The organism is Microbacterium helvum, assembly GCF_014779795.1.
Classification (GTDB): domain Bacteria; phylum Actinomycetota; class Actinomycetes; order Actinomycetales; family Microbacteriaceae; genus Microbacterium; species Microbacterium helvum.
In genome coordinates this window covers 1-87,862 of the sequence record NZ_JACXZS010000016.1, presented here as the reverse complement: position 1 = coordinate 87,862, position 87,862 = coordinate 1, and the positions used below count along the sequence as shown (strand labels likewise).

Sequence of the window (87,862 nt, the reverse complement as noted above, 5' to 3'; positions counted from 1 at the left end):
CTCCACGGCGAGCTCGACTACCGCCCGCCCATCGAGGTCGAGGACGCGTACTACGCTGACCTGGAATCCGCCCAGCCGGTGATCGCCGGACAGGGAACCCGATAGGAACGAAACCCAGGGCGATTCAGAGATCCTGGAGCGGCTTGCTGACACACGGGATTCGGTGACGGCCGTAGCCGTTGCAAACCACTACCACGCGAGCGACGAGCTTCTTGTTCGCCTCGCTGGCGGGGACGACGAACCTACTCTTGTCGCTCTCGCGACGAGGCGGCACTATGGGTACGGACGTGATGACACCCGAGAAGTCGTCGCGCAGGCGTTGCTCCGGAACCCGAAGACGCCTGAGTCCGTCGTCGCCCAACTTGCCGCCGGTGTACTCGACGATGCGAAGCTTGAACTGATCGCGCGGCATCCGAGCCTCCCAGAGGCAACACTCGTGAGCCACGCAATGGGTACGGATCACCGTTGGATCAGATTGGCCGCGATGAGCGGCAACAGCCGCGCCGTCGCTGCCGTTGCTTCAAACAACCACGCTCCGGTCGAAATCCTAGAGTTCATCGCGTCCAGGGGTGATGCAGCGGCACGACAGGCGCTGATCCTGAACGAGAATACGCCGCCGGAGCTACTCGTCACCTTGATCGAGCGCAGTACAGATAGCGAGTGAAGTAGGTCCCACGGCGGTGGCCCTGGCAACGTGGACATTTCGGTGCACCGACAGGTCAGCTTCTCGTGGACATCTCGTCGTCATGAACTCCGCGTTGGCGGGACATCTGTGGACAACTCTGAGCGGTTCCTACAGGTAGCAAGCTCACCCCGAGCCTGCTACCGCACCATCACCTCGACGCTCGCTGGCCCCGCCGGCAGCACCCAGGCCCCATCGCTGTCGACCACCTGCATCCCGAGCCGGTACACCCCCACCGGCAGCTCACGCGGTACCCGCAGCAGGCACTGCCAGCGTTCGCCGACGCTCGCCCGGCACTCTGCCCCGATCAGCGGCTCGCCCGAGACGGCGGCACCGGCATCCATCCACAATCCGACGCGAGCCGCCGCGACAGACGCGTTCAGCGTGAACTTCACGGGCAGTGTCTGGCCCGCGCGCGCACTCGTGACCGGCAGCGGTTCGGTGAATCCTGCGGTGCGGATGGCCGTGCGGAACGTCGCGGTGACCTCGTACTGGCCGAGGGATGCGTATACCGGGTAGTTCAGCGGGTCGAAGCTCGGCCTGATCCGCAGGTAGTGCTGCCCGTCGGGCAGGTCGACGTCGAGCTGAGCCAGCGTCTGACTCGTGTCGTCGGCCGTTGCGACCACCGCGCCGCCGGCGTCGATCACGTCGATCGCGACATCGAGGTCGCCTCCGTCGGTGTGCTCGCCGGCGCGGAACGGCGTCACCTGGATGCTTGCGCCGGATACGCGCGGCAGCGCGAACACGTCGACGTCGTCCACGCTCGTGATGAGCCCTTTCTGCGGCAGGGCGAGGGCTGGAGCGTGCAGCGGATCCGCGCCGAAGTCGTCTGCCCGGAACCCTCCGAGCGGGTGCGCGGCGATGATCGCGATGTCATCCTGCTGCTGCGTGGTCAGCCCCGGGGGCGTGTTGATCGCGTTCGGGTAGTCTCCCTTGCTCCACTGCCCCACGTTCCGATCGTTGGCCGACCCCATGATCGGCCCCCAGCTCGTCGGTCCGTCGCCGTGCCCCGCGTAGTACTCGGCCCAGGGTGAGCTCGTCCCGTCGTGCAGCAGACCGAACATGTGGCCCGCCTCGTGGCTCGCGGTGTCGCCCAGATGATCGTCGCGATCGCTGCCCGTGTGATCCCACAGGACCAGCGCAGGCGTGGAGGAACCGAACGGCACATAGCCGCCGACATACACCGCGGTGCCCCAGATGCCGGGCCCGAAGCCGACGTCGGATCCCTTCCCGAACAGCAGCCACAGGACGCTCCCGTCGATCGCCGCCGGCCGCTCGGTCGTGACATCGATGTCGAACGGCGCGAAGTCTTCGGCCACGCGTCCCCAGGTCCGTGAGATGACGGACTGCTCGGCGGCATCGAACGTCGACGGATCGGCGTCGATGGTGAGCGGACTGTACGCGTTGGTGCCCCACGCCGTTGCGGTCGTCGGCTCGCCATCGAAATCGAGGTAGATCGTGATCCCGGCGCCGGGATTCGAATGATGAAGAGGGATGCCGGCGCCGCTGTATCCGGACGGCACCGGCGCGGGACCGAGCTCGAGCTCGACGGCAGACGCGTCTGAGTAGGCGGGCTCTGAGCCGAACGCGTCGACGTAGAGCACCGCGCCATCGTCAGTGAGCCAGGTCGACGGATCGGATTCGAGCAGCCTCGCGGATTTCTCGGGGTCAGTGCCCTTCGCGACGAGCTGCGCCCGCTGCGAGCCGCGTGCGGCCTCGGCGGCCGCCGCGCCGTTCTTCGCCCCCTCGAGCGCGCGCGAGTTCTGATCCTCTGGCGATTCCGATCCCGTAGCGGGAGACCCCACCGCCAGCACCAGCACGCCGATGACTGCTGCTGCCGCACCCCACACTGTCCGCATCACGGCGCCGAAGCTACGCGCTCCGCCCGCCGCCCGGCATCGGGCATTTGCCCTATCCCGAGACCATGATCGCCGCCGCGGCCAGCATCGCGATCGCTCCGACGAGCGTGATCGCGGTCACCACGAGCGCGTAGACGAACAGCCCGGTGCTGCGCGCCGTCCGCGCGAGGAAGGCGCTCGCCGCCGCGCCTGCGGCGAAGAACAGCAGGGCGAAGCCGAAGATCCACGTGAAGACGACGTTGATCATGTTCGACCCCGTCGACCACTCCGAACCCAGCGGTTCGGCGGCGACCAGGCCGGTGATCGCGATCGGGGTGAACACGAGCCCGAACAGCAGCATCACCGACGAGAGCACGGCGGACGCCACCTTCTTCCCCGCGTGGGGCGACCGCGCTGGGCGGGCAGGCCCCGGTGGCGGCGGGGCGTTCGTGGTCACCCGCCCACCGTAGCGGAGCCCGTAGCGGAGCCGTCTTCCCGAGAGCGCGACCGCCGGCATCCCTTCGCCATCGTCCGTCGTACCCTGGTCGGATGCGCGAGTTGCTGCGAGGAGCGGGGATGCTCGTCCGCGGCTTCGCGTACTGGGGGCGTCGCCCGGGACTCATGCTGCTCGGGCTGGTCCCCGCGGTCATCGCCGCGCTGGTGCTGCTCGGCGGGCTGGTCGCGCTCGCGGCCTTTCTGCCGGGTCTGACCGAGGCGCTCACGCCCTTCGCGGATGGGTGGCCTTCGCTGTGGGCGACGGTCATCCGCATCACGGTGGGCACGGCCGTGGTCGGCGCGGCGCTCGTCCTGGTCGCGATCTCGTTCACCGCGCTGACCCTGCTGATCGGCGATCCGTTCTACGAGCGGATCTGGAGGGCGGTCGAAGCGGATCGCGGCGACGCGAGCTTCGACATGCCGTACGGCTTCTGGCGCTCGGTCGGCGATGCGCTCTCGCTGTTCGGCCGCGGTGTGCTGATCGCCGTGCTGGCGCTGATCCTCGGCTTCATCCCGGTCGTCGGGGGCGTGCTGAGCGCGATCGTCGGCGTGACATTGACGGGCTGGATCGTCGCGGACGAACTGACCTCGCGCGCGCTCAGCGCGCGCGGACTGGGCCCCGCCGAGCGCAAGGCGCTCCGCCGCGGCAATGCGGCGCGGGTGCTCGGCTTCGGAGTGGCGACGCAGCTGTGCTTTCTGATCCCCTTGGGCGCGGTCGTCACGATGCCGTCGTCCGTCGCCGGCTCGACCCTGCTGGCGCGCTCGCTGCTCGGGCGGCCGGGCGAGGGAGCGGCTCCGTGAGGGATCGGCGCTTCACCGGCTCGCTCGAGGGATCACCGGGAACCCGCGCGTGCCCGGGCGTCCGTCGCGACTGATCCACGCGGGTGGAGCGTCGCACCGCCGCTGTCAGCCGTAGACGAGGTACGTACCGGCCTTGTCGGGCTCGCGCAGCTCGAAGCGCACTGTCAGGTCGGTGCCCTCGAGCAGGGCGACCTGCTGGGCGAATCGCTCGCTGGTGACGAACACCGTGCGCGCGAAGCCCCACTCGCCGGCGAACCAGGAGCGCAGCGCGGTCAGCAGGCGCTCATCGAGTCGGTCGGCGATCCGCGATCGACGCACCCAGAAGTACACGTCGGCGTCCACATCGTTCCAGGCGTCGCCCGCGAGAGGTGTCACGGTGGACCTTGCCAGGAACGTCGCCGTCGTCGGAAAGATGTAGACGCATCCCAGGGTCCCGGTCCCGGCGGGATCGACCACGGTGTACGTGAACGCGCGGTGCGCGTCATGACGCGACTGCAGGTCGACGAGGTCGGTGCGGTTGTCGTCGACCGTGAAGTCGTCGGCCGGCCAGTCGGACTGCTCCCACAGCCGCAGCTCGGCCCGCGTCTCCATCACCGCGTCGTAGTCGCGGGCCGCGTCGTCCGGCGTGATCGGCCGCAGCGTGAACTCATCGGTGCGCAGCTCGGCGGGCACCGGTTCGGTCGGGTCGGTGAATGACATGTGGATGCCTCCCCCTCAGGATCCTCCTTTCAGGACCGTTCGGCGACAGAGGGCGTCGAACGCCGAAACTCCACCGGCCGGCGGCATCCGCTCGTAGTCTGTGCACATGGCTCTCGCGCACTCGCCGATCCTGACCGTCACGCCCAATCCCGCGCTGGATGTGTCGACCTCGACACCGCGTGTGATGCCCGAGAGCAAGATGCGCTGCGGGCCGACACGGCTCGATCCGGGCGGCGGCGGAGTCAACGTGTCGCGGGTCGTGCGCAACCTCGGCGGGCGTTCGCTGGCCGTGTACACGGCGGGCGGCCCGACCGGGCAGGCGTATCGTCAGCTGCTCGACCGTGAGGGCATCGCCAGTCGCATGGTGGGGATCTCGGATGCCACGCGCGAGGGCTTCACCGTCGACGAGACGCTGACGGGCGAGCAGTTCCGATTCGTGCTGCAGGGGCCTGAGCTGTCGGAGCCGGAGTGGCGGGCGCTCATCTCTGCGGTCGCGGACGACTTTCCGGTCGGCGGGTACGTGGTGACCAGCGGGAGCCTGCCGCAGGGTGTGCCCGCGGACCTCTACGCCCAGATCGCCCGTATCGCCCGCGACCACGACACGCGCTGCGTCGTCGATACGTCGGGCGAGGCGCTGCAGGCCGCGCTCGACGAAGGCGTCTACCTCATCAAACCCAGCAAGCGCGAGCTGCGCGAGCTGGTCGGCGCCCCTGAGTCCGACGAGATCGGGCTCATCGAGGCCGCGCGAGAGCTCGTCGCACGAGGCTCGTGCGAGGTCGTCGCGCTCACGCTCGGCGGCGCGGGCGCCGTGCTCGTCACTGCCGAGCAGACACTGCGTCTGGCCACCCCGCAGATCGAGGTGCAGAGCACGGTCGGCGCCGGCGACAGCTTTCTCGGCGCCCTCGTGCTGCGGCTCGCGCAGGGGCGGTCGCTGGTGGACGCCTTCCGCTCCGGTGTCGCCGCAGGGTCGGCGACGTCGTCGCTCCCCGCGACGGACCTCTGCCGCGCCGAGGACGTCGAGCGGCTGGAGCAGGGGCTGCAGCCCACGCCGGTGTGACGCGTCGGGTCACGCCGTCTCGCGGGCCATCCACACGTCGAGGGCGCCGAGCCGGGCATCCGCTGCGGCCGCTGACACCGCGCCGGTGACGACCACATCGGCGCCGAGCTGCGACACGACGAGCTCGGGCGCCGGCAGATCGAGGTCGGTCGGCAGTGAGCGGCGCGCGGCGGCGACGACATCGTCGAGGCCCGCCGCGATGGCGCCCGACACGATGACCCGCTGCGGATCGAACATGCTGCCCAGCACGCTGACGATGCGCGCGAGCACGGCGCCGAGGCGATCGACGATGACCATCGCGCCGGGGTCGCCGCCGGCCGCGAGCTCGAGCACGGCACGCGGATCGGGTTCGCCGGCGGCGACGGCGGCCAGCGCGCTGCCCGGCTCGACCTCGCCGGCGGCGACGGCCTCTGCCGTCCAGGCGGCCACGCGGGCGCCGAGCCCGTCGGCCGTGCCGACGCCGGCGACGTGCTCGAACGCCACCATCTCGCCGACGCCGCCGTGGGTGCCGCGCAGCACGTTGCCGTCGACGACGACTCCGGCGCCGAGCCGCACGCCTGCCAGGAGGGCGATGTAGTCGCGGCATCCGATCGCCGAGCCCACCGCGCCCTCGGCGACGGCCGCGAGCGACGCGTCGTTGTCGATGCGCACGATCGGCGCCCACGCGAACGCGTCGGCGAGTCCCGGGTTCATGCGCTCCCAGAAGCCGCGCGGGTGCCGCGGCGACCTGCCCGATGCGTCGACCGGCGCCGGCACGCCGACGCACACCGCGAGCACGTCGTCGCGGGTGCGCCCGGCCTCGGCCAGGGCGTCGTCGACGGCGGCCGCGATGATCGCGGCGCGCGACGCGGGGTCGTCGCGGTCCATGACGAGCGTCGTGCGCCGGGTCGCGAGCGGACGGGACCGCAGGTCGGCGACGGTCGCCGTGATGTGCACGTTGCCCGCGTCGACGCCCACGAGCACGCCCGCCTCGGCGCGCAGCGAGAAGCGGCGCGCCGGTCGGCCCTTGCGATACTCGCCCGCCTGCCGCGCGTTCGGCAGCTCTTCGAGCAGGCCGAGCCGGGCGAGCGTGTCCATCGCGTCGATGGTCGTCGACCGGGTCAGACCGGTGGCCTCGAGGGCGTCGGTGGCCGTGAACTCGGCGGTCCGCCACGCGTGCGCCAGCACGGCGTCGAGGCTCGCAGGCCGAGGCACCGCCGCCGGTGGGGATGTCGACACGGGGTATTGACCTCTCTGGGATCGTCCTGCAATACTGCCCTGCAGATATTGATTTGGCGAGTAAATCTAATCATTGACGATTTCGGCATCGCAGGGCGGCGAACGGAGGACAAGGGTGTCAGGACCACGGAAAGGCGCGCGGCGAACAGTCGCAGCCGCGGCGGTGATCGCCCTCGGGGGCGCGCTGCTGGCCGGCTGCTCCGGCGACGGACGCGAGACGATCCGCTTCACCTTCAGCAAGCGGGAGGCGATCGAGTTCATGACGGGCGTCGTCGACGAGTACAACGCCTCACAGGACGAGGTGGAGGTCGTGATCGACACGTCGGGCGTCGATGTGGTGTCGGCGAGCTTCGTGCGCGGCAATCCGCCGGACCTCATGCTCGCCAACTACAACATGGAGGTCTCGCGCTTCGTCGAGCGCTGCGCCCTGAGCGATCTGTCCGACACCGACGCCGCGGCCGAGATCAAGGACGACTATCAGCCGCTGCTCGATCAGTACGGCACCTGCGAGGGCCGAACCAGCGCCCTGCCGTACTCAGTCATGGCGGCCTCGGTGATCTACAACAAAGAGATCTTCGACGCGAACGGCCTCGAAGTGCCCACCACCTGGACCGAGCTGCTGGACGTGTGCGAGCGTCTCGCGGCCGCCGGAGTCACCCCGTTCTACGCCACGCTCAAGGACGACTGGACCGTGGGTCAGGGCTGGTACGACTACTCGGTCGGCGGCTCGCTCGACGTGATCGAGTTCTTCGACGCACTGAAGTCCGAGGGCACCGATGTCGGGCCGGACTCCGAGACGTCGTTCTCGAAGGACTTCGCCGAGCCGATGAGCAGGATGCAGCAGCTGCTGGATTCTTATGTGAACGCGGATGCCGCAAGCCGTGGCTACGGCGACGGCAACCTCGCCTTCGCCAAGGGCGGGGCCGCGATGTACCTGCAGGGGCCGTGGGCGTTCAGCGAGATCGCGAAGACGGCGCCGGACCTCGAGCTCGGCACGTTCCCGCTGCCGATGACCGACGACTCCGACGACCTCGCGGTGCGCGTCAACCTGGACCTCGCCGCGATGATCCCCGAGGGCTCGCATCATAAGGAGGCCGCCCGCGACTTCCTCGAGTACCTCTACCAGCCCGAGAACATCGAGGCATACAACGCCTCGCAACTGGGCTTCACCCCGACGACCTCGGCGCCCGCGCCGGACGACCCTCGCATCGAGGGGATGATCGGCTACGTCGACGACGGACGCATCTACCAGGGCCCCTCGGTCCTGGTTCCGAAGACCATCCCGGTCTTCAACTACGCGCAGGCCATGGCGCTCGGGGCGGACCCCGCGCAGGTGCTGGCGACCATGGATGCCGACTGGGCGCGCGTGGCCTTCCGCGCCCCGGTGGCGCAGAGCCAGACGAAGGAGTCCGGACGATGACCACGACCACCACGATCGTCACCGGAGGCGACCGGCGCGCCCGGCGCAGCGCGCGCCGGGTCGAGCCGATCTACTACCTGTTCCTGCTGCCCAGCCTGGTGCTGTTCACACTCGCGATCACCGTGCCCGGCGTCGTCGGCATCTTCTTCAGCTTCACCGACTCCATCGGGATCGGCGAGTGGAGCTTCAACGGCCTCACCAACTACATCGCGCTCTTCAGCGACCCGGCGATCCTGCAGAGCTACCTGTTCACCTTCGGCTTCTCGCTCGTCACCGTCATCGTCGTGAACGTCATCGCCTTCCTGCTGGCGGTCGGGCTGACCGCGCGCATCCGGATGAAGACGGGACTGCGCGCGATCTTCGTGATCCCGATGGTGGTCTCGGGCATCATCATCGCCTACGTCTTCAACTTCCTGTTCTCGAACTCGGTGCCGGCCGCGGGCACGGCCCTCGGCATCCCCTGGCTGCAGACGAGCCTCCTCGCCAACCCCGACTTCGCGTGGGTGGCGATCGTGATCGTCACCGCATGGCAGGCCGTGCCCGGCGCGCTGCTGATCTACATCGCAGGGCTGCTCGCCGTGCCCGGCGACATCTACGAGGCCGCGGACCTCGACGGCGCCGGCAAGGTCCAGCAGCTGTTCCGGATCACCGTCCCGCTGGTCGCCGGGTACGTCGTGATCAACGTCATCCTCGGGTTCAAGGGCTTCCTCAACGCCTACGACATCATCGTCGGCCTCACGAACGGCGGGCCGGGCACCGCGACCCGCAGCATCGCGATGACGATCATCGCCGGGTTCAACGGCGGCGACTACGCCTACCAGATGGCCAACGCGACGATCTTCTTCGTCGTCACCATCCTCGTCTCGCTGCTGCAGCTCTCGATCACGCGCGGAAGGAACGCCCTCTGATGTCCACTCCGATCTCGACCCAGGCGGCGCTCGCCGCCGAAGACCTGTCGACCACGGGCATCGTGACCGGCGGCGCCCCGCGCCGGAGGCTGCGGATGGAGAAGGTGAACTGGTCGGCGACGATCATCCTCCTGCTCCTGTCGGTCACGGTGCTGCTGCCGCTGTACGTCACGATCTCGATGGCGTTCAAGACCACCGGGCAGGCGGTCGACGGCAACGCATTCTCGCTGCCGGCGCCGTTCAGCGTCGACGGCTTCGTCCAGGCGTGGAACCTGACGAAGTTCCCCGTAGGGGCGGGGATCTCGCTGTTCGTGACGGCGGGGACCGTCGTCTGCACGATCGTGCTCGCCGCCTTCGCGTCTTACGCGATCGTGCGCAACTGGGACCGCCGCCTCTTCCGGTACTCGTTCTTCTACCTGCTGGCCGCCATGTTCATCCCGTTCCCGGTGGTCGCCCTTCCGCAGATCCAGCTGACCGGCCGGGTGGGGCTCGACAACCCCGTCGGCGTGGTGATCCTGGCGACGATGTTCCAGCTCAGCTTCAGCGTGCTGCTGTTCACCGCGTTCCTGCGTTCGATCCCCCTCGAGCTCGAAGAGAGCGCGCGCATCGACGGCGCGACCACGTGGCAGACCTTCTGGAAGCTGATCTTCCCGCTGCTGGCTCCGATGAGCGCGACGGTCGGCATCTTCGCCTTCCTGTACGCGTGGAACGACTTCATGATGCCGTCGCTCATCATCTCGGACCCGGCCTTGCAAACGCTCCCGGTGAGGCAGAACCTGTTCCAGACCCAGTTCAGCAACAACTACAACGTGTCGTTCGCGTCGTACCTGATGGCCATGGCGCCCGCGATCGTCGCCTACCTGTTCACCCAGCGCTGGGTGATGGAAGGCGTCACCCAGGGCGCTGTCAAAGGCTGAGCCGCGGCATCCGATCATCCCCGTCCGTCACGCACTCGAAAGGACAATTCGTGACACTCTCCCCCGACCTCGTCGCCGACCCGCGCCGCATCGGCGAGGACGCACCGTGGTGGCGCCAGGCCGTCGTGTACCAGATCTACCCGCGCAGCTTCGCCGACGCGAACGGCGACGGCCTGGGCGACCTGCCCGGCATCACGTCGCGCATCGAGTACCTGAGCGAGCTCGGCGTCGACGCGGTGTGGCTGAGCCCGTTCTACCCGTCCGAGCTCGCCGACGGCGGGTACGACGTCGCCGACTACCGGGACGTCGACCCGCGGCTGGGCACCCTCGAGGACTTCGACCGGATGCTGGCGGCCCTGCATGAGCGCGGCATCAAGGTCGTCGTCGACATCGTGCCGAACCACACGTCGGACCGGCATGTCTGGTTCCAGGAGGCGCTGGCCGCCGGGCGCGGATCCGCCGCCCGCGAGCGGTACATCTTCCGCGAGGGCAGTGGGCCCGACGGCTCTGAGCCGCCCACGGACTGGGTCTCGGTGTTCGGCGGATCGGCGTGGGAGCGCGTCACTGAGCCGGATGGCACTCCCGGGCAGTGGTACCTGCACAACTTCGCGAAGGAGCAGCCCGACCTCAACTGGGACAACCCCGAGGTGCACGAGGACTTCCTCACCACGCTGCGGTTCTGGTCGGACCGGGGGGTCGACGGCTTCCGCATCGATGTCGCGCACATGCTCACGAAGGACCTCACCGAGCCGCTGCCCTCGAAGGACGAGCTCGCCCTCATCCCGCAGGACGGCAACCACCCGCTCATCGACCGCGACGACGTGCACGAGATCTACGCCGAGTGGCGGGCGGTGTTCGACGCGTACGACCCGCCGCGCACCGCTGTGGCCGAGGCGTGGGTCCACCCGACGCGCATCCACCTGTACGCGCGACCCGAGAGCCTCGGGCAGGCGTTCAACTTCGACCTTCTCGTCGCCGACTTCGACGCCGGGCAGTTCCGCCGCATCATCTCCGACAACCTCGCGCTCGCCGCGCAGTCGGGCTCGTCCAGCACGTGGGTGCTGTCCAACCACGACGTCGTCCGTCACGCGACGCGGTACGGCCTGCCGAACACCGCGGGCCCCGACGGCCGGCGTCACGACGACGAGCGTCCGGGCGGCGCCTGGCTGCTCTCGGGAGGCACCGAGCCGGTGCTCGACCGTGAGAAGGGCCGGCGCCGCGCCGCAGCGGCGACGCTGTTCATCCTGGGGCTGCCGGGCTCGACCTACCTGTACCAGGGCGAGGAGCTCGGACTGCACGAGGTGGTCGAGATCGAGGCATGCGCTCGCCAGGACCCGACGTTCTTCCGCACCTCGGGGGCCGAGATCGGACGGGATGGATGCCGCGTCCCCCTGCCGTGGAGCGCCGGCGGGGCTGCCTTCGGGTTCGGCGCCGACGGGGCGCACCTGCCGCAGCCGGAGTGGTTCGCCCGGTACGCCGTCGACGTCGAAGAGGCCGACCCGGGATCGACCCTCGCGCTGTACCGCAGGGCGCTGCAGCTGCGGCACGAGCTGCAGACGGGGGAGCGGCTGGAATGGCTCGAGACCGGCCGCGACGACGTGCTCGCCTTCGCCCGCCCCAACGGCTGGCGGGTGGTGACGAACTTCGGGGTCGCGCCGTACACACTCGGTGACGGCGAGGTCGTGCTGGCCAGCGGTGAGACACCGGCCGGGATCGTCGCAGGCGAGACGACGGTGTGGCTGGCGCCTGCGGGCGCGACCGCCTGACGGCAGTGTGGTTCGCGGCGGACGGCGTGTCGATGATGAGCCGCCCGCGCGAGCCCAGCCGCGCGGCCGCAAGGGACCGCGGCCGGGCGCCGCGACGCGAAGTCGACGGCATCCTTCCTGGTCGCCGGCCTCGCCCCGACCCGCCAGACTGGGCGCATGGCTGCCCCCGTGCGATTCCTCGCCCTCGTGTTCCCGAACGTGACCCAGCTCGACCTCACCGGACCCGCGCAGTTCTTCTCTGCACCCGCGGACGCGACAGTGGATCTGGCGTGGAAGACGCGCGATCCCGTCGTCACCGACGCCGGATTCGCGATCGTGCCCACCACGGATCTCGCGGACGCGCCGCAGGCGGACGTGCTGATGATCCCCGGCGGGCAGGGCGTGTTCGATCTGCTGGACGACCCCGAGACGCTCGACTTCGTGCGACGGCAGGCTGCCGGGGCCCGGTTCGTCACCAGTGTCTGCACCGGCGCGTTCCTGCTCGGCGCCGCGGGACTGCTCGTCGGCAAGCGAGCGACCACGCACTGGAACTCGCACGCGCTGCTCGGCCTGCTCGGCGCGATCCCCGAGCAGGCGCGCGTCGTGCGCGACGGCAACATCATCACCGGCGGTGGGGTGACCGCGGGCCTCGACTTCGCGCTCACCGTGCTCGCCGAGGTCTTCGACGAGCAGACGGCGCGCGCCGTGCAGCTCGGCTACGAGTACGACCCGGCGCCGCCGTTCGACGCGGGAACCCCGTCGCGTCCCGAAGCCGACCAGGCGCAGGTGCAGCACACGATCGCCACCCGCGCCGCGCTGCGCGAACCGGTCGTGCGCCGCGCGGCGGCGGCGCTCGCCGAAGTCAGCGCGTGACCGGTTCCCGCATCGACGCGACCCGACACTGACGCACGCCGGGGTTCCGCGCGGCCGCGAGCCCGCCTAGGCTCGGGCGCGAAGCATCCGCTCGACCAGTGTTCCTGCGCGAGACGCGGGGAACCGCACGCGAAGGAGGCTCGGGATGCAGAGACTGACGATCGACTTCATCATGTCGCTCGACGGCTACGGCGCCGCGGAGGGATGGCCCGGGTGGTGGGGGCTGGAGGGCCCCGAGTACCTGAAATGGCTGGAGGACCTGCCCGAGCAGGACCACCCGATCCTGATGGGCGCGACCACCTACCGCGTCATGTCCCAGCTCACGGCGGGCGGCGAAGAGGGCACCGACATGCTGAACGGCGTGCAGAAGTACGTGTTCTCGTCCACGCTCGACGAGCCGCTCACGTGGCAGAACTCGACCCTCGTGCGCGAGGATGCGATCGCCTTCGTGCGGCGTCTCAAAGAGGAGTCCGACCTGCCGCTGCGCACGTTGGGCAGCGTGTCGCTGTGCCGTTCGCTGCTGCGTGCGGGACTCGTCGACCGCTACCGGGTCGTGGTGTTCCCGGTCATCACGGGAGCGACGGGTCAGGAGCGCATCTTCGACGGCTACCCCGACGTGCGGCTCGATCTCGTCGAGGCGCGGACGTTCGACCGCCGCAGCCAGCTGCTCGAGTACGTGCCGACGGTGCTCGAGGGGCCGCCCCTGGGCTGACGCGCAGGACGGGCGAGCGTAGGCTCGCCCCGTGCGCGCGATCGTTCATCACGAGTTCGGCGACCCGGCCCAGGTGCTCGGCGTCGAAGACCTGCCCCTTCCCGAGCCCGGCCCGCGCGAGGTGCGCCTGCGCATCCTGCTCGCGCCGATCCACAACCACGACCTGTGGACCGTCCGCGGCACCTACGGCTACAAACCGGACCTGCCTGCGCGCGCCGGCACCGAGGCGGTGGGCATCGTCGACGCCGTCGGCGACGAGGTGGAGGGCATCGCGGTCGGCCGGCGGGTCGCATCCGGCGGCACGTTCGGGGTGTGGTCGGAGTTCGCGATCGCCAAGGCCGGAGCGGTCGTGCCCGTGCCCGACGGCATCCCCGACGAGGTCGCCGCACAGCTCATCGCCATGCCGTTCAGCGCGATCTCGCTCGTCGACTTCCTCGAGGTGGGCGCGGGCGACGTGATCGTGCAGAACACCGCCAACGGCACGGTCGGGCGCCTGGTGGCGCAGATCGGCGCGAGTCGCGGCATCCACGTCCTCGGCATCGTGCGCAGGGAAGCGGATGCCGCAGAGCTGGCGTCCGCAGGGATCCCCGATGTCGTCGCCACCGACGACCCCGCGTGGCGGGATCGCGTGCGCGAGCTCGCGGGCGAGCGTCCCATCCGGGCGGCGGTGGACTCGGTCGGCGGATCGGCCTCGGGCGACCTGCTGCGTCTGCTCGGCGACGGTGGGACGCTCGTGTCGTTCGGTGCGATGGCATCGGACCGCATGGAGCTGTCGTCGGGCGACCTCATCTTCAAGCAGGCGGTCGTCAAGGGATTCTGGGGCAGCAAGGTGTCGGCGGCGATGTCGTCCGAGACGCGCCGGGCGCTGTTCGGCGAGCTGTTCGAGCTGGTCGGCAGTGGCGGACTGACTCTCCCGGTCGACAGCATCCATTCGTTCGACGACGTGCGCGCGGCCGTCGAGGCGAACTCGCGCCACGGTCGCGTGGGCAAGGTGCTGCTGCGCCCCTGACCGGGACCTCTCCGGTGGCTCGGCGCCGAAACCGGGGATCTGCTCGTCGAAACAGGGGATCCGCCGCGAGGCAGAGGACGTCGTCCTCGGTCTCGACGCACATCCCCTGCCTCGGCGAGACAGGGGATTCGCCTTGCCTCGACAGCGTGCCGGTAGGGTCGTTGACGCATGAGTGACGACGACGAGCGCACCCGGGTGATCGCCTGGGCGGCGGAGCTGAGGCGCGCCCACTCTCGGCTGCGCGACGCACTGCAGGCCGTGCGCGACGCACTGCAGGATGGCGCGGACGTGCCGACGGCGAGCCGCGAGCTGGTGCTGTACTGCCGTGGATTCTGCACGGCGCTCGACCAGCACCACCGTGGCGAGGACCGTGCGCTGTTCCCCGCCATCGAGGCGGAGCACCCGGAACTGGCGCCGGTGCTGCGCAGGCTCGAGCAGGACCACTCCATGATCGACGTCCTGCTGACCGCGCTGAGCTCGGCCGCCGACGACGGCGCCGCGGCCGACGAGATCGGACGACACCTCGACGGCGTGGGCGCGATCATGGCGAGCCACTTCGCCTACGAGGAGCGGCAGCTGCTGCAGGTGCTCGAGACGCTCGGGCTGCAGGCGGATCCGGACGAGGTGCTCGGCCGCCTCTGACGCGGATCAGCCGGGTTGCACGCCGCTGACCGCTGCCGCATCGGCGACGAGGTACGTGCCGGCGCCGCTCACCACGAGACCGTCGGCCCCCAGGTGCAGCACCTCGTTGACGAGGCCCCCGGTGTGGTTGCGGTAATTGATGACGATGAGATCGACGCCGGTGTAGACGTCGACCACCTCGAACCTCAGATCGGGGATGCGCTCGATGCCGACCGCCCAGTACGCGCGGATCGCCGCCTTGCCGCGCAGCACGCCGGCCGTCTCAGGAAGAAGCTGAGCAGCCACGGGCGACGAGAAGTCTGCGTCGTCGGCGAAGTGCGCGAGCACCCCGTCGATGTCGTGCGCGTTCCATGCGTCGACCCACCCCTGTGCGAACCGGCGGGCCTCGGCGATCTCCATGCGGCCACGCTACGCCGCGGTGTGGGGGGCGACGCGCGTGTTACGGCTCAGCCGTTGCCCCGGCCGCCGCCGCCGCCGCCACGTCCGTCTCCGCCGCCGCCGCGGCCGCCGCCGTCATCGTCGTCGGCCGGATCCGGTCCGGGTGCGGTGGGCGGCGGTGCCGGGGTGCTGGGCGGCGGTGTGGCGCGAGGCCGCCCCACCAGTTCCGCGGGAGGAGCGGGGAACGCGCCGCCGGGGTAGAGCTGGTCGGCGACGACCTGGATGTCGCGCACGAGCGGCAGCCGGATCGCCGAGAGCAGACGACCGTTGTACGAGGTGTGGAAGAGGTCGCCGTACCCGTAGGTGTTGCCCACCCACGCCGTCGTGGTCACCCGGGTGCTCGACTGGACGAACCAGGTCTGGTACTGCTCGTGCGTGCCGGTCTTTCCGATCGTCGGCGTGCCGTCGTTCGGGTTGCCCGCCGATCCGGTGCCGCCGGCGCGCGTGACACCCTGCAGGGCGAACGCCGCGGCGGCCGCCACCCCGGGATCGACGACCTGGCTGCACCGGTCCCCGGGCACCGAGAGCTCGGTGCCCTCTGCATCCACCACCCGATCGATCACGCGAGGGACGCAGTACACGCCGTTGTTCGCGATGGCCGCGTACGCGGCGGCCAGCGCGACGGGCGCGATGTTGTTCGTACCGATGATGGCTGCCGCGCCGTCGATGTCGACCGGCGTGCCGTCGCCGCGCGTCACCCCCAGGCGAGCCGTGACCTCTTCGATGTCGCAGAGGTCCAGCTGCTCGGCCATGCCGAGGTAGCCGCTGTTCAACGACTGCGCGGTGAACTGCATCGGCGTGCCCGTGTAGCCGCGCACGCCGCCGAAGTTGCGGACGACGTGCTTCTCTTCGTTGATCCACGGGCCCTCGCACCGGTCGGCCAGCCGCGGAATGAGCCTCAGGTTGCCGTTGACGCTCTGGTTCAGCGAATGGCCCTTCTCGAGCCAGTCCACCAGCGTGAACAGCTTGAAGGTGGATCCGGTCGGAAAGCCCGTCGAGACGCCGTGGACCATGTCGCCCGCGTAGATGAGCGACGTGTAGGCCGCGTTCGAGGCGGCCAGGTCGCGGTCCTCGGTGAAGAGGTTGTTCTGGCTGATCGCGAGGATGCGCCCCGTCGTGGTCTCGATGCTGACCGTCGCGGCGCCGAAGTCCATGCCCGCGACCGTCTGCGGGGCGTACTGCTGCATCGCGCCCTGCGAGGTGTTCTGCAGTCCCCAGTCCAGCGTGGTGTAGATGTTCAGGCCGTCGCGGGTGAGTGAGCGCTGGCGATCCTGCGGGGTCTCGCCGAACGCGCTCGCATAGTCGGGGTCGTTGCGCACCGTGTACGCCACGTACTGGCAGAAGAACGGGGCCGCCGATGCCGCGCAGCCGGTCAGCGCGGGCCGGAGGGCCGGCGCGATGGGCTCGATCGCGGCCGCGACGAACTGAGCCTTCGTGATGCGGCCGTCTTCGCGCATCCGATCGAGCACGTAGAGCTGTCGTCCCTTGGTGGCGCTGTAGGCGTCGCCGGCGGCGAGATACTGCTCCTTCGTGATCGTGCCGTCGGCGAGGAGCGTGTCGAGCGCGGCCAGCGTGCCGGGGGTGACGTCGTCGACCGAGCCGTCGGCGGCCTTGTTGAAGAGCGCCCCGTCGTCACCCGTGATCGAGCCGGCGATCCTGTCGATGCGGAAGGTGTTGGGATTCTGCACGATGCCCGCCAGCGTCGCAGCCTGCCCGAGGGTGAGGTTCGCCGCCGTCGTGCTGAAGTAGTAGCGCGCCGCCGCCTCGATTCCGTAGGTCGTGCCGCCGAAGTTCGCGATGTTCAGGTAGCCGAGCAGGATGTCGTTCTTCGAGTACTCCTGCTCGAGGGCGACGGCGTAGCGGATCTCCTGCAGCTTGCGCTCGTACCCGTCAGGGCCGCTCGCATCGGTCGCGTCGAGCCAGCAGTCCAGGAGCGCCTTCTCGCGGCTGACCTTGACGACCGGGTTCTTGTTCTCGTCGAGGATCGTGTTGCCGTCCTTGTCGACCTCGTATTCGGTCTTCGCGTTCTGCTCGCACTTCTGCACCAGCACGTTCTTGACGTACTGCTGGCTGATGGACGAACCGCCCTGTGTGACACCGCCCTGGACATTGCTGAGAAGGGCACGCGTCGTTCCGAGCAGGTCGACGCCGCCGTGTTCGTAGAAGCGCGGGTCCTCGGACGCCAGGATCGCGTCGTACATCACGAGCGACACCTCGTCGAACGAGACCGGCACCCGGTTCTGGTCGTAGAACGAGGTGAGCTCGACGTCCTGGCCGCTCGCGGGATCGCGCGCATAGATCGTGGTGGGAAGCATGAGCCGGTCGATCTCGAGGTAGCTCGGCATGCCGTCGAACAGCGAGACGGCGGTGCTCGCCGCGCTTCCCGAGATCGCGATCGCGGGCGCGAGCGGTGCCACGACCAGCACGCCCGCCGCCGCGCTGAGCGCCAGCAGCCCGAGGATGCCGCCGAGCACCCCGGCGGCCGTGCGCCTGGTTCGCGGTATCGGCGCGAACGGCGAAGAAACCTCTGATGGCGGCTTCACGGCGTCTACCTACCTGCTGAGCCCAGGATGACAGACGCCGCGGCGGACCGCGAGAGGGTGCGGCGCTCAGTCGAGCTCGGTGCGCAGCCAGTCCAGGATCACGTGCATCGCCTCGGCGTCGAGGCGGGCATCGTCGGCGTTGTACGACGAGACTCCGCTCGCGAGCACCTCTTCCCGCGAGCGCGGCTCGTGCTTGAGCACGTGGTCCGCGTCCGCGGGGAAGACGAAGCTCACGCCGGCGCGGCCTTGCGCGGCGGCCTGCAGCGGGTCGCCGTCGGCGCGCACGTCGATCTGCACGTCCTTGCCGCCGATGACCACGAGCGTCGGGATGGTGACGAGGGCGAGCGAGTCGGCGGCATCCTCGTTCCACAGCTCACGGGCGAACGGAAGATTCATGGGCGTCTCGAAGCTCTGGAACGCCTGGCGCACCGGCTCGGGCAGACGCTCGTCGGGATCAGCGGGCTCCCCTGCCGAGTAGCGCGCGGCGGCCTCGGCGACCAGGGGAAGAAGGTCGGGCGCCCCGGCGAGCTGCTGCGTCAGCTGACTGACGAACACCTCGCCGACCGAGCGCCCGGGCGCTCCGGTGAGCACGAGTGCGGAGAGTGGATGCTGCCGGCCAGGGTCCTCGTGCACGGGGCTCGCGTAGTGCAGCAGATGCAGACAGCCCTCGCTGTTGCCGAAGCCGGCCAGTCGCGACGCGTCGACCGACGGCTGCGCGGCGAACCGCTCGACGGCCGCGGTCAGCTCGTCGAGGTGCGCCTGCATGCTGATGTGCCCGGCCAGCGCGGGGAGGTTCTGCATGACATGCGGTCCCGAGGCCCGCTTGTCGTAGCGGATGGAGGCATAGCCGGCATCGGCCAGCGCTTCGGCGAGGAGCCGCCCGCTGCCGTTCGTGCCGGGCATCAGCGGCGAGTTCCAATCGCGGTCGGTGGGTCCGCTTCCGGCGACGAGTACGACGCCGGGGAACGGTCCCTCCCCGTCGGGATGGGTCACGGTGCCGTACATCGTGATTCCGTCGAGCTGCCACGAGACCTCGGTCGAAAGCGTCATGGCCGCATTCTCGCAGGGCCCCGCGGCCGGGGGCGTCCGGCGCAGGCGGGCGTAGGTTGGAGGCATGGCTCGCATCCTCGCCGTCACCGGCGGCTACGTCGTCCCCGTCAGCTCCGATCCCATCGAGAACGGCACCGTGATCGTCACCGATGGTGTGATCACCGCCGTCGGCGGATCCGAAACTCCGGTGCCCGACGGCGCCGAGGTGGTCGACGCATCCGGCAGCTGGGTGGTGCCCGGGTTCGTCGAATCGCACGGGCACATCGGCGTGCACGAAGAGGGCGAGGGCTGGTCGGGCAACGACACCAACGAGATGACCGACCCGAACGGCTCGCGCTTCCGCGCGCTGGACGGCATCGACATCGAAGAGGAGGGCTTCCGCGACGCCCTTCGCGGCGGCGTCACGACGGCGGTCATCAAGCCCGGCTCGGGCAACCCGATCGGCGGGCGCACGGTCGCGATCAAGACGTGGGGCGGCCGCACGGTGGACGAGCAGATCCTCGCCGCCGACGTGTCAGTGAAGTCCGCGCTCGGCGAGAACCCCAAGCGGGTGTACGGCGACAAGGGCAAGACGCCGCAGACGCGCCTGGGTGTGGCATCCGTCCTCCGCGATGCCTTCGCCGCCGCGCAGGCGTACGCGGCCAAGCGCGATGCGGCCGCCGAGAAGGGCGAGCCGTTCGAGCGCGACCTCGGCAAAGAGACGCTCGCGGCGGTGCTCGCGGGCGACCTGCTGTGGGACCAGCACTGCCACCGCCACGACGACATCGCCACGGCGGTCCGCATCGCCGAGGAGTTCGGCTACACGCTCGTGGTGAACCACGGCACCGAGGCGCACAAGATCGCCGACGTGCTCGCCGAGAAGCAGATCCCGGTGATCTTCGGGCCCCTGCTGACCTCGCGCTCCAAGGTCGAGCTTCGTGATCGCGCGATCGGCAACCTCGCGCTCATCGCGGCGGCCGGCGTCAAGGTCGCCATCACGACCGACCACCCCGTCGTGCCGATCGACCAGATCCGCCTGCAGGCGATCCTCGCGGTGCGCGACGGCCTGCCCGCGACGACCGCGCTGGAGGCGCTGACCGCGAACCCGGCGTCGATCCTCCGGCTCGACGAGCGCGTCGGTGCGCTCGAGGTCGGCCGCGACGGCGACGTCGTGGTGTGGTCGGGCGACCCGCTCGCCGTCGACTCGCGCGTGCAGCGCGTCTTCATCGAGGGCCGCGCAGTGTACGAGCCCGCCGAGGGCGGCTCGCGCGTCGTCGAGCGATGGGAGCGGTTCGGCCGCACCGCCTGGAACTGACGCCTCCCGGGCGCCCGCCGACGCCGAGCGGGCGCACCGGCGCGCGGACGTGTCGGGAAGAAGCGGCCACGTTCCGTGACTGAGTGAGGGAGTGGATGCCGGGCGCCCGGCATCCACTCCCTCACTCGTTCGCCGTCACATGTCGCGCGCGTGCTCCACGAACGCGTCGAGCGCGGTGCGCAGCGCCGGAGAGTCGGTCTGGGACCGTCGGTGCACGGCGAGGACGCCGCGGGTCGACGCGGGGCCCGCCGTCGGGATCGCGACGAGGTCGGGCCCGAGCTCGCCGCGGCCGAGGCGGGGCACGAGGGCGACCGCCAGCCCGGCTCGCGCGAGTTCGAGGTGGTTCGCGAATTCCATCGACTCGTGCACGATGCGCGGGGCGTTGGGCACGCCGTCGAACAGCCGCCGCAGCCACTGGCGGCAGATCGTGGCCTCGAAAGTGGCGACCCAGCGCTCTCCGGCGAGCTCTTCGGGATGCAGCTCGGCGCGGTCCGCCAGCGGGTGGTCGCGCGGCAGGATGACATCGGCCACGTCGGTGAACAGCGGTGTCGAGACGAGGTCGTCGGGCATCGCGAGGGCGACCCCGCCCCAGCGGTGCACGATGCCGAGGTCGCGCTGGCCCGAGGCGACCAGGGCGATCGTCTCCCACGGCTCGCTCTCGCGCAGCGGCAGCGCCAGGTCGGGGTGGCGCTCGGCGAGGTCGCTGAGCACCGGGATGACGAGGCCGCGCACGACGGTGGAGAACGCGGCCACGCGGATCTCGCCGACGACCCGGTCGTCCGGTCCGGCGGTGAGCTGCAGGTCGGCGCGCAGACGGTCGAGGTCGGCGAGGATCGGCGTCGAGGCGACGACGAGGCGGGTGCCCGCCTCGGTGAGGATGACGCCACGACCCGCGCGCTCGAGCAGGGCGATGCCCGTCTCGCGCTCGAGGCGCTTGACCTGCTGAGAGACGGCAGACGGCGTGTAGCCGAGGGCGGTCGCCGCGGCCACGACGCTGCCCTGCGTCGCGATCGCTCGAAGCGACAGCACGGCCTCGAGATCAATCATGAAGCAACGCTACAAGATTCCATGCGAAAAGGGTTGCTTGTGCTTCATCGATCGTGGCGGTGAGGTGGAACCATGAACAGGCGCGACATGGTGCTGGCGGCGATCGTCGCATCCTTCTGGGGCTTCAACTTCGTCGTCATCGACTGGGGGATGGACGGCGTCCCGCCGCTGCTCTTCGTCGCGATCCGCTTCTCGGTCGTCGCGCTCGCCGCCTTCGTGGTGCCGCGACCGCGCACGTCGTGGCGCACCGTCGTCGGCGTCGGACTGTTCATGAGCCTCGGGCAGTTCGGACTGCTCTACACATCGATGGCCCTCGGGCTGCAGCCGGGCCTCGCGGCGCTCGTGCTGCAGGCTCAAGCGGTGTTCACGATCCTCATCGCCGCCGCGGTCCTGCGCGAGCGCCCGACGGCACCGCAGATCATCGGCGTCGGCCTCGGCATCGTCGGACTCGCGATCGTCGCCGCCGGCCGGGGCGGAGATGCGACGGCACTCGCCGTCGTCCTGGCGCTCGCGGCCGCGTTCTCATGGGGCATCGGCAACGTCATCTCGCGCCGTGCCGGCGCCGTGAGCGGGCCGGGCCGGCTGGGTTCGCTCTCGCTCACCGTCTGGTCGGCGCTCGTCGTGCCCGTCCCCGCCCTCGCGCTGTCGTTCGCGGTCGAGGGCCCCGACGCGATCGCCGCCGGCCTCGCCGCGTTCGGCTGGGAGTCGGCGCTCTCGACCCTCTACACGGCGGGGCTGTGCACCATCATCGGCTACTCGATCTGGAACGCCCTGCTCGCCCGCAACCCGTCGGCCGCGGTCGTGCCGTGGGTACTGCTGGCCCCGGTCGTGGCGATGCTGTCGGCGGCCCTGCTGCTCGGGCAGATCCCCACGCCTGCTGAGGTGGTCGGCGGCGGGCTGCTGGTCGGCGGGGTGCTCGTCACCGGGCTGCGCACCCGGCGGTCGGCGACGTCTTCCACGGCGCCGCCCCCGCTCGCCCCGATCCCGGCGCCGGGGCGCCGTGCGCTCTACGACGAACGGGCACCCTCTGGTCGCTGAGCGGAGTGAGGCGCGAGCGAAGACAAGACGGGGCGCCGAACGCGTCCGTCGCGGAGGCGGCTCGGTCCGTTGGGCGGGTTGCGACGTTTCGTCTCGCTGCGCTCGCTCAACGACCAGGTGGGAGTTCTGGTCGCCCCGCGGAGCGAGGCACGAGCGAAGACGAAACGTGGTGAGACGCTCTCTGAGACCCGACCCGACCCGCCGCGGGGCTGGGTCCGACGGCGGCTCACCGAGTTTCGTCTCGCTGCGCTCGCTCAACGACCAGGAGGGTCCCCGGACGTTGAGCGGAGGCATCCATCTCTGTGTCGACGTCGGTGCGCTCGCGCACGAACAGCGCGCACACGAACGCCGCCGCGATCACTGCTGCCAGCACGACGAACACCGCGCGCGGGTCGACGGCGTCGGCGAGCACGCCGAGCAGGGGCGTGAGCAGACCGCCGAGCGCGGTCGCCATGCCGAGCGTCACGCCGCTCGCCGTGCCGAGGTGGCGCGGCAGGTACGCGTGCGACAGCGTGACGTGCAGCGCGAACGGCAGGAACAGCGCCCAGCCCAGCACGCCCGCCAGTGCGATCGCCGTGAGCTCATTCGTCGCGAACACGTAGCCGACCGCGGCCGCCGTGGCGAGGGCGTAGCCGATCACCATCGTGCGCGTGCGTCCGAATCGGTCGGCGACGAACCCGCCGACCAGCGTGCCCAGCGCCGCCGCGAGGGAGAAGACCATGAGCGCGACGTTGCCGATGTCGGTCGTGGTGTCGAAGCGGTCGATCACGTCCAGCGCGAGGAACGATCGCGCGCCCACGTAGGCGATGGACCACAGACTCACGATCAGCAGCAGCCACGCGAACCTCCCCCACAGATCGCGAGGAAGAGTGGATGCCGCCTCCGCCGAGTCCGCCGCGGTCGAGGCCGCGGGTGCCGGCGCGAGGGCGGCGCGCCGGTGGAGCACCAGGTAGACGGCCGCGATCGCGATCGTGGGGATCAGCAGCAGCGGAGTGGCCTGCAGCCCCATGATGCCGACGGTGAGTCCGACGCCGATCGGCGCGATCGCGGCGCCGACGTTGCCGCCGACCGAGAAGATGCTCATCGAGCGGTTGGTGCCGCCGCCCGCCTCCTTCGCGGCGACGGTCGCCGCCGGGTGGTAGGCGGCGACGCCGAGGCCCGACAGCGAGAACACGAGCCAGGTGAGCCAGTAGTTCTGCGAGGTCAGGCCGGCGACGGCGATGCCGGCTGCTGCGACGAGCAGGCCGACGACGATGAGCGGTCGCAGCGAGAAGCGGTCGGTGAGCCAGCCGAACACCGGCTGGAAGATGCTCGACAGCGAGGTCGCGGCGAGCGTCAGGCCGGCGACGGCGGCGTAGTCGTAGCGCTGCTCGACCACGAAGTACGGCAGCAGGGCGGCGGCTGCGCCGGTCTGGAAATCGTTCATCACGTGCGTGCCGACGAGCGACCAGAACAGGGCGCGCCGCGGCGGGGCGACAGGTGGCGCGGAAGTCATGGCGGCCACCTTACTCCTCAGACAAGTCGATAAGTCAAGTCGACAGCACGCGGCATCGGGGTATGCTGTGGCGGGGTCGGCAAGCCGCTCATCCGACACTCGGAGGTTGTGAATGCCCGCGATCGTGCACCGCGCTCCGCTCGCCGCGCAGGCCGCCGAGATCCTGCTCGGCCGCATCCGCGCGGGCGAGTTCGCGCTCGGTCAGCGACTGCCCGGCGAGACGACGCTGGCCGCGCAGCTGGGCGTGGGGCGCTCGACGATCCGTGAGGCGGTGCGCGAGCTCGCCGGCAAGGGCGTGCTCGACTCGCGCCAGGGCGCGGGTGTCTTCGTGACGGCGCTCGACGTCGCCGACGACTGGGACACGGTGCTGCGCCGCGCCTCCATCACGACCGTCATCGAGGCGCGCATCGCGATCGAGGCCGAAGCGGCCGCGCTCGCTGCCGAGCGGCGCACCCCCGCACAGCTGCGTGCGCTGCGTGCTGCGCTGGCGGCGCGCGCCGCCGCGGATCCGGCACCCGAGCCGCACGTCGACGTCGACATGGCGCTGCACCGACTCATCGTCGTGGCTTCGGGCAACGAGGTGCTCGTCGAGCTCTTCGACGGGTTCGTGCCCCGCGTGCGCACCGCGATGGTCGACATGCTGAAGATCCGACCCACGGCGTCGCACGAGGCCGACCAGGCTGCGCATGCCGTCGTCGTCGACGCCATCGCCGACCGCGATGCGCGCCGCGCCGCCGAGCTCAGCCGGGCCCACCTCAACACCCTGAAGTTCGCGCTCGCCTGACCCTGCTGCGACTCCCGCACACTCGGAGAGAGTGGTCCCCACGCCTCCTCCAAACGCCGCTTCGCGTCGTTCGGAGCCTCTGGCGCGTGGGCCCAGCCGGCGGCCGCGGCATCCACTCTCCAGCGGGGTCGGTCAGCGCCAGCCTGCGACCAGCGCGCGAAGCCCGCGCTCGAACTCCTCGTCGGGTGCGAGCTCGTAGCCGGCGGCCATCGTGCGGACCAGGTGCGGATGCGTCTCGGGGGTGACGGTCGCCATGGCTGCCGACACGCGCTCCGCCCCGCCGTCGACCTCGTGACCTGTCTCAGCGAGAACCTTGCCGATCGTGAACGCCGAGAGGCAGTCGATGAGCTCCATGGCGTCCTTGCCGTCGAGTTCGCTGTCGCCGAGGCCGGTGCCGTGCAGCCGACCGAGGGTCTCGTCGATGAGCCGCAGCATCGCGGGTGTCGCCGACGGACGTGTGCCGACGATCGCGACCGCGCGCGGATGCTGCCGCAGCCGTGCGCGGAAGGCGCGGAAGATGTCGCACACGACGTCCTGCCACTTCTCGCCCGGCGTGGCGACGGGAAGTTCGACACCCTGCCACACGTGCTCGATGATGCCGTCGAGCACCGCGGTCTTGTTGGGAACGTGGTGGTACACGGCCATCGGGTCGACGCCGAGGCGTTCGCCGAGCCGTCGCATGGTCAGCCGCTCCGCGCCGTCGGCGTCGACGAGCGCGAGGGCCGCGGTGAAGATCTGCGCCCGCGTGAGGGCGGGCCGATGCGCGGGCGGTGTCACTCCCTCACTTTCTCACGCGAGCGCGGCACGCTCGCACGGGCCGGCGGGCGTGCGAGAAAGAGCGTGCGATCCCGCACCACGACGACCGCCGCGAGGATCAGCAGCAGCGCCGTCTGGATGAGCTTCGTGTCGGGATGCGTCAGGAACACCTCGTTCGCGAAGTTCGCGGTGATGTGGAACACGATCGGGATCAGGATGCTTCGGCCGGCCCGGTAGTACAGCCAGTTCATCAGCACCACGAAGGCGACCATCGACAGCGGGAAGTTCAGCGTGTGCAGCCAGCCCGACTCCACGACCTTCTGGTGGTAGTACCCGTCGATGAACGAGAGCGGCAGGTGCCAGAGCGCCCAGATCACGGTGAACAGAAGGGATGCCGCCAGCACGGGCATGCGCCTCACGAGGGTGTCGGTGCCGTAGCCGTGCCACGCGAACTCCTCGAGGACCGCGGCGGCGAGGAGCGTCACCCAGACCGGCAGGAGCCCGGCGGTGAAGGTGTAGCCCCCGCGCAGCAGGAACTGCTCAGGGCTGTACCCCAGCAGCAGCGAGATCGCCTGGGCGACGAGGATGCTCGCCGGAAGCAGCAGGAACGCCGCGACGATGAAGAACGGCCGTGTGCCGCGCGGCCAGGCGAGCCGGGCGCGGATGTCGGCCCGCAGCTCGGGACGCTTTCGCACCAGCCACGCGACCACGCCGACCGGCGCCACGAGTCCTGCGACGCTCAGCGCGGCCGTCGACCACTGCACGGGCGGCGTCTGGGCTTCGAGGTTGCTCAGGGCCGCCGCGCCGAACCAGCACGCCCACGGGATGGCCGTGGCCAGCACGTAGAACAGCACGGGCCGGTCGTAGCGCTCAGCGATCGCGTCGATGCCCCGGTACGACGTCATGGTCCGCTCCTCTACGTTGTAGACCTTGAGCTCTACAACGTAGAGGAGCGGTGATGCGAGGTCAAGAGCACACTGGACGCAAACCTGTCGCGTTCACCAGCCCTGGCTGATCACGGACGCCTCGGTGCGCGCCGGGTGCCGGGCGCCAGAGGTGCCACGCGCCAGCGCGGCCGGCTGGCGCCACCCCGTTGTCAGAACGTCGCCGCCCCGGGGGTGCCGGGTGGGTCGACGGGTATGAGCCAGGGTTCGTGCATCATGCGACGTCGGGTGAGGACGTCGGGGTCGGGGGTGAAGCGGACGACGGGTTCGGGCCTGTCGGTGTGCTTGCGGCCCGTGGGACTGGTCCAGACGAGCACGCCCGGGCTGGTCTGCTCGACGGTCCACGCGTCGACGGTCTTGAGGACGTGGTGGCGGCGGCAGAGGTGGGCGAGGTTGTCGTGACGAGTGGGTCCGCCGCAGGCGGCGCCGATGGTGTGGTCGATGTCGCACCGCCAGACCGGGCGGCGACAGCCGGGAAAGCGGCAGTGCTCGTCGCGGGCGGCGAGGAAGCGCTGCAGGCCGGGCCCGGTGCGATAGCGGTCGACGGCGAGCACAGCGCCGGTCACGGGTGAGGTCATGACGCGTTCCCACCCGGCAGCGCCTCCGGCCAGGGTGCGGGCGGTGTCGGGATCGATGGGCCCATAGCCGGCGAGCAGGCAGGGTTCTGTGGAGGCGCCGGTCATGGTGAGCACAGGAACGGTGATCTGCACGGCGGCGCGGATGGCGGCAAGCCCGCTGCCCGCGACGCAGTCCTGGGGCCCGGCGGTGAGAAGCGTGTCGGTGAGGATGTCGGCCCGCAGCTGGTCCATCGTCCGAACGTCGGCCCCGGCCGCCTGCGCGTCGTCCGCAGCGTGCGCTTCGGTGGGGTCGGCGGGTTCCCGGGTGGCGATGACGGATCGCGCTTGGGCGGTGAGGCGGTCGCCGATCGCGTGGATCAGGGTCGCATCGTTGGTCACGGTGAGCGCGGCGAGGTTGTCGGACAGGTCGACGATGACCACGTCCCGGCGAGCCAGCGCTTCTTCCGCACGCTCTTCGAGGGTGCGTTCCGCGAACCGCTCAGCGATCGCACGCAAGATCGGTGCCAGTCGGCCCGGGGTGGTGTCGGCGGCCCGGTCGATCGCGATCTGAATGAACGTGGCACGGGCGGCGTCGTCGACGATCGGATCCCCGGTGTCGTGGATCACCGCCGCATGCTGGCGCGAGATGACGCCGGTCTCCAACGCGTCGACGACAGCCGGGAAGCGTGCGCACAGGTCGCGGGCTTCGGTGATGAGGCGCGTGACGGTGATCTCGGAGGTGCGGATCGAGGTCGCGAGGTCGGCGATCAGCGCCCGCCGTGACAGCTCCGCCCGGCGCATCTGCTCGCCCGATGCGCCCGCCGGAACGGCGACGGCCGCCGCCGCATCCGCCAGCAGCCGGATCTCGCCCGCCTCGGCGACCGCCCGGGCGACTCGTCCTGCTTCGAACGCATCCACGAAGCGCCCGGTCGCGGCGAACGCGGGAGCCGGTGAGAACGAGTGATCGGCAGGCATGAGACTCGCAGACGGGTGCATAGGACGATGGGCGAGATTCCCCGCCGAAGCGGCAGCAACCCTGTCATCCACCCTGCGGCGTCCACCGCAATACCACCCGAGCTCGGCCGGGGCCGAGGCATCCATTCATCGAATCTCTGATCCAGATTCTATCGACGAACGGAGCCTCGACACAAGCAGAAATCTACGATCCGAGGCGGAGCAGCTGCTCGTCCGTGAGCCGGAGCCGGGCGGCGCCCAGGTTCTGCTCCAGATGAGCGATCGAGGCCGTGCCCGGGATCGGGAGCATGTTCGGCGCGCGGTGGAGCAGCCACGCCAGGGCCACCTGCGAGGGAGCGGCACCGAGTTCGTCCGCGATGGCGGCGATCGCGCTGCCGGGCCGGGCGAGGTCGCCGGTGGCGAGCGGGAAGAAGGGGAGGAAGGCGATCCCGGCCGCGGTCGTGTGATCCAGCACCGCCTCGTGACCTCTCGTCGCGAGGTTGTAGTGGTTCTGGATCGCGGCGATCGGGGCGACCTGCTGCGCCTGCTCGAGCTCGTCGAGGGTCACTTCCGACAGCCCGATGTGCCTGATCTTGCCCTGATCGCGAAGCGCTGCCAGCGCGCCGACCTGATCGGCGATCGGGTAGGCCGGGTCAAGGCGATGCAGCTGCAGCAGATCGATCCGATCGACGCGCAGCCGGCGCAGACTCAGTTCGACCTGCTGCGCGAGGTAGGCCGGGTGACCGAGCGGCACCCAATCGGTCGGCGACGGGCGCACCATTCCGACCTTGGTCGCGATGACGAGCTCGTCCGCGTAGGGATGCAGGGCGGCGGCCACCAGGTCCTCGCTCTCGCCGAGCGCGTAGGCGTCCGCGGTGTCGATCAGCTGCACGCCGAGCTCGACGGCGCGGCGCAGCACGCGGATCGCATCGGAAGGATCCGCAGGTGCTCGCCAGATCTGTGCGCCGCTCTGCGTGCCGTCTCCGGTGGCATCGGTCAGGCGCATCGTGCCGAACCCCGTCCGGCGGACGGGAAGGTCGCCACCGAGCAGGAAGATGTCGTCGGTCAGGGTTGTTTCATGCGTCATCGTGGTCATGCGAGACACGTTAAGAGCTGACGCCAGCGTCACATGCAAGCCCTGGGAGGAATCCGATGTCGGATCTGTCGGACGAAACGATCGCCATCGGCGAGCTCTCGTCCCGTACCGGAGCCAGCGTGCGGGCGCTGCGGTACTACGAGCAGCACGGCTTGCTGCGGTCCGCGCGGACCGCAGCGGGCCACCGCAGGTTCCCGCCCGCCGATGTCGAGACGGTGCGGAGGATCAGGCTGCTCCTGAACGCCGGCTTTCCCCTCGCCGACGTCGCCTGGGTCATCCCGTGCTTCGACGACGAGGGCGTGCAGCTCGATGCCTGCGTCGCCGACCGGATCCATGCCCATCTGCTGGTCGTCGAGGAGCGCATGGCGGAACTCGGCGAGCAGCAGCACGCGATCCACCGCCTGCAGCAGCTCGTACGCGCCTGACAGCCGCCGCGGCAGCCCGTCGATCGCGAACGCCGAACGTCCCGCATGCCGGGGCCGCGGCATCCATTCGCCATCAGCGTGCCGTCTACGAGACCGCCGCCCGCGTCGCGGCCCACGAGGCCAGCAGCCGCAGCCGCTCTGCTGACGGCGAGCCCGGCTCTGCCGTGTAGATGAGCATGACGTTGCCGGGCTCGGCCGTGAGCGCCAGCTCTTCGTACGCGAGCGTCAGCTCGCCGACCACGGGATGGGTGAACCGCTTGGTGCCCGCGCCGTGCGTGCGCACATCGTGCGCCGCCCACAGCGTGCGGAACGTCTCGCTCTGCGTCGACAGTTCGCCGACGAGGTCCTGCAGCCCCTTGTCGTGCGGGTCGCGGCCGGCCTCGGCGCGCATGATGCCGACGCACATCCGTGCGAACAGCTCCCAATCCGGGTAGAAGTCGTGCGCCGCCGGATCGAGGAACTGGAAGCGCGCGAGGTTCGGCGTGCGTCCGCCGCTGGAGTGGGCACCGTCGCCGATCACCGGCGAGTAGAACGCGCGGCCGAGCTCGTTGACCGCCACGATCTCTTGGCGTGGGTTGCGCACGACGGCGACGCCGTCGGTGATCGCCGAGAGCGCCCACTCCAGACTCGGTCGCGGGGGTCCCGGCTTCGCGGCGCGGCGGCGCGGCCGCCCTGATGTCGGGATGCCGTCGGCCGCGCGCGCGAGATCGAGAAGGTGTGCGCGCTCGGTGTCGTCGAGCTGCAGCGCCCGGGCGACGGCGTCGAGCACGGATGCCGAAGCCCCGGCGATCGCCCCGCGCTCCAGCTTGGCGTAGTACTCGACGCTCACCCCGGCGAGCATCGCCACCTCGCTGCGGCGCAGCCCCGCCACCCGCCGATTCGACCCGGACGCCATGCCGGCGGCCTCGGGCGACACCCGGGCACGGCGCGTCATCAGGAACTCGCGCACCTCGGCCTTGTTGTCCATGCCGACAGGTTAGGCCGCGTCGAACGCGCGAAGGGTGCCCTGTCAGTACATGTCCCGGCAGGGACTCCCGCGATCGTACGGCCGCCGCGAGCATCGAAGACATGACTTCCCCCGCACCTCTCCCGGTCGCCGCACACCGGGGACTGCTGCCGAGCCTGCTCCTGCTGCTGACGGTCTTCGGGCCGATCTCGATGGACCTGTACCTTCCGGCGCTTCCGGCGCTGACGAGCGAACTGGATGCCGCCACCTCGGTCGCGCAGTTGACCATCACCGCGTGCCTGCTCGGGCTCGCGGCGGGGCAGCTCGTCGCGGGACCCCTGTCGGACCGCTACGGGCGGCGCGGCATCCTGGTCATCGGCGTCGGCGCGGTGCTCAACCAGGGCTTCATGTACGCGGCGACGTTCGCCTACCTCGCCGGCGCGACCTACGTGCTGCAGGAGATCTACGGCCTGACGCCGCTGCAGTACGCGGCGGCCTTCGGCCTGAACTCCGTGGGATTCATGCTGTTCGGCTTTCTCGCCGGGCGCACCGCGGAACTCTGGAGCCTGCGCGGCACCCTCGCCGCGGGCGTCGCGCTCACCGGTCTGGGATCGGCGGGGCTGCTGGTGGCGGGCCTCGCCCCGATGCCGCTGTGGGTGATCATCGTGTCGCTGTTCGCCCTCGCCGGCGGCGTCGCCGTCACCTCGCCGCCCGCGACCACCCTCGCCCTCGTCGGGTACCCGCAGATCGCCGGCACGGCCTCGTCGCTGCTGGGCACCGTGCGGTTCGGCTTCGGCGCCGTCTCGGCGCCGCTGGTCGGGCTGGCAGGGGCCGCCAGCATCCTGCCCCTCGGTCTGGTCACCGTGACCGCGACCGTGCTCGCCGGCCTTGCCACGCTCCTCGTCGTCGCGCCACGACGGACGAGCGCCACGCCGCCCATGCCCGCGGGCGAGCCCCGAATCCTCGAGAACACACACTGAAGGAGAACCCCATGCGCGCAGTCATCATGCACGCGCCCGGCGACGTCCGGGTCGAAGACCGTGACCAGCCGGCGATCATCGAGCCGACCGACGCCGTCATCCGCCTGACGGCGACCTGCATCTGCGGATCGGACCTGTGGCCCTACCGCGGCATCGAGCACGTCGACCACACGCCGATGGGTCACGAATACGTCGGCGTCGTCGCCGAGGTCGGGGCCGACGTGAAGAACGTCGAGGTCGGCGACTTCGTGGTCGGCTCGTTCGTCGCGTCCGACAACACGTGCGAGATCTGCCAGGCCGGCTATCAGTCGCGCTGCGTGCACAACGTGATGATGGGGTCGATCGGCACGCAGGCCGAGTACGCCCGCATCCCGCTCGCCGACGGCACTCTCGTGGCCACGCCGGGCCAGCCCTCGCCGGACCTGATCCCCGCCCTGCTGGCGGCCTCGGACGTGCTCGGCACGGGCTGGTTCGCCGCCGTCGCCGCAGAGGCCGGGCCCGGCAAGACCGTCGCCGTGGTGGGCGACGGCGCGGTCGGACTGCTCGGGATGCTGGCGGCCAAGCAGCTGGGCGCCGAACGCATCATCGCCATGAGCCGGCATGCCGACCGCCAGGCGCTCGCGCGGCGGTTCGGCGCGACCGACATCGTCGAGGAGCGCGGCGACGCCGGCGTGGCGCGCATCAAGGAGCTCACCAACGGGCTCGGGGCGCACTCGGTCATCGAGGCCGTCGGCACGCAGGAGTCGATGGAGCAGGCCATCCGCGCCACCCGGCCCGGCGGCCACATCGGGTACGTCGGCGTCGCGCACGGCGTCACCCTCGACGGCATGGAGCTGTTCTTCTCGGGCGTGCACCTGCATGGCGGACCGGCGCCGGTGCGGCGCTTCCTCCCGGAGCTCATCCGGCTCATCTGGGACCGCGAGATCGACCCGGGCGTCGTCTTCGACCTGACGCTGCCGCTCGAAGAGGCGGCCGAGGGCTACCGTGCGATGGACGAGCGGCGCGCCACCAAGGTGCTGCTCACGCTGTGACCCTCGCGCGCCACCGGGGAGGGCGTGGGGACCACCCTCTTCGAGGTCGCCGCGTCAGGCCTCGTGCACGGTCCGGCCCGCCACCACCGTGCGCACGACCCGGGTCTCGAGCAGCTCGTCGGGCGCCGCGGCGAAGATGTCGCGATCGAGCACGATGAAGTCGGCGCTGAGGCCTGCGGCGATACGCCCGTAGGCATGCTCGCCGTGGGAAGCCCAGGCGGCGTCGCGCGTCGCGTGCTCGATCGCGGTCAGGAGCGGCAGGGCGTACGCGGGGACGTTCGCGGGCAGTGACGGGTCGAGCGCCGAACGCCGCGTCGCCGCGATGAACATGTTCGGCAGCGGTGGGTACGGCGACGTCGGCGAGTCCGTGCCGAACACGAGCGGAGCGCCGGCATCGGTCATCTCGGGCCACGGGAAGCCGCGGTCCACGCGCTCGTCGCCGAGCATCGCTCTCCAGTTCTGCTGGATCGCCGGATCGGCGTGCACGGGCTGCATGCTCGCGGTGATGCCGAGCGCGGCCAGGCGGTCGATGTCGGCCCGCTCCACGACCTCGAGGTGCTCGATGCGGTGGCGGCGCTCGCGCGGTCCGTTGGCCGCGATCGCGTGCTCGACGGCCGAGATCGCGATCCGCACCGCCTCGTCGCCGATCGCGTGCATGGCCACCTGCAGGCCGGCGGCGTCGGCCGCGGCGACGACGGGGGCGAGCTCGTCGAGGCTCCACACCGGGTCGGGGTCGCTGCCGTCCGAGTACGGGTGACCGACCGCCGCGGTGCAGCCGTCGACTGTGCCGTCGATCATGACCTTGATGCCGACGACCCGCAGCCACTCCGAGGTGTGCGTCGCGGCGAGCTCGACGGCCCGCGCGACCTGGGCCTCGTTCTGCGCGAGATCGTCGGTGGGCTGCACGCGCCAGTGCCCCGCGATGTGCGCGGTCAGCACGCCCGCTCGCTCGGCGCGCACCATGGCCGCGAGATCGGCCTCGTCGAGACCCATGTCGGTCGCCGCCGTCACGCCCGTCTCGGCGTAGCCGCGCAACGCGGCGATCAGCGCCGCGTCGCGGTCGTCGTCGGTCGTGAACCCGGCGAGCACCGGCTGCACCAGCAGGTGCATCGCGGTCTCGTCGACGAGTCCGGTCGCGTGACCGCCGGCGTCTCGGTGCACCATGCCGCCCGCCGGGTCGGCGGTGGCGTCGTCGATGCCGGTCTCGGCGAGGGCCGCCGTGTTCAGCCAGATCGAGTGGAAGTCGTACGCATCCGCGTACACCGGGCGGTCGGCGACGACGGCGTCGAGCATCTCGCGCGTCGGCCGGCCGCCGACGGCGGCGTGCTGCCAGCCCTGCGCGCGGATGCGCGGTGCTTCGGGGTGCGCCTCGGCGAACGCGCCGATCCGGCGCTGGATCTCGTCGAGCGAGTCCGCGCCCCACAGGTCCACCTGTCCGGCGGCCTCGCCGGTGCCGACGATATGCGCGTGGCCGTCGACGAACCCGGGCAGCACCGTGGCGCCGCGCAGATCGGTCTCGGCGGCATCCTGACCCGCGATCCGTCGGGCCGTCGCGTCGTCGCCGACGTACGCGACGCGGCCGTCGCGCACGACGAGCGCGGTCGCCCACCGGCGGGCGTCGGCGGTGAAGACGTGGGCGTTCGCATAGAGCATGGTGGTCACGGGCGACCTGCCTTTCCGAGCGGGGTGCGCAGCAGCGCGGCGTAAAGGATGACCGACACCAGCATGCCGACCGGAACCGACAGGTCGACGTAGCCGAGCGCCTCCGAGATCGGGCCCGTCCAGACCGTGGTCGACAGGCACAGCGCCGTCGCGACACCGCCGACGAGGACGGCCACGACGCCCGGGATGCTCCAGCCGCTGCTGTACCAGAACCGTCCGCCGCGCTCCTCGTCGAACAGCTCGGCGCCGTCGTAGCGGTTGCGGCGCATCACCACGTCGGTGACGAACACCGCCATGGTGGGGGCCGACACGATCACGAGGAACTGCAGCATCAGGTTGACGGCATCGAGGAGGCTCGTCGACAGCACCAGGTAGATCGTGAGCGCGGTGCCGATCACGCCGACGATGATGGCGGCGGGGATGCGGCGCAGCGGCAGGCCGATCGCCTGCAGCGCCATGCTCGACGTGTAGGTCGTCATGCCGTTGAGGGCGACGGTGTTCACGATGACGCCGATGACGAACACGGGTCCGAGCCAGGCGGGAAGGATGCCGAGCAGCGCGGACTCGATGCCGGCGTCCATGCCGCCCATCACGACGGTCGCGAGCAGCACGCCGACGATCGTGAAGACCGCGCCGGGCAGCGCCCCGCCGAGCGCGGTCGCGGCGATGATGTGCGACGGCTTCGTCGAGCGCGGCAGGTAGCGCGCGATGTCGGGGCTGTTGATGTACGAGATGGGACCCGAGGCGATGAGCGTGAAGCCGATGGTGATCGCCGACCACAGCGGCACTCCCGCCAGCGGCTCGGCGGCCTGATAGGCCCAGTCCACCTGCGGCAGGATGAACGCCGTCACCGTCACGAAGATCACCGCGAGCACGATCGCCAGCCACGAGTAGATGCGCAGGATGAGCGCGTGGCCGTAGACGGCGACGAGCACGGTGAGCGCCGAGATGACGAGGGTCACGACGATCGGCACCACCACGGGATCGCTGAGCCCCATGCCGGCGAGCATGTCGGCGCCGAGGAACGACGAGGCCAGCCAGTTGAGCGCCAGGAACACCGCGCCGATCAGCCAGCCGGTGAACGCGACGACCGGCTTGTTGCCGATGATGCCGTAGATGGCGCGGGTGATGACGGAGCCCGAGGTGCCGGCCGCGGGACCGCTGATCGCGATGATGCCGGGAAAGACCCACATCGCCGAACCGGCGAGCACGACGAGGATCGCCTGCCAGAGCTCCAGCCCCAGCAGCACGAGCGTCGCGCCGACGGTGAAGTTCAGGATGCTGACGCTCGGGGCCGCCCAGACGAAGAACAGGTCGCGAGCGCGGCCGTGGCGCTCGCCGGCCCCGATGAGTTCGATGCCGCGGGTCTCGGGCTGGGTGGCGGCATCCACGAATCCCTCGCCCGCCGACGGCGGTGTCCTGGTGGTCTGCGCTTCTGATGACACGGGGTTCCTCTCGGGACGGCAGGACGTCGTCGTCTTCGCCGGCGGCTTCGTTGCTGCGTGTGGATGGTTCGGGATGCTGTGGCTATTGGCCGTGTGAACAATAGACTATTGGTCACACATCCAATAGCATGAGCGGCATGGTGTCAAGTGGCGGGGAGCGCCGGATTCGCAAGCGCCCCGAGGAACGGCGTGAAGAGATCCTGAGCGCCGCCGCGGCCATCGCACTCGCCGAGGGGCTCGAGCGCGTCACCCTGCGCGCGGTCGCAGACCGGCTCGGGGTGCGCCCCGGGCTCATCACGCACTACTTCCCCGCCGCTGAGGATCTCGTGGCCGCGGCGTTCGCCCGCGCCGCCGCCGGCGAGCGGGCGCAGCTGTTCCCCGTCGAGGGGGACCCGCTGTCACGCCTCCGGCGGTTCGTCGAAGTGATCGGCGGCGACGAGTCGCGCGATCTGTCGCGCCTGTGGCTGAACGCGCGGCATCTGTCGCGTTTCAGCCCTGTGCTCGACGCCGCCGTCATCGAGCAGGAGGAGCGCAACGACGCGGGCATCGGCGCGCTCATCGAGGACGGTGTGGCGGCCGGTGTCTTCACGGTCGACGACGCGATCCGCGCCGGCGTGCGGATCCTGATGGCGGTCGACGGCCAGAGCGCCTACGTCAACAACACGCGCGACGACGGCGGGGCCGCGTATCGGGACTTCGTGGCCGAGACCGCCGAGTGGACGCTGGGCCTGCGCGCCGGGACTCTCACGTCGGCTCGCGGCGGGCGCTGAGTCCGTCGGCGCGGCCGAGGCTGCTCGCGCGGCCGGGGCGTTTCGTCTGCGCTCGTTCCTCGCTTCGCGGGGCGACCAGGGGTCTCAACGACCAGAGGCGGCATCCCACCACTCCAGCACGCGCGTGCCGAACAGGCTGAGCCAGCGGGATGCCTCACCCTCGCCCACGTCGACGTCGAACCACGTGCGGCCAGGCAAGGGCGTGGTCTGCAGCCAGGTGCCGTCCGGCTGCCGGGCTTCGCGGACGACCTCGACGGCCTCGGCCAAGCGCGGATCGGGCGGAGTCCCCTCGACGAGTGAGACCTCGCGGAAGTGGTCGAGCGCGTACAGCGCGCTGTAGCGGTGGCGGTTCGGGTACACGAACCGGTCCACGAAGTCGCCCACGATCTCGCCGGTGGTCGCGCGGAACATGAGCCGTCGCGACAGCAGGTACTCCTCGCCGCCGTGACGGGCCTCGCGCATGCGGGTGTCGCCGGTGATCCGCTCGTACGCGAGGATGCCGCGCGCCGCGTTGAGCGTCGAGTGGAACGACGAGCGCACCGAGTCGCCCTCTTCGGCCTCGCAGTTCCATCCGCCGTCGGCCAGGCGGTGGGCCGGGAACCACTCCACGAGGCGCGACACGTCCGCCCCCAGCCACGCGCCGCTCGCGAGCGTGTACGAGTTGATGCACACGTCGACCTCGCCGCCCCAGTAGGGCAGATCGTCGTACTCCCACCGGCTGTTCGCGTCGATGCGCGCGGCGGTGTCGCCGAGTGCGGCGGCGTCGACGCCCCACTCGCGCAGGTCGCGCAGCGACCAGGTGGTGGCCACCCACGGCTGGCCCGGCTCGTCCTTCTCGGGACTGTCGAAGAAGCCCGCGGGAAAGAAGGCGCCCCCGGCCCACTGCCCGTCGGGATCCTGCTTCGCGAGCAGCGCGGCCCCGAACCCCTCGTGGGCGACGCGCGCGCGGGTCGCCTGCCACACCTCGGGCGGGGCGCCGGCGAGATCGCGCTCGACCTGCCAGCGCAGCGCCGGGTCCGAGTCGAGCAGCCAGTCCAGCACCTGTGGTTCCACAGCCATGCGCGGCACGCTACGCCGCCCCTCGGACACGCGGAACCCGGGTCGACGAAGGCGGGAACCGCCGGCATCCCTCCGCCTCGGTTTTGCGCAAGGCTCAAGATTCGTCCAGACAAGGCCGAATCGATTCGATAGGATGATCGGCAGCCGTTTTCCGGCCCTCCGTCTTCGCCTTCTCTCCCGAGAGTCCGCCTCATGTCCACCGCCCTGACGACGGGCCGCCCCTGGCGCGTCATCGTCCTGTTCGCCGTGCCGCTGCTGATCGGCAACGTCGTGCAGCAGCTGTACCAGTTCGTCGACGCGATCGTCGTCGGGCGCCATCTCGGCGTCGACGCGCTGGCCGCGGTCGGCGCGACCGGAAGCATGCTGTTCCTGCTGCTCGGCTTCGCATGGGGCCTGACCTCGGGCTTCGCGATCCCCACTGCGCAGGCGTTCGGCGCGCGCGACTACGCGGGGGTCAGGCGATCGGTGGCCGCGGGCACCATCCTCACCGGCATCTGCACCGTCGTGCTCACGGTCGGTGCGCCGCTGCTGGCCGGTCCGCTGCTGGCGCTGCTGCAGACGCCGGCCGAGCTCATGGACGACGCGATCGTGTTCGCGCAGATCAGCTTCCTCGGCGCCGGCGCGATGATGTTCTTCAACTACCTGTCGGCGATCATCCGCGCGATCGGCGATTCGCGCACGCCGCTGGTCTTCCTGACTCTCGCGTGCGGGCTCAACGTCGTGCTGGTCATCCTCATGGTGGGCACGTTCGGCTGGGGCGTGGGCGGTGCGGCGCTTGCCACGGTCGTCTCGCAGGCGATCTCGGTGCTGCTGTGCCTCGAGTTCGTGCGGCGTCGCGTGCCGGTGCTGCACCTGCGTCGCGAGGACTGGAAGGTCAGCCGCGCCGACCTCGGCGAGCACCTGCGGCTCGGCCTGCCGATGGGGTTCCAGGCCTCGATCATCGCGATCGGCACGCTGTCGGTGCAGGTCGCGCTGAACGAACTGGGTGCCGACGCCGTCGCCGCCTACACGGCAGCCTCGCGCGTGGACGGTCTGGCAGTCGCCCTGCTGCAGTCGCTCGGCCTGGCGGTGTCGATGTTCGTCGCGCAGAACCACGGCGGCGGCCGCCCCGACCGCATCCGCAAGGGCGTGACGCAGGCGACCTGGATCTCGCTGGCCGCGGCCGTCGTGCTCGGCGCGCTGCTCATCGCGTTCGGCGCGCACCTCGTGCAGCTGTTCGTCGGCGACGCCGCGACCGAGGTCGTCGGTCTTGCCGCCCAGATGCTGGCGATCAACGGCGCGACGTACTGGATCCTCGCGGTGCTGTTCGTGCTGCGCGGCGCCCTGCAGGGCCTCGGCCACACGCTCATCCCGACCGTCACCGGCGTGATCGAGCTCGTCATGCGCGTGGCCGCCGCGGTCGTGCTCGGCGCGGTCTTCGGCTTCATCGGCGTCGCGGCGAGCAACCCGCTCGCGTGGCTCGGCGCCGTCGTCGTGCTCATCCCGGCGTACATCGCCGCCCACCGCAAGCTCGCGCTCGAGCCGATCACCCCTGCCGTCGCCACCCCGACGACGCCGATCCCCATCGTCGGACCGACCGACGGCTCGATGGTGGTGGATGCCGTCGTCACGGCCCCGATCGTCCTGCCGACCGCCGCGCAGACGGCCAGTCCCACGGCCCCGCGCCGTCGCCGCCGGTTCACGCCGCGCCGCTCGCGCGACCGCAGCCCGCGCTGACCCGCGTCACGGAGATCCCCTGTCTCGTCGAGGCAGGGGATTCTCGTCGAGACCGGGGGCGACGCCCTGTGTTCCGGTGCGGATCCCCTGGCTCGGCGCGCAGATGCCCGGTCTCGGCGCCCCCGTGCCCGGGGTGCGGGGCAGGACCGGCGGGTGGGCCCGGCCGCCGGCATCCCGTCAGTCGTCGAAGACGTTCCAGCAGATCGCGCTGCGCAGGCGCTGGTCGTCGAGCACAAGATCGCGGACCGCATCGGGCAGCCGGGCGCGCTGCCAGTCGCGCTCGCGTCGCCGTGCGGCGTCGGCCTCGCCGGGACGAGTGGATGCCGCCACCGCCCGGATCGCGTAGGCCGCCGCGCCGAGCCCATGCGCCGGGACGTGTGCGACGGCCACCGCCTGCCCGGCCGCCAGCGCCGCGAACCGGGCCGGGTCGGGCAGTCCCTTGCCGGCGGCGTTGGCGACGAACGCGCGCTGGTGCGCCTCGCGCATGGGCACCTCGCCGCGGATCCACGCGCGGGTGAGCTCCAGCGTGTCGACGAGGACGGGATCGTCCGGGCGCTCGGCGGTGAACAGCGGCAGCACGTGCTCCACGCACGCGATCGCCCACTCTGCCAGCAGATGGTGATCGTCGTCGGTGAGGGTGCCGCCCCGCCTGACGGTGATGAACCGGGGATCACGGACGGCGGGGAGGATCGGCATCCCCTCATCATGCCGTTCCGGTCCCCCGGCAACGCGTGCACCTTGCGCGCGGGCACGCCCGCTGATTCGCTGAGGAAGGACCCGAGGCGAGGAGCTGAGAATGGCCACCAGCATTGCGGACGTGTTCGTGCAGACCCTCGTGGATGCCGGAGTCACAAGGGTCTGGGGGCTGCCGGGCGACTCGCTCAACGCCTTCACCGATGCACTGCGGCGTGACGGACGGCTGCGGTGGCTGCACATGCGGCACGAGGAGTCCGCGGCCTTCGCGGCCGGTGCCGAGGCCGCGATCACCGGCGAGCTGGCCGTCGTCGCCGGCAGCTGCGGGCCCGGCAACCTGCACTTCGTGAACGGCCTGTTCGACGCGCAGCGCTCGCGGGTGCCGGTGCTGGCGATCGCGTCGCACATCCCCTCGGCCGAGATCGGCAGCGGATACTTCCAAGAGACGCATCCGCAGGAGCTGTTCCGCGAATGCAGCGTCTACCGCGAGCTGGTCTCGGATCCCTCGCAGATGCCGTGGGTGCTCGAGATCGCCATGCGCACCGCGGTCGAGAAGCGCGGCGTCGCCGTGGTCGTCGTCCCCGGCGATGTGTTCTTCGCGGATGCTCCGGCCCGGCGTCCGTCCGCCCCGATCCGCGCCGCGCAGCCTTCGGTGGTGCCGAGCGACGCCGAGCTGCGCGCGGCCGCCGGCATCCTCGACGGCGCCGGCAAGGTGACGATCCTGGCAGGGGCCGGGGTCGCGGGTGTGCACGACGAGGTGCTCGCCCTCGCCGAGAGGCTGAAGGCGCCGATCGTGCACGCGTTCCGCGGCAAGGAGCACATCGAGTACGACAACCCGCACGACGTCGGCATGACCGGCCTTCTCGGCTTCGCCTCGGGCTACCGGGCGATGGAGAAGTGCGATGCGCTGCTCATGCTGGGCACCGACTTCCCTTACCGGCAGTTCTACCCGTCGAAGGCGAAGATCGTTCAGGTCGACCTGCGCGGCGAGCAGCTGGGCCGGCGCACCCGCATCGACCTGGGGCTGGTCGGAGACGTCGGCGTGACGGCATCCGCTCTGCTCGGCTACCTGCGCACCGACCGCGACGACGCGCACCTGCGCGAATCGGTCGCCCACTACCGCAAGACCCGCAAGGACCTCGACGCCCTCGCCGTCGACGACGGCAAGCGGCCGCTGCACCCGCAGTTCGTGGCGCGGCTGCTCGATGAACTGGCCGAAGACGATGCGGTGTTCACCGCAGACGTCGGGGAGCCGGTCGTCTGGGCGGCCCGCTACCTGTCGATGACGAAGGAGCGCCGGCTGCTCGGCTCGTTCACGCACGGTTCGATGGCCAACGCCATGCCGCAGGCGCTGGGCGCCCAAGCCGTCGACCGCGACCGGCAGGTGATCGCACTGTCGGGCGACGGCGGCATCGCGATGCTGCTCGGCGACCTGCTGTCGATCCGGCAGAACGATCTGCCGATCAAGGTGATCGTGTTCAACAACTCGGCGCTCGGCTTCGTGGAGGTCGAGATGAAGGCCGCCGGCATCGTGAACTTCGGCACGACGCTCGACAACCCTGACTTCGCCGCCGTCGCGACGGCCATGGGGATGACGGGCATCCGGGTCGAACGCGGCGAGGATCTCGAACCGGCGCTGCGCCGTGCGCTGTGGGAACCGGGGCCGGTCCTGGTCGACGTCGTGGTGGCGCGGCAGGAGCTGTCGATCCCGCCGGCGATCACGATCGCGCAGGCGAAGGGCTTCACGCTGTGGGCGCTGCGGACCGTGCTGTCCGGCCGCGGCGACGAGCTGCTCGACCTCGCCGACACCAACGTGTGGCGGCGGGTGCTCGGCTGACCCGCGCCTCCGGCGGTCGCGTGGGCGGCGACGCTTGCTAACGTATCTGCGTATGAGTGCAGATAAGCAGGGATGCGGCTACTCGGTCGAGAGCTCCTACGTGGAACTCGCCGTCGAGGTCTTCGCGATGCTCGCCGACGCGACGCGCGTCCGCATCGTGCTGGCGCTGCAGGATGCCGGCGAGCTGTCGGTCAACCACCTCGCCGACATCGTCGACAAATCGCCGGCCGCCGTGTCTCAGCACCTCGCGAAGCTGCGCCTGGCCCGCATCGTCTCGACGCGCCAGGAGGGCCAGCGCGTCTTCTACCGCCTCGAGAACGAGCACGCCTCGCGCCTCGTGGCGGACGCGATCCACCAGGCGGAGCACTCGCTGGGCGGCGTCCCCCGTCACCACCGCACCGACTGCGGCGAGGCATGACCGCCGCGACGGAGGGCCGTCACGATCACGACGACCACCGGCATCCCCACGACCACCGGCATCCGCACGATCACGATCATGATCACGGTCACGGCGACCATGACCACCACGGTCACGGCGACCACGACCACCACCACGCCGGAGGACTTCGCGGCGCGCTGCACGAGCTGTTCGTGCCGCACTCGCACGATCCCGCCGACGCGATCGATGACGCCATGGAGGCCAATGCGGCGGGGATCCGGGCGCTCAAGATCAGCCTCGTCCTGCTGCTCGCGACGACTGTGCTGCAGGCCGTCGTGGTCGCCTTCAGCGGGTCGGTGGCCCTGCTCGCCGACACCGTCCACAACCTGTCGGACGCGCTGACGGCGGTGCCGCTGTGGGTGGCGTTCGTGCTCGGCCGGCGCGCGGCATCCCGTCGCTACACCTACGGCCTGGGCCGTGCCGAAGACCTCGCGGGGCTGTTCATCGTGTTCGTGGTCGCGTTGTCGGCGGTGGTCGCCGCGTGGCAGGCGGTCGACAGGATGCTGCACCCGCAGCCGCTGGAGAACATCGGGTGGGTCATCGCGGCGGGCGTGATCGGGTTCGCGGGCAACGAGGCCGTCGCGGTGTACCGCATCCGTGTCGGCAAGCGGATCGGATCAGCGGCGCTCGTGGCCGACGGCGTGCACGCGCGCACCGACGGCTTCACCTCGCTCGCGGTCGTGCTGGGCGGCATCGGCGTGCTGCTGGGCTTTCCGCTTGCCGATCCCATCGTGGGGCTCGTCATCGCCGCCGCGATCTTCGTGCTGCTGATCGGCACGGTGCGCAGCGTCGGCCGGCGCCTGCTCGACGGCGTCGAGCCCGAACTCGTCGACCGCGCCGAGCACGCGCTCGAGCACGTCGACGGCATCGACCGGATCGACCGGCTGCGACTGCGCTGGGTCGGACACCGCCTGCAGGGCGACGCGCTCGTCATCGGCCGCCCGGGCCAGGACGCCGAGGCGATCGCCGTCGCCGCCGAGGGCAGCGTGCGCGCGCATCTGCGCAACGTCGACGACTTCACGGTCACGGTGCGCACCGCCCGCTGACCGCGCTGCGGAATCCCCTGTTTCGCGAGACAGGGGATCGCCGCCGAGACAGAGGGCCTGGTCACCGGTCTCGGCGCGGATCCCCGGGTTCGGCGCGGAGGATCCCCGGGTTCGGCGCGGAGGATCCCCGGGTTCGACGTGACGTGCGACGTCGGGGCCAGCGCCTAGGCTCGCAGCATGCCCGTGACGACGCGACGCCTGCAGGATCTGACCATCGACGACCACACCCTCGAGGTGCCCCTGGTCTGGGCCGATCCCGAGGACGGGCGCACCATCGATGTGCACGCCGCGGTGGTCGCGCGCGAGGACGGCGGGAACCTGCCGTACCTGGTGTTCCTGCAGGGCGGGCCGGGGCACGAGGCGCCGCGTCCGTTCCACGCGCCCGCGGCGCCGTCGTGGCTGGACGCGGCGCTGGAGCACTACCGCGTCGTGCTGCTCGACCAGCGCGGCACCGGTCTGTCGACCCCCGTCGGCGACGGCGACCTCGAGCGGGGCGCCGAGGCGCTCGCCGAGCACATCACCCATCTGCGCGCCGACAGCATCGTCCGCGACGCCGAGGCGCTGCGTCAGGAGCTCGGCGCCGACACCTGGAGCGTGCTCGGCCAGTCGTTCGGCGGCTTCACGACGCTGTCGTACCTGTCCACGGACGCGGCGTCCCTGGAGCACGCGTACCTCACCGGCGGCCTCAGCGCGGTGGGGCGGCATCCCGACGACGTCTACTCGCTCACGTACGACAAGATGCGCGAGGCTTCGGAGCGGTACTACCGTCGCTTTCCCGCCCACCGCGACGCGGTGCGGCGCATCGTCGATCTGGCCGACGCCGGCGCGCTCGTGCTGCCGGACGGCGAGGTCGTCTCGCCGTCGCGCGCCCGGTCGATCGGTTCGCTGCTCGGCTCGAACGACGGCTGGCAGACGCTGTGGTCGCTGCTCGAACTCGACCCCCGCACGAACGCGTTCCGCCACGATCTCGCGGGGGCGATGCCCTTCGACGCCCGCAACCCGCTGTACTTCGTGTTCCACGAGTCGAGCTACGCCGACGGGCACGCCACCCGCTGGTCGGCGGAGCGCACCGAGCCCGACGACTTCCGCGCCGATCCGACGCTGCTGACAGGCGAGCATGTCCGCCGTGAATGGCTCGACACCGTGCCCGGGCTGCAGCCGTGGCGCGATGTGACGCTCGCCCTGGCCGAGCACGAGTGGCCGCGCGTCTATGACGAGGCCGCGATCGCCGCCTCGCACGCGCGGGGCGCCACCGCGATCTACGTCAACGACGTGTACGTACCGTTCGAGTTCGCGATCGAGACGGCCCGCCTGATCCCCGGCGTCACCCCGTGGATCACGAGCGAGCACGAGCACAACGGCCTGCGCGCCGGCGACGTGCTGTCGCGTCTGATCGACCTCGCCCACGGCCGCGCCGTCCGCTGAGTCGTTGCGCGCGCCCGGCATCGCGCCCCTGAACCGGAAGCGGAGGGGATGCCGGGCGCCCGGCATCCCCTCCCCCTCGCTTGCGGGCGGTCGGCCTCAGCCGTCCACCCGGGTGATCGGCGGCGGGGCGTACGTGCCGTCGAGCACCGCGTCGCCCGGCATGTACATGCGCAGGATCGGCCGGAAGGTGCCGGCGGGCGCCGGGAGCCAGTTCGCGGCCGCGTCCGGATCCGACGGGCGCGCGCGGCCGATGCGGATCGTGAGGCCGCCGTCGGCGTCCGTCACGGTCCCGGGCGTGCGGTCGCCGACCGAGTAGCGGTCGATCTCGTTGTCGACGAGGTAGAACTCGGGCAGCGCGTACATCGTGACCGACCAGAACGCGCCGACCGGCGGGGGCGGCGACAGCCGCAGCTCGTAGTCGTGCTCGCCGGTGAGCGGCCGGCCGTCGGCGTCCTGGAACGTCATGACATAGGCCGCCTCGTACCCGTGGTTGCCCCACAGACCCGCCTTGGCGGCGACGGCGCGCTCGCCGATCCGCCGCCGCGGGTCGGCGATCTTCCAGGCGGGTTCGTCCTTCGTGCCCACTTCGAAGAAGTCGAGGTTGTAGTCGAACACGTGCAGCGTCTGCGACCACGCACCGGGCGTCGCACCGGCCGCCGCACCCGCCATCGCCTGCGAGATGGCTTCCTCGCCGCCTCGCGCGCCGGCGCGCAGCGCCGCCTGCTGCTCGCCCGGCAGCTCGCGCACCGGCACTGCGCCGGTGAGGCCGAGCGCCGCGAACGACGACTGCAGTGACTCGTCGCGGTCCGCGGGTGGGAACGCCTGCGACCACACGCGGTACTTCTCCCAGAAGTCGAGCACCTCGTCGCCCTGCGAGATGATGCTCGGGATGCCGGCGGCCACGGCATCCGGGTGCGCCGGGGTGAGCGTCATGGCGTCCTGCAGCGCGTGGACGGCCGGCAGGTCGTCGACGCCGGCGCACGACCAGCGGCCCACGATCGACACGATCCGGGTCGGGGCGTGGACGACGGTCAGGCCGCCGGCATCCCCCTCCCATTCCGGCGGCGCGATCAGGAATTCGCCGGCGCCGTTGCCGGTGCCGCGCGTGCCGATGTACGCGAAGTTGTCGGTCCACGCGTCGACGAACTGCAGCACGTAGTAGCGATCGGATGCCGGCACCGACAGCCGCACGGGGCCGACGCCCAGATCGAGCGATGCCATCGAGTACACGGTGTCGTTGTTGATCGACACGAAGGTATCGGCCGCCGAGGCGAGGGAACGCGCGTGCGAGAACTCGTTGAAGGCGGCCTGCGGGTTCGCGCCCACTCCCGTGGTCGTGTAGCGCACCACCTGCTCGAGGTCGAAGACAAGCGGGAAGCCGTAGAGATAGGCCTGCGTGGCCAGAGTGTCGAGGTCGGTCATGATGCCTGCTTCCGGATCTCGGGCAGCTGCCAGGTCTTGTCGAACCACGGCTCGAGCGGACCGTAGAGACGGAGGATGGGGAACCAGGACTTGCCGGGGATCGTCGGGATCCAGTTCGACTCGCGGCCCTGCGGCGCCGTCGGGGCGAACCACAGCAGGTACGAGCCGTCGTCCTCGGCCTGCACCGTTCCTTCCAGGCTCGACAGCGCCGGGTACGGCGTCGACTGCAGCAGCGAGCGGGTCTGCGTGTCGTACAGGTCGACCGCCCAGAAGTTCTTCGCGGGCGGATCGGCGGGGATGCGCAGCGAGTACGTGGCGGAGCCGTCGAGTACGTGACCCTCGGCGTCCTCGGCCGTGTACGCGTAGGCGGACCCGGCGCCGACCTGGGCATGCGCCATCGCCGGAGTGATCACCGTCGCGAAGTAGTGGAACTGCGTGCGGGCGTCGAGGTTGCGCGCGCCGCCCTGCAGGAACTCGTAGCTGCCGCCGACGAACGCGTTCTTCCACGAGTTGCCCTCCCAGAAGTAGGCCTCGGGGTCGCGCGGCTTGTAGACGAGGGCGCGCGAGACGGCGGCGCCGATGCGGGCGGCGTCGTCCAGGATGCCGCGCAGCCGGTCGTCCGGCGCGAACGGCATGTCGTGCGCGATGCCGATCGCGGCGAGCGTGCCGGCACGTTCGGCATCGAGCGCCGATGCGGGCTCTTCGGCGACGAGCTGCGCGATCTCTTCGAAGTACGAGAAGTCGTTGGCGTGCACGGTGTTCTGCAGCACGCCCGCGATGTTCACGAAGGTCGTGTCGTCCGGCGAAGCCGCATCCGACAGGGGGTAGATGCGGGTCTGCTTCATGGCAGGCACCCCGCCGAGGGTGCGCAGCACGACCCAGTTCGTGAACGTCGGCGACTCGAACGTGAAGTAGCCGTCGGGACGATCGCCGTCGTACCCCGGGGGTAGGAACAGGTACTTGCCGCCCGCACCCCGGTCGGGACCGGCGATGCCCATGTCGGCGACGTAGCGGAACCAGAAGTCGTCGACCACGCACAGCGACTGCGGCGGAGCCTCGATGACCGTCGGGCCCCACGCCTTCAGGTCGAGGAAGGTCGTGCCGTACGTCGTCTCGGTGTTCGGCGTGAGGAACAGGCTCGCCGAGTTCGCCCGGGGATCCGTGTACCCGACCTTGCCGGGCGAGTCGATTCCGGCGCTGCGCAGTCCGCGCCTCATGGCGACGAGCGACGCGCCGGGCACCGCGGTGAGGAACGCGTCGATGCCGCGCAGCAGGTCGAGCGCGTCGAAGATCGTCTGCACGGACTCCGCCCGCGGCACGCCGTCGAAGAACTCCAGATCGCCGAACGGCGTCTTCAGCAGATCGGGAGTGGACAGGTGCGTCACCTCCTCCGCCAGCTGCTCCTTCGTCAGTCCTGCCCCCGGGGTGCCGTCGATGGCCATGCGCTTCCCTTCGTCCCCATGCGAATGCGCCCTCGTGCCGGTGAGGTCACGAAGGACGTGTTCTCGCAGTCTGCCAGTGGCGGGTCGACGCGGTCGCCAGGCTGGCCGTCACGTGCGCGCGGGTCGCCGCGGCCGCACGTGCCGCGACCGCGTCGATTCCCGGATACTCGGCGTGACCGGCCGGAAGCACCTCGAGCTCGAGCCGCGCGCCGGTGCCCGCCGCTTCGGCCTGCGCGACCGCGTTGGCCACCGCGAACTGCCCCGGCGCGGGTACGCTCGCGTCCCACAGCGCTGCTTCGACACGGACCGGCACGCGGACGAAGGTCGCCGCCGTCGAGGCGTCGAACAGCCGCAGCACCTCGCGAGCCTCGGGGTGGTCTGCGACATACGTCCGCACGTGCTCACCGCTGCCCAGGCACGGCACCTGCAGCCGGATGTCGTACTGCCCGAAGCTCGGCACCACGAGCGTCGCGCCGATCAGGCGATCGTCCCACGGCAGCGCGAGGGCGCCGATGCCGCCGCCGAAGCTCTCGCCCACCAGGTACAGCGGCAGGTCGCCGGCGAGCTCGACGAGCACGTCGCCCGCGGTCCACAGCTCGGCGGCGCAGCGGCCGAGCGCATAGGTCTCGGGGCTCTCGATGCCGTGCAGCACGTGCCGGTCCGACGTCGACGGGGCGCCGACCTCGACGTTGAGGGCTCCCAGGCCGCGCGCGACCGGGAAGATCACGGCAGCGTCGTCCGGCACCCGCGCGAAGTCGGGCGCGTCGCGGCCACCGTACCCGTGGCTGTGCACGATGCCGACACGGGCGGCACCGGCCGCCGGCATCCCGAACCATCCCCGAAGGCGCAGGCCGTCCGACGTGCCGAACGCCACCTCGAACACATCGTGCGCGCCGCTGCGGCCGAGCGACGTCAGCTCGGGTCGGGCGGCCGCCTCCGCGGCCTCACGACGCCAGCGCCGCCACGTCGGGGGGAAGCCGGCGGCCGCAGGCACGGGCGCCACGGCGCGCAGTGCGTCGAGGTCGTACCCGTAGGTGCCGTCGATGGGCGCGTCGGCGAACCAGGCGTCGTAGGGCGAGGGGAACACGGCGTCCTTCCGGTCGGTGGGCGCTTTCGACTCTGGCAGTCGGGGCGCGGCGCGCGCCATCCGCTACGAACGCGGCGTGAGTGGATGCCGCATCCCGGCCTCGTTCGAAGGTGAGGTGCCATGGGTGATCTGATCGTCCAGCTCATTCCGCCCCTGCTCGGGGTCATCCTGAGCCCGCTCGCGATCATGGCGCTCGTCGCGGTGCTGCTCTCGCGGCTGGCGCGGGTCAACGGCATCGCGTTCCTGCTGGGGTGGGCGGTCGGCATCGTCGGAGTGCTCGCGCTGTCGATGTGGATCTTCTCCGCGTTGCAGATCCGCGCGCTGCACGAGCCGCCGCTGTGGGTCGCGATCGTGCGGCTGCTGCTGGGCCTGCTGCTCGTCGGCGGCGCCTGGTACGTCTACCACCGCGGCGCGGAGCGCATCGCGCGGATGGCCGCCGCCGAAGGCCCGAAGGCCGTCGCGCACGCCGCGAAGCTGCCCGGCTGGCTGCAGTCGGTCTCGACGTTCAAGCCCGGCCGCACGTTCCTGCTGGGAGTGGGGCTGTTCGTCATCAACCCGGTCGACGCGTCGTGCGCGATCATCGCCGGGCTCGACATCGTCCTCGCCGACGTCAGCACGACCGAGGCGTTCTGGGTCGCGTTCGGATTCGCCGTCCTGGGCGTGCTGCCCATCGCGATCCCCGTCGTCTGGGTCGTCGTGGCGGGCGAGCGCGCGCAGCCGAGCCTGGACCGCATGCGCACCTGGATCGCCGGCAACACCCACGTGCTCAACGCCGCGCTGCTGCTGGTCATCGGTGCCCTGCAGCTCGAGAAGGCGATCACCGCGATGGTCTGACCCGGCGCGCGCTCAGAGCTCGGCCAGCAGGCCCGCGAGCGGCGCCGGCACCCGATCCAGCGGCACCGCCTCTGCCAGCAGCCGCGCGTAGCGGGCCTTGTTGCCGCTGCGGCCGCCGAAGAAGCGGGCGAGCTGCGCCTCGGCCGGCCGGCCGCGCTGGAACGGCTGCCGCTGCAGGCTGCGGAACGACCCGAGTTCGCCCTGCCCGGCGATGACGGCCTCGACGCCGTCGACGCCGAGCGCGCGCACGAACTCGCCCTCCAGGTCGGGGTCGCACACGAAGACGCGGTCGAGCACCCGCTCGAAGTCCGCGCGCTCGCCGGCATCGACCAGCCCGATCAGCCGCTCGCCCGCCAGCTCGTCGGCCGCGCGTCGCGCACCCTTCGAGCCGCCGACGACCCGGACCGCCGGCATCCGGACGCCCATCCGCGCCGCGAGGGTCTCCAGCGCGACGCGGTCGCTCTCACCCTCGACGAGCACCGTCAGCTGCACAGGCCCATTGTTCCCTTGACCCTCACACTGTGTCATCGTCGAGGGTGGTCTCAACCATGTACACCATCGGACAGTTCGCCGCCCTCGGACGCGTCAGCGTGCGGATGCTGCGGCACTACGACGCGATCGGCCTGCTCGTGCCCGCCGACGTCGACGAGCGCACCGGCTACCGTCGCTACGCGCCGCAGCAGCTCTCACCGCTGCTGCGCATCGCGCAGCTGCGCGACCTCGGCTGCCCGCTCGACGACGCCCTCGACGTGCTGCACGCCGACGACGAGACGGCGGCGCTGCGGCGCGTGCTGGAACGCCGCCGGGCCGACCTCGTCGCCAGTGTCGCGGCCGACACCGCGCGCCTCGCGCGTCTGGACGAACAGCTCCGTCACCTCGAAGGAGACACACAGATGACCACCGTCGAATACCGGAGCATCGAATCCGTCACCGTCTACGCCGTATCGGCGGTGGCCGCCGGCAGCGAGAACGTGCCGGCCGCGATCGACACGGTGCTGCCGGGGCTCCACGACGCCCTCGAAGCGTCCGGCGTCGCCTACCGCGAGCCCGGCATCTTCTGGTACGAGCCGATCGACGGCACCGAGGACCTGCGCGTGTGGGTCTCGTGGATCGCCGACGGCGAGCCCGTCGAGAACGACGCCTGGCAGGTCGTGGAGCTGCCCGCCGTCGAGCGCGCCGCCGTCACCACCTACCACGGCGAGATGAGCGGCATCGGCGCCGCGTGGGGCGCCTTCATGCAGGCCGTCGTGGCCGACGGCGGCGAGTTCTCGGGGCCGTGCCGCGAGGTCTACCTGCAGGCGGACGGCCCGCAGTCGACCTGGGTCACCGAGCTGCAGCAGCCCGTCGCCTGACCGCGCACACGCCTCATCGCGCACACGACGGTGCCCGGGCGCCTCGCTGCACCCGGGCACCGTCGCCGGCAGATCACCGATCGTCGGTGAGCGCGTCCTTCACGTCGTCGCCGGCCTTCTTGACCTTGGCGCTGGCCTGGTCGGCCATACCCTCGGCCTGAAGACGCTCGTTGTCGGTCGCGTCCCCGACCGCCTCCTTCGTCTTGCCCTTCAGGTCTTCCATGTTGTGCTTGATGTCGTCTCCCAGACCCATGGCGGATCTCCCTTCGTGTGGTGGACACGGATCATTCGCTGCTCTTCAGGACCGGTGGGTCCGTCGGGGTCGCATGCCTCGACGTTAGGCACGATCGTGCGATGCCTCAGGAGGCTTGTCATGCGACGGCGAGGTGTGTAATCTGCCAGGTTTCAGCGCTCGGCCAGCGCCTCGACGACCTGCTCCGCGGTGGTGACGCTCGACTGCGGATTCTGGCCGCTCACCAGTCGGCCGTCGCGCACGACCTCGACCGACCACGGGGTCGCCGGCTCGATGATGGCGCCGAGCTCGGCCAGACGTGAGGCGACGAGGTACGGCGTGCCCTCACCGAGCCCGCCCTGGCGCTCCTCGTCGTCGGTGAACACGGCGATCCGGCGCCCGGCGAAGGCGAACGAGCCGTCTTCACGCACGGCGCTCAGCAGGCCGGCCGGGCCGTGGCACAGCACGCCGACGACCGCGTCGCGATCGGCGGCGTCCACGAGAAGGCGGCCAAGATCGGCGTCGACCGCGAGGTCGACCATGGGCCCGTGACCGCCGGGCAGCACGATCGCGTCGTACTCGCCGTCGCGCACATCGCCCAGTCCGCGCGGGTGCGAGAGCAGGTCGTCGATCCCGTCGAGGTAGGCGCGCAGCGCGTCGGCTCCCTCGGCAGCGAGACTGCCGGGGTCGACGGGCGGACGCACGCCGTCCGGCGTCGCGATCGTCACGTCGTGGCCGGCCTCGACCAGGCCGCGATGCAGCTCGACGAGCTCCTCCGCCCAGAACCCGGTCGGGTGCGCGGTGCCGTCCGCGAGGGTGATGGTGTCGGCGCCGGTGACCGCCATGAGTACGTGTGCCATGTCTGCTCCTGTTCCGCGGCTCGGGCGAACCGCTGACGTGAGGAACGAGGCATCCATCGCCTTCATTTCGTACGCTGGTCTGCAGCCATAGATTTCTTGATGGGTGGATGCCGCATGCAAGAGCTCGACCTGCTGCACACGTTCCTCGAAGTGCACCGCGCGGGGTCGCTCACCGCGGCCGCGTCGCGGCTGGGGGTCAGCCAGCCGGCGGTGAGCGAGCGGATCGCGCGGCTGGAGGCCGAGCTCGGCGACGAGCTGCTCGTGCGCACCGCCCGCGGCGTCACGCCCACCGCCGCGGGCGATGCACTGGCCGCCCGCATCGGCGAGCCCGTCGACCGGCTGCGCGAAGTGTGGGCGGCGCCGGCGGCGTCCGCGCCCGCGACGGTGCGCATCGGCGCGGCCAGCGATGTGACGGCGGCGCGACTCGTGCCGGCGCTCGCTCCGCTCACCGTCCAGGGCGTGCGGATCGCGTTCACGCTCGGGCTCGCCCACGACCTGCTGGCGCGGCTGGCGGATGCCGAGCTGGACGTCGTGGTGTCGTCGGTGCGGGCGCCGATGCGCGGCATCCGCTATCGCGGGCTCGTCGACGAGGAGTTCGTGCTCGTCGGCGCACCCTCGATCGCCCGCACGGTTGACGCGGCGCGTCTCGCCGCCGACCCTGCAGCCGCGCTGCAGCACCTGCCGCTCGTCGCCTATGACGCCGAGCTCTCGATCGTGCGACGGTACTGGCGCAGCCAGTTCGGGCATCGGCCGGCCAATCCGGTCGCCATGACGGTGCCCGACCTGCGCGGTGTGCTCTCGGCCGTCATCGCCGGCGTCGGGGTCTCGGCGCTGCCCCGGTACCTCGCCCAGCCGGCGGTCGACGCCGGCGCCGTGGTCGTGCTGCATCGTCTCGACGAGGCGCCCATCAACACGCTGCACCTCGCGATCCGGGCGGCCGAGGCGCCGTCGCCGGCGGCCGGCCGGGTCATCGAGGTGCTCGTCGAGCGGGCGCGCGAGTGGGACGTCTTCTGACGCTGCGCCCGGTGGCGACGGCCGAGCCCCCGTCGCACGGGGAGCAGAATGGCGGTATGGATGCCGTCGCGCCGATCCTGCGCACCGAGATGCCCCACCCGAGCTACATCATGTCGGCCGAGGGGTACCAGATCGCCACCTACTCGTGGGGCGAGCCCGACGCCGAGACGGTGCTGTGCGTGCACGGCTTCGCATCCAGCTGCCGCGACAACTGGGTCGAGACCGGCTGGGTGCGCATGCTGACGAGCGCCGGCTACCGCGTCATCGGGGTCGACCAGCGCGGGCACGGGGCGAGCGACAAGCCGCACGACGCCGGGGCGTACTCGATGGCCGCGTTCGTGGGCGACCTGATGACCGTGCTCGACACCTATCTCGTCGACGACGTGCGCTACCTCGGCTACTCGCTGGGTGCCCGGGTCGGCTGGCAGCTCGCGGTCGACGCGCCCGAGCACGTCGGGCGGGCCGTGCTCGGCGGCATCCCGGACGGACGGCCGCTCGGCAGGCTGCGGATCGAGCAGGCCCGCGCGTACGCCGAGAACGGCACCCCCGTCGAGGACCCGGTGACGCAGAACTACGTGCGCCTCGCGGAGCGCGTGCACGACAACGACCTGCGGGCACTCATCGGGCTGGCCGAGGGGATGCGGTTCGGCGACGCCGATCCCGACCCGGAGCGACCGCCGGTGCAGCCGGTGCTGTTCGCAACCGGCAGCGAGGACGCCATCCTGGAGCGGTCGCGGGCTCTTGCCGCGACCGCCCCGCACGGCACGTTCCTCGAGATCCCGGGGCGGCACCACTTCAACGCGCCGGGGTCGCGGGTGTTCCGCGAGGCCGCGCTCGAGTTCCTGGCCTGAGTCGTCGGGCCCGCGCCGGCTCAGGACGCCGCGGTCTTCACCAGTGCGCGGAACTTCTTCTCGATGTCGGCGTTCCACGCGAGGACTGCGTAGCTGACCGGCCACACGTCGCCGTCGTCGAGGTGCGCCGGGTCGTCGAAGCTGATCGTGCCGTACCGGGTCTTGAACTTGCTGGCCGGCTGGTAGTACACCACGACCTTGCCGTCGGCGTTCGCGAACGCGACGAAGCCGTAGAACGTGCGCGGCATAAGGTCGGGTGCGACGTCCAGGACGAGCGCACGGAACGCCTCGGCGATCTGCTTGTCGAGTCCGTCGAGCTTGTCGATCGCCTCCTGGATCTGCTTCAGGCCGGCCTCGCGGTTCTTGCCCGCCTTCGCCTGCTCGCGCAGCTCTTTCGCGCGCTGCTTGACGGCCTCGCGCTCGATGTCCGACAGGGTCCCGGATGCCTTCTCGGCCATGATCCACTTCCTTCACGCTCGGGGCGCTGTGCGCCTGATGAACCTCACGCTACGGGCCGCGGCATCCATCCGCTTCTCCATTCCTGCCCGATCGCCTAGCGTGATCTGCAGTCCGAAACCGTCAGCGTCGACCGAGGAGCGCCATGTCTGCGACGTCCCCCGACCACATGCACGCGATCTCGCCCGACACCGCCCACACCGTCGACGACGTGCTCGACTACGCGCGTCGCCGCGCGCTGTACCGGGACGTGCCCCTCGACAAGCCGATGACGCCCCGCGACCTGGAACGCCTCGCGTCGGGCTCGATCACCGCGGACGGCATCGGGGCGCGCCGCGCGATCGCCCTGTTCGAGAACGTCCTCGCGCCCGCCTGCATCTCGACCGACCACCCCGGCTACCTCTCATTCATCCCCTCAGCGCCCAGCAAGGCCTCGCTCGCGTTCGACGTGGTCGTGTCGGCCTCGGCCGTATACGGGGGGTCGTGGATGGAGGGCGCGGGCGCTGTGTTCGCCGAGAACGAGGTGCTGCACTGGCTCGCGAAGGAGTTCGGGATGCCGGCGGCCGCGGGCGGCGTGTTCGTCCAGGGCGGGACCATCGGCAATCTGTCGGCGCTCGTCACGGCGCGCGACGACGCCCGCCGTCGCGCGGCTGCGGAAGGACGCGCGGCGCCCGCGCGCTGGGTCGTGGTGTGCAGCGCCGAGGCGCATTCGTCGATCGCGTCAGCCGCCGCCGTCATGGACGTGGACGTCGCCACCGCCGAGGTCGACGCGGACGGCCGCCTGCGCGGCGAGGCCGTCGCGCGCGTGCTCGACGAGCACGCCGACGCGGTGCTCGCGGTCGTCGCCACGGCGGGCACCACGAACTTCGGCATCGTGGACGACATCGCCGGTGTCGGCGCGGCCGCGCGCGAGCGCGGCGTGTGGTTCCACGTCGACGGCGCGTACGGTCTCGCCGCGATGCTGGTACCCGAGGCGCGGCCGGCCTTCGAGGGCGTCGGCCTCGCCGACTCGCTCATCGTCGACCCGCACAAGTGGCTTTTCGCGCCCTTCGACGCGTGCGCGCTGCTGTACCGGGATCCGTCGCTCGCGCTCGACGCGCACACCCAGAAGGCAGAGTACCTCGACACCCTCACCGGCAAGCCGGACTGGAACCCGTCGGATCTCGCGATCCAGCTCACCCGCCGCGCGCGCGGCCTGCCGCTGTGGTTCTCGCTCGCGACGCACGGCACCGAGCAGTACCGCGCCACGATCGCCCACGGCATCGAGCTCGCCCGACGCATCGCCGACGAGATCGAGAGCCGCGACGGACTGTCGCTGGTGCGCGAACCGCAGCTGTCGGTGGTGGTGTTCCGGCGCGACGGCTGGAGCCTCGCCGACTACGAGGCGTGGTCGGCCCGCCTGCTCGACGAGCAGCAGGGCTTCGTCGTGCCCAGCTCGCATCACGGCGAGCCCGTGCTGCGCTTCGCGATCATCTCCCCTCTCACGACCTTCGAGCTGCTGACCGCGATCCTCGACACCCTGTCCTGACCGTCGACCGCGCCTCGTCGCCCGCGACCATGCCCCGTCGCCCGCGACCATGCCCTGTCGCCCGCGACCATGCCCTGTCGCCCGCGACCATGCCCGATTGAGGAACGGGCCCGGTGGGGGCGAAACGGACACGGTGGGCGTGGAACGGGCGCGGTGGGCGCGGGGTGGGCATGGTCGGGGAGGAATGGGTGGATGCCGGCGGCCGGCGCTCGGGGAACCCCGAGGCTCCGCGCACGTAGACTGGAGGCATCCGTTTCCCTGATCTGGGAACCCTCCGCCGCAGGATCACCGTGACCACAGCCGAATCCCGCACGTTCGACGTGCGCCACGTGCAGCTCGCACGCGCCGCCTTCGCGGCGATCGCCGCGCTCATGATCACGTTCTCGTCCGATCATTCCGCGGCTGTCGGCAGCGCCGTCTTCAGCGGCTTCGCGATCGCGACGGCGTTCGTGCACCTGCTCGCGGCCTGGCTCGTGTACCCCGCGGGGCGCCGGTGGTCCTCGATCGCGCTCGGAGTCGTCACCCTCGTCGCGGGCATGGCGACCGGGCTGTTCCCGCTGCGCACCGTGACCGGCTTCTTCGTCACCGTGATCGCGTGGGCTCTGCTGAGCGGCACCATCGAGCTCGTCGCCGGCTGGCGCGGACTGAAGGCCAGCCCCGAGCGCCGTGAGATCGTCCCCGGAGTCGCGGACGCACGCCCGGCCGTGCCCGCGAGCCCCCGCTCCGAGAGCCGCGACGCGATCGTCGTCGGCGCGGTGTCGATCGTGCTGGGCATCGCGCTGCTCTGCGTCCAGCCCGCCTACGCACTGACCTACCGGCTCGACGAGGCCGGCGTCACCGGCACCCTCACCGGCATCACCATCGGCGTCGGACTGTTCGGCGGCTACGCCGCGATCGTCGCCGTCTACCTCGGCATCGCCGGCTTCTCGCCGCGACCGACGTCGTCCGACGCGGACGCCGTCACGACGGAAGAACCCGCCTCCGTCGAGCCGGCTGATCGGAAGGACTCCGCGTGAGCCACGAAAGCCCTACCCGCCGCGACCTGCTCAAGCCCCTGCAGCTGCTCGGGATGGCGTTCGGCGCCGCCCTGTTCGCCGGCATCGTCACCCTCGTCTCGATGGGCTTCTTCCAGCAGCGCACCGCCGACGAAGCCTCGCGCGCCGTCGTCGTCGCCCTGATCATCGCGGGCGTGAGCTTCATCGCCGTGCTGCTGATCGTGTCGCTGCTGCTGCTCGCCGTCGACCCGGCGCAGGTCACCAAGCAGATCGACAAGCCCGTGCTGCTGCCGGACGAGGAGGCGAAGCCCGAAGCCGGCGACGCGAAGCCCGGGGCCGGCGGGTCTGGTTCCGACGGGGAGCCCGGCATCGAGGCATCCACCGATCCGAAGTCCTGACGCCGCACAGAATCGGATCCGCAGGTGCGGATCCGGCGGGTGACACGCCGGTTCGGGATGCTGCCACCCGGCGTGTCGGGTCGCGGCTCCGCAGGTGCGGATCCGAGGTTGTGCACGTGCGGATCCGAGGTTGTGTCGGGGCAGCCCCGTCCGCGGGGGATCAGCCCAGCTCGTCGACCAGCTTCGACGCCAGGCCGTCGTAGGTCGCGGGCGTGAGGGCCAGCAGGCGCGCCTTGGCCTCGTCGCCGATGTCGAGGCCGCGCACGAACTCGGCGAGCTCGGCCGCCCCGACGCGGCGGCCGCGCGTGAGGTCCTTCAGCAGCGCGTACGGGTCCGAGATCGAAGACCGCCCGGCGGCGATCTCGGCGCGCACCACGGTCTGGATGGCCTCGGCGAGCACCTCCCAGTTCGTGTCGAGATCGGCCAGCAGCACGCTCTCGGCCAGTGAGATCTCGCCGAGGCCGCGCTGCAGGTTGTCGAGCGCGAGCAGCGAGTGCCCGAACGCGACGCCGATGTTGCGCTGCGTGGTCGAGTCCGTGAGGTCGCGCTGCAGGCGTGACGTCACCAACGTCGAAGACAGTGTCGCCAGCAGGCCGCCCGCGATCTCGAGGTTCGCCTCGGCGTTCTCGAACCGGATCGGGTTGATCTTGTGCGGCATCGTCGACGAGCCTGTCGCGCCGGCCACCGGGATCTGCGTGAAGTAGCCGATGGAGATGTAGGTCCAGATGTCGGTCGCGAGGTTGTGCAGGATGCCGCCGGCGTGCCGCACGCGGTCGTACAGCTCGACCTGCCAGTCGTGCGACTCGATCTGGGTGGTGAGGATGTTGAAGTCCAGCCCCAGCCCCTCGATGAACTCGCGGGACACGGAAGGCCAGTCGACGTCTGGCGCGGCCGACAGGTGCGCCGACCAGGTGCCGGTCGCGCCCGAGAACTTCGCGAGGTACTCGCCGCTCTCGATCTGGTCGGCGACGCGGCCGAGGCGCCATGCGAAGACGGCGAGCTCCTTGCCCATCGTCGACGGGGTGGCGGGCTGCCCGTGCGTGCGCGACAGCATCGCCGCGTCGCGGTGCTTCACCGCGAGCGCCGACAGCGAAGCGATGACGGTGTGGAGCTTCGGCAGCCACACCTGCTGCACCGCGCGCTGCACGGTGAGGGCGTACGAGGTCGAGTTGATGTCTTCGCTCGTGCACGCGAAGTGGGTGAGCTCGGCGACGGCGTCGAGCCCCAGCGTCGAGAGGCGGTCGCGCACGAGGTACTCGACGGCCTTCACGTCGTGGCGCGTGACTGACTCCTTCTCGGCAAGCCAGTCGATCTCGGCCTGGCCGAAGTCGCGGTACAGGGCGCGCAGCCTCGACTTGTCGTCGTCCGACAGCGGCGTCGTGCCGAACAGCGAGCGGTCGGTGAGGGCGATGAGCCACTCCACCTCGACCTCGACGCGCGCGCGGTTCAGGCCCGCCTCGGACAGGTATTCGCCGAGCTCGCCGACGGCGGCGCGGTAGCGGCCGTCGAGCGGGCTCAGGGGCTGCGGAGGAAGAGAGGTCACGGTGGCTCCCGTCGTGTCGTCGAAGACGTCGTTCGATCCCCGGGTCACGGCACCGGGCGGATCGCGGGTTCGAGTTGCCGGAAGAGCGCCCGGCTCGCGCTTTCGATCATACCGAGCACCTCGTCGAACATTCCGGGGCCGGCATAGTACGGGTCGGGGACGTCGAGGGTGTGCGCCGAGGCGTCGAACGACATCAGCAGCGCGATCTTGTCGGAGTCCGCCTCGTTGCGCGCCCACCCGCGCAGGATGCGCTCGTGGCTGCGGTCGAGCGCCACGACGAGGTCGCTGCGCGCGAAGTCGGAGTGCGTGAACTGACGCGCACGGTGATGCGAGCCGTCGTAGCCGGCGCGCGCAAGTGCGTCGATCGTCCGCTGGTCGGCCCGCTCGCCCACGTGCCAATCACCCGTGCCCGCACTCGTCGATGCGACGCGCGGACCGAGGCCGGCGGCATCCGCGAATCCCCGGAACACGACGTCGGCCATCGGCGACCGGCAGATGTTCCCGGTGCACACGAACACGACGCGGAAGGGTGCCACGTCGCCGGCGGTCATGGCCTCCATTCTGGCCGAGACGACACCGAACGTTAAGGGTTCGTGCCCCTCAGGTCTTCCGGTGAGGGATGCCTCGGCCCTAGCTTGTGTCGTGGCGGGGAGGCGACCGGCTTGCCCGTGAACTCCCCGCGCGGTCCACCGACCGCCAGATCCCATGTGGAGGTCCTGTGTCCCATTCGCCCCGCAGACTCGTGGCCGCGCTCGCGGCGCTGACGCTCGGAGCCGCCGGCGCCGTCGCGGTCACCGCGCCCGCGGCCGCGGCATCCGGCGATCTGCTCATCAGCGAGTACGTCGAAGGAACCTCGATCAACAAGGCGATCGAGATCTACAACCCGAGCACCGCGAGCGTCGACCTCGGTGCGGCCGGGTACTCGCTGCAGATGTACTTCAACGGCTCCACCACCCCCACCACGTTCGCGCTCAACGGCACTGTCGCCGCCGATGACGTCTTCGTGTTCGCCGCCGGCAGCACCACCAGCACGAATGTCGACCCCGTGATCCTGGCGGCCGCGGACCAGACCACCACCTCCAGTCTCTTCAACGGCGATGATGCCATCGCCCTGGCCAAGAACGGCGTCATCGTCGACGTCCTGGGTCAGATCGGCAACCGACCAGCCTCGGGTGAATGGGGCACGGGCCTCAATTCCACCGCCGACAACACACTCCGCCGTGCTGCCGATACCTGCGTCGGCGACACGAACGGCTCCGATGTCTTCGACCCTTCGGTCGGATGGGTCGGCTTCGCCACGAACACCTTCACCGGTCTTGGCAGCCATGAAGCCGACTGCGCCCTCGAACCGCCCACCGACCCCGGCCCCGGCGGCAGCGCCGACTGCGCCGCCACCACGGCCGTGACCATCGGTTCGGTGCAGGGCTCCGGCACCACCACCCCCGTCGCCGGGCAGAACGTGCTCGTCGAAGGCACGGTGGTCGGCGACTTCCAGGCCGGCGGGTTCGACGGCTACTACATCCAGGACGCCGGTGACGGCAACCCCGCCACGTCCGACGGCGTGTTCGTCTACGCGCCCGGCGGCGCGGCCGTCTCGGCCGGCGACGTCGTCAGCGTCTACGGCGCGGCCAAAGAGCAGTTCGGCCTGACCGAGATCGTCGCCGCCGACGTCGAGGTGTGCGCGACGGGTCAGGCACTGCCGGCCCCGCAGGCACTGACCCTGCCGGCATCCACCGAACAGCGCGAAGCGCTCGAGGGCATGTACGTGACGCTCCCGCAGCAGCTGACGATCGGCGAGACCTTCGAGTACGGGCGTTTCGGCACGATCACGCTCACCGACGGCCGCCAGGACACGCCGACCGCGGTCGTCGAGCCGGGCGCCGCGGCGAACGCGCTGGCAGCCGCCAACCTCGCGAGCAGCATCACGCTCGACGACGGCCGCGGCAGCCAGAACCCCGACCCGGCCATCCACCCCGACGGCGAGCTCTTCACGCTCGACCACTCGTTCCGCAGCGGCGACCTCGTGCAGAACGCCACCGGCGTGCTCGACTACCGCTTCGACGTGTGGGGCATCCAGCCCACGGAGGGCGCCGACTTCACGGTCGGCAACCCGCGGCCCGAGGTGCCCGAGGTAGGCGGCGACCTGAGGATCTCGAGCTTCAACGTGCTGAACTACTTCACCTCGATCGACCCGACCCCGACGAACTCGGGCGACGACGACTACTACCGCGGCGCCGACACCGCCGAGGAGTTCCAGCGTCAGCAGGACAAGATCGTCTCGGCGCTCGCCGACATCGACGCCGACGTGTTCGGCCTGCTCGAGATCGAGAACAACGGCACAGCCGTCCAGGCGCTTGCCGACGCCCTCAACGCACGGGTGGGCGCCGGCACCTACGTGCCCGTCATCACCGGCGTCATCGGCGGCGACGCGATCGCCACGGCACTCATCTACAAGCCGGCGACGGTCAGCCCGGTCGGCGGCTTCCAGCTCATGACGAGCGCCGTCGACCCGGCCTGGCTCGACAACCGCAACCGGCCGGGCCTGACCCAGCGGTTCGTGTCGACCGAGTCCGGTGAGGAGTTCGTGGTGTCGGTGAACCACCTGAAGTCGAAGGGCTCGGCGTGCAGCGAGAGCCCCGACCTCAAGGACGGCCAGGGCAACTGCAGCGCGACCCGCACAGCCGCCGCGAAGGCGCTCACGACGTGGCTGAACGAGACCGTGGCGCCCGACGGACGCGCGATCGTGATCGGCGACCTCAACTCGTACGACCACGAGGACTCGATCGGCGAGTTCGTGAAGGGCGGCTTCACCGACCTGGAGAAGCAGTTCGGCGGCGAGCACGCCTACTCGTACGTGTTCGACGGCCAGTCGGGGTACCTCGACTACGCCCTCGCGCAGCCCGAGCTCACGGCGGACGTCACGGGTGCCGCGGCCTGGCACATCAACGCCGACGAGCCGAGCCTCATCGACTACGACATGTCGTTCAAGCAGCCGGCGCAGGACGCCCTCTACGCGCCCGACCCGTACCGCTCGAGCGATCACGACCCGGTGATCGTGGGCCTGAAGCTCACGCCGCCGGACGTCACGCCGCCGACCATCGAGGTGACCGCCGACCAGTCGGTCATCATGCCGCCGAACAACAAGGCGGTGCCGGTGACGTTCGCGGTGGATGCCGCCGACGAGAGCGACGGGGACGTCACGGTCGAGCTCACCGGCGTCGAGGTGACCGGCGGCGGCTCGTGGACGCAGACCGGCGACCGCACCGCTACGGTCAAGGCCGTCAACGGCGCTGTGTATCGCTTCACGTGGACGGCGACCGACGCCGCCGGCAACACCGCGACCGACACCGTCACGGTCGTCGTGGGCCAGAAGGGCCAGAAAGCCGCGTGAGCCTCGGGCCCGGCTGAGATCCCAGCCGGGCCCGACGCCACGTCAGCGAGGCGCCGCATCCTCCCGGGGTGCGGCGCCTCCTCCACATCCGGCGACCTCGCGCGGGTCATCCACAGATCGCCTGGACGCACGGTACGGCGGTGGCCGGCCCCGCGACGATGAACGGGTGACATACCTCTCACCAGGGCCCTCGGCATCCCATCAGCTGGACATCGTCGCGTACGAGGTCGCGCGGCTCATCGAACGACTCGAGGATGCCGCGGCCCATGCCCGCCGTCTGTCGGGCGAGACGCAGTGGCAGGCGAGAGCCGCGACCGCCTTCCACGAGCAGGCGGACGCGTGGGCGGGCGAGGTCTCGGGGCTGCGGTGCCTCGCCGAGACGGTACGGCTCGAAGCGGCCAGGGCGCGCGACCGTGCGGCCTTCGCCGAGTCGGCCTGGTTCGCCTCGCTGCAGGGCGGAGCGGCGCGGTGAGCGCCGACGCGCGGGCGAAACCGGCTCCCGGCGGCGACTCCGGTCACGCGCGACCGGACGACGGGCTCTGGGGCGGCCTCAACGGCCTCGCGCCCGACAGCGACGGTGGCCTGCAGATCACCGGCGGCGGCGCCGTCTCGGTCGACACCGAGACGCTGCGGTCGACGGCCGGCCGGTTCACCGGGGCGCGGGTCGAGCTCGACGGGATCCGCGCGCGCCTCGGCGGGCTCGCGAACACACTGCTCGCCGAGCGTCGCTATGCGTGGGACGCCGCACTGAGTGCCTCGACGCTCGACGCGCGGCTGCACGAGGTGCAGGCCGGCGCGGACCGCATCGCCGCCTCACTGCTCGCGGCAGCCGCGGCGTACGAGGTCGTCGAACTCGACGCGCACCTGCGCGCGGCGCACGCCGCCGGCGACCACGCGCTGGTGACGTCTCTCGAAGCCCGCCGCGCGGCGGTGATCGAGGAGTACCCGGATGCCGCGGCCCAGGCGTTCTCGGCCCAGTACACGTTCGCCACGGAATGGCAGCACGAGATCGTGCGGCAGGCGACGCGCCTGGGCGTCGAGGGCGGCGACCTCGTCGGTCCGCCGTGGGCGGTGGCCGGCGGTGCGGCGCTCGGCGCTCTCACCTTCGCCGGCACCGTGATCACCGGGTTCGGCGGCACCGGCCGCCTCGCGCCCGATGCGCGGCTCGCGGGCAGGGCGGGGCCGGTCACGGTGACCCCCGTGCCCGCGGCCGCACCGGGTGGCAGCATCCCTGCCGTCGCTCCCGGCGCGGCGGGCTCGACGGCCGTCGGGCTGGCGGCGCCGACCGCCGCGAACCCGTCGCCGCCGGTCGCGCCGCAGAGTCTTGCGGCGGCGGCAGCGCGGGTTCCGGGCGCCGGGGCGGCGCGAGTGCGGGTCGAGAAGTACACGATGCCGGACGGTTCGCGGCAGGCCGTCGTCTACATCGCGGGCATGCAGTCCCAGGGTTTCGGCGGCGACGAACCGTGGGACAACGCGTCCAACGTCTCGCTCTACCGCGGCGAGATGTCGGACTCGTATGCAGCGACCGAGGCTGCGCTCGCAGCGGCCGGCGTTGAGCCGGGCGACACGCTGCACGTCGTGGGGTTCTCACAGGGCGGCATGATCGGCGCCCACCTCGCGCTGGAGAGCGACTACGACGTGCGGACGCTCGTGTCGCTCGGCTCGCCGGTCGACGCGGACGTCGGCCCTGACACTCTCAGTGTCTCGCTGCGCCACTCCGACGACACCGTGGTGGCGCTCGCCGGCGGCGGGCACGGTGAAGCGGTGGGTGCACCGGGGAGCTTCGTCGCCGAGCGCGTGTTCGACCCCGACAGCGGGCTCGACGATGCGACACTGCCCGCGCACCGGCTGAACGCCTACGTCGAGACGGCCGCGCTCGTCGATGCGTCCGCCGACCCGCGGGTGGCCGGTGTGCGCGCCGTGCTCGACGAGCTCGGTCAGGCGCGGACGGTCGAGGTCGCCGAGTACGCCGCGGTGCGCGACCGCGAGCCGGTCATCGCGCCGTACGCGGGCGGATGACGCCGCGTCAGTCCTTCTTGGGGCGCAGGAAGATCCCGAAGATCCAGTTGATGAGCGAGATGACGATCGCGGCGACGAGGCCCCACCAGAAGTCCTCGACGCGCAGACCCCAGTTCCACCAGTGCGTGAGCCAGGCGGTGAGCCACAGCAGGAAGCCGTTGATCAGCAGGCCGATGAGGCCGAGCGTGAGGATGTAGATCGGGAAAGCCAGCACCTTGATGACGGTGCCGATGATCGTGTTCACCAGCGCGAAGATGGCGGCGACGATCAGGAGCGTCAGCACCATCTGCAGCGTGTCACCCGGCGGGAACGGCACGACGGTGACCTGGAGCGCCGGGATCAGGGTGACGACCCAGATCGCGAACGCGTTGACGACGACGCGGATGAGGAAGCCCATGGTGCGCCCAGTCTTCCACGGGCGGTCCCCGGCGGCCAGCATTCGTGATGCCGAGCCCTTGATACCGAAATGGTATCTACTTACCCTGAGGAGATGGCGATGACCGTACGACTGCCCGAAGAGCTCGACCGTGCACTGGACGCGATCGCTGAGGCCGAGCATGTGTCGAAGCACTCCCTCGTCGTGCAGGGCGTCGAACTCGTCGTCGCGCGCCGCGGTCGGCGATCTGCGGTGGACGACGCAATCGACTTCGTGCTGAGCCACGATGCCGAACTGCTGCAGCGTCTCGAAGACGCGTGACCGAGTTCCTCACTCTCGACGACGCGCTGCACATTGCGCGGCGACTCGGGTTCCACGTGCGCGACGCCGGACTGCTGGCCTCCGCGCTTGCGCGGCCCGCGACCACGCTGTTCGGCGACGACGCCTACCCCACGCTGTCGCTCAAGGCGGCCGCGTTCATGGAGAGCGTGGTGCGCAACCACCCGTTCGTGGACGGCAACAAGCGCAGCGGGTGGACCCTCACGGTGACCTTCCTCTGGCTCAACGGGTACCGCCATGACATGACGACCGACGAGGGCTTCGACCTCGTGATCGGCGCGGCGGAGGGACGCGTCGATCTCGATGCGTCGGCAGCCGTCTGGGAATCGTACCTCGTCCCCCGTGCATAGTCGCTCCGATTCGTAGACTGGGGGCGTGACCGACGCTCCCGATCTTCCCGTTCGCGTGCGCCCCGAGGTCGCCGCGCTGCCCCCGTACAAGCAGGGCAAGCAGGCCGGCGCCGAGGCGTTCAAGCTGTCGAGCAACGAGAACCCGTTCGACCCGCTGCCCGGGGTGCTGGAGCGCGTGCAGGCATCGACCGCGCTGAACCGCTACCCCGATGCCACGGCCGCACGCCTGCGTGAGCGTCTGGGCCAGCGGTACGGCGTCGGCGCCGACGGCGTGCACATCGGCGCCGGCAGCGTGTCGATCCTCGCGCAGCTCGTGCTCGCGACGGCGGGTCCCGGCGACGAGGTCATGTACGCCTGGCGCTCCTTCGAGGCGTACCCGTGGCTCGCGGTGGTCGCGGGGGCGAACGCCGTGCAGGTGCCGCTCGCCGCGGGCGCCCGCCACGACCTCGACGCCATGGCTGCTGGGGTCACCGACCGCACGCGCGCCATCATCGTGTGCAGCCCCAACAACCCCACCGGCCCGATCGTCACGCAGGCCGCGTTCGACGCCTTCATCGCGAAGGTGCCCTCCGACATCCTGGTGATCCTCGACGAGGCGTACGCCGAGTTCGTCACCGACCCCGACGCGGTGCACGGTAAGACGGTGCTCGCGAGCGGCGCCCATCCCAACGTGGTCGTGCTGCGGACCTTCTCGAAGGCATACGGGCTCGCAGGGCTGCGGGTCGGCTATGCCGTCGGGCATCCGCGCATCCTGGACGCCGCGCGCAGCACCGCGATCCCGCTGTCGGTGACCGCGTTCGGCGAAGAGGCGGCTCTGGCGAGCCTCGAGGTCGAGGACGAGCTGCTCGAACGCGTCGGCGTCATCGCCGAGCGCCGCGACCGCCTCGCCGCCGCGCTGCGGGCCGCCGGCTGGGACGTGCCCACCGCGCAGGGCAACTTCGTGTGGCTCCCCGCCGGCGACGAGACGCTCGCCATCGCGGGGGCCTTCGAAGAGGCCGGACTGATCGTCCGCCCGTTCGCCGGTGACGGCATCCGGATCTCCGTCGGTGAAGAGGAGTCTGTCGAGAAGGTCCTACGGATCGCGGCATCCGTTGTGAAGGACCTCCCAGAAGGCCACGCGGGGCGCGGGCTAGCGTAGAACGGTGACCCCGCCCGAAGACTCGGTGATGACCGACGCCACGGCACCGGCCGAAGACTCCGCGACCGTCCGCTTCCTCGAAGCGGACGGGACATTCGCGCCCACGCCCGCCGCCGAGCGGTACCGCGAGGCCGTCGACGGCCTGAGCGACACCGACCTCGAGACCTTCTACCGCGACATGGCGGTGATCCGCGCGTTCGACGTGCAGGCCACCAACCTGCAGCGGCAGGGGCAGCTCGCCCTGTGGCCGCCGAGCTACGGGCAAGAGGCCGCGCAAGTCGGCTCGGCCCGCGCGGCCCGCCCGCAGGACCACATCTTCCCCTCGTACCGCGAGCATGTCGTCGCGCGCATCCGCGGTGTCGACCCGATCGACATCATCCGGGTGATGCGCGGACTGACCCATGGCGGGTGGGACCCGACCGACCCCGAGAACGGCAACACGCACATCTACACGCTGGTGCTCGGGTCTCAGACGCTGCACGCGACGGGCTTCGGCATGGGCCTCGTCTTCGACGGCCGCTGCGGCACCGGCGATCCCGAGCGCGACGAAGCCGTCGTCGTCTACTACGGCGACGGCGCGTCCAGCCAGGGCGACGTGCACGAGGCGATGGTCTTCGCGAACAGCTACCGCACACCCGAGGTGTTCTTCCTGCAGAACAACCAGTGGGCGATCTCGGTGCCGGTCGCCACGCAGTCGCGCTCGCCGCTCTACAAGCGCGGCGAGGGCTACGGCATGCCGAGCATCCGCGTCGACGGCAACGACGTGCTGGCGAGCTGGGCAGTCACGCACGCTGCGCTCGACGAGGCCCGCTCCGGCGCAGGCCCGCGGGCGATCGAGGCGATGACCTACCGGCTGGGCGCCCACACCACGAGCGACGACCCCACCAAGTACCGCACGTCCGACGAAGAGGAGTCGTGGCGCCGCCGCGACCCGATCGCCCGCATGAAGGCGTTCATGCTCGGTCGCGGTGCGTCCGACGCGTTCTTCGCCGAGGTGGATGCCGAGGCCCAGGCGGTCGCGTCCGACATCCGTGAGCGCACGAACGCGCTGGACGGCATCGACGCCGATTCGATGTTCGCGCACGTCTACTCCGAGGAGCATCCGCTGATCGAAGAGCAGCGCCGGTGGCTCGCCGCGTACGAGGCATCCTTCGAGGGAGGCCAGGCATGACCGAGCTTCGACAGGCTCAGCAGCCGGAGAACCTGCCGCTCAGCCGCGCGATCAACGCGGGCCTGCGCGCATCGCTGGCCGGCAGCGACCGCGTGCTGCTCATGGGTGAGGACATCGGCAAGCTCGGCGGCGTGTTCCGCGTGACCGAGGGGCTGCAGGCCGAGTTCGGCGAGCAGCGTGTGCTCGACACGCCGCTGGCGGAGTCGGGCCTGGTCGGCACCGCGATCGGCCTCGCGATGGCGGGCTTCCGTCCGGTCGTCGAGATCCAGTTCGACGGATTCGTGTTCCCGGCCTTCGACCAGATCACGACCCAGCTGGCGAAGCTCACGAACCGGCACGAGGGCGCGCTGCCGATGCCCGTCGTGATCCGCATCCCCTACGGCGGGCACATCGGCGCCGTCGAGCACCACCAGGAGAGCCCCGAGGCGTACTTCACGCACACTCCGGGCCTGCGCGTGGTGAGCCCGTCGACGCCGAACGACGGCTACTGGATGATCCAGGACGCGATCGCCTCGGCCGACCCGGTGATCTTCCTCGAACCCAAGGCGAAGTACTGGATGAAGGGCGAGGTCGACACGACCGCCCGCGCGCTGCCGCTGCACGCGTCGCGCGTCGTCCGCCGCGGCACCGACGTCACCCTCGTCGGCCACGGCGCGATGGTGACGACGATGCTGCAGGCCGCCGCGCTCGCCGAGGCCGAGGGCACGAGCATCGAGGTCATCGACCTGCGCTCGCTGTCGCCCATCGACTACGGCCCCATCCTGGAGTCCGTGCGTCGCACCGGCCGTATGGTCTACGCGCAAGAGGCCCAGGGCTTCACGTCGCTGGGCTCCGAGGTCGCGGCGACCGTCATGGAGCAGGCCTTCTACGCGCTCGAGGCCCCGGTGCTGCGCGTGTCGGGCTTCGACGTGCCCTTCCCCGCGGCCAAGCTCGAGGGCGTCTACCTGCCCGATGCCGACCGCATCCTCGAGGCCGTCGACCGGTCCCTCGCCTACTGACCGGTGTCTCCCGCATTCCGCCGATGAACGCCCCCATCCGTGTTCACTTGCGCTGTTTGTACGCTGCGACGGCGGTTTCGCGTACGTTCAGCGCAAGTGAAGTGGTGGGATGCCGCGAAAGGACCCTGATATGAGCACGCAGACGTTCGTCCTCCCCGATGTCGGCGAGGGACTCACCGAGGCCGAGATCGTCCAGTGGCGCGTCGCGCCCGGCGAGGCGGTGGCCGTAAACGACGTGCTCGTCGAGATCGAGACCGCGAAGTCGCTCGTCGAGCTGCCGTCGCCGTTCGCCGGCACCGTGGGTGAGCTGCTCGCGGCCGAGGGCGACACCGTGGACGTGGGGGCCCCGATCATCACGATCGCCTCCGGCGCGGGAGTGGATGCCTCGTCCCCCGCGACCGTCGGGCAGTCCGAGCACGGCGCACCTGCCGAGGCCGGAGAGGCGGGCGAGGGCGCCGTGCTCGTGGGGTACGGGACCGGCGGGCACGTGCAGTCGCGTCGCCGCAAGCCGGCGGCGCCGGCCGAGGAGCGGGTGGCGGCATCCGTCGGCGTCGTCGCCAAGCCGCCGATCCGCAAGCTCGCGCGCGATCTCGGGGTCGATCTCGCCGCGGTGACGCCCAGCGGCCCGGCCGGCGAGGTGACCCGCGACGACGTCGTCAAGCACGCGTCGCAGGCCAGTGTGTTCCGCAACATCGAGACCCCCGAGTGGGGCGACGTGCGCGAAGAGACGATCCCGGCGCCTGCGCGAGTGGCTCCCGTCGTGGCTCCCGCGACGCCGGCGCCCGACGCCGCGGGCCGCGAAGAGACGATCGCCGTCAAGGGAGTGCGCAAGGCGACGTCGTCGGCCATGGTGCAGTCGGCGTACTCTGCGCCGCACGTGTCGGTGTGGACCGACGTCGACGCGACGCGCACGATGGAGCTCGTCAAGCGGCTGAAGGCCTCGCCCGACTTCGCCGACATCCGGGTCTCGCCGCTGCTCATCATGGCGCGCGCCGTGATCTGGGCCGCACGCCGCACGCCGATGGTCAACGCCGCGTGGGTGGACGCCGAGGGCGGCGCCGAGATCCGCGTGCGCCGCTACGTCAACCTCGGCATCGCGGCCGCGACGCCCCGCGGGCTGCTGGTGCCGAACATCAAGGACGCCCAGGACCTGTCGATGCGCGAGCTCGCCAAGGCCCTCGAGAAGCTCACGCTCACCGCGCGCGAGGGCAAGACCAGCCCCGCCGACCAGCAGGGCGGCACCATCACGATCACGAACATCGGCGTGTTCGGGATGGATGCCGGCACCCCGATCATCAACCCCGGCGAGGCGGGCATCGTGGCCATGGGCACGATCCGCCAGAAGCCGTGGGTGGTCGACGGTGAGGTCCGCCCCCGCTTCGTGACGACGGTCGCAGGCTCGTTCGACCACCGCGTGATCGACGGCGACGGCATGTCGCGCTTCATCGCCGACGTCGCCTCGATCCTCGAAGAGCCCGCACTGCTGCTCGACTGAGTTGCGTCGTGCGCTGACGGGCTGGGCTGCGTCGTGCGCTGACGGGCGGGGTCTCGTCGTGCCCTGACGGGCTGGGCTGCGTCGTGCGCTGCCGGGCTGCGTTTCGTCGTGCGCTGACGGGCGGGATGGATGCCGCCGCTCAGTGTTCGCCGGCGGTCGGCGCCTCTTCGGCCACCTCACGGCGGTGGCGTCCGCTGCGCAGCAGCGAGCCGGGGGCGAGCGTGCGCGGCCGGCGCAGGATCAGCAGCAGCGCGATTGCGAACAGACCGCCGACGGTGCCCGCCATGATGTCCGTCATCGTGTCGTCGAGGCTGCCGTTCTGCGAGACCGTGCCGATGAGGTGGTCGCTCGCGAACTCGCAGATCTCCCACATCGCCGCGAACGCCATCGTGGTCAGCTGGATGACCGCGAGGCCGAACCATGCCGGCAGGGGCGCCTGCACGCGCTCTTCGACGCGCCGTACCCACAGCATGCCGAGCCACGCGACGAGGACGCCCGAGTCGAAGTGGATGAGGGTGTCCCAGTCGGCGATCGCCGCGTACACGTTCAGCGCGCTCCCCGCGAACGGGCCGAGCGTGATGAAGATCAGGTAGTGCAGCTGCAGCGCCCGCGGCAGGGTGGTGCGGAACAGCAGCTCCGACGCCGCGGGTGCCCACATCGACAGCGCGAGCAGCGCCGTGAGCAGCACCTGACTGGGGAGGCCGACGGCTCGCAGCACGATCGCGAGCGCGAGCGCACCCACCTGGAACGGGAGCGCGAGAAGCAGCGAGCGCTGCACGGCCTTCGGGAGCACGGCCCCGACCCTAGCGCGCCCCCGCGGCTCCGGCCCCCCGACACCCCACCCCAGACCCCTGTTCGAACGAAGCAGAGGGCGGAGGGTGATTTGAGAACGATTCTCATTAGCGTTAGAGTCGGTGACATGAACGACTCTCGACGCCTGCTCACCCTGCTCGGCCTGGCTGCGGCATCCACTCTCGTCCTCGCGGGGTGCGCGACGAGTGCTGACGCGGGGACGGGCGGGCGGCTGCAGGTCGTCGCGTCGACCAACGTGTACGGGCAGATCGCGTCCGAGATCGGCGGGGATGCTGTCGACGTGACCTCGATCGTCTCCAGCGCCTCGCAGGACCCGCACTCGTTCGAGCCCAGCGCGCGCGACCAGCTGATCGTGAAGAAGGCCGACCTCATCATCGAGAACGGCGGAGGATACGACGCGTTCGTCGACGGGCTGATCGACTCCAGCGGCACCGAGGCACCCGTCATCACGGCGGCCGAGTCCTCGCCGGAGTGGCCCGCGGATGCCGACGATCACGATGATGCCGACCACGACGAGGACCACGCCGACGAGGACCACGAGGGCCACGACCACATCGAGGGGTTCAACGAGCACGTCTGGTACGACGTCGACACCATCCGCGCGGTCGCGCACGAGATCGCGGACGAACTCGGCGAGCTCGACCCCGACCGCGCGGCGGACTTCGCGGCGAACGCGAAGGCGTTCGGCGCCGATCTCGACGGCCTCGACGCCGCGCTCGCCGACATCGAGTCCGCGCACGGCGGCGAGCAGGTGTTCATGACCGAGCCCGTGCCGGGCTACCTCGTTGAGGATGCGGGGCTCGTGAACGTCACTCCCGACGCGTTCAGCGAGGCCGTCGAGGAGGAGCAGGACGTCGCGCCGGCGACACTGCTGGAGGCGCTGAATCTGATCCGCGGCGGCTCGGTCGGTGTGCTCATCACGAACACGCAGACCGGCGGCGCGGAGACGCAGGCTGTCGTCGCGGCGGCCGACGAGCAGGGCGTCCCGACGATCGCGTTCTCAGAGACGCTCCCGAAGGGAGAGACTTATGTCTCGTGGATGCAGGCGAACATCGAAGCCCTGAGCGCGGCGCTGGCGTGACCGGCGCCGAGGCGCCGGCCGCGCCCCCGGTGCTCAGCATCCGCGGTGCGGCGCTGCGGCGCGGCGACCGCGAGCTGTGGGCGGGCCTCGACCTCGACGTGCGCCCGGGCGAGCTCGTCGCCGTCCTCGGCCCCAGCGGCTCGGGAAAGACGACGCTCCTGCGCGCGATCCTCGGCCTCGAGGACCTCTCGCAGGGCTCGATCGAGGTGCTGGGCGTGCCGGTGCACGGGCGCGGCAACCGCCGCATCGGCTACCTTCCGCAGGCGCGCCCGCTGCCGCGGGACACGTCGCTGCGCGGCCGCGACCTCGTGACGCTCGGCGTGGACGGCCACCGCTTCGGCCTGCCGATCCCGCGCCGCGGCGACCGCGCCCGCGTCGACGCGCTCATCGAGGCCGTCGGCGCGCAGGGCTTCGCCGACCGGCCGGTCGGCGAACTGTCGGGCGGCGAGCAGCAGCGGCTGCGCGCGGGTCAGGCGCTCGCCGACGACCCGCCGCTGCTGCTGTGCGACGAGCCGCTCACGAGCCTCGATCTCGCCAACCAGCAGGCCGTCATCGGCCTGATCGACCGGCACCGCCGCGAGCGGGGCGCCGCCGTGCTGCTCGTCACGCACGACATCAATCCGCTGTTGGGCAAGGTGGATCGCATCCTGTACATCGCGAACGGGCGCTTCACGCTCGGCACGCCGCAGGAGGTGCTGCGCTCGGACGTCCTCACCGCCCTGTACGGCGCGCACGTGTTCGTGCTGCGCGCGGGCGATCGGCTCGTGGTGGTCGGCGCGCCCGACGCCGAGGCATCCCATCATCACCACGACGGCCTGGTGCACGAATGAACGAGGCGCACGCGTGAACTGGAACGACATCGCCGACGCGATGTTCGGCGGGCTGCCGTACTACGGCGAGATCCTCGGGCTCGTCTCGAACTCGCTGTGGGCGGGCGCCGTGCTGGGGCTCGTCGGAGGCCTCGTCGGCGTCTTCGTGATGCAGCGCGACATGGCGTTCGCGGTGCACGGCATCAGCGAGCTGTCCTTCGCGGGCGCGGCGGCGGCGCTGCTGATCGGCGTCGACGTCGTCACGGGGTCGATCGTCGGGTCCATCGTCGCGGCGGCGATCATCGGCTTACTGGGAGCCAAGGCGCGCGACCGCAACTCGATCATCGGCGTGCTGATGCCCTTCGGTCTCGGTCTCGGCATCCTGTTCCTGTCGCTGTACGACGGCCGCAGCGCCTCGAGCTTCAGCCTGCTCACCGGGCAGATCGTGTCGGTGCAGACCGGGCAGCTCGGGTGGCTCGTCGCGATCGGCGCGGTCGTGCTGCTGGGCCTGCTGCTGATCTGGCGCCCGCTGCGCTTCGATTCGCTCGACCCGCAGTCCGCCGCCGCACGCGGCGTGCCGACGACCGCCGTCTCGCTGATCTTCATGCTGCTGCTCGGGCTGATCGTCGCCGTCGCGGTGCACATCATCGGCGCCCTGCTCGTCATGGCGCTGCTCGTGACGCCCGCCGCCGCCGCAATGCGAGTCGCCTCGGGCCCGCTGTCGGTGCCGCTGCTGTCGGCCGTGTTCGGCTTCGTGTCGGCGGTCGGCGGCATCCTGCTCGCCATCATGGGCACCCTGCCGGTGAGCCCGTACATCACGACGATCTCGTTCGTGATCTACCTCGTCTGCCGCGGCATCGGCACCCGCCGCGGCCGCGTCACCCGCGGGTCCGCTGTCTCTGCCACCTGAGCGTCGCCCTGGGCTTCGGGTGGCGCAGTGTGCGGCATCCGGGTCCGCGTTCCAGCAATCTCTGCCACGTGAGCATCGACGCCGACGGCTCGGGTGGCGCAGCGTGCGGCATCCACCCTGGCGAAGCAGCCATCGGCGCCACCTGAGCGTGGCGCGCAGCGTGCGCCGGATGCCAGAATCCGAGAATGGATGCCTCACGCCGACGTGACGCGAAGCCCGGGCGCGTCGCGGCAGCGACCTTCGCGGCCGGGCTGCTGGCGGCGGTCCTCGCGGGCTGCGCGGCCGAGCCGGCTGCGACGAGCGCGAGCGATATGAAGACGTACGCGTCCACGGCGGAACTCCTCGCCGACGCCGATCTCGTCGTCGAAGTCACCGTCGGCGGCTCGCGACCCGACGTGCTGCTCCCCTCGGATGTCGAGTCCGACGACCCGCGGCTGAACCCGTCGGCGGGGATGCCCGCTGCCGACGAGGCCGCTGAGGACGCGGCATCCATCCCCATCACGGTCTACGACACGGTGGTCGAGCGCGTGCACGCGGGCGATGCGGTGGTCGGCGCGCACCTCGAGGTGAAGCAGATGCGCGGCGGCCAAGGCAGCGAAAGCGACGACGTGCCGCTCGAAGAGGGCAGCACCTACCTGCTGTTCCTGGCGACCTACGACGATTCGTCGGCGTCGATCCTCGGCGGCAGCGCCGGCCAGTTCGTGCGCGACGGCGACGCGTACATTTCCCAGTACACCGCGGGCCGGCTGGAGCTCGATCTCGACAGCCTGCGCTGACCGGCCGCCCGGCTCGCGTCCAGGGGCCGCGGGTAGACTCGCCGGCATGGCCCAGCGCAACACGTGGCAGCGCGAACGCGTGCGCGAAGCGCTGACGGACGCCCGAGGATTCGTCAGCGCGCAGTCGCTGCACGCGACCCTTCGCGACGAGAACACCGGCATCGGACTGGCCACCGTGTACCGCGCCCTGGCCGGGCTCGCGGCGCAGGGTGAGGCCGACTCGCTGCAGAGCCCCGAAGGCGAGGCGCTCTACCGTGCGTGCGTCAGCGCCGGCCACCACCACCATCTGATCTGCCGCTCGTGCGGGCTGACCGTCGAGATCGAGGCGACCGATGTCGAGCAGTGGGCCCGGGCGACCGCCGAGCGCCATGGATTCCGCGACGCCGAGCACGTCGTCGACATCTTCGGGCTGTGCGCCTCGTGCGCGGCAGCCGCCGACCAGCGGGCTGACCAGCAGCGCACCGACCCGCTTGCCGTGAAGCGTGACGCGCACTGATCCGACGCAGCGGCCCGCGGCGGCGCGCTACGAGCCGGCCACGGCGCGTCTCGGTCCGTCGCCGCAGGCGCGCACGCTCGCATGGCTGGGCGTCGGGCTCGCGGTCGTCGCCGGCCTGTTCCTGATCGACTGGCTCGCTCCGACGCTGTTCCCGGCATCCCTCCCCACCCGCGCGCAGGACGGCCTGACCCTCGCCATCAGCGTGCTCATCGAGTCGCTGCCCTTCGTGGCGCTCGGCGTCGTGCTGTCGATCGTCGTGCAGGTGTGGGTGCCGCCCGGCGTGATCGAGCGATGGATGCCGCGCCGGGCGTGGGCCCGTCGCGCCGTGCTGTCGCTGCTCGGCATGATCGTGCCGGTGTGCGAGTGCGGCAACGTCCCGTTCGCGCGCGGCCTGATGATGCGCGGGTTCACGGTGCCCGAGACGCTGACGTTCCTCATCGCAGCGCCGATCGTGAACCCGATCGTCATCATCACCACGCACCAGGCGTTCGGCTTCAGCGACGGCATCCTGATCGCCCGCCTCGTCGGCGGATACGCGATCGCCAACCTCATCGGGTGGCTGTACTCGCGGCATCCCTCGCCCGACGGGCTGCTGACCGAGCGCTTCCGCGACACGTGCGAGCTCGTCGTGCACGAGCCGGGCGGCAAGTGGCGCCGCTCGCTCTCGCAGCTGGTGATCGAGCTGCGCGCCGTGATGCCGGCGCTGGTCATCGGCTCGGCGCTCGCCGGTGCGGTGCAGGTGCTCATCCCGCGCGAGGCGCTCGTGGCCATCGGCTCGAACCCCGCGCTGTCGATCGTCGCGATGATGCTGCTGGCGATGGTGGTGTCGATCTGCTCGAACGTCGACGCGTTCTTCGCGCTGTCGTTCGCGTCGACCTTCACGCCGGGGTCCATCGTCGCGTTCCTGCTCGTCGGACCGCTGGTGGACGTCAAGATGCTCGCGCTGCTGCGCACGACGTTCACGTGGCGCACGCTCGGCGGCATCGTCGCCGTCGTGGTGCTGTCGGCCTTCGCCATCGGGACGGTGGTGAACCTCCTTGCGTAGACGCGACTTCATCGGGACGCGGTGGCTCGGCGTCGGCCTGTCGGCGTGCCTCGCCGTGGTGACCCTCGGTCTCGCGCTGACCGGACGCCTCGGGCTCTACATCAACCCCGACTCGGCGTGGTTCGCGGTGTCGATGTCGGTGCTCCTGCTCGTCGGCGCGGTCGCGTCGTTCGCGCTGCCGCTCGGAGCCGAGGCCGACCACGGCCACGACCACGCGGATCATTCCCCCCTGCTCGTTGAGCGGAGCGACGAAGGAGCGCAGGCGAAACGCCTTGAGCACACGGACGACCTCCACCCCCTGCTCGTTGAGCGGAGCGACGAAGGAGCGCAGGCGAAACGCCTCGGACGCACGGGCGACCTCGTGCCAGATCGCGTTTCGTCTCGCTCCGCTCGCTCAACGAGCGGGGATGGTCGGGGTGGCGATCACCACGAGCACGTCCATCGTCCGCACCCCGTCGCCTTCGCGGCCACCGTCGTCGGCGGCGTCGCCGCCTCGGGCGTCGTGGTGCTCACCCTCGTGCTGCCGCCCGCGTCGCTGAGCGCCGAGCTGGCGATGTCGCGCGACGTCGGTGCGACGCCGCTGTTCGGCGGTGCCGACACGATCCAGCTGGCCTCGACCGGCGACACGTCGTCGTTCGGGGTGGGCGAGTGGGCCACAGCCTTCGCGACGGCGACCAACCCGGACGCCTTCGACGGCGACCCGGTCGAGCTCACCGGGTTCGTCACTCCGGGACCCGACGGCGGCTTCGACCTCACGCGCCTGGTCATCACGCACTGCGTCATCGACGCCCAGCCGGCGAGCCTGCCCGTGATCGCCGCGGCGGACGCGCCGGAGACCGGCCAGTGGGTGACCATCAGCGGCACGGTGCGCTCGTCGTCCGACGGGCGCCTGGTCGTCGACGCCGTCTCGGTCGACGAGATCCCCGAGCCCGAGGACCCGTATGAGTACTGACCGACCGACCCGCCGCGCGCGGGCTCAGCGTCGGCGGGGACGGGCATTCGTGCTGAGCTTCGCGCTCGTGCTCGGGATCCTCGCAGCGGTCGGCCTCGCCGGCGCGGCGGCGAGCGTCGCGCAGGGCCCGCGCGTGACCGATGTCTCTGTCGATCCCGCGGCGGCGGCTGCGGCATCCGGCTCCCGCCTCATCGTGACCACGACGCAGTCGCTCGCCGACGTCGATCCGTCGCAGGTGTCCGTCAGCCCCGAGACGCCGTTCCAGGTCGACACGTCCGGTCGCAGCGTCGGCGTGCGCTTCACGCTGCCGCTGTGGGACGACACCGAGTACACCGTCACGATCGACGGCGTCGCCTCGCTCGGGGGTGGGCCGACGGCGACCGTCACCGAGACGTTCCGCACGCCGAAGGCAGAGATGTACCTGCTGCAGCGCGGCCGCGACGACGCCGACGGGAAGGGCGGCGATCTCATCTACCGCACCGACCTGTCAGGGCAGAAGGCGGTACCGGTCTTCCGGCACGACCACATCGAGGACTTCCGCGCGACGGCTTCGCACCTGGTCGTGTCGGTGCGGACCGACGACGACCAGGCCGGCCTCATCGTCACCGACCTCGACGGTGGGAACGCGCGCGAGCTGCCGCTGCCGGGCGACGGCTTCGTGTCGAATCTGCAGAGCGCCGACCGCGGCGAGCGGATCGGCTACACGTTCTCGGATGCGAACCTGAGCGCCGACGCGGGCCGTGAGAGCCGCCTGTACACGGCGTCGCTCGGGGATCCGGATGCCGCGCCGGTGGCGATCGAGGTGCAGGGGGCCGATCCGCGTGTCGCCGAGTGGCGGTTCGTGCCCGACACCGACAGCATCCTGCTGCTCTCGTTCGACGGCTCGCTGCTGCTGACGGGATCGGATGCCTCGGGCTCGGCATCGGCGCGCGCCTCGACCGCGCTGGGCGTCGCGCTCGGCATCGACGGCATCGCCCGCGGCTCGAACGAGGCTGTTGTCGACCGGCCCGACCAGGAGTCGGTCATCGATCTGACCGACGCAAGCGAGGTGCAGCTCGTCGCGCCCGAGCAGGATCTCGGCGGCTCGACGTCGGTGACGCCGCTCCCTGACGGGTCGACGATCCGCACGGCCGCCGAGCTCGACGAGGCCGACGTGCCGACGGGCCGCACGACGATCGCGCTCGTCGCGGCCGACGGCGCGACCCGCATGCTGAGCGAGGTGGACGACACCGATGCGGTGCTGCAGGTGTGCGTGTCGCCCAGCGCCCGCTACGTGGCGGTGCTGGTGGCGCCCGACGCCGTGACGAACCCGTACGACCTGTACCAGCTGCCGCTTCCCGAGCGCCCCGAGACCCGCATCCTCGAGGTGTCGGACGGCGGGCAGGTGGTGGCTCTCGACGGCGCCGCGATCTCGTGGTGCCAGGTGCCGCCCGCGGCCTGACCCGCGGCCTGACCCGCGGCACCGCCCGCGGCATCGCCCCCGACGCAGTTCACTTGCGCTGTTTGTACGCGGTTTCGGCATTTCGGCGTACAAACAGCGCAAGTGAACCGATTCGCCGGCGGCGGGCGGTGGCCGGGTGGTAGCGGGTGGTGGGGGTGATGGGGGACGTAGACTCGCGGGCATGGCGCAGGGCGAGTGGCGGGCAGCGACGCGCGCCGAGCTCGAAGACCTTCCTGCGGTGGTCGCGCCGCGGCTGCTCGGGGCACGCCTCACCACCGTCGTCGGCGGTGAGACCGTGGCGCTGCGCATCACCGAGGTCGAGGCGTATCACGGGCGCGGCACGGGTCCTGTTCCCGATCCCGGCTCGCATGCGCGCATGGGCCCCACCGCCCGCAACGCCACGATGTGGGGCGAACCCGGGCATCTGTACGTCTACCTCAGCCACGGCATCCATTCCTGCGTCAACGTCGTGAGCGGCCCCGCGGGTGTCGCCGGCGGTTGCCTGCTGCGCGCGGGCGAGGTGATCGAAGGAATGGATGCCGCCTTCCGCCGTCGGCCGGCCGCCCGGGCGGCGCGGGACCTGGCCCGCGGACCCGGGCGCTTCGGTGACGCGGCCGGCTTGCGGCATCCTCTCCACGACGGCATCGACGCGATCACGGGAGCACCGTGCCACGGCGCCGAGGCGCGGCTCGAGCTGCTCGCCGAGCCGCTGTCCGAGGTGGCCTCAGGCCCACGCGTCGGCGTCGCGGGCGTGGCCGGCACCGACGTGTTCCCGTGGCGGTTCTGGGTGCCGGGCGACCCGACGGTGTCGGCGTTCCGGTGGGGCCGCGGCGCGCGCGAGGCGGCCGAGTCCGGGCTCTCATCGCATTCATAGGCAGCGCAGATCCGGCTCATGAGCACCGTGCCTAACGTCATGGCGCGAGTGGAAGGAGCCGCATGGCGCAGGTCAAGGTCGACAGGAGCCTGCTCGAGGGCATGACGAAGCGCGAACGGCAGGCGTTCGTGCGCGAGATGGTCCGGCAGGAGCGCGAGCGTCAGGCGCGGCAGCGCCGACAGCGTCGTATCGCGGGGTGGTCGGCGGCGGGAGCCGTCGTCGTGCTCGCCGTGGCCGGGGGGATCACGGCGGGGGTCGTATCGGCGAACAACGCCGCCGCCGCAGAAGCCGAGAAGGAGGCGCAGGCCGCAGCCGACGCCGCACGCGGGCCCGCCAACATGCTGACCGACGGCCTGCTGCTGCAGAGCGACGGCACGACGGTCACGCCGGTCTCGACGGGAGCTCTCGGCGGTGCGACGCCGAGCAAGAGCGCGTCGACCGCAGCGACGACGGGGGTGCTCGACGTGCAGCTCTACGTCGATCCGACCTCGGCCGACGCTGCGACCTTCTGGTCGGCCGCAGGCGCCACGATCCAGAGCGCGCTGACCGCCGGCGATCTGTCGCTGGAGCTGCACCCGATCGCGCAGACCGGCAGCGCAGACGCGCTCGCGGCCGTCGCCGCGTTCGGGTGCTTCGCCGCGCTGCAGCCCGATGCGGCGCTCGCCGCGTGGAACGCGATGATGCAGGTCGGCATCGACGGCGCCGCGACGGGCGCGACCTTCACCGCCGGCGACGTCACCGGCGTTCTGACGACGGCCGCGGCGACCGATGCTGTGGTGGACTGCGTCGACGCCGACACGTATGCGCAGTGGGCGGATGCCGCCAGCACGCGTGCCACGACATCGATCCCGTACGCGACCGATGCCGCCGCGGCGACGTCGGGGGTCACGGTGGTCGCGGCGGGCGAGGTGTACAACGGATCCCTGACGGACGCGAACGCGCTCTCGTCGTTCTTCGCCGACGCGCTCGCCGCGGCCACGGCAGGCTGACGGAGCGGGCTGAGGCGGGCTTCGGGGGTCACGGATCGCGGTATCGCGGCGCTGGACACGGCGCGTCGTGACCCCCGAGGCTCAGCGCAGCGATGTGACCGCGAGGTAAGCCGTGCGCAGGGCGCGCATGCGCCTCTCGTATCGTGCCGCGATGTAGATCAGCAGCGCGCCGCCGATGCCGAGCCAGAGCCACCAGGGAACCGCGGTGTAGGCGGCCGAGATCCACGGCCACAGCTGCGCGACCGCGTGCACGAGCAGCACGACAGCTCCGAGCACGAGCGGTGCCTGCAGCCGCCGCACGGCGCCGACGACGACGAGCGCGATCGCGACGACCCCGAGCGCGACGATGCGCCACAGCGCCGACGTGCCGAAGTCGAGCAGCAGCGACGGCACGGTCAGCAGCGCCAGCCACGGTCCGAGCGTCGGCCAGGAGCGTGCATCGGGCCTGCGCCGCAGAGCGAGAGCCCCGTAGGCCAGGCCGCCGAGCGCGGGCGGGACCGTCACCAGCTCGACCGGGCGCACGCCGAACGCGAGCAGTGCGACGATCCCGAGGGCCACTCCCGAGATCGCCGCCGCGGCGACGAGCATCGCGCCGAGGCGCCCGTGAGCGAGCACCCCGCTGATGGCGACGACCGTCAGCGCGCTCATCGCGAAGACCGTGCGCATGCCGGAGCCCTCGTCGTGGGTGGCCAGCAGCATCCCCTCGGCGATCGTGAAGAGCACGGTCGCGACCGCGAAGCCCGCGCCCACGACGCGGCCGACGCGCACCGATGCGGTCGCGCGCAGGGCGGTGAGCCCGATCGCGAGCGTGATCCCCGCCGCGACGAGGAGGAACAGATCGGGCTCGAACCCGGCGGCGTCCCGCACCCACGCGAAGCGCACGCCGCACGCGATGAGCGACACGGCGAGGCCGCCGACGGCGAGGACGCCGCCGAGGGCGCGCCACCGCGGCAGACCCAGGACGGCCGCGCCGCCGACGCCGATCGCGCCACCGATCACCGCGACGAGCACCGTCCGACCGAGGTCGCCGTCGGTGCGGGCGATCGCGACCACGGCGAGAACCACCGAGCCGACGCCCGCGAGCCAGGCGGGTGCGACGACGTCACGGGGCCCGTTCGCGGTCGCGGTCAGCAGGACGGCGATGCCGAGCGCTCCGACGGCCGCGACGATCGCGGCGGCCTCGCCTGACTCCAGCATCGGTGCGACGAAGCCGCGCACGCCCATCGCGAGGGCGAGGCCCGAGAGCACGAGTGCCGACGGCGCGCGCAGCGCGGCAAGGCCCGTGCGCCGCGGTCGCGGCTCGTGAGGCGTGGTGATGGTCGGCAGCGCGACCGGTGCAGGCGCCGCCGGTTCGACCGTCACAGCCTGGACCGCCGGCGTCTCGCGCACCGGGATCGCGGCCAGCGCCGCCGCCGCGACGAGCGCCGCGACGATCACCGTCCACACGCGCGCCGGTTCCGGTGCGGCGACCAGGCTCGGCGCGCCCGCGAGCAGGAGCCCCCCGATCCAGGCGGCGCCCTCGCCGTCCGGCCACGGCCGTCCCGCGCGCCCGCGGCGCAGCATCCCGAGCACCGCGCCCCCGAGGCAGAACAGCGCGATCGGCAGCGTGACCGCCTCGATCGCGTCGACGTGGCCCTGGACGAGCGCACCGGCGCCGACGGCCACCGCGCCGACGAACGACACCCAGCGGGTGGCGGCGGTCCATGGCAGGCGATCGAGAGCCGCCGCCGCCAGGTGCAGGGCGCCCTGCACGACGAACGCGGCGATCACCACGCGGGGCTCGTTCAGCAGCGGCCATAGCGGCACGATCGCGACGACGAGGGCGGCCAGCGGCACGACCAGCGCGTAGGCCTGCGTGGCCGCGTCGCGCGAGCGCACGCGCGTCATGCCGAAGCCCGATGCGTATGCGACGACGACGAGCAGCAGCAGCCACAGCGGGGTCCACGGGCCGTCCGCGGCCCGCTCGACCACGACGAGTGCGATGCCTGCCACGGCGACGGCGGCGCCGACGAGTGAGACGGGACGGATGCCGCGCACCGGCGTGAACGACAGCGCCAGGGCGATCGCGGCCCCGACGAGCGCGACGACGGCCCCGCGCACAGGAGTGCCGGTCCAGCCGACGACGGCCGAGTTCCACAGGCCGATCCCGAGGCCCGCTGCGAGGGCGATGCTCGCCTCGGCGCGTCGGCGCAACCATGCCGTCATGGCGGCCGCGGCGACGAGCGCGACGGCAGCCGGCACGGTGTACGCCTCGACCGTGAAGGCGGTCGCCGGCGTCCCGTCGCCGAGCCAGGACCACCAGGCTGCGATCGTGGCGACCAGGGCCGGCCACAGCAGCAGCCGTCGCGGCGCGCGCGAGACGGGCACCCCGACCGCTCGGGTCGTGAAGCGCTCGTCGCCCGAGCGGTCGGCTGAGCCGTCGCCCGTCGACACCGCGGGCGCAGTCCAGCCGCGCGTGACCGCCGCCGCGCCGAATCCGACCGCGACGAGTGCGAGCACGGCCCACGCGAGGGCCGGCGCGATGCCCCACGCCGTGACCGCCACCGTCGCGGCGGCGCCGAGGTCCGCGGCCGCGCGTGCCGCTGTCGCCGCGGGAACGGCTGCCGCGCTGCGCGCTGCGACCGGGTTCGACGTCGGCCGGGTCGTCGCCGACAGCAGGGCCGCGAGCACGGGCACGGCGGCGGCGGCGGCGACGAGCACCGCGGCGGCCCAGCCTGTCTGCGCGACGCCCAGCGCGGCGAGAACGGTGTGGGCGAGACCGGCGAGAGCCGGCGCGAGCAGCGCGGTGGCGCCCAGACGCGCGACGCCCTCGACGCGCGTGCGGCCGAGCGCCACCACGATCAGGCCGGCCGCCAGCAGCGCACCGCATGCGATGCCGGTCCACGGCTCGCCGAGCACGGTCGCGAGCGCGTTCGACCCGGTCGTGGATCCCGGGGCGCCGATCGCGGCGGTCGCCGTCCACGCCAGGCCGACCACGACCAGCGCTTCGGCCGACACTGCCAGCGCGCTGCGTGATGCACGTTCGACGCGCAGCGCGATCGCGGCCGCGAGTGCGGCGACGGCCACCCATTGCAGCAGCGCCGGGACGACGGCATCCATCCCGATCCGGACCCCCGTGACGGCACTCAGCGCACCGGGCGCGAGAAGCGCCGACACCGCGCCGACGGCCACCGGCCCCAGCGCGGCGGCGACCGCAGGCAGGTCGGCGGGGCGCAGCAGCAGCCGCAGCGCGACGGGATACGCGGCCGCCACGACGATGCCGATCAGCCACAGCCAGGGCGTCGCCGTCCCCGCGGCGTAGGCCATGACGACGGAGCCGAGGCCGGCGGCGATCCAGCCCCACGCCGTGCCTCCTGCCCGGTGCCGCACGACGACGGCGAGCAGTGCGCCGATCGCGACGGCGAGGGCGGCCCCGACGAGCGCGGCGGGAACCGCGGTGCGCGCGGCGGCGGTGAGCAGGACGACCGCCACCACGATCGCGCGGACGTCGGTGAGTACCGGGCGGCGCAGGGTCGGCGACAGCAGCAGCAGCGCCGCGACGAGCACCGCGCCGATCACAGCGAGCAGCGGAGCCTCGGGCGCCGCGAGCGGGACGGCGAAGGCATCCGTGTGCCAGGGCGTCCACGAGTCGGCGATCGCACTCGTGCCCTGCCACAGCCACGAGATCACGATCCCGGCGAGAGAGACTCCCCCGATCACGGCCGAGGCGATCGCCGGGGCGATCCACGCGGACCGTGGGCGGCGTTGACGGAGCAGATCGACCACGACCGCGGTGCCGACCGCCAGCACCGGCGCGACCAGCACGGCGAAGAGCGGCTCGTCGATCCGCAGCGCGAGCTGCCAGCCGGAGAGGCCCGCCGCAGTCGCCGCGAGGCCGCCGGCGGCGCCCGACAGCAGGTCGGCCGCGGGCAGCGGCTCACCCGCGACCGGTCGTCGCGCGAGCCACGCGTGCGCCGCGCCCAGCACGACGACCAGCGCGCTGGACCACACCGCCACGGCGACCGCGTCGCCCGTCGCCGTCCACGCGGTGAGTGCCGCGGCGATGACCGCCAGGATTCCGGATGCCGCCAGCACGACCCGCTCCGGCACCCCGCCGGCCCCGCCTCGCGCCGATGACCACGGCGCCGGCAGGGCGTGCACGAGGCCGCCGACGCCGGCGCCGAGGAAGCCCGCGACGAGCGCCTCGGCCGACGGCAGGGCGGCGAGGCCGCCCACCAGGAACCCGGCGCCCGCCGGCACCGCCAGCGATGTCGCGAGGTCGGGGCCGCGCAGACCCGAGACACGCGCCCATACGCGGCAGAGCGCCGCCACGACGAGGGCGGCCACGCCGGTGTAGACGGCGGGATCAGTGCCGCCGGCGCCGAACAGGTCGTTCGCGCGGACGGCCCACGCGTCGAGGGCCAGCAGTACGACGCCGAGCGCGCCGACGCCCTCCGCGGTCGCGGTCAGGTCCCGTCGCGGCAGCCACGAGGCCACGACGATCGTCGCCAGCGTGATGGCGCCGATGATGAGCGCCTTCACCGCGATTCCGGCGACGAACCAGGCCAGCAGCAGGAAGAACACCGCCGCGATGCCGACGAGGGAGACCCCGACGATCAGCAGCAGCACCGGCACGGTGAGGCGGCGCCGCGGTGTGGAGGCCACGGGAGCCGGAGCTGCCGGCGGCCGCCCCGGCGCCTCGGGACCGGGGCGGGCCGGCACCGTCTGCGAGACGGTCGCCGCCGCGGGGGCGACAGTGGACGGTAAGGGCAGTTCCGGCGTTCCCGATTCGGCCTCGGCGGAGAGAGCCGACAGGGCGACCAGGGGATCGGGCTCGGCATCGGTCAGCGTCGGGACGGCGACGTCCGCTTCGGTCGGAATCGGCCGGGGCGCCGCCGGTGCCGGCACAGTGGCGTCTGCGGCGACGACGCGGATCGCCGAGACCGACGCGGAACCGGGGGTGGCGGCATCCACCTGCACAGCGGCGTGCGACGCCCTGATCTCGTCGATGAGGCGCTGGCGCGCGATCTCGGTGTCGAGCAGGCGGCGGCCGAGCTCGAGCACCTGCGGCGCACGCGCGTCGGTGAGCGCGAACCCGCACGACGGGCAGGTCGCGGCGGAGACCACGGTGAAGCACGACGGGCAGCGGTGCGCGTCGGCGAGGTCGTACGGCGAAGACGGCCAGATCCGAGTGGCCGTGCGCGGCTCGGTCATCGTGTCCCCTCTCAGGCGGCGGATGAGCATCATCGTCGAGGCCGCCGGGGCGGACGCGCGAGAATTTGTCTGGAACGGCAACGGCGTCGCGACCCGCATGGGCGTCGTTTGGATGTCGTCCCCAGAGCCATTCCCACGCGGGAATATACCCTGACCTGGCCTTCGCGCCGGCGCGCGCCTCGTCGAGGTCGGGGCCGACGGGCCACGCGTGCTAGACTGACTCTTTGTCTGCGCGCACTCCAGCACGCAGTTCGCATCCTCCCTCGACTTCAGGCCGGTTCATCCCGGTCCCTGAGCTTGTCGAAGGGTGCAGACAAGGGATCTTGGGTGGGGCCGTCCGGCCTCACGGTACTAAGGAGACATCACTATGGCAGCAGTGTGCCAGGTGACTGGAGCAGTTCCCGGCTTCGGTCACAACATTTCGCACTCGCACCGCCGGACGAAGCGCCGCTTCGACCCGAACGTGCAGAAGAAGACCTACTTCGTTCCGTCGCTGGGTCGCAACATCAAGCTCAACGTCTCGGCCAAGGGCATCAAGGTCATCGACGCTCGCGGCATCGAGGCGGTCGTGCGTGACCTCCAGGCGAAGGGTGTGAAGCTCTGATGGCCAAGAAGGCACAGGACGTCCGTCCGATCATCAAGCTGCGTTCGACCGCCGGCACGGGGTACACCTACGTGACGCGCAAGAACCGCCGCAACAACCCCGACCGCATCGTGCTCAAGAAGTACGACCCGGTCATCCGCAAGCACGTCGATTTCCGAGAGGAGCGTTGATCCATGGCTAAGAAGAGCAAGATCGCGCGCAACAAGCAGCGCCAGGAGGTCGTCGACCGCTACGCCGCCAAGCGCCTTGAGCTGAAGAAGGCGCTCGTTTCGCCGAACTCGACCGACGAAGAGCGCGAGGCCGCTCGCGTGGGTCTGCAGAAGCTGCCCCGCAACGCGTCGCCGGTCCGCCTGCGTTCGCGCGACGTCATCGACGGCCGCCCCCGCGGTGTCCTCACGAAGTTCGGCATCTCGCGTGTCCGCTTCCGTGACATGGCGCACCGTGGCGAGCTGCCCGGCGTGACCAAGTCGAGCTGGTAAGCCAGCACGCGAACAAGCACTGTGAGCTGGTAAGCCAGCACGCGAACAAGCACGGTGAGCTGGTAAGCCAGCACGCGAACAAGCACGGTGAGCTGGTAAGCCAGCACGCTTCACGAAAGGCCCGGAGTTCCTCGGAACTCCGGGCCTTTCGCGTACCCGCTCGCACGGCCGCCGGCATCCCGAGACCAGGGATCTGCCCGTCGAGCCAGGGGAATCGCGCCGAGACCGGGGGTGTCGTCCCCTGGTTCGCGGTGAATCCCTTGTCTCGCCGAAGCAGGGGATTCGCGAGCAGAGCCGGGGATGCCCGACTGTCAACCTCTGGGTGGCGCGGGACCGTGCGCGCCAAGATGGTGTCATGCGCCTCGACCCGTTCTTCGACGAGCGCCTGCGCGTGCACCGCAAGTACATGTTCGACCAGGCCGTCGGCGTCGTGCGCGGCAGGCTGTCGGCGCTGTGGCCGTTCGGCCGCGCGCCGCTCCCGGCCGCCGCTCCCGTCGCCGCGAAGGCCCGTGCGAAGTCCGACCCGTCTCGCGGTCCGCATGCCCGCGCCCGTGCGAAGCACCGTCGCGCCGCGCTGGCGTGGGACCGTACCGAGCTGAGCACCGTGGGAACGGCCGGCCCCGACGTGCGGATCACCGAGCACGAGGTGGCGGTGCCCGGCTACCCGTCGGTGCGTGTCCGCATCTATCACCCCTCGGTCGTGGGCGACGCGCCGGTGCCCGGCGTGCTCGCCTTCTACGGGGGCGCGTTCCGTATCGGCGGCATCGACTATCCGACGACGGATGCCGCCTACAGGCGTCGCTGCGTCGACGCCCATGTCGCGATCGCCGCCGTCGACTACGCGCTGGCGCCCGAGCACCGCTACCCGACGCAGGTCGAGCAGGCGTACGCCGCCCTGGACTGGCTCGTCGCTTCCGCCGCCGAACTCGGGATCGACCCGAGCCGCATCGGCGTGCAGGGCATCTCGGCGGGCGGGTGCCTCGCTGCCGCGCTCACCCTCGTGAATCGTGACCGCGCCCGTCACCCACTCATGCTGCAGCTGCTGGAGGTGCCCGTCGTCGACCTCACGGGCGCGCACCTCGACCTCGGCGCGATGCGGGCGCTCGGCATCCCGCGGTTCCTCACGGTACGCGAGCTGCGCTCGGTCGCCCGCACCTACCTCGCCCGACCGCAGGATGCGCGTGAGCGCTACGCCTCGCCGCTGCGCGCCGCGTCGCACGAGGGTCTTCCGCCGGCGGTGATCCTCACCGCGGAGTACGACCCGCTGCGCGGCGACGGCGACGCGTACGGTGCGGCCCTGCGCGCGGCCGGCGTCGACGCGAGCGTCGTGCGGTACCAGGGCGTCACGCACGACACCGCGATCTTCACCGGCGTCCTTCCCGCCGCCCGGCGGTGGCACGACGACGCCGTGACCGCCCTGCGGCGCCTGCACGCCTGACGCACCGCTCCGCTCCGGCTCCGCTCCGGCCTGCTCGGCTCCGCTCCGCTCCGCTCCGTGAATCGCCCTGGGTTTCGTTCCTATCGGGTTCCCTGTCCGGCGATCACCGGCTGGGCGGATTCCAGGTCAGCGTAGTACGCGTCCTCGACCTCGATGGGCGGGCGGTAGTCGAGCTCGCCGTGGAG

Annotated in this window: 85 protein-coding genes; 53 read left to right on the top strand and 32 right to left on the bottom strand. The window is 71.3% G+C overall.

Annotated features, from left to right (window positions below):
* Window positions 1–124: 124 nt before the first annotated feature.
* Window positions 125–412 carry a hypothetical protein gene (locus IF188_RS19205; RefSeq protein ID WP_191173415.1) on the bottom strand — a complete coding sequence of 96 codons (288 nt, stop codon included), beginning with the start codon at window positions 410–412 and terminating at the stop codon, window positions 125–127.
* Window positions 413–484: 72 nt separating this feature from the next.
* On the opposite strand from IF188_RS19205, the gene IF188_RS19200 reads away from it, so the two are divergent.
* Entirely contained in the window at window positions 485–664 is a 180-nt protein-coding gene (locus IF188_RS19200) for a hypothetical protein (RefSeq protein WP_191173414.1), read from the top strand.
* 158 nt (window positions 665–822) lie between these two features.
* Here IF188_RS19200 and IF188_RS19195 read toward each other — a convergent pair whose 3' ends face one another.
* Together IF188_RS19195 and IF188_RS19190 are read right to left on the bottom strand one after the other, a co-directional pair.
* Window positions 823–2,544 (bottom strand): zinc metalloprotease, encoded by a 1,722-nt coding sequence (locus IF188_RS19195; RefSeq protein WP_191173413.1) that lies wholly within the window; start codon window positions 2,542–2,544, stop codon window positions 823–825.
* Between the two features lie 49 nt (window positions 2,545–2,593).
* Window positions 2,594–2,977, bottom strand: a complete 384-nt coding sequence (locus IF188_RS19190) for a hypothetical protein (RefSeq protein ID WP_191173412.1) — start codon at window positions 2,975–2,977, stop codon at window positions 2,594–2,596.
* Between the two features lie 92 nt (window positions 2,978–3,069).
* Here IF188_RS19190 and IF188_RS19185 point away from each other — a divergent pair, with 92 nt between their 5' ends.
* Window positions 3,070–3,816 carry an EI24 domain-containing protein gene (locus IF188_RS19185; RefSeq protein ID WP_224752150.1) on the top strand — a complete coding sequence of 249 codons (747 nt, stop codon included), beginning with the start codon at window positions 3,070–3,072 and terminating at the stop codon, window positions 3,814–3,816.
* A gap of 105 nt (window positions 3,817–3,921) precedes the next feature.
* Here the strand turns inward: IF188_RS19185 and IF188_RS19180 are convergent, their stop codons facing one another.
* The gene (locus IF188_RS19180; RefSeq protein ID WP_191173411.1) at window positions 3,922–4,515 is read right to left on the bottom strand and encodes an N-acetyltransferase; all 594 of its coding nucleotides are present in this window, start codon (window positions 4,513–4,515) and stop codon (window positions 3,922–3,924) included.
* A gap of 106 nt (window positions 4,516–4,621) precedes the next feature.
* Here IF188_RS19180 and IF188_RS19175 point away from each other — a divergent pair, with 106 nt between their 5' ends.
* A complete protein-coding gene (locus tag IF188_RS19175) occupies window positions 4,622–5,572 on the top strand; it encodes a 1-phosphofructokinase family hexose kinase (RefSeq protein WP_191173410.1) in 951 nt (316 codons plus the stop codon).
* A 9-nt stretch (window positions 5,573–5,581) separates the two neighbouring features.
* On the opposite strand, the gene IF188_RS19170 is transcribed toward IF188_RS19175, so the two are convergent.
* Entirely contained in the window at window positions 5,582–6,739 is a 1,158-nt protein-coding gene (locus IF188_RS19170; RefSeq protein WP_318152951.1) for an ROK family protein, read from the bottom strand.
* A 214-nt stretch (window positions 6,740–6,953) separates the two neighbouring features.
* Here IF188_RS19170 and IF188_RS19165 point away from each other — a divergent pair, with 214 nt between their 5' ends.
* The 8 genes from IF188_RS19165 (at window position 6,954) to IF188_RS19130 (ending at window position 15,016) form a co-directional block, all read left to right on the top strand.
* The gene (locus tag IF188_RS19165; protein ID WP_318152950.1) at window positions 6,954–8,210 is read left to right on the top strand and encodes an ABC transporter substrate-binding protein; all 1,257 of its coding nucleotides are present in this window, start codon (window positions 6,954–6,956) and stop codon (window positions 8,208–8,210) included.
* A complete protein-coding gene (locus IF188_RS19160) occupies window positions 8,207–9,118 on the top strand; it encodes a carbohydrate ABC transporter permease (protein WP_191173407.1) in 912 nt (303 codons plus the stop codon). Before IF188_RS19165 ends, IF188_RS19160 begins: the two co-directional genes overlap by 4 nt.
* A complete protein-coding gene (locus tag IF188_RS19155) occupies window positions 9,118–10,035 on the top strand; it encodes a carbohydrate ABC transporter permease (protein WP_191173406.1) in 918 nt (305 codons plus the stop codon). The genes IF188_RS19160 and IF188_RS19155 overlap by 1 nt, the downstream gene beginning before the upstream one ends.
* Window positions 10,036–10,085: 50 nt before the next feature.
* On the top strand, window positions 10,086–11,801 hold the full coding sequence (locus IF188_RS19150; RefSeq protein ID WP_191173405.1) for a glycoside hydrolase family 13 protein: 1,716 nt from the start codon (window positions 10,086–10,088) through the stop codon (window positions 11,799–11,801).
* 156 nt (window positions 11,802–11,957) lie between these two features.
* The gene (locus tag IF188_RS19145; protein ID WP_191173404.1) at window positions 11,958–12,653 is read left to right on the top strand and encodes a DJ-1/PfpI family protein; all 696 of its coding nucleotides are present in this window, start codon (window positions 11,958–11,960) and stop codon (window positions 12,651–12,653) included.
* A 145-nt stretch (window positions 12,654–12,798) separates the two neighbouring features.
* Window positions 12,799–13,365, top strand: a complete 567-nt coding sequence (locus IF188_RS19140; protein WP_191173403.1) for a dihydrofolate reductase family protein — start codon at window positions 12,799–12,801, stop codon at window positions 13,363–13,365.
* Between the two features lie 31 nt (window positions 13,366–13,396).
* Window positions 13,397–14,374 carry a zinc-binding dehydrogenase gene (locus IF188_RS19135; protein WP_191173402.1) on the top strand — a complete coding sequence of 326 codons (978 nt, stop codon included), beginning with the start codon at window positions 13,397–13,399 and terminating at the stop codon, window positions 14,372–14,374.
* A gap of 168 nt (window positions 14,375–14,542) precedes the next feature.
* Window positions 14,543–15,016, top strand: a complete 474-nt coding sequence (locus tag IF188_RS19130; RefSeq protein ID WP_191173401.1) for a hemerythrin domain-containing protein — start codon at window positions 14,543–14,545, stop codon at window positions 15,014–15,016.
* 6 nt (window positions 15,017–15,022) lie between these two features.
* Here IF188_RS19130 and IF188_RS19125 read toward each other — a convergent pair whose 3' ends face one another.
* The 3 genes from IF188_RS19125 to IF188_RS19115 all read right to left on the bottom strand — a co-directional run bounded on the left by IF188_RS19125 (window position 15,023) and on the right by IF188_RS19115 (window position 19,047).
* The gene (locus tag IF188_RS19125) at window positions 15,023–15,415 is read right to left on the bottom strand and encodes a nuclear transport factor 2 family protein (RefSeq protein WP_191173400.1); all 393 of its coding nucleotides are present in this window, start codon (window positions 15,413–15,415) and stop codon (window positions 15,023–15,025) included.
* A 47-nt stretch (window positions 15,416–15,462) separates the two neighbouring features.
* Window positions 15,463–17,928 carry a transglycosylase domain-containing protein gene (locus IF188_RS19120; protein ID WP_191173399.1) on the bottom strand — a complete coding sequence of 822 codons (2,466 nt, stop codon included), beginning with the start codon at window positions 17,926–17,928 and terminating at the stop codon, window positions 15,463–15,465.
* A 135-nt stretch (window positions 17,929–18,063) separates the two neighbouring features.
* On the bottom strand, window positions 18,064–19,047 hold the full coding sequence (locus IF188_RS19115) for an alpha/beta hydrolase (RefSeq protein ID WP_191173398.1): 984 nt from the start codon (window positions 19,045–19,047) through the stop codon (window positions 18,064–18,066).
* 64 nt (window positions 19,048–19,111) lie between these two features.
* On the opposite strand from IF188_RS19115, the gene IF188_RS19110 reads away from it, so the two are divergent.
* Complete coding sequence (locus IF188_RS19110; protein ID WP_191173397.1) at window positions 19,112–20,341, top strand: amidohydrolase; 1,230 nt, start codon at window positions 19,112–19,114, stop codon at window positions 20,339–20,341.
* A 135-nt stretch (window positions 20,342–20,476) separates the two neighbouring features.
* Here the strand turns inward: IF188_RS19110 and IF188_RS19105 are convergent, their stop codons facing one another.
* The gene (locus IF188_RS19105; protein ID WP_191173396.1) at window positions 20,477–21,388 is read right to left on the bottom strand and encodes a LysR family transcriptional regulator; all 912 of its coding nucleotides are present in this window, start codon (window positions 21,386–21,388) and stop codon (window positions 20,477–20,479) included.
* 72 nt (window positions 21,389–21,460) lie between these two features.
* Here IF188_RS19105 and IF188_RS19100 point away from each other — a divergent pair, with 72 nt between their 5' ends.
* A complete protein-coding gene (locus IF188_RS19100; protein ID WP_191173395.1) occupies window positions 21,461–22,426 on the top strand; it encodes an EamA family transporter in 966 nt (321 codons plus the stop codon).
* Between the two features lie 226 nt (window positions 22,427–22,652).
* On the opposite strand, the gene IF188_RS19095 is transcribed toward IF188_RS19100, so the two are convergent.
* Window positions 22,653–23,921: an MFS transporter gene (locus IF188_RS19095; RefSeq protein WP_191173394.1), complete on the bottom strand. Its 1,269-nt coding sequence runs from the start codon at window positions 23,919–23,921 to the stop codon at window positions 22,653–22,655.
* 112 nt (window positions 23,922–24,033) lie between these two features.
* Between IF188_RS19095 and IF188_RS19090 the strand changes: the two genes are divergently transcribed.
* Window positions 24,034–24,705, top strand: a complete 672-nt coding sequence (locus IF188_RS19090; protein WP_191173393.1) for a FadR/GntR family transcriptional regulator — start codon at window positions 24,034–24,036, stop codon at window positions 24,703–24,705.
* A gap of 132 nt (window positions 24,706–24,837) precedes the next feature.
* Here IF188_RS19090 and IF188_RS19085 read toward each other — a convergent pair whose 3' ends face one another.
* The 4 genes from IF188_RS19085 to IF188_RS19070 form a co-directional block, all read right to left on the bottom strand.
* Window positions 24,838–25,482, bottom strand: coding sequence for a TetR/AcrR family transcriptional regulator C-terminal domain-containing protein (locus tag IF188_RS19085; protein WP_191173392.1), 645 nt, complete (start codon window positions 25,480–25,482; stop codon window positions 24,838–24,840).
* Complete coding sequence (locus tag IF188_RS19080) at window positions 25,479–26,366, bottom strand: CPBP family intramembrane glutamic endopeptidase (protein ID WP_191173391.1); 888 nt, start codon at window positions 26,364–26,366, stop codon at window positions 25,479–25,481. Before IF188_RS19080 ends, IF188_RS19085 begins: the two co-directional genes overlap by 4 nt.
* A 191-nt stretch (window positions 26,367–26,557) precedes the next feature.
* Entirely contained in the window at window positions 26,558–27,937 is a 1,380-nt protein-coding gene (locus IF188_RS19075; protein WP_191173390.1) for an HNH endonuclease signature motif containing protein, read from the bottom strand.
* A gap of 184 nt (window positions 27,938–28,121) precedes the next feature.
* On the bottom strand, window positions 28,122–29,012 hold the full coding sequence (locus IF188_RS19070; protein WP_224752149.1) for an aldo/keto reductase: 891 nt from the start codon (window positions 29,010–29,012) through the stop codon (window positions 28,122–28,124).
* A gap of 56 nt (window positions 29,013–29,068) precedes the next feature.
* On the opposite strand from IF188_RS19070, the gene IF188_RS19065 reads away from it, so the two are divergent.
* A complete protein-coding gene (locus IF188_RS19065; RefSeq protein ID WP_224752148.1) occupies window positions 29,069–29,437 on the top strand; it encodes a MerR family transcriptional regulator in 369 nt (122 codons plus the stop codon).
* An 85-nt stretch (window positions 29,438–29,522) separates the two neighbouring features.
* On the opposite strand, the gene IF188_RS19060 is transcribed toward IF188_RS19065, so the two are convergent.
* The gene (locus tag IF188_RS19060) at window positions 29,523–30,404 is read right to left on the bottom strand and encodes a helix-turn-helix transcriptional regulator (RefSeq protein WP_191173389.1); all 882 of its coding nucleotides are present in this window, start codon (window positions 30,402–30,404) and stop codon (window positions 29,523–29,525) included.
* Window positions 30,405–30,505: 101 nt separating this feature from the next.
* On the opposite strand from IF188_RS19060, the gene IF188_RS19055 reads away from it, so the two are divergent.
* Window positions 30,506–31,363, top strand: coding sequence for an MFS transporter (locus IF188_RS19055; RefSeq protein ID WP_191173388.1), 858 nt, complete (start codon window positions 30,506–30,508; stop codon window positions 31,361–31,363).
* Between the two features lie 11 nt (window positions 31,364–31,374).
* Entirely contained in the window at window positions 31,375–32,394 is a 1,020-nt protein-coding gene (locus IF188_RS19050; RefSeq protein ID WP_191173387.1) for a zinc-dependent alcohol dehydrogenase family protein, read from the top strand.
* Window positions 32,395–32,448: 54 nt separating this feature from the next.
* On the opposite strand, the gene IF188_RS19045 is transcribed toward IF188_RS19050, so the two are convergent.
* Together IF188_RS19045 and IF188_RS19040 are read right to left on the bottom strand one after the other, a co-directional pair.
* Window positions 32,449–34,056 carry an amidohydrolase gene (locus IF188_RS19045; RefSeq protein WP_191173386.1) on the bottom strand — a complete coding sequence of 536 codons (1,608 nt, stop codon included), beginning with the start codon at window positions 34,054–34,056 and terminating at the stop codon, window positions 32,449–32,451.
* Entirely contained in the window at window positions 34,053–35,501 is a 1,449-nt protein-coding gene (locus IF188_RS19040; protein ID WP_318152949.1) for a purine-cytosine permease family protein, read from the bottom strand. The genes IF188_RS19045 and IF188_RS19040 overlap by 4 nt, the downstream gene beginning before the upstream one ends.
* Window positions 35,502–35,638: 137 nt before the next feature.
* On the opposite strand from IF188_RS19040, the gene IF188_RS19035 reads away from it, so the two are divergent.
* Window positions 35,639–36,271: a TetR family transcriptional regulator gene (locus IF188_RS19035; protein ID WP_318152948.1), complete on the top strand. Its 633-nt coding sequence runs from the start codon at window positions 35,639–35,641 to the stop codon at window positions 36,269–36,271.
* 84 nt (window positions 36,272–36,355) lie between these two features.
* On the opposite strand, the gene IF188_RS19030 is transcribed toward IF188_RS19035, so the two are convergent.
* A complete protein-coding gene (locus IF188_RS19030; protein ID WP_191173384.1) occupies window positions 36,356–37,330 on the bottom strand; it encodes a squalene cyclase in 975 nt (324 codons plus the stop codon).
* A 192-nt stretch (window positions 37,331–37,522) separates the two neighbouring features.
* On the opposite strand from IF188_RS19030, the gene IF188_RS19025 reads away from it, so the two are divergent.
* Window positions 37,523–39,046: an MATE family efflux transporter gene (locus tag IF188_RS19025; RefSeq protein WP_191173383.1), complete on the top strand. Its 1,524-nt coding sequence runs from the start codon at window positions 37,523–37,525 to the stop codon at window positions 39,044–39,046.
* Between the two features lie 177 nt (window positions 39,047–39,223).
* Here the strand turns inward: IF188_RS19025 and IF188_RS19020 are convergent, their stop codons facing one another.
* Window positions 39,224–39,742: a putative immunity protein gene (locus tag IF188_RS19020; RefSeq protein ID WP_191173382.1), complete on the bottom strand. Its 519-nt coding sequence runs from the start codon at window positions 39,740–39,742 to the stop codon at window positions 39,224–39,226.
* A 100-nt stretch (window positions 39,743–39,842) separates the two neighbouring features.
* On the opposite strand from IF188_RS19020, the gene poxB reads away from it, so the two are divergent.
* The gene (gene poxB, locus IF188_RS19015) at window positions 39,843–41,576 is read left to right on the top strand and encodes a ubiquinone-dependent pyruvate dehydrogenase (RefSeq protein WP_191173381.1); all 1,734 of its coding nucleotides are present in this window, start codon (window positions 39,843–39,845) and stop codon (window positions 41,574–41,576) included.
* A gap of 52 nt (window positions 41,577–41,628) precedes the next feature.
* Complete coding sequence (locus IF188_RS19010) at window positions 41,629–41,994, top strand: metalloregulator ArsR/SmtB family transcription factor (protein WP_191173380.1); 366 nt, start codon at window positions 41,629–41,631, stop codon at window positions 41,992–41,994.
* On the opposite strand, the gene IF188_RS20640 is transcribed toward IF188_RS19010, so the two are convergent.
* Window positions 41,964–42,176: a hypothetical protein gene (locus tag IF188_RS20640; RefSeq protein ID WP_191173379.1), complete on the bottom strand. Its 213-nt coding sequence runs from the start codon at window positions 42,174–42,176 to the stop codon at window positions 41,964–41,966. The genes IF188_RS19010 and IF188_RS20640 overlap by 31 nt on opposite strands.
* Between IF188_RS20640 and IF188_RS19000 the strand changes: the two genes are divergently transcribed.
* Both IF188_RS19000 and IF188_RS18995 read left to right on the top strand, forming a co-directional pair.
* Window positions 42,162–43,061, top strand: coding sequence for a cation diffusion facilitator family transporter (locus IF188_RS19000; RefSeq protein WP_396652834.1), 900 nt, complete (start codon window positions 42,162–42,164; stop codon window positions 43,059–43,061). The genes IF188_RS20640 and IF188_RS19000 overlap by 15 nt on opposite strands.
* A gap of 177 nt (window positions 43,062–43,238) precedes the next feature.
* Entirely contained in the window at window positions 43,239–44,486 is a 1,248-nt protein-coding gene (locus IF188_RS18995) for an alpha/beta fold hydrolase (protein ID WP_191173378.1), read from the top strand.
* Window positions 44,487–44,582: 96 nt separating this feature from the next.
* Here IF188_RS18995 and IF188_RS18990 read toward each other — a convergent pair whose 3' ends face one another.
* The 3 genes from IF188_RS18990 to IF188_RS18980 are packed head-to-tail and all read right to left on the bottom strand — an operon-like array spanning window position 44,583 to window position 48,437.
* Window positions 44,583–45,908: a DUF1254 domain-containing protein gene (locus IF188_RS18990; protein ID WP_191173377.1), complete on the bottom strand. Its 1,326-nt coding sequence runs from the start codon at window positions 45,906–45,908 to the stop codon at window positions 44,583–44,585.
* Entirely contained in the window at window positions 45,905–47,350 is a 1,446-nt protein-coding gene (locus tag IF188_RS18985) for a DUF1254 domain-containing protein (RefSeq protein ID WP_191173376.1), read from the bottom strand. The genes IF188_RS18990 and IF188_RS18985 overlap by 4 nt, the downstream gene beginning before the upstream one ends.
* Window positions 47,351–47,396: 46 nt before the next feature.
* The gene (locus IF188_RS18980) at window positions 47,397–48,437 is read right to left on the bottom strand and encodes an acetylxylan esterase (protein ID WP_318152947.1); all 1,041 of its coding nucleotides are present in this window, start codon (window positions 48,435–48,437) and stop codon (window positions 47,397–47,399) included.
* A gap of 120 nt (window positions 48,438–48,557) precedes the next feature.
* On the opposite strand from IF188_RS18980, the gene IF188_RS18975 reads away from it, so the two are divergent.
* Window positions 48,558–49,271, top strand: a complete 714-nt coding sequence (locus IF188_RS18975) for a GAP family protein (protein WP_191173374.1) — start codon at window positions 48,558–48,560, stop codon at window positions 49,269–49,271.
* Between the two features lie 12 nt (window positions 49,272–49,283).
* Here the strand turns inward: IF188_RS18975 and IF188_RS18970 are convergent, their stop codons facing one another.
* Entirely contained in the window at window positions 49,284–49,763 is a 480-nt protein-coding gene (locus tag IF188_RS18970; RefSeq protein ID WP_318152946.1) for an ATP-dependent endonuclease, read from the bottom strand.
* 56 nt (window positions 49,764–49,819) lie between these two features.
* On the opposite strand from IF188_RS18970, the gene IF188_RS18965 reads away from it, so the two are divergent.
* On the top strand, window positions 49,820–50,623 hold the full coding sequence (locus tag IF188_RS18965; protein WP_224752146.1) for a MerR family transcriptional regulator: 804 nt from the start codon (window positions 49,820–49,822) through the stop codon (window positions 50,621–50,623).
* A 73-nt stretch (window positions 50,624–50,696) separates the two neighbouring features.
* On the opposite strand, the gene IF188_RS18960 is transcribed toward IF188_RS18965, so the two are convergent.
* Together IF188_RS18960 and IF188_RS18955 are read right to left on the bottom strand one after the other, a co-directional pair.
* Window positions 50,697–50,876, bottom strand: coding sequence for a CsbD family protein (locus IF188_RS18960; protein WP_191173371.1), 180 nt, complete (start codon window positions 50,874–50,876; stop codon window positions 50,697–50,699).
* Between the two features lie 152 nt (window positions 50,877–51,028).
* A complete protein-coding gene (locus IF188_RS18955; protein WP_191173370.1) occupies window positions 51,029–51,715 on the bottom strand; it encodes a type 1 glutamine amidotransferase domain-containing protein in 687 nt (228 codons plus the stop codon).
* Between the two features lie 114 nt (window positions 51,716–51,829).
* Here IF188_RS18955 and IF188_RS18950 point away from each other — a divergent pair, with 114 nt between their 5' ends.
* Together IF188_RS18950 and IF188_RS18945 are read left to right on the top strand one after the other, a co-directional pair.
* Window positions 51,830–52,729 carry a LysR family transcriptional regulator gene (locus IF188_RS18950; protein ID WP_191173369.1) on the top strand — a complete coding sequence of 300 codons (900 nt, stop codon included), beginning with the start codon at window positions 51,830–51,832 and terminating at the stop codon, window positions 52,727–52,729.
* A gap of 56 nt (window positions 52,730–52,785) precedes the next feature.
* Entirely contained in the window at window positions 52,786–53,580 is a 795-nt protein-coding gene (locus tag IF188_RS18945; RefSeq protein WP_191173368.1) for an alpha/beta fold hydrolase, read from the top strand.
* A gap of 20 nt (window positions 53,581–53,600) precedes the next feature.
* Here the strand turns inward: IF188_RS18945 and IF188_RS18940 are convergent, their stop codons facing one another.
* Window positions 53,601–54,038 (bottom strand): hypothetical protein, encoded by a 438-nt coding sequence (locus IF188_RS18940; RefSeq protein ID WP_191173367.1) that lies wholly within the window; start codon window positions 54,036–54,038, stop codon window positions 53,601–53,603.
* Between the two features lie 143 nt (window positions 54,039–54,181).
* Between IF188_RS18940 and IF188_RS18935 the strand changes: the two genes are divergently transcribed.
* The 3 genes from IF188_RS18935 to IF188_RS18925 all read left to right on the top strand — a co-directional run bounded on the left by IF188_RS18935 (window position 54,182) and on the right by IF188_RS18925 (window position 56,957).
* The gene (locus IF188_RS18935) at window positions 54,182–55,564 is read left to right on the top strand and encodes a pyridoxal phosphate-dependent decarboxylase family protein (RefSeq protein ID WP_191173366.1); all 1,383 of its coding nucleotides are present in this window, start codon (window positions 54,182–54,184) and stop codon (window positions 55,562–55,564) included.
* A 290-nt stretch (window positions 55,565–55,854) separates the two neighbouring features.
* Complete coding sequence (locus tag IF188_RS18930) at window positions 55,855–56,580, top strand: acyl-CoA synthetase (protein ID WP_191173365.1); 726 nt, start codon at window positions 55,855–55,857, stop codon at window positions 56,578–56,580.
* Window positions 56,577–56,957 carry an amino acid transporter gene (locus IF188_RS18925; RefSeq protein WP_318152945.1) on the top strand — a complete coding sequence of 127 codons (381 nt, stop codon included), beginning with the start codon at window positions 56,577–56,579 and terminating at the stop codon, window positions 56,955–56,957. The genes IF188_RS18930 and IF188_RS18925 overlap by 4 nt, the downstream gene beginning before the upstream one ends.
* A 160-nt stretch (window positions 56,958–57,117) precedes the next feature.
* Here IF188_RS18925 and purB read toward each other — a convergent pair whose 3' ends face one another.
* Window positions 57,118–58,500 (bottom strand): adenylosuccinate lyase, encoded by a 1,383-nt coding sequence (gene purB, locus IF188_RS18920; RefSeq protein WP_191173417.1) that lies wholly within the window; start codon window positions 58,498–58,500, stop codon window positions 57,118–57,120.
* 44 nt (window positions 58,501–58,544) lie between these two features.
* Window positions 58,545–59,051, bottom strand: coding sequence for a low molecular weight protein-tyrosine-phosphatase (locus tag IF188_RS18915; RefSeq protein WP_191173364.1), 507 nt, complete (start codon window positions 59,049–59,051; stop codon window positions 58,545–58,547).
* A 167-nt stretch (window positions 59,052–59,218) separates the two neighbouring features.
* On the opposite strand from IF188_RS18915, the gene IF188_RS18910 reads away from it, so the two are divergent.
* The 3 genes from IF188_RS18910 to IF188_RS18900 all read left to right on the top strand — a co-directional run bounded on the left by IF188_RS18910 (window position 59,219) and on the right by IF188_RS18900 (window position 63,910).
* Window positions 59,219–61,891, top strand: coding sequence for an ExeM/NucH family extracellular endonuclease (locus IF188_RS18910; RefSeq protein ID WP_191173363.1), 2,673 nt, complete (start codon window positions 59,219–59,221; stop codon window positions 61,889–61,891).
* A 166-nt stretch (window positions 61,892–62,057) separates the two neighbouring features.
* Window positions 62,058–62,363: a hypothetical protein gene (locus IF188_RS18905; RefSeq protein WP_191173362.1), complete on the top strand. Its 306-nt coding sequence runs from the start codon at window positions 62,058–62,060 to the stop codon at window positions 62,361–62,363.
* Window positions 62,360–63,910, top strand: a complete 1,551-nt coding sequence (locus IF188_RS18900; protein WP_191173361.1) for a hypothetical protein — start codon at window positions 62,360–62,362, stop codon at window positions 63,908–63,910. Before IF188_RS18905 ends, IF188_RS18900 begins: the two co-directional genes overlap by 4 nt.
* Before the next feature lie 7 nt (window positions 63,911–63,917).
* Here the strand turns inward: IF188_RS18900 and IF188_RS18895 are convergent, their stop codons facing one another.
* Entirely contained in the window at window positions 63,918–64,307 is a 390-nt protein-coding gene (locus IF188_RS18895) for a phage holin family protein (protein WP_191173360.1), read from the bottom strand.
* Between the two features lie 99 nt (window positions 64,308–64,406).
* On the opposite strand from IF188_RS18895, the gene IF188_RS18890 reads away from it, so the two are divergent.
* From IF188_RS18890 to IF188_RS18865, 6 genes are all read left to right on the top strand, one after another.
* Complete coding sequence (locus tag IF188_RS18890; RefSeq protein ID WP_191173359.1) at window positions 64,407–64,607, top strand: ribbon-helix-helix protein, CopG family; 201 nt, start codon at window positions 64,407–64,409, stop codon at window positions 64,605–64,607.
* Window positions 64,604–64,975: a type II toxin-antitoxin system death-on-curing family toxin gene (locus tag IF188_RS18885; RefSeq protein WP_191173358.1), complete on the top strand. Its 372-nt coding sequence runs from the start codon at window positions 64,604–64,606 to the stop codon at window positions 64,973–64,975. The genes IF188_RS18890 and IF188_RS18885 overlap by 4 nt, the downstream gene beginning before the upstream one ends.
* A 25-nt stretch (window positions 64,976–65,000) precedes the next feature.
* On the top strand, window positions 65,001–66,113 hold the full coding sequence (locus tag IF188_RS18880; protein WP_191173357.1) for a histidinol-phosphate transaminase: 1,113 nt from the start codon (window positions 65,001–65,003) through the stop codon (window positions 66,111–66,113).
* A 28-nt stretch (window positions 66,114–66,141) separates the two neighbouring features.
* On the top strand, window positions 66,142–67,284 hold the full coding sequence (locus IF188_RS18875; protein WP_191173416.1) for a thiamine pyrophosphate-dependent dehydrogenase E1 component subunit alpha: 1,143 nt from the start codon (window positions 66,142–66,144) through the stop codon (window positions 67,282–67,284).
* Window positions 67,281–68,282, top strand: a complete 1,002-nt coding sequence (locus IF188_RS18870; RefSeq protein WP_191173356.1) for an alpha-ketoacid dehydrogenase subunit beta — start codon at window positions 67,281–67,283, stop codon at window positions 68,280–68,282. The genes IF188_RS18875 and IF188_RS18870 overlap by 4 nt, the downstream gene beginning before the upstream one ends.
* 130 nt (window positions 68,283–68,412) lie before the next feature.
* On the top strand, window positions 68,413–69,777 hold the full coding sequence (locus IF188_RS18865) for a dihydrolipoamide acetyltransferase family protein (RefSeq protein WP_191173355.1): 1,365 nt from the start codon (window positions 68,413–68,415) through the stop codon (window positions 69,775–69,777).
* Between the two features lie 139 nt (window positions 69,778–69,916).
* Here the strand turns inward: IF188_RS18865 and IF188_RS18860 are convergent, their stop codons facing one another.
* A complete protein-coding gene (locus IF188_RS18860) occupies window positions 69,917–70,570 on the bottom strand; it encodes a hypothetical protein (RefSeq protein ID WP_191173354.1) in 654 nt (217 codons plus the stop codon).
* Window positions 70,571–70,696: 126 nt separating this feature from the next.
* Between IF188_RS18860 and IF188_RS18855 the strand changes: the two genes are divergently transcribed.
* From IF188_RS18855 to IF188_RS18810, 10 genes are all read left to right on the top strand, one after another.
* The gene (locus IF188_RS18855; RefSeq protein WP_191173353.1) at window positions 70,697–71,671 is read left to right on the top strand and encodes a metal ABC transporter solute-binding protein, Zn/Mn family; all 975 of its coding nucleotides are present in this window, start codon (window positions 70,697–70,699) and stop codon (window positions 71,669–71,671) included.
* A complete protein-coding gene (locus tag IF188_RS18850; RefSeq protein WP_191173352.1) occupies window positions 71,668–72,501 on the top strand; it encodes a metal ABC transporter ATP-binding protein in 834 nt (277 codons plus the stop codon). Before IF188_RS18855 ends, IF188_RS18850 begins: the two co-directional genes overlap by 4 nt.
* 13 nt (window positions 72,502–72,514) lie before the next feature.
* On the top strand, window positions 72,515–73,390 hold the full coding sequence (locus IF188_RS18845; protein WP_191173351.1) for a metal ABC transporter permease: 876 nt from the start codon (window positions 72,515–72,517) through the stop codon (window positions 73,388–73,390).
* 185 nt (window positions 73,391–73,575) lie between these two features.
* A complete protein-coding gene (locus IF188_RS18840) occupies window positions 73,576–74,166 on the top strand; it encodes a hypothetical protein (protein WP_191173350.1) in 591 nt (196 codons plus the stop codon).
* Between the two features lie 46 nt (window positions 74,167–74,212).
* Window positions 74,213–74,662 carry a Fur family transcriptional regulator gene (locus tag IF188_RS18835; protein WP_191173349.1) on the top strand — a complete coding sequence of 150 codons (450 nt, stop codon included), beginning with the start codon at window positions 74,213–74,215 and terminating at the stop codon, window positions 74,660–74,662.
* Complete coding sequence (locus IF188_RS18830; RefSeq protein ID WP_191173348.1) at window positions 74,649–75,707, top strand: permease; 1,059 nt, start codon at window positions 74,649–74,651, stop codon at window positions 75,705–75,707. The genes IF188_RS18835 and IF188_RS18830 overlap by 14 nt, the downstream gene beginning before the upstream one ends.
* The gene (locus tag IF188_RS18825; RefSeq protein WP_191173347.1) at window positions 75,700–76,659 is read left to right on the top strand and encodes a TIGR03943 family putative permease subunit; all 960 of its coding nucleotides are present in this window, start codon (window positions 75,700–75,702) and stop codon (window positions 76,657–76,659) included. Before IF188_RS18830 ends, IF188_RS18825 begins: the two co-directional genes overlap by 8 nt.
* Window positions 76,649–78,100, top strand: a complete 1,452-nt coding sequence (locus IF188_RS18820; RefSeq protein WP_191173346.1) for a hypothetical protein — start codon at window positions 76,649–76,651, stop codon at window positions 78,098–78,100. Before IF188_RS18825 ends, IF188_RS18820 begins: the two co-directional genes overlap by 11 nt.
* Window positions 78,101–78,281: 181 nt before the next feature.
* Window positions 78,282–78,974, top strand: coding sequence for a DNA-3-methyladenine glycosylase (locus tag IF188_RS18815; RefSeq protein ID WP_191173345.1), 693 nt, complete (start codon window positions 78,282–78,284; stop codon window positions 78,972–78,974).
* Window positions 78,975–79,036: 62 nt separating this feature from the next.
* Window positions 79,037–79,963, top strand: a complete 927-nt coding sequence (locus tag IF188_RS18810; protein WP_191173344.1) for a hypothetical protein — start codon at window positions 79,037–79,039, stop codon at window positions 79,961–79,963.
* Window positions 79,964–80,044: 81 nt separating this feature from the next.
* Here IF188_RS18810 and IF188_RS18805 read toward each other — a convergent pair whose 3' ends face one another.
* On the bottom strand, window positions 80,045–85,156 hold the full coding sequence (locus IF188_RS18805; protein WP_191173343.1) for an SCO7613 C-terminal domain-containing membrane protein: 5,112 nt from the start codon (window positions 85,154–85,156) through the stop codon (window positions 80,045–80,047).
* A 367-nt stretch (window positions 85,157–85,523) separates the two neighbouring features.
* Between IF188_RS18805 and rpmB the strand changes: the two genes are divergently transcribed.
* The 4 genes from rpmB (at window position 85,524) to IF188_RS18785 (ending at window position 87,677) form a co-directional block, all read left to right on the top strand.
* Entirely contained in the window at window positions 85,524–85,760 is a 237-nt protein-coding gene (rpmB, locus tag IF188_RS18800) for a 50S ribosomal protein L28 (protein WP_013584774.1), read from the top strand.
* Window positions 85,760–85,930: a 50S ribosomal protein L33 gene (rpmG, locus tag IF188_RS18795; RefSeq protein WP_018173550.1), complete on the top strand. Its 171-nt coding sequence runs from the start codon at window positions 85,760–85,762 to the stop codon at window positions 85,928–85,930. Before rpmB ends, rpmG begins: the two co-directional genes overlap by 1 nt.
* 3 nt (window positions 85,931–85,933) lie before the next feature.
* Entirely contained in the window at window positions 85,934–86,239 is a 306-nt protein-coding gene (gene rpsN, locus IF188_RS18790) for a 30S ribosomal protein S14 (RefSeq protein WP_191173342.1), read from the top strand.
* A 355-nt stretch (window positions 86,240–86,594) separates the two neighbouring features.
* Window positions 86,595–87,677: an alpha/beta hydrolase gene (locus tag IF188_RS18785; RefSeq protein ID WP_191173341.1), complete on the top strand. Its 1,083-nt coding sequence runs from the start codon at window positions 86,595–86,597 to the stop codon at window positions 87,675–87,677.
* Window positions 87,678–87,862 lie beyond the last annotated feature (185 nt).

Coding starts and splice junctions, on each gene's coding strand:
- IF188_RS19105 (WP_191173396.1), bottom strand. CDS start 21,388: ATGATTGATCTCGAGGCCGTGCTGTCGCTTCGAGCGATCGCGACGCAG.
- IF188_RS18975 (WP_191173374.1), top strand. CDS start 48,558: ATGGGTGATCTGATCGTCCAGCTCATTCCGCCCCTGCTCGGGGTCATC.
- IF188_RS19115 (WP_191173398.1), bottom strand. CDS start 19,047: ATGACGCTTTCGACCGAGGTCTCGTGGCAGCTCGACGGAATCACGATG.
- IF188_RS19025 (WP_191173383.1), top strand. CDS start 37,523: ATGTCCACCGCCCTGACGACGGGCCGCCCCTGGCGCGTCATCGTCCTG.
- rpsN (WP_191173342.1), top strand. CDS start 85,934: ATGGCTAAGAAGAGCAAGATCGCGCGCAACAAGCAGCGCCAGGAGGTC.
- IF188_RS18865 (WP_191173355.1), top strand. CDS start 68,413: ATGAGCACGCAGACGTTCGTCCTCCCCGATGTCGGCGAGGGACTCACC.
- IF188_RS19110 (WP_191173397.1), top strand. CDS start 19,112: ATGGCTCGCATCCTCGCCGTCACCGGCGGCTACGTCGTCCCCGTCAGC.
- IF188_RS19185 (WP_224752150.1), top strand. CDS start 3,070: ATGCGCGAGTTGCTGCGAGGAGCGGGGATGCTCGTCCGCGGCTTCGCG.
- IF188_RS19160 (WP_191173407.1), top strand. CDS start 8,207: ATGACCACGACCACCACGATCGTCACCGGAGGCGACCGGCGCGCCCGG.
- IF188_RS19145 (WP_191173404.1), top strand. CDS start 11,958: ATGGCTGCCCCCGTGCGATTCCTCGCCCTCGTGTTCCCGAACGTGACC.
- IF188_RS18935 (WP_191173366.1), top strand. CDS start 54,182: ATGTCTGCGACGTCCCCCGACCACATGCACGCGATCTCGCCCGACACC.
- IF188_RS19080 (WP_191173391.1), bottom strand. CDS start 26,366: ATGACGTCGTACCGGGGCATCGACGCGATCGCTGAGCGCTACGACCGG.
- IF188_RS18985 (WP_191173376.1), bottom strand. CDS start 47,350: ATGGCCATCGACGGCACCCCGGGGGCAGGACTGACGAAGGAGCAGCTG.
- IF188_RS18895 (WP_191173360.1), bottom strand. CDS start 64,307: ATGGGCTTCCTCATCCGCGTCGTCGTCAACGCGTTCGCGATCTGGGTC.
- IF188_RS18870 (WP_191173356.1), top strand. CDS start 67,281: ATGACCGAGCTTCGACAGGCTCAGCAGCCGGAGAACCTGCCGCTCAGC.
- IF188_RS18835 (WP_191173349.1), top strand. CDS start 74,213: ATGGCCCAGCGCAACACGTGGCAGCGCGAACGCGTGCGCGAAGCGCTG.
- IF188_RS19140 (WP_191173403.1), top strand. CDS start 12,799: ATGCAGAGACTGACGATCGACTTCATCATGTCGCTCGACGGCTACGGC.
- poxB (WP_191173381.1), top strand. CDS start 39,843: ATGGCCACCAGCATTGCGGACGTGTTCGTGCAGACCCTCGTGGATGCC.
- IF188_RS18805 (WP_191173343.1), bottom strand. CDS start 85,156: ATGACCGAGCCGCGCACGGCCACTCGGATCTGGCCGTCTTCGCCGTAC.
- IF188_RS19060 (WP_191173389.1), bottom strand. CDS start 30,404: ATGGACAACAAGGCCGAGGTGCGCGAGTTCCTGATGACGCGCCGTGCC.
- IF188_RS19130 (WP_191173401.1), top strand. CDS start 14,543: ATGAGTGACGACGACGAGCGCACCCGGGTGATCGCCTGGGCGGCGGAG.
- IF188_RS19180 (WP_191173411.1), bottom strand. CDS start 4,515: ATGTCATTCACCGACCCGACCGAACCGGTGCCCGCCGAGCTGCGCACC.
- IF188_RS19010 (WP_191173380.1), top strand. CDS start 41,629: ATGAGTGCAGATAAGCAGGGATGCGGCTACTCGGTCGAGAGCTCCTAC.
- IF188_RS19075 (WP_191173390.1), bottom strand. CDS start 27,937: ATGCCTGCCGATCACTCGTTCTCACCGGCTCCCGCGTTCGCCGCGACC.
- IF188_RS18875 (WP_191173416.1), top strand. CDS start 66,142: ATGACCGACGCCACGGCACCGGCCGAAGACTCCGCGACCGTCCGCTTC.
- rpmB (WP_013584774.1), top strand. CDS start 85,524: ATGGCAGCAGTGTGCCAGGTGACTGGAGCAGTTCCCGGCTTCGGTCAC.
- IF188_RS19070 (WP_224752149.1), bottom strand. CDS start 29,012: ATGACCACGATGACGCATGAAACAACCCTGACCGACGACATCTTCCTG.
- IF188_RS19175 (WP_191173410.1), top strand. CDS start 4,622: ATGGCTCTCGCGCACTCGCCGATCCTGACCGTCACGCCCAATCCCGCG.
- IF188_RS18960 (WP_191173371.1), bottom strand. CDS start 50,876: ATGGGTCTGGGAGACGACATCAAGCACAACATGGAAGACCTGAAGGGC.
- IF188_RS18855 (WP_191173353.1), top strand. CDS start 70,697: ATGAACGACTCTCGACGCCTGCTCACCCTGCTCGGCCTGGCTGCGGCA.
- IF188_RS19020 (WP_191173382.1), bottom strand. CDS start 39,742: ATGCCGATCCTCCCCGCCGTCCGTGATCCCCGGTTCATCACCGTCAGG.
- IF188_RS19125 (WP_191173400.1), bottom strand. CDS start 15,415: ATGGAGATCGCCGAGGCCCGCCGGTTCGCACAGGGGTGGGTCGACGCA.
- IF188_RS18890 (WP_191173359.1), top strand. CDS start 64,407: ATGACCGTACGACTGCCCGAAGAGCTCGACCGTGCACTGGACGCGATC.
- IF188_RS19050 (WP_191173387.1), top strand. CDS start 31,375: ATGCGCGCAGTCATCATGCACGCGCCCGGCGACGTCCGGGTCGAAGAC.
- IF188_RS18950 (WP_191173369.1), top strand. CDS start 51,830: ATGCAAGAGCTCGACCTGCTGCACACGTTCCTCGAAGTGCACCGCGCG.
- IF188_RS18810 (WP_191173344.1), top strand. CDS start 79,037: ATGGCGCAGGTCAAGGTCGACAGGAGCCTGCTCGAGGGCATGACGAAG.
- IF188_RS19035 (WP_318152948.1), top strand. CDS start 35,639: ATGGTGTCAAGTGGCGGGGAGCGCCGGATTCGCAAGCGCCCCGAGGAA.
- IF188_RS19100 (WP_191173395.1), top strand. CDS start 21,461: ATGAACAGGCGCGACATGGTGCTGGCGGCGATCGTCGCATCCTTCTGG.
- IF188_RS18815 (WP_191173345.1), top strand. CDS start 78,282: ATGGCGCAGGGCGAGTGGCGGGCAGCGACGCGCGCCGAGCTCGAAGAC.
- IF188_RS18840 (WP_191173350.1), top strand. CDS start 73,576: ATGGATGCCTCACGCCGACGTGACGCGAAGCCCGGGCGCGTCGCGGCA.
- IF188_RS19055 (WP_191173388.1), top strand. CDS start 30,506: ATGACTTCCCCCGCACCTCTCCCGGTCGCCGCACACCGGGGACTGCTG.
- IF188_RS18785 (WP_191173341.1), top strand. CDS start 86,595: ATGCGCCTCGACCCGTTCTTCGACGAGCGCCTGCGCGTGCACCGCAAG.
- IF188_RS19200 (WP_191173414.1), top strand. CDS start 485: ATGAGCGGCAACAGCCGCGCCGTCGCTGCCGTTGCTTCAAACAACCAC.
- IF188_RS19155 (WP_191173406.1), top strand. CDS start 9,118: ATGTCCACTCCGATCTCGACCCAGGCGGCGCTCGCCGCCGAAGACCTG.
- IF188_RS18990 (WP_191173377.1), bottom strand. CDS start 45,908: ATGACCGACCTCGACACTCTGGCCACGCAGGCCTATCTCTACGGCTTC.
- IF188_RS19205 (WP_191173415.1), bottom strand. CDS start 412: ATGCCGCGCGATCAGTTCAAGCTTCGCATCGTCGAGTACACCGGCGGC.
- IF188_RS18955 (WP_191173370.1), bottom strand. CDS start 51,715: ATGGCACACGTACTCATGGCGGTCACCGGCGCCGACACCATCACCCTC.
- IF188_RS18995 (WP_191173378.1), top strand. CDS start 43,239: ATGCCCGTGACGACGCGACGCCTGCAGGATCTGACCATCGACGACCAC.
- IF188_RS19095 (WP_191173394.1), bottom strand. CDS start 23,921: ATGACTTCCGCGCCACCTGTCGCCCCGCCGCGGCGCGCCCTGTTCTGG.
- IF188_RS19090 (WP_191173393.1), top strand. CDS start 24,034: ATGCCCGCGATCGTGCACCGCGCTCCGCTCGCCGCGCAGGCCGCCGAG.
- IF188_RS18915 (WP_191173364.1), bottom strand. CDS start 59,051: ATGACCGCCGGCGACGTGGCACCCTTCCGCGTCGTGTTCGTGTGCACC.
- IF188_RS18820 (WP_191173346.1), top strand. CDS start 76,649: ATGAGTACTGACCGACCGACCCGCCGCGCGCGGGCTCAGCGTCGGCGG.
- IF188_RS18965 (WP_224752146.1), top strand. CDS start 49,820: ATGTACACCATCGGACAGTTCGCCGCCCTCGGACGCGTCAGCGTGCGG.
- IF188_RS19065 (WP_224752148.1), top strand. CDS start 29,069: ATGTCGGATCTGTCGGACGAAACGATCGCCATCGGCGAGCTCTCGTCC.
- rpmG (WP_018173550.1), top strand. CDS start 85,760: ATGGCCAAGAAGGCACAGGACGTCCGTCCGATCATCAAGCTGCGTTCG.
- IF188_RS18940 (WP_191173367.1), bottom strand. CDS start 54,038: ATGGCCGAGAAGGCATCCGGGACCCTGTCGGACATCGAGCGCGAGGCC.
- IF188_RS18945 (WP_191173368.1), top strand. CDS start 52,786: ATGGATGCCGTCGCGCCGATCCTGCGCACCGAGATGCCCCACCCGAGC.
- IF188_RS19030 (WP_191173384.1), bottom strand. CDS start 37,330: ATGGCTGTGGAACCACAGGTGCTGGACTGGCTGCTCGACTCGGACCCG.